A 110,743-nucleotide genomic window follows, 5' to 3' on the forward strand; every position below is an offset into this window, starting at 1 on the left:
TCTTCAAACGACACCCCTTACGTTCATCCGCAGAACGGCCAGGTCTATCGCGAGTTCCTGCTCTCCCAGCGCGACACCTTGGTGGTCGTCTCCGGATACAGCGTCGAGTTGCGCGCCCGGATCATCGATCGCTGGCAGGAACTGGAGGCGAGGGCGGATCAATTCCAGATCCCGGCGACCTACGCCGAGGCTCTCCAAGCTGCTGCTGATCAGGCCAAGGAAAACCAGTCGCTTCGCCTGGTGATTCTCGATCAGGAGCCAAAGGTCGCGGCTATTAAACGACTCGCCTCTGCCGGCGGCGCGATCTGCATCAGTGATGCCGCCAAACAACTGCAGATGCCACCCTCGAAGCTATTCAAGTGGCTTGAGAAGAACCGGTGGATCTTCCATCGCGGCGGCTCCAAGCGTTGGACCGCCTACCAGCCGCGAATCACTTCCGGCTATCTGGTCCACAAGGTCACCGCACTGAAAAGCGACCCTGAGACAGGTGCGGACCGCGCTGCCTTTCAACCCCTCGTAACACCGAAAGGCCTTGCCTACCTGGCCGAAAAGAATATCGGAGCCTCGCTGTGAGTGTTCAAGCTATGTCCTGGGCGCTCTCTCTGCCCATTGAGTCCCTGAAAGACTCGAGCGCGCGGCACGTGCTGCTGTGCCTTGCCAACTATGCCGGCTCGAACGGCGCTGGCGCCTTTCCGTCTGCCTCGACCCTGGCACAAGACACCGGCCTGTCTGAGCGTACCGTGCGCTACAAGCTGGACGATCTGGAGAAGGTCGGCCTAATCCAGAAAGGCAACCAAGCTATCGCCGCCGTGCACATCGATCGTCATGACCGTCGACCAGTCGTTTACGACCTTCAACTATCGCGGGGTGCAAATCCTGCACCCCGTACAAAACGGGGTGCAGATGACGCAACGGGGTGCAACTCACAACAGAACGGGGTGCAGCCTGGAACAGAACGGGGTGCAGAATCTGCACCCAATCCGTCACTGAACCATCAGGTAACCGAAGAGCAGCTGCAGCGCGATTTGGCCGACGAGATCGCGCAGCAAGAGCAGGTCGCCGCCGAATGCCCAGCGGCAAACCAACGCTTCGCCATGTTCGCCACCTGGGTTCCCCCGACCAAAGCTTTGTCCGACCAGATTGCAATCGCAGGGCTACCCGCCGACTGCGTTCCCGACGAAGCCATCCGCAAGTTCAAAGGGTTCCACTGCGCCAAGCCGAACACCCTGGATTCAGCTGCCGGCTGGTGCTACCGCCTAGTGCAGTGGGTTAAGCGTGAGCGCGTTCAGGCCGCTGGGCGCGGGCAAGAACCTGACTTCAACGACACCAGCTGGGGCGATGACCTAGGAGGTCTGTGATGAAATCCGTATCGAGCGTGCTGCAAACCCTGTCCAACGTTCCGAGCGCAGAAGTCGTGCCTCTCAAGGCGGATACGGGGACCGTGCAGGTGATCAACGCATTGTTCCGTGAGTTGATGGCGATCTTTCCAGCCTGGAAGCAGGCCTGGCCCGATCAGGAAGCGATCAACGCGGCGAAGGCAACCTGGACCAAGGCCTTCATGGCTGAAAAGATCACCAAGATCGAGCAGATCCGCTTCGGCATCGAGCAGTGCAGGAAGGCCGGTTCCGACTTCGCGCCGAGCGTTGGGAAGTTCATCGCCCTGTGCCAGCCCACTCCCGAAATGCTCGGCATACCGCCGCTCGATACCGCGTTCCGCGAAGCATGCCGCAATGCCCATCCATCGATGGCCGGCCAAGCCACTTGGTCACACGACGCGGTATGGCACACGGCGAAAGAGTCGGGGTTCGAGAACCTGAACCGTCTCGAAAGCTCATTGGCCAAGAAGTTGTTCGAGCGCAATTACGTGATCACCACGCGCCGCCTGGTTGATGGTCTCCCTCTGCAAAAAATGCCCCTGGCGCTTCCCGCTCGAGCGGAAGGGCGCCGTACCCCTGAAGTCGGAAACAAGGCCTTGGCCGAATTGCGCGCCCGGCGCGCCGGAGCAACCCAATGAGTGCACTCGCAAAACAAGTTTCGGGCGGCCATTACAAGTCGCTCAAGATCCAGCCGATCGAATACATCCATGCAAATGGCATCCCCTTCGCCGAGGGCAGCGTCATCAAGTACGTCACCCGTTGGCGCGAAAAGGGCGGCATCGCCGATCTGGAGAAGGCCAAACACTTCCTTGAGCTGCTGATCGAGCTTGAGCAGAACGCGAGGGATCCGGAATGAAGCTGTTCAAGGCCAAGATCGCCCGTGCCAAACCAGTCGACCGTGAGGGAGCAGAGCAAGCGGCGTTGATGACCGAGTTGCGCATCCGTCTGCCCGAGGTTGCTGACTTGATCTACCACGTTCCGAACGGTGGGCATCGGGTGAAAGCTGTCGCCGCGAAGTTGAAGGCCCAGGGCGTGAAGGCCGGGATTCCCGACTTGGTCCTGCCCATGGCCCGTGGTGGTTTCTTCGGTCTATACATCGAGTTCAAGGCTACGCCGCCGAACGACGCGGCCATCTCTGACAGCCAGCACGAACGGATTCGCAAGCTCAATGCTGAGGGTTATCTCGCCGTGGTGTGCCGTGGGCACTTCGACACGATGGAGCAGATCCGCGCCTACCTGCGGCTCGCTCCGACAGTGGTGGCCGCATGAGCAGCGCCGCCGTGAAGATGTCCGACGCCGAAATCAAACGGCAGGCTTGCGGCAATGTCCGGGATTTGCGCGACGTTGAGAATCGCGGCCTGTACCTGCGTTTCACCAAGGCTCGTGCCCGGGCATCCTGGTACTTGGTGACCAAGGGCGAATGGAACTTGATCGGCAGCTATCCCGACCTCAATACCAAGCAGGTGGTTGCTGCGCTGCCTGCCATCCGCCTACGCCTGGAGGCCGGTACAGGTGCCAATCTGTCGAAGTGGTCCACCGTCGGTGAATTGCTGACCTGGTACGCCGAACGCATGTCCCGCGACCGCAACCTCTCCAGCAAGCGCAAGAAGACCGGTGCCTCTGCCATCAAATGCCACCTAATGCCGCGCCTGGGCGACCTGCCTCTGACCGGCATCGACAAGGCGACACTCGACAGCCAGCTAATGTGGCCGCTTCAGGAAAGCATTTCCATCGACTACGTGCGGTCGGTGTTCCAACTGCTGGCCCTGGCTTTCCGTCAGGCCGCCAAGCTGGGCCTGATCACCTCCAACCCGATGGCGCCGATCAAGTTCAACGACTTCTCCAAGGCCAAGGTCGGGATCAAGCCGTCGCGGTTGCGTGGCGTCCAACTGGAAGGACTGTTGGGGCAGCTGCTCGAGGTCCTGCCCGGCGCGCCGCTGGATGCCATGTTGGCGCTGATGATGTTGTGCCACGGCACCCGGATCGGCGAAACCCGCATGGCGCGCTGGTCGCACATTAGCCTGGCCGAGCGTGAGTGGTTCATCCCTGCCGAGAACACCAAGACCGGTGTCGAGCATCACCTACCCCTGACCGAGCAGGTGTGCACGCTGCTGGTCCAGTACCGGGAAGGTCAATACGCCCAAGGTTATGACGGTCAGTTCCTGTTTCCTGCGCGCAATGGCAAGGCGCTGGGTGAGGCTCAAGGCTGCGCCGTGTTCCGGCGGCTGGGGCAGGGCGAGTGGACCAGCCACGACCTGCGCAAAGTCGCTCGCACCGGCTGGGCAGACCTCGGTGTCGATCACCTGATCGGTGAGCTGCTGATCAACCACGCCATGGGCCATAACGTGAAGGTGTACATCCAGTCCGACGTCATGGCCCGCAAGCGTGATGCTCTGGAGCAGTGGCACGCGCATCTAGATCAGAAAGGCTTTGCAGCGATTCACGGATTGACCGGCTTTAGATTTGAAGATTCCGGTAATCCGCTGCAAGCCGCAGAACAGAAGGCTTGCGAGCCTATTCAAGAATCAACCATAGGCGAGGTTTAAAAATGGATAAAAGGACTCACGGACCCGCCCTGGTGCGCAGTTTGATACCGCTCACCGAGTGCCCGTCTTGTGCCGGGAAAGGGATCATCAAAGGGGTGTTTCACGAACTCGACTGCATCGGTTGTCACTCTTCGGGTTTCGTTCATGCCCAGACCCTGGAGCCACTGTTGATCGAAGATCTGGTGCTCCAGTTGGGGCGGATGGTTCGCCGGGAACGCAGTCAGTTGATCGGCAAGAATCGAACACGCTGCATCGTTGATGACTACCAGCAGAGCAATAGCCGCGGCGCCGGCCGCTCGACTTACAAGGGGGATTGAGACATGGGCATTTATAAAGATGTGATGAGCACGCTGGTCCGTGTACTGGCCGCCGACAATATCGACAACAGCACCAAACAGTCGTGGCAGAAGTTGATCGATGCCGATCTGCGTTCAGGTGGTACCGGCAGCTCGCTATCGGTGCGTGACAAATTCGATTACGACTGCTGCCTCTACGCGCTTCTGCACCGTCAGCTTGATCCAGCTCAGTGGGATGTGCTGGTCGCGAAGTACTCGACGCACAAGGCCAACAAGGTCGCCGCCATCGGCCGCCTGGTTGCCCGTATGACTTCCCCAGCGCCGCAACTGTTCATCTATAAGGCGCTCACTGCTTGGGCGATTCCGAAGCTGAAGGGCGTCCAGACCGGTAAGCGTTCCACCGACATGATCGTACTGCCCTCCGAGTTCTACGACATGAATACCTGGGATCCGGAAGGCAAGCCTGAGTCGACGCGACGCCGATGGAAGACAGGTATCGCGAAGCGTCTTGAGTCACTGGAAGAGGCTGCGGTGATCCACGCGACTGAGATATTTGACCGGGAAGAAATCTTCATTGACGCCGCTTGACGCAGTGGCGGAATGATCATAAATTAGCCCCATCATGTCGATCTTGCGCGTTATGAGAGACGACACAATAAAGCCCAGCCGACCGCTGGGCTTTTTCTTGTGACACGAAGTAACTCAATTCTGTAAGGCAGCTATGAACCTTTGGTACTTTTTTGGTGGATTTTTACTCCTCATTTTCGTGGCAAATCCTTTGCTGAGTGCTTGTGAGGCGTTACCCCAAAAAGCTCAGAATGCAATTGCTTTAGTCATATTCACGCCGGTTCTTGCCCTGATGGTCTGGGCCGTTTGGTTCATGTTTACTGGACAGGTTGATCCTTCGTTTAATAACGACTACATCAAGCGCTAGCTCGAAGAGCGCCGACGCTTAACTTGGTGCTTCTTACATACTGATCAATTCAAAAGCCTCGCCATCGTGCGGGGCTTTTTCGTTTTCGGCTCCACCACACCCATCGCTCCGAGCTGGGAGTGCTGTTGGTGCCGATCCTAATGCACTTCCCGAAAGGGAGGAATCGAGATGCCGAACATGCCTGAGAAGGATCCCGGACTGTGGGCCGCTGTGCTTGCCTGGCTGGTTTTGCATCAGCCACAACTTTTCGCCGCCGGATTGTCCGTCGGCATCGCGGTGTTGCGAGTGATGTATGGCGGTGGCACACGTCGTCAGATGTATCTGGAGGGAGCGTTGTGCGGGTTAGTCACGCTGTCACTGGTGCCCCTACTTGAGTGGATGGGGCTGCCGCAGAGCATGGCCACGTTCGCAGGCGGTGCTGTTGGCTTCCTCGGTGTGGAGAAAGTTCGCGGCTATTACGATCGTGCGGCGGCTCGCAAGGTAGAGGGCTGATGGCGTGCGGTGGATGCGCCGCTCGGCGCGACTGGATCAAGAAGTGGAGCAAGGTGGCGTATGAGCGATCCATTGATCTCATTGCTGGAAAGACTGGTAGTCGCCCAAGAGAACACAGCTCGGTCGATGGACCAGATAGCCGGCAGGTTGGACCTACTGATCCAAGCGATGGCCGCTGATGAGCCGGAGGATCCGGATGCGCCGCCTCTGACATACATGGATGGCACGCCATGCCGCTGAGACCACAGAAACCATGCAATGCCCAGGGCTGCAACGTGCTGACCCGCAACCCTCGCTATTGCGAAGCGCACGCGCACCTGCTCAAGAGTCATGTGCGAGAGAAGCCTCGCGAGACGAGCGCTGCCCGTGGCTATGGATACAAATGGCAGCAGGCCCGTGCTGGATGGCTGGCCAAGCATCCGCTTTGCCGACACTGCGAAGCACGTGGCCTGGTGGTTGTGGCCACCGATGTTGACCACATCGAGCCGCATCGTGGTGACATGAGCCTGTTCTGGGATCGGACCAATTGGCAGTCCCTGTGCCACCCCTGTCATTCGGTCAAGACCGCGGCCGAGGACGGCGGATTCGGCAATGCCGGACGGCCGAAAGCAGAAAAACCGTGAAAAAACAGAGAAATCGGGCCAAATGAGAGCGATTAGCGATCAAGGGGAGGGGGCGGGTCGAAAGTCTGGGCCTTTTCGCTTCTAGACCGCGCCCTCAATCGTTTTTTCACACCCGCGAAATTAAAAATTCAGGAGTTGCGCGATGGGAGGCACCGCCACGGTCGCGGGCCGTGGTCGCAAACCCAAGCCGACGGCCAAGAAACAGCTCGCCGGCAACCCAGGTAAGCGAGCGCTGAATACTGCTGAACCTGAGTTCTCCAAGATCACCGACGTTGACCCGCCGGAGTGGTTGAGCGAGCGGGCTGCCATGATGTGGAAAATGATTCTTCCCGAGTTGCTGCGCGAGAACGTCGTGGCCCTCACGGACCTGCACAACGTCGAGGCCTTCTGCACCGCCTATGACAACTGGCGGATGGCTCAAGAGTCGATAAGAGACAACGGCATTGTTGTGGCCGGCGCGACCGGTGGGCCGGTGAAGAACCCCGCGCTCACCGCGGCCAACGAAACGATGCGCCAGATGGTGACCTTCGGCTCGCTGCTGGGCCTGGACCCGTCGAGTCGAACTCGGCTGATAGGCGGAAACAAGGAGAAGGCCACCAACGAATTTGCCCAACTACTGAGCTCATAAATGACCAAAGCCCTGCACCCCAACGTCGACAAGGCGATGGCGTGGGGCCGGTCTTTGCTCCGTGGAAAGGTCCCGGCCTGTCGATACATTCACCAGGCGGTGCAGCGTCACTTCGATGACTTAGCCGCCAGCCGCAAGCGCGGCTACCGCTTCAAATTTGATCCGGCAAAAGCCGAGAAGAAACTGAAGCTCATCCAGCTGCTGCCGCACACCAAGGGTGAGTGGGCATTCAAACGACAGCTGATCAGCCTGGAGCCGTGGCAGTTGTTCGGCCTGGCCGTCACCTTCGGCTGGGTCAAGAAGAAGGGCGGTCACCGCCGATTCCGCGAAAGTTACTGGGAGGTGCCGCGCAAGAACGGCAAGTCCGTGGTGGCCGGCGGCGTTGGCATCAGCATGTTCGTAGCCGACGGTGAGTTCGGCGCCGAGGTCTACTCTGGCGCGACCACGGAGAAGCAGGCGTGGGAGGTATTCCGGCCGGCCAAGTTGATGGTTAGCAAGTCGCCAATGCTGGTGCAGGCTGCGGGCATCGAGGTGAATGCCTCGAACATGAACATCCCGTCCGACTTCAGTCGCTTCGAGCCGCTGATTGGCAACCCGGGCGACGGCGCTTCACCTAGCTGCGCGATCGTCGACGAATATCACGAGCACCCGACATCAGCCCAGTACGACACCATGCTCACCGGCATGGGCGCCCGGCGGCAGCCGCTGATGTTCATCATCACCACCGCCGGCGCCGATATCGAGGGGCCGTGCTACGACAAGCGTCGGCAAGTTATCGAGATGCTCGAAGGCACTGTGCCAGACGACGAGCTGTTCGGTTGGATCTGGACCCTCGATGAGGGTGACGATTGGACCGACCCGAAGATGCTGGCCAAGGCCAATCCGAACCACGGCGTGTCGGTGTTTCAGGAGTATCTGGAAAGCCAGCAAGCCCGGGCGATCCGCTCCGCGCGGTTCACCAACACGTTTAAGACCAAGCACCTGAACCTCTGGGTCAGCGCAAAAGCCGGCTTCTTCAACATGGAAGACTGGAAGTCCTGCGAAGACACCACGCTGACGCTCGAGCAGTTCGAGGGCCAGGAATGGAATGCCGGTTTCGACCTGGCGCGAAAGCTGGATATGAACTCACGGGCGCGCCTGTTCTGGCGCGTTATTGACGGCAAAACGCATTACTACAGTGTGGCACCGAAGTTCTGGGTGCCGTACGACACCGTCTACAACAGCGACAATAAGCGCATGTCGGAGCGATTCCAGGCATGGATCAACTCCGGGCATCTTGAGGTTACCGACGGCGCTGAGATCGACTACCGCGAGATCCTCGAGGACACGAAAGAAGCCAATCATCATGCACCGCTGCGGGAGTCTCCGATTGACCCCCATGGTGCGACGGGCCTGAGTCACGACCTCGACGACGAGGGTTTCAATCCAATCACCATCACGCAGAACTACACCAACATGTCGGACCCCATGAAGGAATTGGAGGCGGCCATCACCGCGGGCCGGTTTCATCATGACGGTAACCCGATCATGACCTGGTGTATCGGTAACGTGATTGGCAAACATCTGCCGGGTAACGATGACGTTGTCCGCCCGATCAAGCAGGGCGACGACAACAAGATAGATGGCGCGGTGGCGCTGATCATGACGATAGGCCGGATACTCGCGAATGCGGATGTCCAGGGCTCTGTCGACGACTTCCTCTCCAGACCGATGAGCATGTAATGGCAGACACCGACTACAGCATTGACCTGCGCACCCGCAGCCCATTCTGGGCGCGCATGGCGAGCTTTTTCGTCGGCGGCCGGCTCGTCACACCGGAGAAGGGGTCGCAGACCGGGCCTGTGTCGGCATCCGGCGTGGTGGGTGACTCAGTCGTCAATGACGAGCGCTCGTTGCAGATATCCACGGTTTTCGCCTGCGTACGCTTGATCTCGAGTGTTACGGCCTGCATGCCCTTGGACGTATTTGAGACCAAGGGGGATGACCGCAAGAAGGTTGGCTTGGACAATCCGTTAGCGCGCCTTCTGCGATATAGCCCCAACCAATTCATGACGGCGTTCGACTTCCGCGTTTCGATGACCATGCAGCTTTGCTACTACGGAAACGCTTACGCCTTGATCGAGCGCAACAGCGTCGGCGACGTGGTCAGCCTTGTTCCCCTTATGTCGGTCAACATGGATGTCCGGCTTGAGGGGAAGCGAGTTGTCTACCGGTACCGTCGGGACAATGCATACGCCGACTTCAAGCAGAGTGAAATCTTCCACCTCAAGGGGTTCGGTTTCAACGGGCTCGTAGGGTTATCGCCGATCGCCTTCGCTGCGAAGACGGCAGGCGTCGCTGTGGCGATGGAGGATCAGCAGCGCGACTTCTATGCCAATGGCGCGAAGTCCCCGCAGTTGTTGATGACCGGTGAAGGGAAAGTGCTCAACAAGGACCAGCGGGCACAGGTTGAAGAGAATTTCAAAGAGATCTCTGGTGGCCCAGTTAAAAAACGACTTTGGATTCTTGAGGGTGGATTCACCACCCAAGCCATTGGCGTGAGCCCGCAAGATGCCGAAACGATGGCTGCGCGGAAATTTCAAGTCAGCGAGCTTGCGAGGTTCTTTGGTGTGCCGCCGCACTTGGTGGGAGATGTTGAGAAATCCACCAGTTGGGGTTCCGGTATTGAGCAGCAAAACCTTGGATTTCTTCAGTACAGCCTGGATGCGTATCTCGAGATTTGGGAAGGCTGCATCCTGCGCTGGCTGGTCAAACCTGCCGATCTGGGCCGTATCCACGCCGAGCATAATCGCGACGGGCTCTTGAGCGGGGATTCTACGGCGCGAGCAAATTACATGAAAACCCTGGTCGATACTGGCCTGCTCACAATCAATGAAGGGCGCCGCGTGAACAACAGGCCACCGGTTGATGGTGGCGATGTAGCCACTCGGCAATCACAGAACGTTCCGCTCACACATCTCGGCCAAACGAACCCCGCTCCCAGCGGGGTTTAGTTTTTCTGGAGCTACCCAATGTCCAATATTCAAAAGACCTTGGCCTTTGACCAGGTCGAGATCAAGTTCGATTCGTCTGGAAAAACGGGGACGTTCGAGGGCTACGCGAGCGTCTTCGGCGTGGTCGACAGTGATGGCGACATCATCATGCCTGGCGCATTCAAAAAAGCGCTCTCCAGCCAGAGCCGTCAGGTTGGAATGTTTTTCAACCATCGCACCTGGGAGTTGCCGGTAGGTAAGTGGCTGTCGCTCGAAGAGGACAGCAAAGGTTTGCTCACACGCGGTGAGTTGACCCCAGGGCTATCGGTGTCCACCGATCTGCGGGCCGCGATGGAGCACAAGACAGTTGAAGGCATGTCCGTCGGATTCACCGTCCTTAAAGACGACTTTGACCTGATCGGCACCGGCCGAGCGTTCAAAAATGTGCAGGCCCTTCGTGAGATCAGCATCTGCACCTTCCCTGCCAACGAGCAGGCGACCGTCGAGTCCATGAAGAGCCTGGAGTCGATCACCACCATTCGTGACGTAGAACACTGGCTGAGGGATTCGGCTGGCCTTTCAAAGTCGCAAGCCCTGGGCTTCATCGCCAGGATCAAGTCCGCAGTTCGGAGCGATTCCGAAGGTGGCGAAATCACCGCGATTCTCAATCGCCTCAAAACCTTTCCAACTGTAGGAAACTGAACCATGTCTGAATTGGCCCAGATCCAAAAGGCAATCGAAGACGCGCAAACGAACATGACCCAACTGTTCGATGCGCAGAAAAAAGAAATCACCGAGACCGGTGCTATCAGCAAAAAGCTGCAAACCGATCTCCAGACCGTTCAGGAAGAGCTGAAGACTGCTGGTACTCGCCTGTTTGACCTTGAGTCGAAACTGGCTGGGGGCGGTCTGGATAATCCACAAGCCAAGAAATCGTTCGCCGAACGCGCCGCCGAAGATCTGAAGAAGAACTGGAACGGCTCCACTTCCGGCAAGGTCGACGTCAAGAGCTTCAGCAAGGCGCTGGGTTCTGGCGGTGCCTCGGCAGGCGCGCTGGTTCAACCACAGCAGAACCCGGGCATTCTGATGCCAGGCCTGCGCCGTCTGACCATCCGCGACTTGCTTGCCCAGGGTCGTACCTCTTCGAACGCCATCGAGTACGTGCGCGAGAACGTGTTCACTAACAGTGCAGCACCGGTCGCAGAGGGCGCACTCAAGCCCGAGTCGCAACTGACCTTCACCAAGGAAACTGCGAACGTCAAAACCATTGCCCATTGGATTCAGGCATCGCGCCAGATCATGGACGATGCGCCGATGCTCGAGTCCTACGTGAACGGGCGTTTGCTGTTTGGCCTGGATCTGGTTGAAGAAGGCCAACTGCTCAACGGTGACGGCACCGGTGACAACCTGATCGGCTTGAACAAGGTGGCAACTGCTTACGACACTGCTCTCAACGCAACCGGTGACACTCGCGCCGATCAGATCGCGCACGCCATCTTCCAGACCAGCGAATCCGAGTTCGAGGCCTCCGGCTTGATCCTCAATCCGCGCGACTGGCATGCCATTGCGCTACTGAAAGATGCCGAAGGTCGTTACATCTTCGGTGGCCCAGCGGCTTTCGCTGCCAAGGTGATGTGGGGCCTGCCAGTGGTTGCGACCAAGGCACAAGCCCAGGGCACCTTCACCGTTGGTGGTTTCGACCTGGCCTCGCAGATCTGGGATCGGATGGATGCGACGATCGAGATCAGCAACCAGGATCGCGACAACTTCGTGAAGAACATGCTGACCATCCTCTGCGAGGAGCGTCTTGCGATCACGCATTACCGTCCGACCGCCATCATCAAAGGCGCGTTCACCGTACCAACCCCATAACCACAGGGCCGGGGCAGGAAACTGCCCCGGATGCTTGCCATGATTAAAATTCGCGCGTTGCGGCAGTTCTCGCACTACCACGCAGGCAGCTTCGATCAATTCGAGATCCGTGAGGTCAAGGAAGAATATGCCGAGGCGTTGATCGGTATGGAGTTGGCAGAAGAGGTTGAAGCCGATCCAATCCTTGAGCCAGAGCCAGAGCCAGAGCCAGAGCCAGAGCCAGAGCCAGAGCCAGAGCCAGAGCCAGAGCAAAGCCCAAAGAAAGGCGCTAAAAAATGACCGTGGCCATTGCTGATCTGCTCCCCACCGAGCTGATTCGCAAGCACCTGCGTCTGGACTATGAAGACGAAGACGACCTCATAGTCCTGTATGGCGAATCGGCGCTCGCTTGGGCGCTTTGGTTTTGTGACAACCCGAAACTCATTGAGGTCGAGGATTTTCCGGCGAGCTTTAAAGCCGCGCTGCTGCTGTTGATTGGACACTCGTACGCGAACAGGGAAGCGGTCGTGGTTGGCACTATTACTGCGGAGGTGCCGATGGCCGTTGAATCTTTGCTGTGGTCCTCCCGCAATTGGTCGGGGCCGCCTGACCCAGTGGTGACGCCGTGAGAGCCGGACTTTTACGCCATCGGATCACGATCCAGGAGCCCGGTCTGATTCAAGACCCAGACACGGGCGAGATGATTCCGGGCTGGGTCACCGTCTGGGAAAAGGTGGCTGCCTCGGTCGAGCCGTTGAGCGCTCGCGATCTGATCGCGGCGCAGGCGGTCCAGTCTGAGGCATCGGGCCGGGTGGTAATCCGGTACCGCGCCGGCGTGCTGCCTACGATGCGCATACTGCACCGCGGAGACGTTTACGAAATCCAAGGGCAGCCATTACCTGATCCTGTGTCGGGCCTGGAGTACCTCACGATTCTGGTGGCGAAGGGGGTGAATGATGGCTGAAAGCATTGAGTTCAGCCTGATAGGCATCGATTCGCTCCTCGGGAAACTGGAGTCCATCAACTATGACGTCAAGCGCAAGGGCGGCAGGTCGGCTCTTCGCCGCGCTGCTCAATTGGTCGCCGAGAAGGCCAGAGAAGGCGCGGTGCGCCTGGATGACAAGGAGACCGGTCGATCCATCGCGCAGAACATTGCAGTGCGCTGGAACGGTCGGCGCTTCAAGGCTACGGGCGACTTGGCATTTCGTGTCGGCGTCATGCATGGGGCGGTGCTGAAGGAAGGCGGCAACAAGTCCGAGAACTCACCAACGCCTCACTGGCGGCTTTTGGAGTTCGGGACGGAAAAGATGCGTGCCCAACCATTCATGCGCAACGCCCTTGCGGACAACATCAGCGCGGCCACCAACGAGTTCTTGAGTCAGTATGAAAAAGCCATTGACCGAGCGATTCGCCGTGCGCAGAAAGCGCGAGGTTCGACTTGATGAAGCCTGCACCAATTTTCTCCGTCTGCGCTGCCGATCCAGGTGTCACTGCTGTCTTGGGGGCGGTGCCAACCAGGCTCTATCCATTCGGCGAAGCGCCGGAGGGAGTCGCGAAGCCCTATGCGGTCTGGCAGCTACTCACGGGGGCGCCAGAAAACTACCTGTCCGGTAGGCCTGACATCGATGGCTACACCCTTCAGGTCGATGTGTATGCCGCTTCCGCAGGCGATGCAAGGGCCGTGACGCAGGCGATCAGTCACGCTATTGAATTGAAAGCGAATGTCACCCGCTGGGGCGGGGAGACGAAAGACAATGCAACAAAGTTGTGCCGGTCGAGCTTCGACATCGACTGGCTTGTACCCAGATAGCAGAACCCCAACCTCTGCCCGCCATGTGCGGGTTTTTTTATGCCCGACACTTGGAGAACGCCATGTCGATTCTGTCCCAAGGGACCCAGGTCTACGCCCTGGTGCCTACCGCAGGTAACCCGTCGGTCTTCGAAGTGATGGAGATCGAGTGCGCAACTGCATTCAGCCCTGGCGGTAACCCAGCCGATCAAATCGAGACCACCTGCCTCAGCGAGTCGGTGCGCAGCTACATGCGCGGACTACGCACTCCTGGTCAAGCGACCCTGAGTCTGAACGCGGACCCGCGCAACACTTCGCACGTGCGTCTTCATCAGCTCTCGGAGGATGATTCAATCGAAAGCATTCGCTGGGTAGTCGGCTGGTCTGACGGCAAAGGCATAGCTCCCACGGTGGGCACCAGTGGAGCGCTGGCTGCCATCAGCCTTGGCGCAGCCGGCTCTGGCTACACTACTGCACCAACCGTAGCTATCACTGGCGGTGGTGGCACTGGCGCGACGGCTACCGCGGTCGTCTCTGGCGGCGAAGTGACAGGGTTCAACATTACCAACGCAGGCTCTGGTTATACCTCGGCTCCAACCATTGCGATGACCGGCGGTGGTGGTACTGGAGCATCTGCCACTGCCGTGCTCGGTGAGGGTGATGACTTCGTGCTGCCGCCTACCCGTACCTGGTTCCTCTTCGATGGATATGTCTCGGACTTTCCGTTCGATTTCGCTGCCAACGCGGTCGTGACAACCGCGGCCACCATCCAGCGCTCGGGCGGCTCCGCCTGGATTCGCAAAACCGCATAAGGGTAGGTCATGAAACTCAGCATCCAAAATCTCAAGGAGGTGGGTGCCTTCACCGGCGCCCCGGTCGAGAAGACCATTACCTGGAAGCAGGGCGAACAGGAGTTTACAGCGACCATCTATGTCCGGTTGCTCGGGTACCAGTCGGCTGTCAGCGACCTCATTGCTGTTGCGGGTAAGCATGACGGTGTTGCCGGCCGTATCGCCTCCTGCATATGCGATGAGGCTGGTCAGCCGATCTTCAAGATTGGCGACATCACCGGCGAGGCTGATCCAGAGCGCGGCGCGCTCGATGGAAATCTGACCGTTGCACTGCTCTCCGCGATCGGTGAGGTCAACAATCCGGGAAAGACCCAGAGCTCACCGAATTTGAGGAAGTCGAGCACGAGCTCGCAATCACCCTCGGATGCACCATCGCCGAAGCCAGAGAGCGAGTGAGTCTGCCCGAGTTCAGGCGGTGGGTGGCATATCGAAACAAGCGCGGTTCCCTCAACTTCGGTATGCGCATCGAACGAGGTTTCGCTCTGTTGGCGACGCTGTACGCCAACAGGAATTCGGACAAGGTCAAGTACAAGATATTCGACTTCATGCCGCATGAGTCGGAGCCCGAACTGACCTTGGAAGAAGCGATCGCCAGCTGGGGCTGATTCCTCTCAACAATATGAACAAGCTGGGGTAGCAATGGCTTCAACTCTCGGAACGCTCACGCTCGACCTTATCGCAAGGATTGGCGGTTTCACTGGTCCTATGGACAAGGCTGAGGCATCCGCGCGCAAGTCGGGAAAGGCGATCGCAGAGTCTGCTGATGTTGCGGCCCTGGCTTGGGAGGCTCTTGGCGAAGTAGTTGCTGGCGCGATTGCAGGCCTTTCTGTTGGCGCGATCTTCACGGCCTTCATTGCGGAAACGCAAGCGGCGGAAAAGGAGCAGGCGCAGTTGGCGGCCGTGCTTCGGTCGACAGGGGAAGCGGCGGGGTTCAACCGCAACCAGTTGAACGACATGGCTGACGCCATGGAAAAAGCTACCACCTTTTCAGGCGGCGATATAAACCAGGCCCAGACTGCGCTGCTGGCCTTCACTGGAGTCGTCGGCAACCAATTTACCCGAGCCCTGCAGGCTGCTGCCGACATGGCCGCGCGCACAGGTATGACCGTGCAGCAGGCCGCAGAAACGATTGGCCGTGCGTTGGACGTGCCTTCTCAGGGGCTCACATCCCTAAGTAAACAAGGTTTCCGCTTTACCGAGGAACAGAAGAAGCTCGCAGAATCGTTCGAGTCTACAGGTGATGTTGCGAGCGCCCAGGGCATCATTCTTAAATCGCTTGAGGAGTCGTATGGTGGCGCCGCCGCCGCAGCCCGTGACACCTTCGGCGGTGCTATTGATGGTCTGCGGAACACAGTTTCTGGGTTGCTGACGGGGGAAGGTAGCCTTGATACCGCCAGGAGCGCGATCGAGGCGCTTAACGATGTCCTTTCTGCTCCTGAGGCCAAGACGGCCATCAACCTAACTGCCCAGGCTGCATCAGCCCTGGCTGTGATTCTGGCAACTCGGCTTGCTGCGAGCGTGATTGGCACTTCGCTGGCGTTTGCTGCTGGTCAGGTTGAGGCTGTCCGATACCAGCTCGCCCTTGCTCGAATGGCAGGTGTTGCACCCGGAGCTGCGGCTGGCATCGTCAGTGTTGGCGTTGCCGCGCGCGGCGCGTCTGCTGCCATGGCACTACTGGGCGGCCCGACGGGCGTGGTACTTCTGGCAGCTAGCGCGCTGGCCTACTTCACCCTGAGCGGAGACGACGCCGATGAGACTGCATCGACCCTGACGAACAAGGTCGACTTGCTCAATCAATCGTTCGATGGTTTCACCAAGAACCAGGCGGCTGCCGCGCTACAGGAGATCAACAAGGACCTGCTTGATGCGCAGCTGAGCGCTATAGATGCAGAAAGCGCGGTCAGACAGTACCAGCGCCTTCTACGCGAACATCCGTCCGATGCTCGACAACAGGAGTGGAATGAGTCCCTGATCGCTGCTCAGGGCGAGCTCGACACTGCACGGCAGAAGGTTGAGGCCTTCGGTGAGCAGATCAATGTTCTCAACGGGATACTGGCTGCCTCTTCGGTCGTCGAGCAGTCCAAGGCATACCGCGACCTGGCCAAATCCCTGGACGAGCAAATTTTGCTTTCTGGGAAAAAGACGAACGCCGACAAGTTGTCAGCTCGTATTGGTGCTGGTCTGATCACTGGCTTAAAGGAGGGGGAGGCCGATCTACTCATCGCGAAGGCCAAGACTCTAGATACCAGCGAGGCGGCGGCGGACGCCGACAAAAAGCGGGGGGAGGAAGCGAAGCGTGCGGCCACTGCGGCAGCCAATGCCGAATCGGCTACGCAAAAGCGCGGCGCGGATGCGATCACCGATTACCAGCGGCAGATCGCGCTCATAAATACCACCGCTGACGCCCGGCAGAAAGCCACCGAAGTCGCCAAGCTTCAGTTCGAGATTGAGTCAGGAAAACTGGTGGGCATCAATGCTCAGCAGCAAGAGCGCCTCAAGGGTTTGGCCGAAGAGCTGGATCGCCTGCAGAAGTTAAAGCAGGCCAACGAAGATACGGCCAAGGCACGAGCTTTCGGATCGACACTGGATGAGAGCAATCAGACGGCCCGAATGGGCTTCGAGATTGAGCTCGCTGGGTCAGGAAGCGGTGACAAGCTAAAAGAGCGCCTGAAGGCTGACTTGGCAATCCAGCAGGACTTCAACAAGCAGTTGGCTGATCTGCAAAAGCAGTTCAACGGGGGGGACATCAGCGAAGAGCTGTACAGCCAGGAAACTGAACTGCTGCGCGAGGCTCTTGCCGAGCGAATGATGCTCCAACAGGACTACTACAACCAGCAAGATGCGGCCCAGAACAATTGGCTTGATGGCGTGAGCTCGGCTTGGGAGAACTACCGAGACACCGCTGTTGATTATCAGCAACAGGCGGCTGACTTCACAACCAGCACGCTCGACACGCTCACCAGTTCTGTCGGCGATGGTATTGCTTCAATGGTTCTCGAGTCTGAAAGCCTCGGCGATGCCTTCGTCAACGTGGCGTCAACCATGGCGAAGAGCATCATTAACGCGCTTGCACAAATGGCGGCTCAATGGCTGGTGTATCAAGCGGTGCAACTCGTCGCTGGCAAAGCAACTCAAGCCAGCGCCGCGACCACGTTGATTGCAAACGCCCAGGCCACCTCGTTCCAAGCTCAGCTCGCAGCCTTTGCGAGTACAGCGGCGATCCCAATTGTTGGCCCAATTCTCGCTCCTGCTGCTGCGGCTACGGCTGCCGGCATCACCGCACCAATGGTTGCAGGAGTCGCTGCTTCTGCCCTCGCGGGTATGGCGCACGACGGCATCGATTCGGTGCCGGAAACGGGTACGTGGCTCCTCCAAAAAGGGGAGCGGGTCACCACCGCTGACACCAGCGCCAAGCTTGACCGGACGCTTGACCTGGTTAGCAAGGGAAGCAGCAATCGCTCTTCAGTCGTCAACTTGATCGAGGACGCCAGTCGCGCGGGCCAGGTCAACCGTCGTCAGCTCTCCGAGCAGGACGTCATCGACATCTACGTCGCGAATATTCGCGGGGAGGGTGATATCCATGAAGTCAACCAGGCGAAGTACGGGTTGAAGTCTCAAGGCGCGTGAGTGCGCGACACATTGAAATCTGGAGTGGCAGATGAGCAACCCAATAAATGTCTGCTACGCCTCTGGCGGGCCGTTACCGATCAACACCATCGAGGCTACCTGTTCTATCTGGTCGACCCCGATCCTGTTCTGCGACGGCTACGAGGATCGCGTCTGCGGTACCGAGGATTCGCGGGTGCTCGTCTTTAAAGCCCTGGCCCTGGAGCAGGCGCTGCCCAATCAGGATAACAGCGCCTTCCAGAACATCATTCTCGCCCTGGACAACACCAGCGGAGAGGTGCAACTGAAGGTCGAGCAGGCCAAGGCCGCGAACGCTCGCATCACTCTGATCTCTCGGCGCTACCTGGAGGGGGATTTTAGCTATCCAGCGGAGCGCTACCGAATGTCCCTGCTGAGTCGTCAGTACGAGGGCGTCACCGCCACGCTGACGTGCGGCCTGTTCGACCTGCTTGGCACGGCCTTTCCGCGCGACAAGCTGAACCCGAATGTCGCACCAGGACTGCTCTACGTATGAGCCAGCTCAGTAAATACCTGTCAGCACCCTACAGAGATGGTGCGCGCGGCCCGCTGGCCTTCGACTGTTACGGCCTGGTCATTGCCGTGCGACATGAAGTGTTCGGCCTACCGCTGCTGCCTTCGCTGGGTGGCGTCGGCCGGGCCAGGTTGCGTGCGAACACCGTCGCTTATCACGACCTCAAGACCGGCATGAATGAGTGCGCGCCAGAGCCTGGAGCCATTGCCGCCGCCTTCAAGGGCGACTATCTGGAGCATGTCGGTGTAATCGTCCATCTGGATGGACAGCTAAAGGTTCTCGACACCAACCCAGGCGGCCCCCGCATTCGCCCTGTGCGCGACTTCGAGTCGTGCTATCAACGAGTGGTTTACTACCGATGATCGAATTCTTCCCCAACAAGCTGTTCGACACCGCGCCGCTGGCCACCTTCACTACCCGCGAGCGGATGACGATCGAGGCGTGGGTCAAGCAGCAGACGGAATTCTATCAGCGCGCCCCGGTGCAGCCGATCAGCGTGGCCGTAAATGACGAGTTGATCTGTCCGACGCTATGGCACAAGGTCAAATTCAAGCCATCTGACCGCGTGCAGATCTGGCGCGAGCCGAAGGGCACCGACCCCTTTACCATCACCGCGTTGCTATTCAAGGGCGTGAAGGCCATAGGCAAATTGCTTATGCCAAAAATGCCAGGCATGCCATCCACTGGCGCAACCGCCCAGGGCGACCCAATCGACGAGGCCAGCGCAAAGGGCAACAAGGTCAAGGCGGGTGACCCCGTGCGCAATCTGGCCGGACGGCAGAAGCTCTATCCGTCTTACTTGGCTGAGCCACGCACCTGGTTTGCCGGGCCTCGCGAGCAATGGACCGAGATGCTGGTTTATGTGTCCGCCGGAAGCGTTCAGGCTAACCTGAGCGACATCAAGATTGGCGAGACGCCGATCATCTCGCTGGGTTCTGAAGCCATCTGCAACGTTTATCCGCCCGGATCGAGTGTTGCCGGCAACAGCGCCTCGATGCTCTGGTACAACGTCAAGGAAGTCGGGGCCAGTTCCAGCGGCTCGGCAGGCCTTGAAATGACCGTGTCCGCCGCCCTGACGCAGACAGCGACCGCCTCGGCTTACCAGTTCAACGGCACAAGCATATCTATCCCGTCCGGCGCCGGTGCATTCCCAGCAGACTGGGAAAGCGGACTTATCATTCGTGTTCTGACGCCCTACGAATACACCGTCGTCGATGGCGGGGCAGGGCGCGATATTGTGCGCGGGCCGCTGGCCATTCTGAATCCGTTCCCAGGCATGCTGATCGAGGTCCAGGGCGCCAACGCCGGGTATTACGTCGTCAACACGTACACCCCGTATGCGCCGGCGGTGCCGCCAACCTCCGGAACGCCGTCGACCGTGCTGGGCTCCAGTGTCCCGGCACGCTACGACTACAACGTCACGCCGCTGACCTTCACCGTGTCGCTCGGCTCGACGCCTTACTCGGTCGCGCTGAACACTGCCACAACCAACCTCGCCGGCCTGGTCTCGGCGATCAATACCGCTAAAGGCAGCGCTCCGTTCATTGCCAGTGCCTCGTCGGGCAAGGTTCTGCTCACGCAGACCGGAGCGAACAACGGGTTGGCGCTGGTTTCGTCCGGAGGATCTGCCGTGCTCGGCTCCAGTCCAGTCAATACGACCGGTACTGCGGCGTCGTCCGGCACGCCTGAGCAGCCGGCTGAAATGACCCTGGACTACACCGGCGGCCAGCCGGTGGTCGGCCTGGCGCTGGGTTCCGGCTTGGCCACCATCGGGCCGATTGGTCTGCGCTACCGGATCACCGCCTTCAGCTCGTCGCTGATGACTGTCGAGCGTCTGACTTCGGCCGGCGCTGCCGATACCGGGTGGCCCGGTTTTGCGCTGATGGAGACCGTCAATGGTCTGATCACCCTCGATTCTTCGAACCTGGAGGGTGGCTATCGCGGTCCATTCGGCTGCGCGCCCAAAGGCGAGCTCGTCACCGAGTTGGAATGGACGGTATTTCACCCGAACGGTCTATGCGGCATCGGGAGGGAAGGGCAGATTTACCCGGTGCGCTCGTTCCATGCGTTCGAATATCGGGACATGGATGCGGCCGGGGACTGGACTGTGATCAACATTGAGCACTTAGGCGGAACCCGAGACGCTCAGGGATTCACCTATCGCGCGACCTTGCCTTATCCGATGCGGCCAGAGGCGCGAATCAAGAAGCGATTCGTGAGCCAGCCGGGCCGTATTGATGCCGAAAAGCAGGACGACATCAGCTGGTACAACCTGCGCAGCCTGCGCCAGACTCGCCCGGTCACTTACCCGGGCATGACGGTGATGGCGCTGCAAATCCGTGGCGGCGATCGCCTTTCTGCCCAGTCTGAAAGCCAAGTCAACCTGATCGCCACCCGAGTTTTGCCGGTGTACACCGGTGGCGCTTGGACCGCTCCGCAGCCAACCCGCGGAATCGTGCCCTGGTGCCTGAACGTGCTGAAGTCGCTCGGCTACACCGACGCCGATATCGACCTGCCAGAGTGGGATCGCCTGCACTCGGTGTTCGAGGCTGCCGGTCAGTATTACGACGAGGTGATCGACGACACCAGCACGGCAAAAGACCGGATCAACGATGCATTGGCATGCGGCTATGCCGAGCTGACCATCAAGAACGGCTTGGTCAGCCTGGTTCGTGATGAGCCGCGCGCGGCGTTTGATATCACCTACGGGCCGAAGACGCAGACATATTCGCCGCAGAACATGACCAAGCCCCTCAAGATCGAAGGCTCGATGCCGTCGGTCAACGATTTCGATGGGGTGGACGTTGAGTATTACTCGAATCTGACGTGGGCATGGGAAACCGTGCCGTGCCGTTGGCCGGGCGATGCCGGGCTGAAGGTGGAAAAGATCAAGTTGCCGGGCGTCGGCGATCGCGATCGCGCCTACCGGATCGGCATGCGCCGTCGCGGTCACCAGTTGTTCCGCCAGGACACCTACGCATGGGAAACGGAACTCGCGGGCATGAACTCGGGTTACCTGAGCTTCTGCGCGGTGGCCAGCGACACCCCGGGCCTGTGTCAAAGCGCACAACTGCGCAGCGCCACGGCATTCGGCGGCGGGTTCTTGATCGAGTCGACAGAGCCAATCGACTGGTCGGCGCCAGAGCCCTACCGAGTCGGTATCAGTCGCCCCGATGGAACGCTTTCAGGTCCGTTTCCGGTCACCGCGATCGACGAATACCACCTGCAGATTGCCGATCTGGATTTCGAGCCAGACACCAGCATGACTTTGGAACTTCCGCAGTTGCTTGTCGGCCCAGCTAGCAAGTGGGCATATCCGGTCTTAGTAAACAGCTCACTTCCATCCAACGGCAACGTGGCGTTGAAGGGCATGCCTTACGACGCCCGCGTTTACACCTACGACAGCGCCATTGCGCCCGCATAAGGACCGGCCATGATTGAATACCCAGAGGGATTACCGGCGCCTCTTCGAGAGGGCTACGACTTCATGCCGGTGAGTCCCATAGCACGTACGCAACTGACAACCGGTCGGGCAATACAGCGTCGCAGATTCTCATCAGTTCCAACTGTGGCTTCGGTTTCCTGGATGTTTACAGATGCGCAGGCACAGCTTTTCGAAGGCTGGTTCGAGCATGTTCTGCTCTCTGGAAGCCTGTGGTTTCAGTGCCAGCTAAAAACGCCAATCGGCTTTGACGATTACCAGGCTCGCTTCACCGACATTTACAACGGGCCAACGCTTGTGGGTGTGAGCCTTTGGAGATTCACAGCCAACCTCGAATTGCTCAAACGGCCAGTTGTGGATGCTGCATGGGTACTGTTCGCGCCTGAGTACATCCTGCAATCAAACATCTTTGACGTCGCGATGAATAAGGAATGGCCGGAGGCATGAGCCTAACTCAACACAAAATCAAATTGCCTATCTGGCCAAGCATGCCTGGAGCTACAGCATGACAATTTTCGCCACATTCAACCCGATCGGCAGCACCCACCCGAAAGATCTTATTGATAACGCCCAAAATCTCGATTACCTAATTCTCGGCCCTGCGCCGGCGTATCCAGATCGGAGAAGCGTCAGCCGCCTATCCTGGGCTGGCATTGAGGCCGCGTTTGCTACGGCACAATCCCAGCGGGCTGCTGATTTCACCGCTGCCCAAAGTCAACGCGCCAATGATTTTACTGCTGCCCAAAGTCAGCGTGCCAATGACTTCACTGTCGCGCAGAATCAGCGGACCAGTGACTTTAATGCCGCACAGGCCCAGCGCGCTGCAGACTACGCAGCATCTGAGCAAAGTCGCGGATATGAAAACCCTGTTCCATACGCCGCGGGCATTGTACTGACCCGGGTTACGCAGCTGATCCAGTACAATTCGGAGCTGTACAAGGCGAAAGCCGGCACCCTGCCGTGGACCACGACCGGGATCTGGGCGACCGACTCGGTCAAATTGGTTTCCATCGGTGATGCGGCTCTTCGCCAGCAGCTTGCCATGACTGGCGGGGCGAGCCTGGTCAACTATTCCGAGCGCACGGTAAAAGACAAGCTTGATGAGCACCGCAGCCTATACGACTTCGTTGCAGCAAACGCTGGAAACGTTACGGTAGCCGTCACCGCAGCCGAGGCGTCCTCATCCGAATACATCGACCTGGCCGGCGGAACGTTTCAGGTGGCTTTACAAGGCGCCACGCTCACCAAAAAGTATTACGGCGGCACGCTGCTGGTGCTCAACCCTGCCGGTAATTACGGAAAGCTGAAGAACCAGGCGCCAGTAACCGATGTGCAGGTCGCTCACCCGCGGACAAAGTGTCCGGTCGTGGACTGGTCCGGCCTCAGCGCACTTTGGCTCGGTACGTCCATTCCTCACCAAGGGGTAGGGGTCGATGGATACCCTGAGCTTTTTGGTAAGACAATGGGGGTCGGCGTCACCAACATGGCGTGGTCAGGATCGCACGCCGGCTACGACGTTGGCGGTGACGCATTTGCCATCAGTACCATCGCCGCGCTGAGCATGACCGAGGACGACCGCCTCGCAGGCCTTGCAGCTTATGGCCCGAGCAGTGCCTACAGCGACACTTTTGACCTCATCACCAAGCCATCGCAGATGACTGCTGATTATCGAATCAGGCAGGCCTTCGGCAATACCCAACTCGGGTACGGCGTTGTGATTCTGGACCATGCGCACAACGACATGAATCGCGCGCTTGGCACGAAAACGCCTGAAACCCAAACGGTAACCGGCGTGACTGTCGGCGCCACAACCTCGATCACCCTGTCTGCAGTCGGTACGATTGCGGTGGGCGACGCGGTGACTTTGCGCGTCACGGGAATCCCAAAGTTGGACTATCTTTCCGGCCGCGTGCAGACGAAGAGCGGAAACACGATCACTCTGAGTTACAACAGCACAGGACACACTGGCACCTTCGCTTCCGGCACCGTGACTAAGCTGGACCGATCCACCATCATGGGGGCGTGGAGCTTCCTTGTGTCGTACATCCGGCACTCTTCGTTCATCGCCCAGGGGGTGTATCCGGTCATTATTACGGCGGGCGCCCCTAGCGAGTTCACGAACAACGAGCCGACGCCATCCATCTATTCGGTAGCAGAGAAAGTCCGTGAGTTCGCGGATACGCTGAGCCTCGGCTTCTTCGACATTGCGTATTTCATGGATGTGAAGAAAGGCGATCAGCTCCGGTATTTCCCTGATGGTGTGCACGCGACGACAACCGCCACTCGCCAGGTACTAACGAACTTTTGGGTCCAGTGGGCATCGGGCGGGGCTGCTCGCGTTATCAACCGTGATGCAGTGATTCAGCGCGCAGGTACAGCAGCGTTTCTCAAGAATCACGAACTGATCTACGACGAATACACGGATGGATTCAGCACCCCGTCGCTCGTCGAGGGCAAATCATCCCTTCTGCACTCTGACGACTTCTCGTCTGGAAGCCTGGCTGCATATACGACTGTCGGTGCGGTGTCTATCGTTGACGCGCCATGGGGGGCGGGTAAGTCGATGCGAGCGGTTCCGCCGCCGGGAACCGGGGTGTTCAACTACATCCAGAAGGCTCTTGCATTTAACTCTGCCATTGATGCGTCATTTGATTTCTATATGACGAATCTCGCCGGCGCAACCTCTGGCCTGATTAGTTTGTTTGACTTGGCGAACGGGGCGGGCCTGAGATACCTGCGAATTTCTTTGGTTGTCACTGCTTCAGGTGCGTTCCTGCGGGTTTCATATTTCAAGAACCCATCAGCCGACGTTGTAACCATGGAGACAAACACCAAGGTGACGATGGGGGTGAAGCATACAATCCGGGTCAAGGTCAGAAAGTCGGTAACCGGCTTGCCAAGCGGGATTCTGTTGTACCTAGATGGCGTATTAATTACGCAGCGAATTACCGTAGACAACTTCGGCCAGACCAACCCAGCTGTGTTCATCCTCGGGGCGGTCGATAACACGACAGGGGTTACTCAAAACCTGTACTACGGGCCAATCTCATTCAGCACAGCGGCGATCTTGGATACCACCGTCAGGGCGTCTGGAAGTTTCACCACCAACGACGGGAAAACTGTCACGGTGGCCAACGGAATTATCACCTCAATCGTTTAATTGACACGAAAGGCCCGCGATCGTGCGGGCTTTCTTTCGTCGGGAGAAAACATGCCAATCACATCACAGCAACTCTTGCAGATCCTCCCAATGGCCGGTAAAAACGCCGGCGTTTTCGCGTCAGCCCTTGGCTTGGCCATGGATCAGTTCAAGATCAATACACGGCTGCGGATGGCTGCCTTCATTGCGCAAGTTGGGCATGAGTCTGGCCAGTTCAACTACGTGCGCGAACTGGGCGGCGACCAGTACCTGAGCAGGTACGACACCGGCCAGCTAGCTGCTCGCCTTGGCAATACGCCCGAGGCCGACGGTGACGGGCAGAAGTGCCGCGGGCGAGGCCTGATCCAAATCACCGGTCACGACAACTATCAGGCATGTAGTAAAGCCCTGTTCGGCGACGACCGACTGTTGCGCTCGCCTGGGTTGCTCGAGGATGCCGAATGGGCATGCAAGTCGGCAGCTTGGTTCTGGCATTCGCGCAACCTGAACGCCCTGGACGCTCGTGAATTCAATCAAATCACGCGACGAATCAATGGCGGTTTGAATGGCTTGGCCGAGCGTCTGGCCTTCTATAAGTCGGCGCTTAGGGTGCTGGTCTGATCGTAGATATATAATGGAAGGGGATTAGTCGGCCAGTACATCCAAGATGGGGAGCCCGAAGGCTCCATTTTCAGGAGTGAAGCTTACAGCGAGCCGTTTAGGTATCCACCTAAGAGAATTACGGCGACGACTCCGAAGACAGCGGCCAGAAGCCACAAGCTGTCCTTTATCGAAAGCGGTTCCGGAGGATCGTTGAACATTGGATCGGGATAAAACGATTCGTCTTTTTTGTCTTCCATATAATGTTCCTAACTAGCGTGGTGATCGCTTTAATTTTCCCGGGCGTCTCAATGGAGGTCCGGAATTTTGTTCGCAAGTTTTGCACTGTCACGTAACGAAGAATCGTATTTTTTAAGCGAAAATGCATGCAGTTTTTTTGCAAATACTGACCCTGCTTTTATGCTGTTGCGCTCTATCAGGACCCAAGAAGCGTAACCCAATATACAGCACAGCGTAATTGCGAAAATCTGGTTGAATACAATCCCTTGCTCAGGAAAATACTTCACTAACAACTGTTGAATAGGGAATCCCCAAAGGTATATTCCGTAAGAAATATCTGCTTTAGTTTTAAGTTTTATTATAGTGGTAAGGCTTGAAAGGTAGAGTATTGTAATGAATACGCCTGAGTACAAGACATATTGGGCTGCCGGGGATTTGCTCAAAAAGTAAAATAGAATCCAAAGGCCTGAAACACCGTAGATATTGATGTGTATATGGTCTTTGAATAAGGCGAGCATTGATCCAGCTGCGAAGCACGGAGCTAGCATGATGGCTAGCTTGGTCGTCGGCAAAAAACTGAGTTGATATTGTTCAGGCAAGAATGGGTTGACTGCAATAGTCAGGAATATTGAGAAGGCCACCCACTTATACCTCGAGCCTCCAATCATGAAGAGGGCGAGCAGAACGGCGTAGGCTGCTACTTCATAGGATATCGTCCAAAGAGAGCCATTAACTGCTGCTTTGAAGTGGTTTGTTTCAAATACGCCTGGAAGTGGGAACGTGGCGGTAAGTAGTATGTTTTTTGTTACATAGCTATACGTGCCTGACTCTCGAAAGTATTGATCGACTGGCAGAGTGCTGATAATTGGTCCTAATATTATCGCAGATACTACGGTCGTAAATATAAGTGCAGGCCATATTCGAAAGGACCTAGCAACAATAAAATCTATTGGGGATCGCTTTGTAATCAAACTGTTTGTGACAACTAATCCGCTGAGAAAGAAGAATATGTTGACCGCCAGTGAGCCTGAGTAGTCGTAGCCTAAAAGGCTGGCAATAAAATCTTTCTCACCACCGTGCGGAACTAGAGCGTAGGCGTGTCCGTAAATAACCATACATGCTGCAACTACACGAAAAATATCAAGATTATTATTTTCCCTGCTCAATAATGTAGCGAGCTTCATCCTGCATCGTCCTAAAATCAATGTTGCTGATAGAAAATTTGCGAAATTGCCGTACATCCCATGCCCGTCATCGAGCGGGCTTTTTTTCGTCTGGAGAAATTATGCCTGTAACCGAAAAAGATCGCGACGTTCTTGCCAGGACTATATGGGGCGAAGCTCGTGGCGAAGAGATCCTTGGCCAGATCGCTGTAGGCTGGACCATCCGTAACCGCGTGTTCGACGGCAACTCTAAGTCATGGTGGGGGGAGGGCTACGCCGGCGTGTGCCAGGCCAAGTACCAGTTCAGTTGCTGGAACAGAAACGACCCGAATTACCCATACCTAAGCGGCGTGAAACAGATCCCGTTCCGTGAGTTGGCGCAGGCGCGGATCGCGGCTGACCAGGTGATTGATGGGAAGTCGCCGGATCTCACCGGTGGGGCCACTCACTACTACGCAGCCAGCATGAAGACGCCCCCGGCCTGGGCCGCGAAGGCGAAGCAGACTCTGAAACTGGGTGGGCACATCTTCTTCCGGGACGTGCCATGACCCCCGTGGCGTGGAAGGTGGTCGCCGCGCTGGCGCTGATTCTGCTCGGCGTCGCCAGTGCCTGGCAGGCTCAGGGCTGGCGCTACGGCGCGCAGCTCGCCGAACAGTCGCGGTTGCACACTGACACCCTCAATCAGCTGGCCATGGTCGGCACCGCTGCGCAGAGGGCCGAGCAGGACAAGCGCCTGCTGCTCGAGCAGCGCCTTGCGGCCAGCGACCAATCCCACCACGAGACTTTGACCAATGTTCAAAAAGACCAGGCGCGCCTGCGTGATCGCCTTGCCACTGCTGATCTGCGGCTGTCAGTCCTCCTTGCCGAGGGGGCAGCCGGTGGCTGTTCAATGCCTGCCACCGCCGGCGCCGGCGGCGTGGTTCATGGCGCCATACGAGCCGAACTTGACCCAGCGCATGCTCAACGAATTGTCGCCATCACCGATGAAGGCGACCGGGGATTGATCGCGTTGGCTGCGTGCCAAGCCTACGTGTCGGAATTGACTCGCCGGCCTTGAAAAGAGGACGCGTGCGGATTCTCACCTTTGAGAGTTCGGATTTGGGTGCTCAGTTCGCTGATGTGCCTGTCTTTGGCCATCAGCTCACAGTTGCTCTTGATTTCGATATCACTGGCACGTCGGTTCGCACCAGTTGCCTCTGCCGTAGCGGCTGCGAGCTGGGCCCGGAGCGAGTCACGCTCCTTGGCAGCTTCGGCGTGCATTTCGACCAGGGTGAAGATTTTCCCTCGCGCCTCGCGCAGTTGTAGGTTCAGCTCTTCGAATTCGTTTTCGTACATCCGCAGCTGGTGCCGGCAGGTTTCGAGCGGGGTAGGGCTGCCGAGCCAGTCATCGGTGTCTTCGATTTCAAGCGAGTCCATGGGAGGGCCTTCTAAGTACTGTTTTTTTATACAGTAATCGAGACGCGTGCTTTTCGCGAGGGTGATGCGACGAGACGGTGGGTTTATGGATGGTATACGTCGGTAGGACACCGGGGGAGGATGGGCGCATCTCGTACCAGTTTCTGTACCAATTGATGTTCCCTTGAGGGCTTGTAAGGGGTCTCAACGAGCGCTGAAACCCCCTATTTAGCGCCTTTTGAATACGCCAGCTAATCCGCACACATAGAATTATGGCTAATTACGTCACGGTTCTTGCCAGCCCTCGACAGTGCCACTCTTGCTATCAAATTGCACGTACCCTTCGCCCGAATCTCCGTACTCCCAACTGGTGAAGGCGACATTCGATCTGACCTTTGTCGGGCTGCCAAGTAACCTTTCTACGTCTGCCTCCGATAGCCCCTTTTGAATCCTTCGCCAGTTCTCTTTGCCTGGTGGAATGGAGGGAGCAGCATTTCTCTGCCGCAGTTGATCCTCAAGTGTGGCTACGCGACGCTCCAGGGTGCGAACGGTTTCCTCAAGCTTATCCACTCGAGATTCGGCGGTCGACTGCGCAACGACCTGTCCGCAGGACGCGACGAGAAAGAAGGAAAGTACGAAAAGATGACGATGTGTAATCACTTGGTTCTCCCCTTGTATGGCTGTCCAATTGTAGTCAATCGGGCGTCATCATTACCGCAAGCGTCATTTTGATGAATTCCTCGTTGCGGTCGATTGCGACCAGGGCGCCACGAACGTTCTCGGCGATTTCGGTACCGCCGTGTTTCTCGACCCATTCTGTCAATTCCATGATCGCGGCCTCGAGTGCGAGTTGGTTTTCGTTGATCTTGAACAGCAGGGAAGGGAGCAGGTCGGAATGTGGCATCGCGGATCCTCGGTAATGAGGTCAGCGTAGCATTCCTTTGGATGGGTGGTTTCGTTCGGCAGGATGCCAGAGAAGGGGAACTACTGTAGGAATATACAACGCTAAGTTATTGATTCTTATAGGGCGATATGCTGGTTTTACGTGCGCTAAAAAACACCAGTTTTATCTTATAGATCAACCGGTTATGATAGCCTCACGGTCACCTTGACATGGTGGGGGTCGTTGGTTCGAGTCCAATCGCGCCTACCAAACAAAATCCGCTCTGCTGGGCGGTCTGGAAGGGCCCACCGAAAGGTGGGCCCTTTTTTGTTGTCTGGCGTTTGGTGCTCGTACAGAAGCCCCATGCGCAGTGTAGTCAACGCAGGAAATGCAAATGAGCGATGAGATCGATATTCCCGAGCATGAGCATGACCACCTGCTCGATCTTGAATTCCACGATATGGAGTCATTCGTCGAAGCGGATGCTCAGGGGATTCTTGATGAAGAAGACGAAGTAGATGATGACGTCGATTATCTCGATCAGTTCGATCAAGAGGATTGAGGCGCCAATATCAAAGGCTTGAGGAGGCGTGCGTTACCCGGAGTACCGGTCCATTGATCAATGGATGTCGGGTTGCGCTTCCGAATGAAAACCAATTCGATTTGAAATTGAACTGTCAGCGCCCAATTGCATCCAACCAGAACATGTCCATGTGTTTCGCTGATTTTTGAGCGGGAGTGCGTTGAATGGGGAGGCGAGCGATGATCAAGTTCTTTGCGGCGTATCTGACCGTTTGCCTTCTGCTTCAGTGGACGGTGGTGGAGGCGTCCTCGTGGATTGCATCCCATGTGCTTCTCAGGTGGATCCTCTAGCCAGGCCCTGAAGTTTGAATGCCGCCGTCACATCGCCATTCGAGCGTAGAATGAAAGGCGCTATCTAATTCAGAGGAGTCGATCATGATCTCCGACCCAGCGAACAAGCCATCGTCCGGCAGTCAAACCGTTTGGGATCAGTACTTTTGCGCCGCGCTGATTGCCGAAAGCAATCTGACCGCACCCGTCGTCGGTGGTGCTACCCATGAAGACAGGCAGAATCTGTTGATCGAGAGGGCCAGGACCCTCGCCGACAAAATGATGGAAAACAGAAAGTGAACAGAGCCCAGCCATTGCGCTGGGCTCTGTGCATCTGGCTCTGTTGATCCCTGTCTCAGGCAATCAGCTCGACCTTGCCGGTTGCCAGGCGATAAACCCCTCCCACTATTTTCAACTTGCCACTGCCGAGCGCGTCGGTCAGCAGTGGGGTGGCTTGCTTGAGGCGTTCGACCGAGTTTTTTACATTCTGCGCGGTGGCGTTCGCCACCAAGTCCCCTGGCTGTTTAATCACTTGCTCGATTGACGACTTGAGAGCATCCGTCAGTTTCGGGATTTGCCCGGGGAAGACCGTATGATCCTTGACGGCTTTGATACCGGCCTCGATGGCGCCACAGCTCTCATGCCCCAGGACCAGAATCAGCGGTGCGCCGAGCACCGCGACCCCATATTCGAGGCTCGCCAGGCCTTCGTCCGTGACGAAGTTGCCGGCGACGCGGACGGCGAAGAGGTCGCCCCGTGCGGTGTCGAACGCATACTCAGGGGCGATGCGTGAATCAGAGCAGCTCAGGACCGCCACGAACGGGTTTTGACCGGAGACCAGGGCCTCACGTTCGTCCTTGAAGTCGTGGGTTTCCGAGTTGCCGCTGACATAGCGTTCATTGCCTGCCATCAGTCTTTTCAGTGCCTCGTCGGGGCTGATGACGTTTTTCGGCTTAGGGGGCGTCGAGGTTTTTTCGGCTGCCTGAAGGATTTGATCGGGCAGTGTGCCGGCGAGTAAAAGCGCACCGGCTCCTAATCCGGCAAGACGAAGAAAACGACGACGCTCATTGTTGTTTGAAGCAGAGTTTGAATCACATGATTTACACATGATTTTATTCACTCGGTTCAATTCGGTGGGAAGGACTGCGATTGGGGGTCGTGCATTTGCAAGAACATGTTGCACTGGCGTAGTGGAGTCTAGTTGGTCCCTTAAATGTCATGTCTTATCCGACCTGTGGAATAGGCCGTCTGAGTCGAATCCACGCAGTTGCTGATCATGGGCGAATGCAATACAGCGATTGATGAGCTACTACTGACAGGCTTGATCAATTTGGCTCTTACAGGAGTTTCCCGATGCTGGCTCACTGGCTACTTGCGGCGCTTCACCTATTGGCGTTCGGCCTGGGATTCTGGGCGGTGCTCACGCGTGGTACGAGTTTTCGGCGTTTGGCAAAAGGCGTGGGGGAGGCTCGCAGCGTGTTGATCGCGGATAACCTCTGGGGAATTTCCGCGCTCATTCTGCTGGTGACCGGAGGCATGCGTGCTTTCGGCGGGTACGAAAAGGGCGCAGAGTATTACCTGCATCAGCCGTTGTTCCACCTCAAGATGACGCTTTTCGTCCTGATTTTTCTGCTTGAAGTGGCGCCGATGCTGACGTTGATCAAATGGCGGGTGGCGCTGGCCCGCGGTGCGGACATCAACACCGGTCGCGCTACGCTGTTTGCGCGGATCAGCCATCTTGAAGGGGGGCTGATGTTGCTGATGGTTGTCGCGGCCAGTGGCATGGCGCGCGGCATTACGTTTGGCTAGCCGTTGCGATCAGGCGCCTGTGTTTGCGGTGGAGGGATGAAGCAGGAAAGGGGGCGTTGGCACTTGAATCTTTAGCCAGCCGTCGGTGCAGGGCTACCGGGCTGGCTACTGACTGCATCAGGGCTCAAGGAGTCGGCGGTTTCGCCGGAGCGGTCAGGCCAGCCTGAATGCGCTGATAGATCTCTTCGCGATGCACCGCAACGTCCTTCGGAGCGTTGATGCCAATCCTGACTTGCTGACCGCTTACGCCGAGGATGGTGATCGTAATGTCATCACCAATATTTATGCTTTCACCGACTTTGCGGGTGAGTATCAGCATGGTCTTCTCCTTAATTGCTTCGTGGGGCACCTGATTCGGACAGTGCAGAAGTCGGTGGTATGTATAGATTAGTGCGAAGTCTCACGGTTTGGGTGCCTCTTTCTGACGCGCAGATACAGCATTAATTCCCAAGGCGTAACTATACAGAGGCCGCATCCATGATTCTCGTTGTTTTGTGGCCATTTTGCGGCACTCGGGAAGTATTCATGAGTGTTAAAATCCGCTCTTTAAGCCTTCTGGGGGAAACGCTGTGCGCAAATGGGTCTTGGTAATGGCGGTACTGGCGCTGGCGGGATGTGGTGACGACAAACGTGCCGAGGCACCCAAGCCTGCACCGGCCACGCAGGTCGGACCTGCGCAGTCCTCTGGACCGCAATGGGATCTGGAAGTGCGTGGAGAAACGCCGCAGGCCGTCAGCGATCTCAGTGGCTGGTTGATCGAGCACCAGTTCATGTCCAATGTCATCAGGGAGGCCAATGGCAACACCCGAATTCTGATGGGCCCCTACGCTTCGAAAGCTGAAGCGGATGCCAAGAAGGACGAGGTGAACGCAGCGCTGGTCCGGGCGAAGAAGCAGAACATTGAGGTGCTGGTTCTCGAGCGTCCTGCGGGCCAGTAAGGCATTGATTGCAACGCACAGGCAATTGGAGCGAAAAGGCCTCGGAGATCAATCCGAGGCCTTTTGTTTTGCGGCGACGATCAGCCGCAGGCTTTCATATCGATGGGGCCGACAAACTCATTGCCGCGTCCCATAACGCACGCCACGCTCTGGTTGCGTTGGCGCTCCCAGGCCTGAACCGGGTAGGTCTTGTCCCAGGCTTCATACAGTTGTCGATCCTGTTTCGACAGACGCAAACCGTACTGTTTACTCATGTAGAAATAGGTTCTGGCGATCATGCCGCGAACGGACGGGCGCGGCATGACCTTCTTCGCCTTGAAGTCGATTTGCGTCAGGCATGAGCCATATTGACCCGATTGCTCCGGCAGCCAGCCGAAGCTGAAGTTGCTGCGATCGCCATTGACCTCGCCGATGCTCGGCACCAGGTTGTGCAGGTCGGCCTCAGCCTTCTGATAGACCGAATCGTAGCGTGTGCAGTTCTTGCGCCCGCCTTCCTGCCAGCACTGGCGTTGATGGCCGATCTGCCACGCCGGGACAATGTGTTCCCACTCGATGCGCGCCGCGCGCTTGGCATTCTTGCGCGGTACATAACCGCAGGCCGCGAGGTTCACTTTGTTGCCCGTGTATTTGCAGCCGCAATAAAACTCGGTGGATTGAGGCGCATACAGTTTCCAGGCGACTTTCTTGGCTTCGGTGAACGTGCGTGGCGCGTCGGCATGGGCGCCCATGGCGAACAACAGAAGCAGAAAACTTAAACAACGGACACTCATTAACTCAATCTTCCTTCGGCACTACCCAGAAAACCTGCACGCCGCCATCGTCGCGGTAGGCGAGGGTGACATTGTCGTTTTCATCGATTTCTTCGAGCAACCGCTCCCATTCATCCACCGGCTCGTCCGGCAGGCGGAATATCAGCGCGGCCTTGGCTTTTTGAGCGGTGGGGGAGTTGATGATTTTCTGAACGCGCAGGCCCATGCGGACGTAGGCATCGGCTGAAGCGGAAATGGAGTCCATCGAATTATCCTTATTAAGCTGTACGTGCATACAGTATTTAACTGTCAGCAATTTCGCAACTGCTTAAAAATCAAGAAAATCCTCTGACAGCGACTTTTCCCGTTTGATGCAGGGCAAGGCGTTTTTGGCGGAAGGGCGCCACTCGCTAAAACGAGCGAGTGGCGAAAGGGATGCCCGAACGCAATCGTTCGGGCGAGGATGAATCAGTATTCCCAGAACATCCGCTGCAGTTCTTTGCTGTCGTTGGTCTTGGTCAGGGCGACCATGGCCAGGATGCGGGCTTTTTGTGGGTTCAGGTCATGCGCCACGACCCAGTCGTATTTGTCGTCCGGTTGTTCGGCGTTACGCAATACGAAACCGCCTGCGTTGACGTGGGAGGAGCGGATGATTTGCACGCCGTCCTTGCGCAGGGCCTGCAAGCTCGGCACCACGCGCGAAGAGACCGAGCCATTGCCGGTGCCTGCGTGGATGATGGCTTTGGCGCCTGACTGAGCCAGTGCCTTGTAAGCGGTGTCGCTGACGTTGCCGTAGGAGTAGGCAATTTCCACATCCGGCAGGCTCTTGATGGTCTTGATGTCGAACTCCGAGTCCATGGTGTGACGCTTGGCTGGCAAGCGGAACCAGTAGGATTTGCCTTCAACCACCATTCCCAGCGGACCCCAGGCACTTTTGAAGGCCTCGGTCTTGATGTTGACCATCTTGCTGACATCGCGACCCGACTGGATTTCATCGTTCATGGTCACCAGCACGCCTTTGCCGCGTGCCTCCTTGCTGCTGGCCACGGCGACGGCGTTGTACAGGTTGAGCATGCCGTCAGCCGACATGGCCGTGCCCGGGCGCATGGAGCCCACAACGATGATCGGCTTGTCGGTTTTTTCCACCAGGTTCAGGAAGTAGGCGGTTTCTTCCAGGGTGTCGGTGCCGTGGGTAATCACGATGCCATCGACGTCATCGCTGTCGGCCAGTTCCGCGACGCGGCGGCCCAGTTGCAGCAGGTTTTCATTGGTGATGCTTTCGGAGGCGATCTGCATCACCTGTTCGCCGCGAACATTGGCCAGTTGGCCGAGTTCCGGGACGCCAGCAATCAACTTCTCGACTCCGACTTTTGCCGCTTGATAGGTCGCGCTGTTGGCGGTACTTGCACCCGCACCGGCAATGGTGCCGCCGGTGGCCAGGATGACGACGTTCGCCAGTTTCTGTTGGGTTTCCACTTCTTTTGCCTGAGAGGCAGTCGGCAGGAGTAGCAGGAGGGCCAAGGCGCCCGGAAGAATGGTCTTGAAAGCAGATGTCATTATTTTTCTCTCTAGGGGTGACGGTGCGTGTGCAGGTTCATCTAGATGCGCCCAAGCGAATCTGAACGATTGGGGCACTGGTGACGAGCAGGATCTGTACCAGTCACGTTTTACGTGGAGAAAAACGTTTAATTTGTTGATTTGTTTAGCTATTTAAGCGATCAGCAAGCACACCGTCTTGAAGCGGGCGTCCGGGTTTCCGACCGTTTGGCGCCTGACCGTTCGGCACACCGAAAAGGTTCGCTTGAAACAAATCGTTCCGGTGGATTGAAGGCTGAAACTAAAGAAAGCTGCGTACCGGCCGATTTGTTCTCTGAGGAATGTTTTTTTCAGGGAGTTCTTATGTCGTTGACTGTCGGTTTTCCAAGCGCATCTGTCATCAATATCGGCGGTAAACCCCCGGCGACTGCCGAGACGTTGAATGAAGCAGCGGCTGACACAGCAGGGCAGCGGTTGGGCCTTGAAGACGGGGAGAAGAAGGCGGTCAGCCTTGGTGACGTCCGAGATTCCGAAGTTGAAAGCGGAGGCAATCAAAGTGTTGCCGTAAAGGAGTTGCTCAAGCGCCTGCAGGAACTGCAGCAGCAACTGCGCGAACAGCAACAGCAACTGGCGGCCACGCAAGCGGCCGAGTTCCCGACCCCGGAAGCCAAGGCTGCAGCGGTCATGGCGATCCAGAGTCAGATTGCCGATACCGCGGCGGCGATGATGCAAGTCACTGCGGCGCTGGCCAAAGAGATGACCAAAGCCGCCAGCACGGGCAGCGTGATCAGCACGACTGCGTGAAAAAACAGACGGTGTCTCTTATGGAGCAACACTGCGAAAGGTACTTTCCGGTCGTTGACAAATTTTGACAAGATTCGCATAGTTCGGTCTACGCAAACGTTTGCGAGATGTTTCCGGTAGATAAAACCTGCCGGTGTACGCCTACGCAACTAACGTCAGCGCAAGCGTTGCTCACAATAATCATAAGACCGGAGTGAACCCATGAAGCTGCCATTCGCTGGACGTCTTCTCGCTGTCGCTATGCTGGCCGGCACATTTGCCGCGCTGCCTGTCTCGTCCGCTTTCGCCCAATCTCCAGAGAAACCCAAAGTGGCGCTGGTCATGAAATCCCTGGCCAACGAGTTCTTCCTGACCATGGAAGATGGTGCCAAGGCTTATCAGAAAGACCACTCCGGCGAATTCGAGCTGATTTCCAACGGCATCAAGGACGAAACGGACACCGCCAACCAGATCCGTATCGTCGAGCAAATGATCGTTTCCAAGGTCGATGCCCTGGTCATCGCGCCCGCTGATTCCAAGGCCATGGTGCCGGTGATCAAGAAAGCCGTGGATGCTGGCATCACCGTGATCAATATCGACAACCAGCTCGATCCGGTCGTGCTCAAAAGCAAAAACATCAGCGTTCCGTTCGTAGGCCCGGACAACCGCAAAGGGGCGCGGCTGGTGGGCGATTACCTGGCCAAGCAGCTCAAGGCCGGTGACGAAGTGGGCATCATCGAAGGCGTGTCCACCACCACCAACGCCCAGGCGCGTACAGCAGGCTTCAAGGATGCGATGGAAGTCGCGCAGATCAAGGTGGTGTCTGTGCAGTCCGGCGACTGGGAAATAAACAAGGGCAATCAGGTGGCGTCCGCCATGCTCAGCGAATATCCGCAGATCAAGGCTCTGCTGGCGGGTAACGACAGCATGGCGGTGGGTGTGGTGTCCGCGGTGCGCGCCGCTGGCAAGGCGGGCAAGGTGCAAGTGGTCGGTTACGACAACATCAACGCCATCAAGCCTATGCTCAAGGACGGTCGTGTGCTGGCCACCGCCGACCAGTTCGCTGCCAAACAAGCGGTATTCGGCATCGAGACAGCGCTGAAAATCATCAAGGGCGAAAAAGTCGACAGCGCCAACGGCGTGATCGAAACGCCGGTAGAGCTGGTTACCCAGTAATCTGGCGCCCAACGGCGCTCGCCCGTCCGGGCGAGCGCATGGAGATTTTTTATGTCCGTTCGCGCATCGAACGCTGTCCTCTCGGTCAGCGGTATCGGCAAGACCTACGCCCAACCGGTCCTGACCGGCATCGACCTGACGCTCATGCGCGGTGAAGTGCTGGCGCTGACCGGTGAGAACGGCGCCGGCAAAAGCACGCTGTCGAAGATCATCGGCGGGCTGGTCACGCCAACCACCGGCCAGATGCAGTTTCAGGGGCAGGATTATCGCCCTGGCAGCCGTACCCAGGCTGAAGATCTGGGCATCCGCATGGTCATGCAGGAACTCAATCTGTTGCCGACCCTGTCGGTGGCGGAAAACCTGTTTCTCGACAACTTGCCCAGCACAGGTGGCTGGATCAGTCGCAAGCAATTGCGCAAGGCGGCAATCGAAGCCATGACTCAGGTCGGGCTCGATGCCATCGACCCGGACACCCTGGTCGGCGATCTCGGCATCGGGCATCAGCAAATGGTCGAGATCGCTCGCAACCTGATCGGCGATTGCCACGTGCTGATCCTCGATGAACCGACCGCGATGCTCACCGCCCGGGAAGTCGAGATGCTGTTCGAGCAGATCACTCGCCTGCAAGCCCGTGGTGTGTCGATCATCTATATCTCCCATCGCCTCGAAGAACTGGCCCGGGTCGCCCAGCGCATTGCGGTACTGCGCGACGGCCATCTGGTGTGCGTCGAGCCGATGGCCAATTACAACAGCGAACAACTGGTCACCTTGATGGTGGGTCGCGAGCTTGGCGAGCACATCGACATGGGGCCGCGTGATATCGGCGCTCCGGCATTGACGGTCAAGGGCCTGACCCGCGCCGACAAGGTGCGTGACGTATCCTTTGAAGTGCGCGCCGGCGAGATTTTCGGCATTTCCGGCCTTATCGGGGCAGGGCGCACCGAGCTGCTGCGCCTGATCTTCGGTGCCGATATTGCTGATAGCGGCACGGTGGCGCTGGGTTCGCCGGCGCAGGTCGTCAGCATTCGCTCCCCGGTGGATGCGGTTGCCCATGGCATTGCCTTGATTACCGAAGACCGCAAGGGCGAAGGCTTGCTGTTGACGCAATCGATCGGCGCCAACATCGCGTTGGGCAATATGCCCGGCATTTCCAGCGGCGGGTTCGTCAACCAGGCGGATGAAGCGTCCCTGGCGCAGCGCCAGATCGATGCCATGCGCATCCGCAGCTCAGGTCCGGCGCAGTTGGTCAGCGAACTGTCCGGTGGTAATCAGCAGAAAGTGGTGATCGGTCGCTGGCTGGAGCGCGATTGTTCGGTGCTGCTGTTCGACGAACCGACCCGAGGTATCGATGTCGGGGCCAAATTCGACATTTACGCGCTGCTTGGCGAATTGACCCGCCAAGGCAAAGCGCTGGTGGTGGTGTCCAGCGACCTGCGCGAACTAATGCTGATCTGCGACCGCATCGGCGTGTTGTCGGCCGGGCGACTGATCGACACCTTCGAGCGCGACAGCTGGACCCAGGATGATTTGCTTGCCGCCGCATTTGCCGGCTACCAAAAACGTGATGCGCTGCTCAACGACGCAGCGCCTGGAAATCTTTCATGAAAACCGCATCTATAGCCGGCAAACGCAGCGGCAACTTTTATGGCCTCGGTACTTATCTGGGGCTGGCCGGTGCCTTGCTGGCGATGGTCGTGCTGTTCTCGATCCTGAGCAGTCACTTCCTGTCGTATGACACCTTCAGCACCCTGGCCAACCAGATCCCGGACCTGATGGTCCTGGCGGTGGGCATGACGTTCGTGTTGATCATCGGTGGTATCGACCTCTCCGTGGGTTCGGTGCTGGCGCTCGCTGCGTCGACGGTCAGCGTGGCGATTCTCGGCTGGGGCTGGAGTGTTTTGCCAGCGGCATTGCTCGGCATGGCAGCGGCTGCGCTGGCCGGTACCATCACCGGTTCGATCACCGTGGCGTGGCGCATACCCTCGTTCATCGTGTCCCTGGGTGTGCTGGAAATGGCCCGTGGCGTGGCGTATCAGATGACCGGTTCGCGTACCGCCTACATTGGCGATGCCTTCGCCTGGCTGTCCAACCCGATCGCCTTCGGCATCTCGCCATCGTTCATCATCGCCTTGCTGATCATTTTCATTGCCCAGGCCGTCTTGACCCGCACCGTGTTCGGTCGCTATCTGATCGGCATCGGCACCAATGAAGAAGCGGTGCGCCTGGCGGGTATCAATCCCAAGCCTTACAAGATCCTGGTGTTCAGCCTCATGGGCTTGCTGGCAGGGATCGCGGCGCTGTTCCAGATTTCGCGCCTGGAAGCGGCGGATCCGAATGCCGGTTCCGGCCTTGAACTGCAAGTGATCGCTGCGGTGGTGATCGGTGGCACCAGCCTCATGGGTGGACGCGGTTCGGTGATCAGCACCTTCTTCGGTGTGTTGATCATTTCCGTGCTGGCAGCGGGCCTGGCGCAGATCGGTGCCACCGAGCCAACCAAACGCATTATTACCGGCGCCGTGATTGTGGTCGCGGTGGTGCTCGATACATACCGCAGTCAACGCGCAAGCCGGCGGACCTGAATCATGGCAACGATCAAAGATGTAGCAGCCCTGGCGGGAATTTCCTACACCACGGTTTCCCATGTGGTGAACAAGACCCGGCCGGTCAGTGAAGAAGTGCGGATCAAGGTCGAGGCCGCCATCAAGACCCTCGACTACGTACCCAGTGCCGTAGCCCGCTCGCTCAAGGCCAAAACCACGGCGACCATCGGCTTGCTGGTGCCCAACAGCCTCAACCCGTACTTTGCCGAACTGGCCCGAGGTATCGAGGATTACTGCGAGCGCAATGGCTATTGCGTGATCCTCTGCAATTCCGACGACAACCCGGACAAGCAGCGCAGCTATTTGCGCGTGCTGCTGGAAAAGCGCATCGATGGGCTGATCGTTGCCTCGGCGGGCGGCGATAGCGGGTTGGCGCAGGGGCTGGCGGGTGTGCGGACGCCGATGGTGATCGTCGATCGCGGGTTGGACGGTGTCGATGCCGATCTGGTGCGGATCGATCACGAATACGGCGCCTATCTGGCGACCCGGCATCTGCTGGAGTTGGGCCATCGGGAGATCGCCACCATCAGCGGGCCGGCTACCACCAGTGTGGCGCAAATGCGTCTGGCCGGTTTTTGCCGGGCCATGAAAGACGCAGGGCTCGAAGTGCCTGCCGGGCGCATGCTGGAAAGCGACTTCACCAGCACCGGCGGTTACAGCGCAGCGGCGACATTGCTGGAGAACAACCCGCCCACTGCCATCTTCGCCGCCAACGACATGATCGGCATCGGCGTGCTGCGCGCCGCCGCCGAGCGCAACATTCGTGTGCCGACTGAGCTGTCGGTGATCGGCTTCGACGATATCCAGATGAGTCGCTATGTCTATCCGGCGTTGACCACCGTGGGGCAGTCGATCCTGCAGCTGGGCGAAATGGCCGCCGGTGTGTTGCTGCGCCGGATTGCCAAGCCGGACCTGAGCATCGAGCAGCGAATCGTGACCCCCAGCATCGTTGTACGTGAATCGACCGCGCCGCTGGCGGGTGTCTTCGATCAATACCGCTAAAACCGAACAATTGAGTAGTGATGAATGCCAGCAAAAGTAGTGGTGATAGGCAGTCTGAATATGGACCTGGTGACCCGGGCGCCGCGGCTGCCTCGGGGCGGTGAAACGCTGATCGGCCAATCGTTCGCCACGGTTTCCGGGGGCAAGGGCGCGAATCAGGCCGTGGCCGCCGCGCGACTGGGTGCACAGGTGTCGATGGTCGGTTGCGTGGGCAGCGATGCTTATGGCACGCAGCTTCGCGCGGCCCTGGTGGCCGAGCAGATCGATTGTCAGGCGGTCAGTACAGTGGAGGGTTCCTCGGGTGTGGCGCTGATTGTGGTCGACGACAACAGTCAGAACGCGATCGTGATTGTTGCCGGCGCCAACGGTGAGCTGACGCCGGCCCTGATTGGCTGCTTCGATTCAGTACTGCAGGCTGCCGATGTGATCATTTGCCAGCTGGAAGTTCCGGATGCCACGGTGGGCCATGCGCTCAAGCGCGGTCGGGAGCTGGGCAAGACGGTGATGCTCAATCCGGCACCGGCCAGTGGTGCTCTGCCGGCGCACTGGTACGCCAATATCGATTACCTGATTCCCAACGAGAGCGAAGCGTCGGCACTGAGCGGATTGCCGGTGGATTCTCGGGAAACGGCTGAAACCGCCGCGACACGCCTGATCGAGCTGGGCGCTGGCAAGGTGATCATTACCCTGGGGGCCCAAGGTGCGGTGTTGGCCGATGGTAGGGGTTTCGAGCATTTTCCTGCGCCGATCGTGAAAGCGGTCGACACCACGGCGGCCGGCGATACCTTCGTCGGTGGTTTTGCCGCCGCGCTGGCCAGCGGCAAAAGCGAAGCCGAGGCGATTCGTTTCGGGCAGGTTGCCGCGGCTATGTCGGTGACCCGTGCCGGCGCGCAACCCTCGATTCCAACCTTGTCTGAAGTGCAGGCTTTCAAAAACCCATGAAAAAGACTCCATTACTCAACATTGCACTGTCGCGGCTGATCGCCTCCCTGGGGCATGGCGACCAAGTGGTGATCGGCGATGCCGGACTGCCGGTGCCGCCCGGCGTCGAGCTGATTGATCTTGCCCTGACGCATGGCGTGCCGGATTTCATCAGTACCCTGAAGGTTGTGCTTAGCGAAATGCAGGTGGAAAGCCATGTCCTGGCCGAAGAAATCCTGCAGAAAAAGCCGACGGCCCTGGCGGCTCTGGATGAACTGAATGACGAAGGTGCGCTGGGTCAGCGCGAGTTGCTCAGTCATGAGCAATTCAAGGTGCTCAGCCGGCAGGCGAGGGCGATTGTGCGGACCGGCGAATGCCAGTCGTATTGCAATATCGTACTGGTCGCCGGGGTGACCTTCTGATGGGTTGTTGATTTCTACCTGCGCATCGAGTGGGCCAGGTACCTCGAGCCTGCAAAGTGCATCACTTGCTCTGGAGCCTGCTTTGTCCCTGATGACTGGCGCCCACGCGGCGCAAAAAATCGATTTGATCATCGACACCGATCCTGGTGTCGATGATGTGGTTGCCCTGCTGTTTGCGCTGGCATCACCGCAGGAGTTGAGCGTCCGGGCATTGACCACCGTTGCGGGCAATGTGCGCCTGGACAAGACATCGCGTAACGCACGGCTGGCCCGCGAGTGGGCGGGGCGCGAGGATGTGCCGGTTTACGCCGGGGCAGAGAAGCCGATGGTGCGTGATCCGATCTATGCCGAACACATCCATGGCATGGAAGGTTTGTCGGGTGTTCCGATCTATGAGCCAAAGAAAGGCCTGGCAGACGGCAGCGCCATCGATTACCTGATTGATACCCTGATGGCGGCCAGGCCTCACAGCATCACCATTGCCATGCTTGGGCCGCAGACCAACCTGGCCCTGGCGCTGATCCGGGAGCCGGGCATCGTTCAGGGCATCAAGGAAGTGGTGGTCATGGGTGGGGCTCACCTCAATGGCGGCAATATCACGCCAATGGCGGAGTTTAACCTGTTCGCCGATCCGCAAGCCGCCGAGGCAGTGCTCAAGAGTGGTGTGAAACTGACCTACCTGTCGCTGGATGTAACTCACAGGATTCTGACCAGTGACGCCCGCTTGAGAAGGATCGCCGGGCTGAACAACAACGCCAGCAGGCTGGTGGTCGATATTCTCAATGACTGTATCAAGGCCGATATGGAGCATCACGGCATTGCGGGTGGTCCGGTTCATGATGCGACGGTGATTGCTTACTTGCTCAAGCCGCAGCTGTTCAGCGGGCGTAAGGTAAGCGTCGTGGTTGATTGCAGCGAAGGTCCGGCGTTTGGTCAGACCATTGTCGACGAGGGTGATGGTCTCAAGGCGCCGGGAAATGCCTTCTGGGTCGAAAGCGGAGATGCCGAGGGTTTCTTTGACTTGCTGACGGAGCGCCTGGCGCGTCTGCAGTAGCCTTCGTGCTTGCGGGTTTTACGCTTGCTCCGAATGCCTGGCGCTGTGGTTCGTCGGGTATTTCTCGAAGATCTGCCTGATAAATGATTGAGCGGCCTCGGTGCCCAATTCCTTGACCAACAGGTCGAGCGCGATGATCACGAGTTCTTCTGGGCTGCCGGGGCTGTAGGAACTGTGCCCCTCTGGCCACTTGGCTTTGATGTCGGCGTCGATGGTTACGGTGCTCATGATGTTGCTCGTGCAGTCGGGGAGGTCATGGCGAGGAGTTAACCATGTTGTCGTGGTTTTGGCACTGCGACTTAGGCATGAACGAGAGGCTGTGCGACACTTGGCCTTTGAGGACTTTTCAAGGACTGCACTGTGCAGATCGATTTGAACACCCCTGATGGCTTGACGCTTGAGGCTGTGCGCCAGCTGCTGGCGTCCGCCAGTGATGATGTGCATACCCAATTGCGTGTGACCAAGGGCGGCATTGCCTATATTTCATCGGGAATCGTCGGCGGTACCGATATCGACGGTTTGCTGTTTCGCTTGGAGACTTGGGCCAAGGGCTCGGGTTATGTCGGCCGGGTCGCTGCCAGTGACGAAGTCTGGGTGATGCAGATCTTCAACGCGCTGAAGCAAAACTGGCCGAAACCGGCCTTCGACTATATCGATGTCTATTGAGCGCTGTTCATATTCAGTCACGATTGAGCTGTTAAGGGCAGGGCGATGCTCAGGCAAAATCTCCGGCTGTTTGTAACGAAAAAACAGGTTGCCTGTTCTCGTTGTGAAACCAAACGCCGCCGTGGCGGTCGCAAGATCTCAGCTTAACTCTAGGAAAAAGGAGGCGTCATGCCTTGGAAGCTCGCGTCATTGGGTACTTTGTTCGCCGTCGTCATGCTGTCAGGTTGCAGCACTGGCACAACCGAGCCGGCAGCAGACCCTGTAACGACGACTGACACGGGTCATAGCCGTTGTGAGGCCAACGCAGCCGAATTCGCCATCGGCAAACAGGCCTCACCCGAGTTGCTGGAACAGGCGCGTAAGCGTGCCGGTGCGCAGAACGCGCGGTTCCTGCAGCCTAACGACATGGTGACGCTGGAATACCGCTCCGACCGTCTGAACCTCAATACCGATGCCAATCGGGTTGTCATCCGCGTCAACTGCGGCTGATCGCTTAGCCCTTTTCATCACCCACAAAAAACCCCGTCACATGGACGGGGTTTTTTTAGTGCGCCTGGAAATTACTCTGGGCGAACTTGAGCAGCTTGCATACCCTTTTGGCCTTTCTCAGCCACGAAGGAAACGGTTTGGCCTTCTTTCAGGCTTTTGAAACCGTCGCTTTCGATAGCTTTGAAGTGTACGAACAGGTCGTCACCGCCACCTTGAGGAGTGATGAAGCCGAAGCCTTTTTCATCGTTGAACCATTTAACGGTGCCGGTTTGGCGATTAGACATGGTGTATCTCCAAGAAACATATATTTTCAGTAGTGCTGTGCTGCTCAGGCCAACTGGGCACACCGGGGTATCATAGTCGAAATGTTCGCTTTGGGAGCCCCCCGCAGGTGCTGTTTGCCCTACAGTCGCACATTCTTTGTTGCCCGATATCGCTGAAAGCCCCGTTTTAAAAGGCTTTCAGCCAAACGTAAAGACGATAAAAAAAGCTGCAAAGCCTGCATAAATCGCGGGAAAAAGGACTTTTCAGTGGCAATTCACAGCCCGAAATTGCTTTTTTGGTGGCTTGGCAGGCTTATTTTTTCGTCGGGCTGGCCTTGCACTTGGAAATTTGGGTCAGGGCCTGTTGTTGCAGTTCCGGACTGGCTTTGTTGTCCATCAGGGATTTGAGGTCGCTGGCCGGGTAAGATTTCAGTGCATCGGCGCCACAGGCGCAGTGGGCTTTGGCTGCGGCCTCACCGATACTTTGCGCGGCGGCGGGGACGCATTGCGCCATGTACTTTTCGCGCTCACCCTTTGGCCAGTCGGCGTGGGCGGCCAGCGGTAGCGACAGAACGATAGGTGCGACTACAGCGAATAAACGATTCAGACGCATGCCGGGATGCTCCTTGTGGGTCAATGTATTGTTATCTGAGGGGTAAAGCGGCGATCAAGTTCATCACTCTGGCATAAAAACGCCGGATTTTCCCCGTCGCAAACCTTCACTCCGCCACGACCGCTCATCTGTGCTAGCATGCTGCGCTCGGGCGCTGGCAGGCACCGGTCGACTTTCAGTCCCGGCCGCGTCAATGCCCGAATAATCCTGATTTGAATCCCAGTCACTCTGGTTCGGTTTTCCGGTTGGCCGCAAGGCTCCTGCCGCTGTAAGGCAGGCGTTCGTCATTGAATGGCCTGGATCGGATCTTGTACTGGCTCATCCCAACCCACGTGACCTTTGGTAGGGGTCACCACTAGGAGAGGAGGCGCCATGCCAACTATTACTCTTCCCGACGGCAGTCAACGTTCATTCGATCACCCGGTCTCCATCGCCGAGGTCGCCGCATCCATCGGTGCCGGCCTGGCCAAGGCCACTGTTGCCGGCAAGGTGAATGGCAAGCTGGCCGATGCCAGCGACATCATCGACAGCGACGCTACGCTGCAAATCATCACGCCAAAGGATGAAGAGGGGCTGGAGATCATTCGCCACTCCTGCGCCCACCTGGTTGGCCACGCGGTCAAGCAGTTGTATCCGACCGCCAAAATGGTGATCGGTCCGGTCATCGACGAAGGCTTCTATTACGACATCGCCTACGAGCGTCCTTTTACTCCGGACGACATGGCTGCCATCGAACAGCGCATGCAGCAGCTGATCGAAAAAGATTACGACGTGATCAAGAAAGTCACTCCGCGCGCCGAAGTGATTGAGGTGTTCAAGGCTCGCGGCGAGGACTACAAGTTGCGCCTGGTCGAGGACATGCCGAATGAGCAGGCCATGGGTCTGTACTATCACGAAGAATACGTCGACATGTGCCGCGGTCCGCACGTGCCGAACACTCGCTTCCTGAAATCCTTCAAGCTGACCAAGCTGTCCGGAGCCTACTGGCGCGGCGATGCCAAGAACGAGCAACTACAGCGCGTTTACGGCACCGCATGGGCCGACAAGAAGCAACTGGCGGCCTACATCCAGCGTATCGAAGAAGCCGAAAAGCGCGATCACCGCAAGATCGGCAAGCGCCTGGGCCTGTTCCACACCCAGGAAGAAGCGCCGGGCATGGTGTTCTGGCACCCGAACGGCTGGACCCTGTACCAGGTACTCGAGCAGTACATGCGCAAGGTACAGCGCGATAACGGCTACCTAGAGATCAAGACGCCTCAGGTTGTTGATCGCAGCCTGTGGGAAAAGTCCGGCCACTGGGCCAACTACGCCGACAACATGTTCACCACCGAGTCGGAAAGTCGCGACTACGCCATCAAGCCAATGAACTGCCCTTGCCACGTGCAAGTGTTCAATCAGGGTTTGAAGAGTTACCGCGAGCTGCCGATGCGCCTGGCTGAATTCGGTGCGTGCCACCGTAACGAGCCATCGGGTGCGTTGCACGGCATCATGCGTGTGCGTGCGTTTACTCAGGACGATGCCCATATCTTCTGCACTGAAGAGCAGATGCAGGCCGAGTCCGCTGCATTCATCAAGCTGACCATGGATGTCTACGCCGACTTCGGCTTCAAGGACATCGAAATGAAGCTGTCCACTCGTCCGGAAAAGCGGGTCGGTTCCGATGAGTTGTGGGATCGCGCAGAAGCTGCATTGGCCGCAGCCCTTGATAGCGCGGGCCTGCCGTACGATTTGCAGCCGGGAGAGGGTGCGTTCTACGGTCCGAAGATCGAGTTCTCGCTGAAAGATTGCCTCGGCCGCGTGTGGCAATGTGGTACCTTGCAGCTCGATTTCAACCTGCCTGTCCGTCTGGGCGCGGAATTCGTCTCCGAAGACAACAGCCGCAAGCATCCGGTGATGTTGCACCGGGCGATTCTGGGTTCGTTCGAGCGTTTCGTCGGAATTCTGATCGAGCACTACGAGGGTGCATTCCCTGCGTGGCTGGCGCCGACTCAGGCTGTGGTGATGAATATCACTGATAAACAGGCAGATTTTGTCGCTCAGGTCGAAAAAACTCTCAACGAAAGCGGGTTTCGTGCCAAGTCTGACTTGAGAAATGAAAAGATCGGCTTTAAAATCCGCGAGCATACTTTGCTCAAGGTTCCATATCTCTTGGTTATTGGAGATAAGGAAGTCGAGACTCAGACTGTCGCTGTGCGGACTCGTGAAGGTGCTGACTTGGGCTCGATGCCCGTCGCCCAGTTCTCCGAGTTTCTCGCGCAAGCGGTTTCCCGGCGTGGTCGCCAAGATTCGGAGTAATTATTATTAAGCGTGATATGAGACAAGATAAACGAACTGCACCGAAAGCCCCGATCAACGAGAATATCTCGGCACGCGAGGTTCGGTTAATTGGAGCTGACGGCGAGCAGATTGGCATCGTCTCGATTGATGAAGCGCTCCGTATCGCTGAAGAAGCCAAGCTTGATCTGGTAGAAATCTCCGCTGACGCAGTCCCGCCTGTTTGCCGGGTGATGGACTACGGCAAATCGATCTTCGAAAAGAAGAAGCAGATTGCAGCGGCGAAGAAGAACCAGAAGCAGATTCAGGTAAAAGAAATCAAGTTTCGTCCAGGGACGGAGGAAGGGGATTACCAGGTAAAACTACGCAACCTGGTACGTTTCCTGAGTGACGGGGACAGGGCCAAGGTATCCTTGCGATTCCGCGGCCGTGAGATGGCCCACCAGGAGCTGGGTATGGAACTGCTCAAGCGAGTCGAGGTTGACCTGCAAGAGTACGGTTCGGTCGAACAGCATCCTAAGATGGAAGGACGCCAGCTGATCATGGTCATCGCCCCGAAAAAGAAGAAGTAATCAACAGGGCACGGCAGGCCTTCTGATTATGTTTATCAACTGAATGCGGAGTATCCGAACATGCCAAAAATGAAAACCAAAAGTGGTGCTGCCAAGCGGTTTCTGAAAACTGCTAACGGCATCAAGCACAAACACGCTTTCAAGAGCCACATCCTGACCAAAATGTCGACCAAGCGTAAGCGTCAACTGCGTGGTAGCAGCCTGCTGCACCCGTCTGACGTGGCAAAAGTCGAGCGCATGCTGCGCCTTCGTTAATTTTAGTCAAGAATAGAGGAAGTAACTCATGGCTCGTGTAAAGCGTGGCGTCATTGCCCGTAAGCGTCACAAAAAAATTCTGAAACTTGCTAAAGGCTACTACGGCGCACGCTCCCGCGTATTCCGTGTTGCCAAGCAAGCGGTAATCAAGGCAGGCCAATACGCCTACCGTGACCGTCGTCAGAAAAAACGTCAGTTCCGCGCTCTGTGGATCGCTCGTATCAACGCTGGTGCTCGTATCAACGGTCTGTCCTACAGCCGTTTCATCGCCGGCCTGAAAAAAGCGTCCATCGAGATCGACCGTAAGGTTCTGGCTGATCTGGCAGTGAACGAAAAAGCGGCGTTTGCTGCGATTGTCGAGAAAGCTAAAGCCACCTTGGCTTAAGTACCCCCGACAGTCACCCGGCCTCACCTCTGTGGGGTCAGGTGTTAAACGTCATAAATAGGGGAAGAGCCTTCAAGCTCTTCCCCTATTTCGTATCTGGAGTCTGTACATGGAAAACCTGGACGCGCTCGTCTCTCAAGCACTAGAGGCTGTGCAAAGCGCTGAAGATATCAATGCCCTGGAGCAAATCCGGGTTCACTACCTTGGCAAAAAGGGTGAATTGACTCAGGTGATGAAGACCCTGGGGAATTTGCCGGCAGAAGAGCGCCCGCAGGTCGGCGCGCTGATCAACGTTGCCAAGGAGCGTGTCACAGAGGTTCTCAATGCGCGCAAGGCGTTGTTTGAGGAGGCCGATCTTGCGGCCAAGCTCGCCGCCGAATCCATTGACGTGACCCTGCCTGGCCGCGGCCAGACCTCTGGCGGTCTGCATCCGGTTACCCGGACTCTGGAACGTATCGAGCAGTTCTTCACCCGCATCGGCTACGGCATCGCCGAAGGCCCCGAGGTCGAAGACGATTACCACAACTTCGAGGCGCTCAACATCCCAGGCCATCACCCGGCCCGGTCGATGCACGACACTTTCTATTTCAACGCCAACATGTTGCTGCGCACCCATACCTCGCCGGTACAGGTCCGCACCATGGAATCGAAACAGCCGCCGATCCGCATTGTCTGCCCTGGCCGTGTGTACCGAAGCGACTCCGATATCACCCATTCCCCGATGTTCCACCAGGTCGAAGGCCTGCTGGTTGATCGCGATATCAACTTCGCCGACCTCAAAGGCACGATCGAAGAGTTCCTGCGGGTGTTCTTCGAAAAAGAACTGGCCGTGCGTTTCCGCCCTTCGTACTTCCCTTTCACCGAGCCATCCGCTGAAGTCGACATGGAATGCGTGATGTGCAGCGGTAAAGGCTGCCGCGTCTGCAAGCAGACCGGCTGGCTGGAAGTCATGGGCTGCGGCATGGTTCACCCGAACGTGCTGCGCATGTCCGGGATCGATCCGGAAGAGTTTTCGGGCTTTGCCTTCGGCATGGGCGTCGAGCGTCTGGCCATGCTGCGTTACGGCGTGAACGACTTGCGTCTGTTCTTCGACAACGACTTGCGGTTCCTCGCGCAATTTCGCTAGTCGTAACGAATTCTTAGGAGAGCAGGATGAAATTCAGTGAACAATGGCTGCGTGGCTGGGTAAGCCCGCAGGTAAGCCGCGACGAGCTGGTTGCTCGTCTGTCGATGGCCGGTCTTGAGGTCGATAGCGTAACGCCGGCCGCCGGTCTATTCAGTGGCGTGATCGTGGGCGAGGTGCTGAGCACCGAACAGCACCCGGACGCCGACAAGCTGCGCGTTTGCCAGGTCAGTAATGGCTCAGAGACTTTCCAGGTCGTGTGCGGTGCGCCAAACGTGCGCCCGGGCCTGAAGATCCCGTTCGCCACCCTCGGCGCCGAATTGCCGGGCGACTTCAAGATCAAGAAAGCCAAGCTGCGTGGCGTTGAGTCCAACGGCATGCTGTGCTCGCAGGCCGAACTGCAAGTGGGTGAGGGCAACGATGGCCTGATGGAGCTGCCGGCCGATGCGCCAGTAGGTCAGGACATTCGTGAATATCTGCAGCTGGATGACGCCATCATCGAGGTCGACCTGACTCCGAACCGCGGCGACTGCCTGTCCCTGGCGGGTCTGGCTCGTGAAGTCGGCGCGCTGTATGCCGCACCAGTCACTCGTCCAGTGGTTGTCCCTGTTCCAGCCGTGCATGATGAAGTGCGCCCGGTCGAGGTGCTGGCGTCAGCTGCCTGCCCACGCTACCTGGGGCGAGTGATCCGTAACGTCGACTTGTCCAAGCCTACGCCGCTGTGGATGGTCGAACGCCTGCGCCGTGCTGATGTACGCAGCATTGACGCTGCTGTCGATATCACCAACTACGTGATGCTTGAACTGGGCCAGCCGCTGCACGCTTTCGATCTTGCCGAAATCAACGGTGGCATCCGTGTGCGCATGGCCGAAGAGGGCGAGAAGCTGGTGTTGCTCGACGGTCAGGAAGTCAGCCTGCGCAGCGATACGTTGGTGATTGCCGACCACACCCGCGCCCTGGCGATTGCCGGCGTAATGGGTGGCGAGCACAGCGGGGTCAACACCGCGACCACTCGCGACATCTTCCTGGAAAGCGCGTTTTTCGACCAGATTGCCGTCGCTGGCAAGGCCCGATCCTATGGCCTGCACACTGATGCTTCGCACCGTTACGAGCGCGGTGTGGATTGGCAACTGGCCCGCGAAGCCATGGAGCGTGCCACTGGCCTGCTGCTGGAAATCACCGGTGGCGAAGCTGGCCCGATCATTGAAACTGTCAGCGAACAGCATTTGCCGTCGATTGCACCCGTGACGCTCCGTGCCCAGCGCATTACCCAGATGTTGGGGATGGAAATGGGCTCGACCGAAGTCGAGAGCCTGCTGGGCGGCCTGGGTCTGGTCGTTACGACTGAAGGGGCAGAGCAGTGGCGCGTCGAAGTGCCAAGCCATCGTTTCGATATCAGCCTGGAAGTCGACCTGATCGAAGAACTGGCCCGTTTGTACGGTTATAACCGTCTGCCGGTCCGTTATCCGCAAGCGCGCCTGGCTCCGCAAGCCAAGGCCGAAGCACGTAGTGATCTGCCAGAGCTTCGCCGCCTGCTGGTTGCTCGTGGTTATCAGGAAGCGATCACCTACAGCTTCATCGATCCGAAACAGTTCGAGCTGTTTAATCCGGGTGTCGAACCGTTGCTGCTGGCTAACCCGATTTCCAACGACATGGCCGCCATGCGTTCGTCGTTGTGGCCAGGTCTGGTCAAGGCCCTTCAGCACAACCTGAACCGTCAGCAGGATCGCGTTCGTCTGTTCGAAAGCGGCCTGCGCTTCGTCGGTCAGCTCGAAGGCTTGAAGCAGGAGCCGATGTTGGCGGGTGTGGTTTGCGGTAGCCGCTTGCCTGAGGGCTGGGCGCAAGGTCGCGATGTCGTTGACTTCTTTGACGTCAAGGCAGATGTAGAAGCGGTGCTGGGCTTTGCCGGTGCACTGGATGCGTTCACGTTCGTTCCAGGAAAACACCCGGCGCTGCACCCGGGGCAAACCGCGCGCATCGAACGAGAAGGGCGTCTGGTAGGTTTCATCGGTGCTATTCACCCTGAGCTCTCGAAAACCCTGGGCCTGGATCGTCCGGTATTCGTTTTCGAGCTGGTTCTGGCGGAAGTCGCATCCGGTAAAATGCCGAAATTCCACGAGTTGTCGCGCTTTCCTGAAGTGCGTCGTGACCTGGCGCTGATTGCGCACCAGGACGTCGCAGCCTCGGCTGTATTGGACGTAATCCGTGAAAATGCAGGCGAATGGCTGACAGACCTCAGGCTATTTGACGTGTATCAGGGTAAAGGTATTGATCCTGATAGAAAAAGCCTCGCCGTCGGCTTGACCTGGCAGCATCCATCGCGCACTCTTAATGACGATGAGGTGAATTCCACGACTCAAAATATCCTCACCTCGCTCGAACAAAGGTTGAACGCCACGTTAAGGAAGTGACGTATGGGGGCTTTGACGAAAGCTGAGATGGCGGAACGTCTGTATGAAGAGCTGGGCCTGAACAAGCGGGAAGCCAAGGAATTGGTCGAACTGTTTTTCGAGGAAATCAGGCACGCTCTTGAAGACAACGAGCAGGTCAAATTGTCCGGTTTCGGCAATTTCGACCTGCGGGACAAACGCCAGCGGCCTGGCCGCAATCCGAAAACCGGGGAAGAAATTCCAATCACGGCTCGCCGTGTGGTCACCTTTCGTCCAGGGCAGAAGTTGAAGGCCCGAGTTGAGGCTTATGCTGGAACCAAGTCATAACGACGAGCTTCCCGTCATCCCAGGCAAACGCTACTTCACCATTGGTGAAGTCAGCGAGCTGTGTGCGGTAAAACCACACGTGCTGCGCTATTGGGAGCAGGAGTTTCCTCAACTCAACCCCGTCAAACGCCGCGGAAACCGCCGGTATTATCAGCGCCAGGACGTGCTGATGATCCGGCAGATTCGCGCACTTCTATACGATCAAGGATTCACCATCGGCGGCGCGCGTCTGCGTTTGTCCGGTGATGAAGCCAAAGATGACACCACGCAATACAAGCAAATGATTCGTCAGATGATCGCTGAGCTCGAAGATGTTCTGGTGGTTCTCAAGAAATAAAATAACTGCTTTTAAATACTTCCAGTTTTCAAAAGCTTGCGATATATTCTTGAGCGTTCTTCGAGATAAAGAACAGATTACACGCCTAGTCGGGGCGTAGCGCAGTCCGGTAGCGCACTAGCATGGGGTGCTAGGGGTCGAGTGTTCGAATCACTCCGTCCCGACCATATTTTTCAATGACTTAGGCCAATGTTCACAGCATTGGCCTTTTTCATGTGCGTGACTTTTGCGTGACTCCTCGATTTTTCACGCCTGTTTCCTCTTCAAGATTGTCAGGACCGGTCCACGCGAATCGGTTGCTGATACCATGTTCGCAGTTTCAATCAGATGCCCGAGCTCAGCGCCCGAGTAGTGGCTGGTGATGCTGCCGTTCTTGTGGCCCAGAAGTGCCTTGCGGTCTTCCTCGGTGACGCCTGCTGCGCGTAGCCGACGGCCAAATGTGTGTTTGAGGTCATGGATCCTTATGGATGCATAACCTGGGTGAGCGGGGCGAAGGTTTTCCTCCTGCCAGCGTTTCGCCGCTCTCACCCGCGCTTTCTTCCAGGCCGAGTCGTTCATTCGATGCATCGCGTTGCCGTTGAAAGGGAAAACCCAGCCCTTGCTCAGGCCTCGCTGTTTGTCGATGATCGATTTCGCCACGCTATTGAGTACGACCAGTCGCTCATCGCCGTTTTTCACACCTGACCGTTCGTTACGGCCTCCAAGGTCGGACGGGATCAGGAACACACTGGTGCCGAGTTCCGGCACCGAAATCTCCCAGTCCCACCTCAACTTGCAGACCTCTCGCTCGCGGCAACCCGTGTTCACCTTGAACAGGGCCATCGTTTGCAGATGCGCCGGCAACTCCCCGAAAAGGATCGATTGCTCTTCCCATGTCATGGGGTAGGGCTCACGTACCTTTTTCTTCAGGTCCAGCTTCGCCAGCATTGGCACCGAATCAAGCCAAGGCCTTCGCTCCTCATCCCGCCACTTCTTTGCACAAAGCGACAGAACCCGTATCACTCGCTCAATCGAGATGTTGATCGTGCGTGGCGCTACCGGCTTCAGTTGTTTTCCTTCTGGAGTCAGCATTCCCTTTAAACGATCCCGTACGAACGGTTCAAGCGCCTGGTCATCGATATGCGTCAATGGCAGGTCCTTGAGGTAAGGGTGAAGCTGCTTCAGGTGGTGCGCCGTCAAGTTGATCGAGGGCTGATCCTTGCTCTCGAGCAGAAACCTTGTCGCCGCTTCCTCCCAAGTTCGGGTCCGGCGTACGCCGTAAACCTTCTGCTGTCGAAGTTGCTCTAACCAGTGAATCAGGTACTGCTCGGCTTCTTGCCGGTCACCAGTTCCAGTGCTTTCTCGAAGGCGCTTGCCTCGGAAAACTTTGTCGATTTGCCAGACTCCGCCCTTTTGGTAGAGACCGGTGATCGCTTTTCTCGCCATGGTTTGCCTCCTTTGGCATCACCCTGGCGCTCGCTGCGAGGGTGATTGTTGTCCTGATTGGCTGTCTTTTCAATCGACTTGCTCTCGATGTAGGCATCAGCCCACTCGTCTAGCTCGATACGATCAAACGCCACGTCCTGCTTTCCGATGGGGAGTTCGCGCACGTTCGGCCTGACCGTTTTGTTGAATTCGTCGCGGCAAATGCCGAAATAGCCGGGCGCATCCATGAATCGGATGAAGTGGGGAGGGATGCAGCTGGCTTTGGCTGCTGTAGCGTTTGCCATGGGTATGCTCCGTGCCGCCCGTGGCGGCAGAGTGTTCAGTGAATGGTCACGCTGTCCTGCCCTGGGGCGATCGCGCGAGCCTGTTGTTCTGTACGTCGGCAGATGTGTTGGATCTTTCCGCCGCAGTCGGCGATGACCCACCAGAAGCCGCCGAAGCGGTGCGGGCCCTTGATGATCTTCGTGATGGTCATGGCGCACTTCCTTGCCCTGGTGGCAGAAGGTGGTTATTGGGCGGGCCAACCAAGCGGAAGTCCGTTCTCACGAAGCAGGTGTGACGGTGGGTCTTCCTGCATGCACATCGGGGCGCAGGTCTGGGTGCCACACGCGTGACAGCTAGTTGGCCCACCCCAGAACGTCGGATGGATACGCGGGAAGCCGCTACTGCATTGGTTACGGCGCTCGTCGTATTGCGAGCAGGGAGTTCTTTCGGGCATAGGGATTCCTCGCCCGCCGTACACCGGCAGGCTTCTGCTTTAATGGAGTAGATATTTCGTGGGAGGGGCGGTGATGCATAACGCTTTTCGAAACAAGCTATTCATCACCGGGGTTCCGATGGTGATTGTTGGACTCGGCGTTTGTCTGAACCAACTATTTTGGGGTCGAAGTGTCGGTTACTTGGCTTTTGCCGTTTTAGTCTCAGGGTGCACTTTGTTGCTGATTGGATGGGTGCAGAGGAACAAGTGAAATTCTCGGCTTTACCGCGGCCCCTTGTAGCAGTAAACATAGGCGAACCAGGCGAGGGCGATCATGGGGTCACCTTGATGTCTACACGTCATGAATCCACTCGATGTTGAGCAGGTCATCGTCATCGATCTGCGACTCACGTAAATCGTTGCTGGTCACCCACTCCGCAACCTCGTCGTCATCCATGCCCTCAATCACCTTTCGAAAATTTACGACCGACTTTCCGGTGAGTACGACTGTTCTTTTCATTGGGCAATACCTGTTCTTTGCCGCTATAGCGGCTGACTTTGAAGGGGGAGGGTGGTGTTTTTTTTCAGAGCGCTGCGAAGCTGCTGGGCAGCTATAGTTTGTCGGATCTGCTATTGCCGATCGGTCAACTAAAAGGGGGTTGTCGTGATCCGTGCTTTCCTTAAGGTCTCGATTTTCAGTGCAGCGTGCCTAGGCATTTCTGCTTGTTCTACTGTTGAGGGGCTTCAGCCCTCTGATAGTAGTGTGATTGTCGAAGTACGAAATACATCTTACAACGAGGTGTGGAAGTCCTCGGTAAATGCTATGAGTTCAGGCTTGGCGATCGTTGAAATAAACAAGAGCGCAGGAGTTATTAAATCCGAAGCGCCTGCAGGAATGGCCACTTGGGGGGAGGTCATCGGTTTGTTTGTGACTCCTGTCTCGCCATCCGCAGAAAGTTACTCAATTCGAATCGTCAGCAAGAAACGTGCGACGTATCAAATTACTGGTCAGGATTGGGCGCCGTCTATCGCAGCTCGCATCCGGGCGGATTTAGACGCGGAATAATCGATCACCGTGCAATCTCTATCGATCAGAGATCATGGGACTCATGCCGCTGCTCGGCCAGGCGTGATTGCTCGAGGGTGTTCAACTGCTCGTCGCGCTCGTTTAGCAACTGTTGCAAGGCGTCACGCTCGGCGACAACCCGGTCGAAGGTTTCGCCCAACACGTACTGCACTGGCCGGTGGCCGCATGAGCAGTCTGGCCACGGGTTGTCTTCTGCCCAGGTCCTGCCGTCACCGGTGCCAGCCTCGCAGGCCGGGCCGAGATAAATGATTTTTGGCTCGCTCACTTTGAACCCCTTCAATTGTCCGTACCCGTGTAGGTGCGCGAAGGGACCTTGACGCCGTTGAGCGGAAATCCCCAGTCACCGCGCCACTTACTGGTGATGAAGAGGGTGATGACGCCGCCGGGGGATACCTGGTTGATGCGGTGGTATTCGCCGTGCAGAAGCTGTGCGGTGTCGCCCTGGTCGCGTCTGATCCACTCGCAGGCGTCCCGCATGATCCAGTCGACTCATTTGGGACACGGCTTCGAAACCATGCCGTCCATGACTGCCTTTTTCCATTCATCGCCCGCTGGCCGCTGCTCTGTGTACCAGCCGCGCATAATGATCGTCCGAGCGTTCCATGGATGATCATGCAGATCTCGGTCTTCGTCGGGTCGCATGATCTGGTGGATGCGGAACGACCACGGAACCCCCAAAGTGCCGGCTTGTGTGTGGTGCGGGAGTAGGGGTTGAACAGCCACCAGTGGCCCATGTACATCTCGGAGCCGTCGGCGGACATGATGTGCTGGTACGGGGAGAGCTGGGCGCGGGCGATTAGCCATTCGGCGATTGCCGGGCGCGCGAGCAGCTTGGCGACCAGGCGCCAGAAGAAATCGAGCGTGAGTTCGTCGTATTCCGGGTCATGCCCGGGCGGTGGAAATGGCGGAATGAGGAAGCGGGCCATGTACGGTCCGCTGGAGAGGGTTACATGGAATGGAAATACTGGATCAGCGGGTGCAACCAACTGCTCACCACGTTGTAGATACCAATCGCAGTAAAAACGACTACGGTGAGGATGACGAAAAACGTTCTTGGCATTACGGGCGTTCCTATTAGGTTAGATTTTGAGAAGACTCTCTCCCCTAATAGTGGGTAGGCAGTGACCCAAATTCGTCCGGTCACCAGCAATTTTCAGAAAAAAACTAGATCAGGCTGCAACAGCTTCCTGCATTGCTGCGCGCCACGGATCGTTGGCCCTCGCCAGTGCTGCCATCGGTGGTGGGCTCACGCTGTTGCCACACATGTGGACCTGTTGGGTCTTGTTGAACGGCTTGCCGTCCGCCCCATGGCTGATGATGTAATCGTCGGGAAAGCCCTGGGCTTTGTTCAGTTCGGACGGCTGCAACATCCGCAGGCAGATATCGACGATCACGTAAGGCGTGCCCTTGATCGTGACGGTGACCAGGCCCAGGCGATCTTTGGTGGTGATGGTCGGTGCCGGCTCATCGGCGCCACTCACGTTCTCCGTGCCGTAGTAGCTGATAAAGAAGGCCGCGACACGCAGGGCACCTTCTTCATGCTCGGGAGAAAGCGTGTACTGGACCAATGCGTGATGTTCGGCTCCAGCGGTCATCGTCGGTACCGGCTCATCTATGTCCCGTCCAACGCAGTTTTTCCGAAGCGTGGCGAGACTCGCTGTCACCAGCTGCTGCTGGCTGCTGGCTGCCGGTGTTGGTCACGGTGGTCATTGGGTCCTCAACGCTCTTGGCTGCCGTGGTGTTGAAGCCGCCATTCATCTGAGCCATGAACACAGTAGATATACCCATCGCGTGGGCGGCGCCGGCCGGACGTTGGTAGTTGCCTCCACTGGTGATGGTCGGCAGCAGTTCGTCGAGCGCCTTTCCCTCATCGGAAAACCGGAACTTCACCAAGTGCGCGGCAGCTACGCCGTACTTCCCGCCCGAAGCCGTTATGGTGCCGAGTGGTTCGTGTTGGTCGGCGGTGCGTGGGGCAGATCCCGGTTTGTCACCGTTGCCTAACTGCACCAGCGTGGTCGCAGAGAGTGTCAGTTCTCCGCGATTAGCGCAGGGTATTGTCGGCATTGGCTCGCGTGGGTCGTTGATCCGGTCGCTACCCTAGTGGGTGGCCGGTGCAATGATTGGGCTGGTCATGGCGAACGATCCGCCGCGCGGCTAAGACGTCACAGTGCGCAGCGGCTCGTTGGCCGATTGCACGCTTTCCCCTGACCAGTTGGCGATCGGTACAATGAATGGATCAGCCGCATCAATGACGAACTTCTTCATGCCTTTGGCGATCCGGCTCAGGGTGGCCTTCGCGAGTGGCTTGGCACGCCCGAAAATGCTTTTGGTGGGAACGGTCCAGTCAATGCACTCGGCGGCGGTGCGCCACTTTTTCTGGCCTTTCTTGGGTTCTTCGCATGGGTTGGCCTTGGCCACACGATCGACTGGCCGTCACAGCGAGCAATCATGAACAGGCGTTCACGGCTGGTCGGCGCGGCAAAGTCACAGGCTTTGATCACCTGCCATTCGACGTCGTAGCCCAGCCCCTTCAGCAGTTGAACGAACCGGCGCCAGGTCGTGCCGCGACGCTTCGGATCGGGAACCAGGAACTGATTCGAGACTGGTACTTGCTCGCCGGGTTCTGCCACCCGGTTGATCTTGCTCTTCGGCTTGGTTGGGTGCGGCACCAGGTCCAGGGTCACGACCCTGCTGGTAGCCTTGTCGCGCTTGGCGATCAGCGGCCCCCACTGAAGGATCTGTTTCACGTTTTCCAGGCTAATTACGCGGGGTTTCTTCTTACCTGCCCACTTCAGGCCGATCCACGACAGGTTACGAATCTCGCGCTTGCGCGGCTGCCCGCCGACGGCCTGGCTGTGGTGCGTGCAGTCTGGCGACATGTGAAACTAGCCCACGGCGCTGCCGCCGCACTCGGTGTCCGGATCACCGTCGAACACGTCGGTGGTGTAGTGCACGGCGCCCGGGTGATTCTCAGTGTGCATGCTGATCGCCTGAGGGCTATGGTTCTTCGCGACATTCACCGCGCGACCCAAGCCCCGGTACCGGCGCCGCCACCACCATAGAAGAAGTCGACAACGATCTCATCGTCCTGAGTGCTGAGGCCGAGTCCGTATTGAGTTTTGAAATCGAAGGGGTGTTTCTTCTGTTGTGCGGACATAGGGGATCCTCGCCGGCTGGCGTGTAAAAAGTAGTTGGTGGAAATAAGGGCTAGTCTTAGTTACTGGGTATCGATGAGGCAGGCGAAATGGACACCTATATCGTTTCGACCGCTCGGAAGGATCACGACGGAAAATATGTTGAGTTCGAATGGGCAAAGCTGGATGGCCACATGCATGCCATTGGCCATAGGCAGGTGGTCAGCTTTGATCAGGTCTGCGAGGCCCTGGCTAAAGGTGATGAGGTTTTTGCTGACGACCATCTCAGTGAAAATCGGTCAAGGTTTTTTCTCGGGGCCAATGCCTCTGGAGGACGAGTAATTGAACTGGAAGCTTGCGTGTCCGAACTCGAGCAAATTGGTGATCTACCAAGGTTCTAACTTCTAGTCTCCTATCGCCGGCTGGCGTGATTCCTTGGAATGGGGTAATTGTGTCGGCCCGGCGTGGTGCCAGATGGAGAAAGGGTTATGTCAGTGAAATTGGTTGATCATTCGTGGACAAAAATCATCGAGCGTGATGCCTTCGCAAAAATTGTCCTGCGCGACAAAATTGAAAAGGTTCAGCAACTGGAAGAGGCTATTCGCTCTAACGATGGCGCTGATGCCGCGGGCAATGTGCTCAATCATGGCTTGATCGTTCACGCGCTCAAGCGGTGTCTGGAGAATCTCGATGGATCAACTACGCTCACCGAGCAGGACTTCTGGGTCTGCTACGAATTCGCGACAGCTGCTGCGCGAAAGGCTGAGAAGATCCTTGCAGAAGATGACGACAGCGAAGAGTGATCTTGGGCTGTTGCATAGCTTATGAAGATCAGGCTGGTTTCGCGGCCTGAAGTTTTTTACTTCGGATCAAGCGCGCCAAGGGATCTCTTGTAAATCAGCAGATAGGATCTGCACAAATTGCGGCGGGCAGTACCGATGCAAGGAATTTTTCGGGACTGAGTATTACAACTGCGCAGCAATTTATCGCTACTACGAATAGCACAGGTGGATCCCCTTCATTTACTGTTTATTTCTCTGGGTATTGGATATGAGCGTTTATGCACAATTAAGAGATGGGGAAATAATTTCTCTGTTCTCATCTCCCCAGCTTGAAGAGAACTGCCCGGGAATCCAAGAGTTGGATGATGATAACTCATTGGTCTTGGCGTTCATTGAAAATAATAAGGTAAGGGGATTAGATTAAAGATAGCCGGGCGCCAAGGTAGGTAGTTTTAGGTGATTATATACAATATTCTGTGTGTTATTATTCCGGGGTCGGTGATTAAAATAAATTAACTGTTACCCGTATCCCTCAATTGGTTAACATTGGCATAAATAACATTTCATCTCCCGGGCAAAGAATGACAGGGGACGGTGTCTCAGGTTTCGGAGCGTATGCCAATAAAAACGCTGTAGGATCGATTGTTGGGTATTCAGGTATTGATGGAATATTGATTACGGTTGGCGCCAACGATTGGGCAAATCCCAGGACGAGCATTGATGACTACATCGATAAATATAAGGCAGGGTATACAGTACTGTCGCGGGCTTTCTATGTAGCTGCTCGTAGTAGCGCTTAGTCCTATATGGAGAGCTGATCATGCGATTGCCATTCCGCACAGCGATGGCTGGCAGTGGACTCTTGAGCACTGGAGGTATGTCACAGAGTCACTGGTATACGAGGAAGCGGTGAAGCCAGGAACTTTCGTGACGGTGATATCGGGCGCAGAAGCGCTACTTCTCCCCGAGCACTTCGTGACCAGATTCATTTGAATGCATCTGGTCACGAAGTGCTGACGACCTGGCTTGTTAAACGAATGCAGGCTCACGGGTACTGGATTTAGACGTCATATATTTTTTCGATTTTTCGATGCCTCGTTTTCTGAGGGGTGTCTCTACAAATCGGTAGTTTAACTCGGCGAATACAGCGATCAAGACAATAGCGGTTAATACAAACCGAATGTTGTAGTGAGCGTCGAACTGAAACCCTACGCCCTCGATCCGCGACCATATCTCTCTGGTCAGCCAGAACGACGGGTTGTGAACCAGATAAATGGCAAAAGACCGGGCGCCAATATAGGCTAGGACGTTCCTGATTTTTCCTTCAGAGAACAGATAGCCGCCCTGGTACGACCCGAGCCATACCGTCACGGTGCAAAGCAGCGTCACCATTGTGAAAACAAACGGTATTACGCCGCCATTTGATGGCGTTATCAGAATTGCCGCTATCAAGGCGAAGGCGGTGAAATACTTGATTGCGCTGTCTGCCAAAAATTTTGGCTCTATCAGTGCGTAGGCTTTGGTGTTTTTAAAAATTGCCAAGCATACACCAAGTAGAATTCCATCCATTCTGGTGTAAAGAACGTGCAAAAAGCTCGACGAATTGAAATACATAAAGCCCGTGCCAAGCAATACGGCGGCGCCGAGCCAAATGATCCAGCGCAGTTTTAGAAAGAACAGAAATGGAAATAGGAAATAGAACTGCTCTTCAAGTGAGATGCTCCAGTAAATACCGTTGCTTCCGCAGAGTTTATTTCCGAGAGTGCTGGCATAGCAGCTCGCAAAGTGAATGTTTGATACGAACATGGCTACCGACAGTCCGTCGAAAATGTTCGATTTAAGGCTTCCGAATATACCTGTTTGATTGAATGTTACAGATAGTACGCTGACTATGAATAGCCACAACATTGCAGAAGGGAAAATTCGGTAAGCTCTTCGGATGTAAAAAGAAACCATCTCTTTTACGAAAGTGCTTTTGTCTTCAAGTCGTGCGGCCGAATGAAAGGTTTTGTAAAACGCATTGGCAATTACGAAGCCTGATATACAGAAAAATATATCGACGCCAGCCCACAGCCCGTAGGACCAGTTACCTATCTGTGGGTACCAAAATAGCAAGTTCCCCAGATGCCCCATAACTGGGAGGAAGACGGCGATAGCCCGCAGCGCCTCAATTTCATAATTTTTTTGGTGTTTTATGACAGACATCTGAGAGTCCCTTCATTTTTTCGCGCGAGTTTACACGAATGAAAGCTGCTTTCTGAACAAATCACAGCAGAGTTTCTCGCTACAGGAGCGATGGACCTAATTCGCCATTTGAGTTGGCACTTTTTACCCGGAGAAAAGCATGCCCATCACCGCGCAGCAACTGCTGCAGATCCTCCCGAACGCCGGCGCCAAAGCCGGCGTTTTTGTTCCTGTCCTCAACACGGCGATGCAGCGGTACCAGATCATTGGCGCCAAGCGGGTCGCCGCGTTCCTCGCCCAGATCGGGGCATGAGTCCGGCCAATTGATCTATGTCCGGGAAATTTGGGGCCCGACTCCGGCCCAGGTCAGATACGAGGGGCGGGTAGACCTCGGCAACACAGTGAAGGGAGACGGTTTCAAGTACCACGGGCGTGGTCTGATCCAGATCACCGGCCGGTCGAATTACGCCGCGTGCGGTGAAGCCCTAGGCATTGATCTGGTCAATCAGCCAGAGCTGCTGGAGCAACCGCAGTACGCCTGCCTGTCGGCCGCATGGTTCTGGGCGACCAAAGGGTTGAACAGCTTGGCCGATGCCGGTGACTTCGAGCGGATTACCCGCCGCATCAATGGCGGGATGATTGGCCAGGCTGACCGGCTGAAGATCTGGGACTACGGCGGTGCTGGCATGAACCTGTTTCTGCGAATCTTTCCTTACATAGCAGCGGTCGCTCTGGTGGCCGGCGCTCTGTTCGTAGCCTACCACCACGGGCTGTCAGTGAAAGACGCTGAATGGCAGTCGGCCTGGAGCGATCGAGATACCCGTGACGCCCGGGCCAAGGCCGAAAACGAAGCCGCCGCCCGGGTACGGGAGCAGGCCTACCAACAATCAATCAACAAGGCGGTTCAGGATGGCCAACGCATCATCGAGCAAGCAACTGCTGATGCTGCCACTGCTCGCGCTTCTGCTGACGGCCTGCGCGGAGCAGCCGACGACCTTGCCGCTCGACTCGCAGCCAGTGAAGCCAGCGGCCATTCCTGCACTGCCGCCGCAAGCAAGGCAGCTGCCCGCGCCGCCGCTGTGCTTGCCGACGTGCTCAAGCGCGCTGACCAGCGAGCGGGCGAACTGGCTGAAGTTGCTGACCAAGCCAGAGCCAGGGGAATGACCTGCGAGCAGGCGTATGACGCTCTGGGTAAATAGGGGATGTGTTCGGTCGACAGAACGCCGGAGAGTTGAAAAAAAGGGGTTCAACGCCCTAAGCGTTTCATTAGGCACGCCTTTGGGGTTTGGCCATAGGCAGCACATTCATCTCGTATCTCCGCAAGCCCTTGAGCCAGGCTACCCACCAAGATGCCGGCCAAGGCTGCGACGATAATGAATACGACCACTCGATCGCTCGGCGGGGGCTTTCGCTCCATGCGAAGTTCGACACACCTTACGCCGTAGAGCGCAAAATACAGCGCAATCATGGCGCCGGCGCCGACGAACGAGTAAAGGCCAAAGGAAAAAACGCTCAAAGCTTTGAGTATGCTCACCGCGCAACTCCGTTCAATGAAATGCGTGGTGATTGAACCATCAGGACAAAAGCTTGTCACTGCGTGTCACGCACAAAATTAACGCCGGAAAGAAGCCAAAAAGGCGTGGGGACTTTTTCAGGGATTCGCTATTTCCTGCGTGGTTTTGTAAGGCACCGTTTGCAGCGAGCACCAGAGGAGGAGCCAGTAAATACAGGGCCTTACGCCATTTTTCATGCATGGGGTGCTAGGGGTCGAGTGTTCGAATCACTCCGTACCGACCATTATTCCTGAGTAAAATCAGACACTTAAGTTGGTCAGCTAGATCGTTTTTTTTTGTGCCTGCGCAAAACCCGCGCAAAATTACCCGGTGATTTTTCAATGACTCAGGCCAATACCCAAAGCCTCGGCCTTTTTCATGGGTGTGATATTTGCCCCACCTGATGCTCCCCCCCAAACTGCCTGACAAACCAATCCGAAAGCATCGCCTTCTCGGAGTACAAGCGGTCACTTCTATTGGCTCTTCCCGGACGTTGCAGGTAAAGCTGATCAACAACCCTGGCATCGGCCTGGCTCACGATCTCCCCATCTTGTTTGAGCACGTAATGCAGGTCGATGCTTGGCCAGGTGATGTCGCGCATGAAGCGAACGTCGTAGGCGTTTGGTCGCCAGGGTTCGAAACGACCGGCCAGGTCGATGTTGCGTATTTCAATTTGCAGCTGCTGGCCGGGTGGCAGGTAGCGCTCGCCCAGTTTCTGGAAGTAGCTGCGTAGTTCTTTCATGACATAAGAATCCGCACCCCGTTCATAACCCGGGCTGTCCAGGCTGGCGTCGGTGTATTTTTCGGGATTCTTGAAGTCGACTTCGACCGAAGACGCGGCGTTGGCAATCGGCACCATGATCAGTGGCAAAAGAGCGACCAGGGTGCGAGCGATGGTGGGGCGCATGACATCACCTCCAGGTGCAGCATTTCATCTGTGCTGCACCTGTTCATTTTACGCTCAAGGTGTTTGTCAGGGTGTTGAAGTGATGTATTGCCTAACCCGCTAAAAATCGTCCTCCCGAGGTCAGATCAAAAAACCGACTACCTGCGCATTCAATCCTTCCTGCGCCCCGGCAATCAAGTGCAACGGCACCGTCTGCTGATTCTCCAGCGACGGCATTTCAATGCTGCCCACAATCTGCAGCTGTCGCTCACTCAACCGGATCGCCTCCTCTTCCTTTTCCCTGGCCATTCTCGCGTGGTTCGCTGCGATTTCATTGAGAGTTGACACGATACATCTCCGGTGACTGACCAAGCGTACTGCTGGTGCCCTTAAGCATTAGTGTGAAGTGCTGCCGTGTCAGAAATATGTCGTTCTGCGGCCGCTGTGCCCGCCTGTGCAAGCCGCAAGCCAGAGCTGGCGGCGGATTACGCCCCGCGTTTCATTTGCGACGAAAGGTTATGCGACAAGTCGGGGCCCGACTGTCAGCGACTACAACCGGTATTTGATGACGATTCCCTTGAGCTTGCGACCTTCCACCGCTCTCACGTCGCGCGCCCACAGTGGCCCGCTGGCATAGGCGCCGACCGTGCCGATGTGGTCGTAGACCACCACCACGGCGTCACCCCCCAACTTGGCGGCTTCCTCGCGCAGCTTTTGTTCGACTTCGGTAATCGGCGGGGCAGGGTCGACGCTGGCATCAATCAGCACTTCACCCAGGCGAATGTGCGGGCGAAGGGGTTCGGAGCGCAGCACCGTGACTTCACTGGGCAATGTCGGTGCCGGGTGTTCGACGCCGACGTAGGCGGTGGTCTGGGCATCGACGCTGGCGCAGCCGTTGAGCGTCAGCAGCATGGCGATGAGCCCCCCAGCCAGGAGTGACAGCTTGACGCGGGCAGACCAGGACGCGGCAGGGGCGAGGACGGGCATGGCGGATCTCCTCCGGGCTATCGGCTGCAGTGCAAGAGGCGCACGTTTGACGTTAGCAGACGAGCAGGGAGTTGCCAGAAAGCCCAACCATCGAGGTTGGGCTGTATCAAGGGTGAAACATCGTCGAACAGGCGGGTTCTGCTACTGATCTTTCTCGCAATTGACCATCCACGACACGCCGAAGCGGTCGACCAGCATGCCAAAGCGCGCCGCCCAGAAGGTGGCCTCCAACGGCATTTGCACACTGCCTCCCTCCGCCAGCGCGGAAAACACACGTTCCGCCTCGACGATGCTGTCGACATTCAGCGATATGGAGCAGCCACTCATGTCATCGGTCGGCCGGTCCGGTGTGGTGTCCGAGCCCATGATCGCCTGGTCGCCCACGGACAGACGCGTGTGGATGATCAGGTTGTGCAGGTCCTTGGGCAGATGCTCGGCGGCAGGGGATTCGCCAAAGGTCATCATCATTTCGAGCTGGCCTTTGAGGCATTGGGCATAGAAGGTGAACGCGGCTTTGCAGTCGCCGTTGAAGATGAGGTAGGGATTGATTTTCATGACTGGGCTCCTGATCGTTGAAGGGCTAAATCGATCCGTAGGAGCGAGCCTGCTCGCGATGGTCGTCAACGATCACGCGGAAAATCAGATGCCCTGCGGTGCCTGCGGATTTTTCGCGAGCATGCTCGCTCCTACAGGATAGGGCATGGTTTTGCCAGTTTGAGTGCTTCAGGTGCACGGCGTGGTCCGAGCACCCGCTCAATCGCACCGCTCAACATGTTTTCCAGCAGCTCATCCTGCGCCTGTTCATCCAGCACATGGGCCGACATCCAGCTCGGTGCATTGTTGAGCAAGGCGGCAATCGCATGCCCGGCCGCCAGCAACCCCGGCTCTTCGAGACGCGATCGCGCGACCAGCATCTTCAGCAACCGCCGTTCGTACTGCTCGCGCAACTGCCGAACCCGGGCCTGCTGCTCATCATTCAGACAGCCGGCATCACGTTCCGCCAGGCGGAAGTGCCACGGCATGTCGCGGTGCAGATTCAGGTGCGCACGGATCAGGTTGCCGAGCCGGTCGCGCTTGGCCGGTGCCTTCTGTTCGATACGCCCGAGGGTGGCCAACAGCTCTTCATAGAACTCTTCGATCAGGTCCAGCAGCAGGTGCTGTTTACTCGGGTAATGGTGATACAACGAGCCCGGGGACAGCCCCAGGCACGTGGCGAGCTCACGCATGCCGACCTGGCCGAAACCCTTGCTGGCAAACAACTCCAGCACCTTGTCCCGGTACTCGGCGAAACGCGAGCAGCGCTCAGGCATAGGCATGGAAGCCGCGCCCCGTTTTGCGTCCCAGATAACCGGCGGCGACCATTTCTTTAAGCAGCGGCGCCGGGCGGTATTTGCTGTCGTTGAAGCCGTCGTAGAAGGCTTCCATGATCGCCAGCAAGGTATCCAGGCCGATCAGATCCGCCAGGGCCAGCGGGCCGATAGGCTGGTTGCAGCCCAGGCGCATGCCGGCGTCGATGTCTTCGGCACTGGCCAGACCTTCCTGAAACACCAGGATCGCTTCGTTGATCATCGGTACCAGGATCCGGTTGACCACGAATCCCGGACGGTTGCCGGCAGTGATGGCGGTCTTGCCCAGTGCCGTCGCCATGTCCAGTGCCATGGCGTGGGTGGCGTCGCTGGTTTGCAGGCCGCGGATCACTTCGATCAGGCCCATCACCGGCACCGGGTTGAAGAAGTGCAGGCCGATGAAGCGTTCAGGCTGGCTGACGCTGGCGGCCAACTGGGTGATGGACAGCGACGACGTATTGGAGGCGATCACGCAGTCGGCGCTGACCTGCGCGGCGATCTGCTGCAGCACCCGCAGTTTCAGTTCGAGGTTTTCGGTGGCGGCCTCGATCACCATCTGCGCCCCCACCAGGTTGCTGTAGTCGGTGCTGGTGCGGATCCTGCCCAGGGCAGCGGTTTTCTGCTCCAGCGTCAGCGTTTCCTTGGCCACCTGGCGATCGAGGTTTTTGCCCACGGTCGCGATGGCTTTTTGCAGGGCGCTCTCGGAGATGTCGAGCAGGGTCACATTGAAACCGGCCAGGGCGCAGACTTGCGCAATACCGTTGCCCATGGTGCCGGCGCCGATCACGCCGATGTTTTGCAGATTCATGTTGCCGTCCTTCGTCCAAACCTCTGCGATACCTTCGCCGTGGTGGCGGGCGAAAGCGTACTATTGCCGCGAGTCTAGAGCTGGCAGGTCGGTTGTCCTATGCCGAAACTGTTCAACGGCGCTGGCGTTTTTTGCCATTTCCAAAGTTGGGGAGAGTTGCGTTCACATGCGGGAAAAGGACTCGGTGGCCGCCTATTTCGTGCAGGCAATGATTCAGGGGCTGGGGGATCAGCCGCAGCGGGTGCGGGCCGTGCTCGAAGAGGCCGGCGTGGATCCGGCGCTGATGCAGCAGCCCACGGCGCGGGTGCCGGCCAATGCTTTTGCGGCGTTGTGGCTGATACAGATCCGTGAGCTCAATGATGAGTTCTTCAGACTCGACTCCCACGGCATGCCGCCGGGGGCATTTGCCCTGATTTGCCGGGCGTTGATCCAGGAGCCCGATCTGCACAAAGCCATGCGCCAGTGCCTGGCCAATTTCGCCCTGTTCCTGCGCGACTATCGTGGCACCCTCACCGTGCGCGGCAAGCGGGCGGTGATCAGCCTGGACAGCCACGCGGCAAACGAGGATGTCGGCCGTTTCGGCGAAGAAACCTTCCTGGTGCTGATGATCAGCCTGCTGTGCTGGCTGGGCGGGCGGCGCATTCCCATTGATCGAGCGGATTTCCGTCACCAGCGCCTGCCGCTGAGCGACGACCCTTTGCTCTGGGGGCCGAACCTGACCTTTGGCGCCGAACGCACCGAAATCGAATTCGCCAGTCATTACCTGCGACTGCCGGTGGTTCAGGACCTGGCGTCGCTGAAAGTGTTCCTGCGCACGGCCCCGCAATGGCTGGTGATCCGCTTCCGTAACCAGCACGGCCTGGCGTCACAGGTGCATCAGCGTTTGCGTAAAAGCCATTACAGCGACTGGCCGACCCTGCAAGCTTTCGCCCTCGAACAGCACCTGAGCCCCAGCACCTTCCGCCGCAAGCTGGAGCGCGAAGGCTGCTCCTATCAGGAGATCAAGGACGAAGTGCGCCGCGCGGTGGCGTTCGAACAATTGCGCCAGAGCCGCGCGAGCATCAGCGACATCGCCGAACACCTGGGCTTCCAGGAGCCCAGTGCCTTTCATCGGGCGTTCAAGAAGTGGACGGGGGAAAGTCCGGGACGCTATCGGGCGCGGTTTCAGGACGAGTGATAAACCTCAGGAGTCTTGTGCGGGCCGTGCAATGTTCGGCCCGGCGATCTGTGGCGACCGGTTTTTCAGCAAACCCTCCAGCGCCTGGCGATACTCGCTACCGCCCAGGCTCATGCTGTTGTTATGCGTCCCGCCGGGGATCAGCAGCAGGCGCTTGGGTTCGTGGGCGGCATTGAACAACTGCTGGCTGAAGCGCGATGGCATAAACGGATCGGCCAGGCCGTGGACCACCAGCAGCGGCATGTCGATGTCGACGATTTTGTCGATGGAATCGAATTTCTGCGAGAGCAGCCAACGCACCGGCAACCAGTTGACGGGCAGGTTGTTGCCGGCCACTTCGGCGACGGCATCGCCCAGCGAAGTGAAGGACGATTCGATCACCAGGCCGCGCACCGGCACCGCAGTCTTTTGCTTTTTCGCTTGTGCGGCCAGGTCCGCCGCGAGATTGATGGCCACCGCGCCACCCAGGGAATGACCGTAGATCAGGCGTTTGCCGGCGTCCGGTTGCATCACTGTGAAGCGCTCCCAGGCCGCCCGGGCGTCTTCGTAAACACTGGCTTCCGACGGCAAGTCACCTTGGCTCTGTCCAAATCCGCGGTAGTCGATCGCCAGCACCGAATAACCCATGGCGCGCAACTGCTCGATGCGGAACGCCTGGCCGGTGAGGTTCCAGCGCACACCGTGCAGGTAGAGGATCGAAGGCGCGTCGCGACGGGCGGCCGGCCACCACCAGGCATGCAGGTTTTGTCCGGCCTTGAAGCTGGCAGGCTTGATGTCGAACTCCTGAACATCCTGTGGCAAGCCGCGATACCAGCTCGCCGTGCCCGGCTCGATGCGAAACAGCAGTTCGCGCTCCTTGTACTTGAGCGCACCGCAACTCACCGGCAGGCCGACCACCAGAGCCGCCATGCACAGCAGCGGCAGCCAGCGTCGGCGCAGACGAGTGAAAAGGGCAGTGGGCATGGACAGGGCACCGGCACACGGAGGAAGCCCGCGTTTTAACAGATGTATGCCGGGGACGGGGAAAATTTAGACAATCCGCACGGCGGATCGACACCGCCCCCTGTAGGAGCGAACCTGCTCGCGATGGCGGCCGCCCAGTCAATATCAATGGTGACTGAAAGTCCGCAATCGCGAGCAGGGTCGCTCCTACAGTTGATGGTGGTTGGCAGTAGGATCAATCCACACTCAACACAATCTTGCCCACATGCTCCCCAGCCTCCATCCGCGCATGGGCCAGCGCTGCATCGGCCAACGGATAAACCTTATCGATCATCGGCAAACACCGACCCGCCGCCAGCACTGGCCAAACGTGTTCGCGCAACTGCCGTGCAATTTCGGCTTTCTCTTCCTTCGTCCGTGAACGCAGCAGCGATCCTGTGACCGAGGCACGCTTGGCCATGATCGCCAGCAGATCGATCTCCTTGGCCACCGCACCACCGAGGAACCCCAGCATCACCAGCCGACCTTCCATGGCCAGGGCCACGACGTTGTTGTTCAGGTACGAGCCACCCATGATGTCGAGCACCACATCCACACCCTGTCCCGAGGTCTTTTCAGCGATGACCCGGGCAAAATCCTGTTCGCGATAGTTGATCGCTTCGGCGCCCAGTTCGCGCACCACCACGCATTTCTCTTCACTGCCCGCCGTGGCGAAGGCCTCGATGCCGAACTCGCGGCAGAGCATCAGCGCGGTAGTACCAATCCCGCTGGTCCCGCCATGAATCAAGGCGCGCTTGCCCTTGCGTGCGCCGCCCATCTCGAACAGGTTGGCCCAGACGGTGAAGTAGGTTTCCGGAATCGCCGCGGCGTGCAGCCAGTCCATGCCCTCGGGAATCGGCAAGGCCTGGCTGGCCGGCACCACGCTGTACTGCGCATACCCGCCGCCATTGGTCAGCGCACAGACCCTGTCGCCGATCGCAAAGTCGCTGACACCGGCGCCGACGGCCACCACTTCTCCGGCCACTTCCAGCCCCGGAATCGGATTCATCCCGGGTTTCATCGGGTACTGGCCAGCGCGCTGCAGCACATCGGGACGATTGACCCCGGCAGCGTGCACGCGGATCAGCACCTCACCGGCAGCCGGTGTGGGAACCGGTACCTGGCGCGGTTGCAGCACTTGCGGGCCGCCGGGTTGGGTGATTTCGATGTGGGTCATGGTTTGGGGCAGTGTCATGTTGGATACCTGTAGTGAAAAACTCGATTGAGTGTGGAGGTGATTTGTTCAAGCAATCGTGGGGCGAACACAGGAGTGTTTGTCCGGGTGGCGCAGCAGACGCGCTGCCAACTCCAGAAGCAACGCCACGACAATTAGCCCCGCCGCGATCACGAACATCAACGCATGTTGCCCGCCACTGGCATTGAACAGCGCCGAATAGGCGAACCCCGCGAGCGCCTGAAAGGTGGCGAACGACACCGTGGCGCGGCTCCAGGCGATCTGTTGTTGATGAGGGTCGGGGATCAGTTCGTGAACCCGGGCCAACGCCAGTGGCACGATGCCCGGCGGAAACGAGCCGATGATCACCGCCAACAAAGCCAGTGCTGCGAGGGTGTTGGAAACCGACAGCAGGCCCACGGCCATCGCCTGTACCACCAGCACCATTCGAATACTCAGCCTGCCGCCCAGCCGATCGGCCAGAAAGCCATAGCTCACAGGTCCCGCAATCGCGCCAAGGCCATACATCACCCAGACCATCGCTCCGACCTGCTGCCCGGCACCGAGCCCACGGGCCACGTAATCCACCAGGAATACCATGGCGGGCACCAGTCCGGCCGCCATCAGCGCATATTGGGCAAACAGCAGGTAGATGCCTGGCTTCATCGGCGGCGCGGGGACCGTGGCTGGCGTCGTGGCTGTTGCAGGGTGTGCGGCGGAAGGCCAGCCAAACCAGCTGATCGCCGTCAGGATCAATGCCAGTGCTCCCAGTCCCAGCCAGGTTTGCTGCAAGCCCAGGCTCAGCAGTGGCGGTACGAGGGTCCCTGAGCCGGCGATGCCCAAGCCGATGCCAAGAAAGATCGCGCCACTGGCCAGGCCTCTGCGAGTGGCCGGTACATGGGGCAGCACCGTCGCGGCCACCAGAACCATGATCGCGCCACCGGCAATCCCGGAAAGCAGGCGCCAGCCAAAGAACCAACTGACCGACAGTGGGAAGGCACAGGCAAAAAACGCCAGGGTCACCGCCAGCATCATCAGGCGCAGTGTTGTTTTATTGGAGGTCCGGCGAGCCAGCGGATGGCCGATCAGTGCACCGATGAGGTAGCCCACCAGGTTGGCGGCGCCGAGAGTCACCACGTCGCTGGCGGAAAACCAGTGGGCCTGGATCAGCGAGGGAATGAGCGGCGTGTAGGCAAAGCGCGCCAGGCCGATGCTGACCAGACTGGCGCAGAGGCCGGCGAAAGTCGGCAACCAGATTCTGCTGCGGGGGAGTTCGGGAGGACGTGAGAGGCTGGCCATGGACGTTGTCCTGTCAAGTTTCAATGGCGCTCAGCATATCCGCGTTCTACGATGCAATAATGCTGCGATTACTCTTGGTAAAGATGCATAAATGCAGCATGGGGAGAAGCCATGAACTGGGATGACGCACGGGTGTTTCTCGCGGTCTGCCGCGAATCGACGTTGCGCGGTGCCGCGCGGGTGCTGGGGGTGGATCAGGCCACAGTGGGGCGGCGGATAACGGCACTGGAAAAATCGCTGAGCGCGACGCTGTTCCTGCGCACTTCCGAAGGCTATGCGCTGACGGCCGTGGGGGAGGCGGCGATGCGTGCCGTGGAGAAAATGGAGCACTCGGCGCTGGAGCTGGAGCGGCGGATCCAGGGCCTGGACGATCGACTGACGGGCACCGTGCGCGTCACCACCACCGACTCCCTGGCCATCGATTTCCTGATTCCGGCCATTGCCCGCCTGCACCAGAAACATCCCGATGTGCGAGTGCAACTGGACGCCTCGACACAGTTCCTCAGCCTGGCCAAGCGCGAGGCCGACATCGCCGTGCGCAACACAAGGCCGGACAATCCGGACCTGATCGCCCGGCGCATCGCCCGCTGGCCGACCGGGCTGTTCGCTTCGCAGAGTTATTTGGACATCCATGGCATCCCCGAGCCGGGAACGGCGTTCGAAGGGCATGATCTGGTGGTGTACCAGCCGTATTTGCAGAGTGGCAAGGACATGAACCTGGTCGGTGAACCCCTGGGTCGTGGACGCATTGTCTCGAGCCTGAGTTCCAGCCTGCTGGTGCGCCGCGCCATTGCGGCCGGGATCGGGATTGGCGAAATCCCGGTGCATTTGGGGCAGAGGGACGGCTTGATCAGACTGTGGCCGGAACGTACCCGACCGTCGCCCTATGACGTATGGCTGGTAACCCACGGCGACCTGCGGCACACCGCGAAGGTGAGGGCGGTGATCGAGGAAATTGTCGAAGGTTTTTCCGGTACCGGCGAATAACCTGTAGGAGCGAGCCTGCTCGCGATGGCGGTGTACCAGTCACCAACAATGTTGAAGGTGATACCGCCATCGCGAGCAGGCTCGCTCCTACAGAGGTTTATGGCATCTCAGGCAATTCCTGCGGCCGCAGGTCAAACACCAGCACCTCGGCATCCACACCATTGCTCAAGGTCAGCACCTGCTCTTCACGAACCCGCACGCCATCACCTTCCTGCAACTGCATGCCGTTAAGTTCAACGCTGCCCCGCGCCACATGCACATAGGCGTAACGATTGGCCGCCAGTTCCAGGGTGGCGCTTTCCTGGCCATCGATCAGACCGGCATACACCCGCGCATCCTGGCGTACCTTGAGCGAACCCTTGGCGCCATCGGGGGAGATGATCAATTGCAGGCGGCCGCGTTTCTTCTGCGGGCTGAAGTGCTCCTGCTGGTAGCGCGGTTTGGCGCCGCTGACCTCAGGCACGATCCAGATTTGCAGGAAGTGCACCGGGCGTTTGTCCGAGTGATTGAACTCACTGTGAGCCACGCCGCTGCCGGCACTCATCAACTGCACATCGCCGGGGCGAATCACCGAACCTGTGCCCAGGGTGTCCTTGTGCTCCAGCGCACCGTCGAGCACGTAGGAAAAAATCTCCATGTCGCGGTGCGGGTGCTGGCCAAAGCCTTTACCGGCCGCCACGCGGTCATCGTTGATCACCAGCAGGTCGGAAAAACCCTGTTCTTTCGGGTTGCGGTAATTGGCGAAGGAGAAGGTGTGGAACGACTTCAACCAGCCATGATTGGCCATGCCGCGATCAGAAGCCTTGCGAAGCGTCAGCATGATGAAATCTCCTGTTTTTTGGGACGGGCGACGTGAATTCGTCCGAGTGAGGAGAAGGTTAATGGTTACTGGTGGGTGCAATAAGTAGATGAAAATTGAAATACTGTCTTGTTCAGGTTGACAGTTGTGTGAAATGAATCACCGACGCTCGAGTCATACTTGGTCATAATGCGCAGCGATGTCGATTCCGCACCCTGAATACCGAATGCATAACCTGTAGGAGCAAAGCTTGCTCGCGATAGCGGTTAGACATTCACAGGTGGTGGTGAAAGCAAGTCCGCTATCGCGAGCAAGCTTTGCTCCTACAGGGATCGGTGTTTTTTCTCATTAGCTCAGTGATTTTGAACCCATGAAAACCGTGGCAATGGTGCTGTTCCCCGACTTTCTCCTGCTCGACATGGCCGGGCCCATGGAGGTGTTTTCCATTGCCAACCGGTACCTCAAGCCCCAAGACCACTATGTACTGACGACCCTCGGCACCGAGCCCGGTGCGTTGCGCGCCTCCAATGGCGTCAGCGTGCAGGCCGATCTGCACATCGATCAGGCCTGTGACGGTTTCGACCTGCTGCTGGTGCCCGGCGGGCCCGGTGCCTACAACGAAAAACATCCACCGTTGCTGGACTGGCTCAAGCACAACGTCCATCGCTCCAAAAGCTACGGTTCGATCTGCACCGGCGCCTTTGTCCTGGGCCATGCCGGGTTGATCGACGGCTACCGCGTGACCACTCACTGGCACTACACCGAACGCCTGATCAAGGCGTTCCCGAATACCACCGTCGAGACCGACCTGATCTACGTGCAGGATCGCAACCTGATCACCTCCGGCGGGGTGACGGCCGGTATCGACCTGGCACTCTCGGTGGTCGCCGAAGACCACGGGAAGAAGATCGCCCAGGACGTGGCCAAGGTGTTGCTGGTGGTGATGAAACGCCAGGGCGGCCAGGCGCAGTTCAGTCCGTTGATGGCGACGGTGGCGCCCCAGGAAACGGCCATCACCCGCGTGCAGAACCACGTACTGGAACACCTCGACGAAAGCTTCAGTATCGAACGCATGGCGGCACTGGCGACCATGAGCGCGCGGCATTTCGCCAGGGTGTTCGCCCGTGAAGTGGGCATGACCCCCATGGAGTTTTTGCAGAGTGCCCGCATCGATTGCGCGCGCACGCTGCTGGAAACCAGCGATTTGCCGCTCAAGACCGTGGCCTTCAAAAGCGGCTTTGGCAGTGTGCGCCACATGCGTTTTCTGTTCGGCGAAAAACTCGGCCTGACCCCGACCCAGTACCGCGAACAATTCAGCTAGGCTTGTGGCCGTGCCGGGCACCGTAATGGCCGTGACGCTCCCCCTCAAGTGGTTGTACGGTCATCAGAGCCTGCCAAGATAACCTTCAGCTCATGGCAAGGAAGGTACGGAGCCTGTATGGACGCTCGTGCCAGGCAGGTTCCTGGCGGGTGACGTTAGATGAACAGCCTCGGATATACACACAGCGACACGGTGCTGGGGTTCGGCCCCTACGCGTTCCACCTGCAACAGCGGCTGGTCCTGGACGGCGACCGGCCGATGCGGCTGGGCGGGCGGGCGCTGGATATCCTGCAGGTGCTGGTCGAACACGCGGGCTCGGTGATCAGCAAAGAACAAATCATCGCCCGGGTGTGGCCACGCTCGGTGGTCGAGGAAATCAACCTGCGGGTGCACATCGCCGCGCTACGCAGGGCCTTTCGCGACGGGCAGGATGGCCACAGCTACATCATCAACATTCCCCAGCGCGGCTACAGTTTTGTCGCACCGGTGCGACAGGCATCGCAAATCACCCCGATTCCCGCCGAACAGCCTCACAAACCCCAACACAACCTGCCGGCGCGGCTGACGCCGATCATCGGGCGCGATGCGGTGGTGGGCAGTCTGATGCGGTTGTTGCCGACCCGGCGTCTGATGACGCTGGTGGGCCCCTGCGGGATCGGCAAGAGCACGGTCGCGCTGCGTGCCGGCGAGCTGCTGTTGCAGCATTTTCGCGACGGCGTGTGGTGGGTGGATCTGGCATTGATCGATGATCCGCAACAGTTGGCCGATCACCTGAACCACACGCTGGATCCCACCTGGGAGGCGCTCGAACAGCGGCATGCGCTGCTGATTCTCGACAATTGCGAACACCTTCTGGAGGGCTGCCGGTCGTTGGTCGAAACGCTGCTGGCAGCCAATCCGCGTCTGTCGATTCTGGTGACCAGCCGTGAGCCGCTGCTGGCCACCGGCGAAACCCTGTTGCCCTTGCCGCCGCTGGTGGTGCCGCCGGCGTTGGCGTTGCGCAGTGTCGATGAAGTGATGGGATATTCGGCGGTGCAATTGTTCGTCAACCGTGCCCGTACCCGTCAGCAGGGGTTTGCCCTGCGTGAGCAGGACCTGCGGGTGGTGCGTGATATCTGTCGACGGCTGGATGGTTTGCCCCTGGCGATCGAGCTGGCGGCGGCGCAGATCGATGCGTTGGCGCTGGTGGGGGTGCAGGCGCAACTGGATAACTGTTTTCAGTTGCTGACCCAGGGCCGGCGCACGGCCGTCCCCAGGCACCAGACCCTCAGGGCCGCCCTGGACTGGAGCTATGAACGCTTGAGCCCGGTAGAGCAGACCGTGTTGCAGCGCCTTGCCGTGTTCAAATCGGCGTTCACCCTGGACGCCGCACTGGCTGTGGTCAGTTGCGACACCCTGTTAGCCGACAGCCTGAGCAAGGTGCTGGACAGCCTTGCACTCAAATCGCTGTTGTCGCTGGAGCAGAATCAGGGTGTGAGCCGTTACCGCTTCCTCAACACCACCCGGCGCTATGCCCTGGAAAAATTCCAAGGTGGGAGCGAGCCTGCTCGCGATGATCGTTAACGAAAACACGCGTTTCCTGGCTGAACGCGGTGCGCTTGAGTCCATCGCGAGCAAGTTCGCTCCTACAGGGCGGTGTCCTGCAACTCATCGAGCAACCGGCGCACGGCGATCAGGTCGGGCGTTGCATGTCCTTCGGTAAAGCGCTGGTAGATCGGTTCCAGCAGTTGCCGGGCTTGCTGCAAGTGACCCTGGCGCTGCCAAAGCCGCGCCAGCGAGGTGGCGCTGCGCAGTTCCCAGGCCAGCGCGCCCTGGGCCCTGGCCACCTCGAGTGCCTTGAGCAGTACGGTTTCGGCGGTGCCATCCTTGACCGGGCAATCTTCGGCCAGCAGCGCGTCGGCCCTGGCCCGCAGTATCTCCGCCGTGCTCCAGCCCGCTGCACCGCTGTCGGCGCGTTCGAGCAAGTGATCATCGACGAAGGCGCCGTCGAGGGTAACCATGATGTCCTTGATCAACCCCATCCCCCCACGCCGCGCAATCTGCCCACGGTCAGCGTCGATGACCTGCGCGTAGTGCTGCGCCCAGGTGTAGAACAGCAACACCGAATGCTTTTGCGCCTGCTCCAGCAACATGCCCAACAGATCGCGGGCGGTGTGGCTGTCGCCGTTGTAGTGGGCGATCAAACAACCGGAAAGAGCCAGGGTGTAGCAGATTGATGTGCCATGGTTGATCTGCAGGGCAATGTCCAGGGCCTGTCGCGCCGTGCGCCAGGCTTGCTCCGGTTGGCCTTGCAGCCAGAGGATGCGCGCGAGGATGGTCAGGGAGGCCACGCTCTGGTCGTATTGCACGCCAAATCCATGGGTAAAGCGGTTGAGATGACCGCTGTGGGCCATGCGCTGGATCACCTCTTCAGCGTCGAGCCGCGCCCGGGACTGGTCGCCGGCAAAATGCAGGGCCAATACCCGCAATCGATGGGTGCTCAGCGAGAGCGCCGGTTCGCCATGCAAGCCCAGTCGGTCGAACTGCCGGGTCTGCTCCAGGGCCATCTGATACTCGCCACAGCTCAAGTTGACCGCCATGTGCCCGGAAACGGCGCGCAACTCCCCGACAACATCATTGCATTGTCTGGCCAGAGCTCTGGCGGTGACGAACGCGCCAATCGTTTGCGCGGTGCCGCCCTGGACGTGGTAGCAGGCACTACCGAGGGCCAGCTTCAGATTCATTTGCAGTTGAGGGCAGGGCCGGGGTGCGATCTCGAGCAAGGCCAGGGCCTTGCGCACATAGCCGCCGTGCTCCTTGAGCAGCGACAGCTCCTGCCAGAGTGGCGTGGACACCGCTGTCAGGCGGATCGCCAGTGCCTGCGGCCCTTGTGCGTTCAGTCCCCAGTCGAGGGCCACACGCAAGTCTTCCAGGCCACGGGCATAGCGCTCGATCCAGAGCCTGGTTGGCGTCTGCTCCCATTCCTTTTGCGCTTGCTGCATCAATGCCAGACAGCGTTCGGCGTGGCGCTCCCGGGTGGCGGCCAGTTCGCCGGCCTGTTCGAGCTTTTCCACGGCGTAGCGGCGGGTGGTGTCGAGCAGACGGTAGAACACATCCTCGTCACCCACATCCACGCTCAGCAAGGACTTGGCCACCAGTTGCGTGATCGAGCCGAACACCTCGCGCGGCTCGATGTGTTCGCCGACGATCACCGCCGCGGCCGATGCCAGGGTGAAGCCGCCACGGAAGATGCTCAGTCGACGCAGACAAGTCTGTTCGCAGGCGCTGAGCAGTTCGAAGCTCCAGTCCAGTGTGGCGCGCAGGGTCTGGTGCCGGCCCGGGGACGTCTGGCTGCTGTGGGGGAGCAGGCGAAAACTGTCTTGCAGTTGCCCGAGCAAACCGTCGAGGCCAAGGCTGGTGACTTGCGCCGCCGCCAGCTCCAGGGCCAGTGGAATGCCATCCAGGCGTCGGCAGATATCGATCACCAGTGGTAGCTGGTCATCACTGAACTCAAAGCTTTCATGGCTGGCCATGGCCCGCTCGATGAACAGTTGCAGCGCGGAAAAGCCCAGCGCCTGGGTGCGGTCCAATACGGCGATGGGCGGTGGGCAGTCGAGGGATTCCAGGCGCTGGACGAATTCCCCATCGGCACGCAGGCTCTCGCGGCTGGTGGCCAGGATATGCACCTGCGGCGCGCCACGCAGCAGGCTCTCGCACAGCAGGGCCACCTCGTCGAGCAGGTGCTCGCAGTTATCGATGACCAACAACATCTGTCGCTCGTGCAGGAACAGGGTAAGGCTGTTCAGCGGTTCGGCATCGTGCACGGACAGTTCCAGCAGCGCGGCCAGATGGCCGGTGATCATCAGCGGGTCGGTGATCGGCGCCAGATCCAGCAGGCGGATGCCGTCACGGTAACGACCGATCAACTGCTCGGCGGCACTCAGGGCCACGGTGGTCTTGCCGATGCCGCCGGGGCCGACCAGGGTGATGAAGCGCTGGCGCGGCAGTTGCGCCACCAGATTGTCGACCAGCGCCTTGCGCCCGATCAGGCGGGTGCTGCGCAGGGGCAGGTTGTGTTCGCGCGGCTTGACGGGGTCGCTGGGCGGGCGCGGCTGGGCCTGCTCGAGAAAGAACGGCGCGACGAAGCTGTAGCCGCGCTGGGCCACGGTGACGATATAGCGCTGGCCGGCCTGACCGTCGCCCAGGGCCTTGCGCAGGGCGGCCATGTGCACTCGCAGGTTGATCTCTTCGACCACCGTGTCCGGCCAGACCTCGGCCATCAGTTGTTGCTTGCTGACTACGTTCCCGGCGTGCGCGAGCAGCACCAGCAGGATGTCCATGGCTCGCCGTCCCAAACGCAGGGGCTGGTCGGCCTCCATCACCAGGCGTTGTTCGGGGTAGATCCTGTAGGGGCCGAAATGCACCGCCTGATCGAGGGAAAGGGTCAACGGGTCACTCCTGTTGCAGCCGTCTGTTTCGCGGGTTTCGGGCATATTCCTCAGGTTTTTGCGTCAGCGCAATGCACTGTTTCGATGACTCCCGGGTGCAGGGATTGACTGTAGCGTATCGCTGGATGGCGTCGGTCCCATGAACATTAGGCGCCGCCTTGTTCGAAGTGACATTGAGGCGATGAGCGGTGCTGGAAAATTAACAACGTTTAACTCGTCGTACTTTCGTTCTGGTTCAACACTCCATCCCGGTTGGATCTCATTCATCGGAAGGACGCCGTAATGATCAACGTGGTGGTGGTCTATCACAGCGGCTACGGGCATACCCGGGTCCTCGCCGAGGCGGTGGCCCGGGGCGTGGAACGCTATCCGGGCAGCAGCTGCCGGCTCCTGGCCGTCGAAGACGTCGACGACCACTGGGACCTGCTGCACCACGCCGACGCGATCATCTTCGGCGCGCCGACCTACATGGGCAGCGCGTCGGCGGCCTTCAAGGGCTTCATGGAAGCTACTGCCGCCTTTTATCTGGCGCAACCCTGGCGCGACAAGCTGGCCGCCGGCTTCACCAACTCCGGCTGCCTGTGCGGCGACAAACTCAATACCCTGCTGCAGATGGCGGTGTTCGCCGCCCAGCATTCGATGATCTGGGTCGGCCTCGACCTGTTGCCTGCCCGTTCGGGGTCAGGGGTGTTTGACGGGCAGCTCAATCGCCTGGGCAGTTCGCTGGGCGCCATGGCCCAGTCGAATGTCGAGCAGTCTCCTGAACAGGCGCCACCCGCCGAGGATCGCTGCACCGCCGCCGCTCTGGGGGAGCGGGTGGCGCGACTGGCGGCGCGGATGTCGATTGATCCGGACAAGGGCGAGGTTCTGTAGGCGTTGCAAAACCTGTGGGAGCGAGCTTGCTCGCGAATGCGTAGTGTCAGTTTCCATAGATCTTGGCTGACACGGCCCTTTCGCGAGCAAGCTCGCTCCCACAGGTTTTGCGAACGACTACAAAATTGCGCTGGCGCAAGCTTTGCTTTTTGGGCCCTGCATCACCCGGCAGCGCCAGGCAAACGGGTTAATGCCTTCACTGCGGGTAAACATGTGACAGAAATGCGCCTGATCGCAAAAGCCGCACTCCAGGCTGATTTGCGTGAGGCTCAGGTCCGTGTGCCGGATCAACAGCTTGGCCCGGGCAATGCGTTGCTGGCGGATCCAGTCCTGGGGCGAAAGGCCGGTGCTGCATTTGAAGGCGCGGGAAAAATGACTGCGCGACAGCGAACAGGCCAGGGCCAGTTCGGTCACTTCCAGGGGCTCGCCAAGGTGTTCGAGGATCAGTTGTTTCACCAATCGCTCACGCTGCGGGCTCAGGCCCCCGGCGTTTTTCAAAGGCGTTTGTGCGACTGTCGCGCGGACGGCGTTTTGCTGTGATTGAGCCATGACGAAGGTCCGTGTCGGTAGGACCCATTCTTGAAGCCCGGCGCTCTGGCTTGCGAGTTAAACGTTGTTAATTCCTCCTCCGCTGCGGGGAAGTCTGGCGTAAAGTCAGCCACAATCGCCCTCCGTACCTGGCCCGTCACACAAGGAACCCGTGCCTGTGAATCGAAATGATCTGCGTCGCGTCGACATGAACCTGCTGGTGATTTTCGAAGCGCTGATGTTCGAAAAAAACCTCACCCGCGTGGCGGAAAAACTGTTCATGGGCCAGCCGGCGGTGAGCGCCGCCCTTGGCCGGTTGCGCGATCTGTTCGACGACCCGCTGCTGTTGCGCAATGGCCGCGGCATGGAGCCGACGGGGCGGGCGCTGGCGATTCTCAAGGAATTGCAGCCGGCCATGGACGTGATTTCCGGAGCGGTCAGCCGGGCCAAGGAGTTCGATCCGACGACCAGCAATGATGTGTTTCGCATCGGGCTGTCGGACGATGCCGAGTTCGGGCTGTTTCCGCCGCTGTTGCGTCAGTTGCAGGAAGAGGCACCGGGGATCGTGGTCGTGGTGCGCCGTGCCAACTACCTGTTGATGCCGACCTTGCTGGCGTCCGGTGAAATCTCCGTGGGCGTGAGCTACACCACGGAATTGCCGGCCAATGCCAAGCGCAAGAAGCTGCGGGACATTGCCTGCAAGGTGCTGCGCGGCGACACCCGGCCGGGCCCGCTGACCCTCGACGAATACTGCGCCAGGCCCCATGCGATGGTGTCGTTTTCCGGCGACTTGAGCGGCAACATCGACCTGGACCTGGCCAAGGTCGGACGCTGCCGCAAGGTGGTGCTGGGCGTACCGCAATTCAGTGGCCTGCGCGCGCTGCTGGCGGGCACCGAGATGATCGCCACCGTGCCTGACTACGCGGCCTGCGCACTGGTCGAGGGCTGTGGCCTGCGCGCCGAAGACCCACCCTTCGAAATCGAAGCCGCGCAGCTGTCCATGGCCTGGAGCGGCGTCCATGACAACGACCCTGCGGAACGCTGGCTGCGCTCGCGCATCAGCCAGTTCATGTCCGCGCCGCTCGACACCTCCGCGTCCGCCTGACACACCGCCCCTGTAGGAGCGAGCCTGCTCGCGATGACGTCGGAACATCCAACATCGATGGCGCCTGACACACCGTCATCGCGAGCAGGCTCGCTCCCACAGTGATCTATGGTGTTGCCGGATTTTGAGTCCATCACAAAACCCTGTGGGAGCGGGCTTGCCCGCGATGAGGCCGGCACATCCAGCATCCCTGGAGCCTGACACACCGTCATCGCGAGCAGGCTCGCTCCTACAGGGAGCCGGTAGCCAGGTACTCACGCAAAAAGAGCACGTACATCCAATTTTTTCTTCCCCCGTCCCGGCAATCTCACTACTCGATTTGCCGGAGCCTTGCGTATGTCTGAACTCAATCGACTTGAACCGACCAGCCCCGGGGCGGGTGAGGTCGTCACTCTGATCGTCAAGCACCGGATCAAGGCCGGGTTTGAAGAGCCCTACGAAGCCTGGCTGCGCAACATCGTCAAGGTGGCGGGGCAGAGCGAAGGGCACCTGGGGGTGGACGTGGTCCGTGGCAAGCAGTCGAGCCTGCACCTGTTCACCTGTGTACTACGCTTTTGCTCCACCGACGCCATGCAGCGCTGGCTCGATTCGCCGCAACGTCAGGCGCTGATCGAGGAAGCGGCACCGATGTTGGCCGACGGCGACCAGACCGAAGTCAATCCGGTCAAAGAATTCTGGTTCTCGCCGCTGGCCGATGCGGCCTCGCCACCGCCGCGCTGGAAACAGGCCGTGGTGACGCTGCTGGTGATCCTGCCGCACACCTTGCTGGTGCCACTGCTCTGGGGGCCACTGTTGAAGCTCAATGCATTCCTTTCCAGCTACGTGGTCGCCACCTTCCTGATCACGCTGACCATCGTGCTTTCGGTGGTGTACGTCTTTATGCCGCTGGCCACGCGCCTGTTCGCGCCGTGGCTGGAAGCCGGCCAGTCCCATACAACTCAGCCTTAAGGAAACCCGATGAACGCCGATCTGATTTTGTTCAATGGCCAGTTCCATACCGTTGACCGGGAAAACCCGCTCGCCAGCGCCGTGGCCATTCGCGAAGGCCGCTTCGTGGCCGTTGGCAGCGATGCCGAAGCCATGGCGCTGCGTGGTTCGGGCACCCAGGTGATCGACCTCAAGGGCCGCTGCGTGATTCCCGGCCTCAACGACTCGCACCTGCACCTGATCCGTGGCGGCCTGAACTACAACCTGGAGCTGCGTTGGGAAGGTGTGCCGTCGCTGGCCGATGCGCTGCGCATGCTCAAGGAGCAGGCGGACCGTACGCCGACCCCGCAGTGGGTGAGGGTGGTCGGTGGCTGGAACGAATTCCAGTTTGCCGAAAAACGCATGCCGACCCTTGAAGAACTCAACCAGGCCGCGCCGGACACGCCGGTGTTCGTCCTGCACCTGTACGACCGGGCCTTGCTCAACCGTGCCGCGCTGCGCGTCGCCGGCTACACCCGCGACACGCCGAACCCGCCGGGCGGCGAGATCGTTCGCGATGCCAACGGCAACCCCACCGGCATGCTGGTGGCGCGTCCCAACGCGATGATCCTCTACGCGACCCTGGCCAAGGGGCCGAAGCTGCCGCTGGAATATCAGGTCAACTCGACCCGTCAGTTCATGCGCGAACTCAATCGCCTGGGCCTGACCAGCGCCATCGATGCCGGCGGTGGATTCCAGAATTACCCGGACGATTACCAGGTGATCGAGCAACTGGCCAAGGACCAACAGTTAACGGTACGCATTGCCTACAACCTGTTCACCCAGAAGCCCAAGGAAGAACTTACCGACTTCAAGAACTGGACCGGCAGCGTCAAGTTGCATCAGGGCGACGACTACCTGCGGCACAACGGCGCCGGCGAGATGCTGGTGTTCTCGGCGGCGGACTTCGAAGACTTCCTCGAACCGCGCCCGGACCTGCCGCAAAGCATGGAAGACGAACTGGAGCCGGTGGTGCGTCATCTGGTCGAGCAGCGTTGGCCGTTCCGCCTGCACGCGACCTACAACGAATCCATCAGCCGCATGCTCGACGTGTTCGAGAAGGTCAACCGCGACATCCCGTTCAATGGCCTGCCGTGGTTCTTCGACCACGCTGAAACCATCACCCCGCAGAACATCGAGCGGGTAAGGGCGCTGGGCGGCGGCATTGCGATCCAGGATCGCATGGCGTTCCAGGGCGAGTACTTCGTCGACCGCTATGGCAAACAAGCTGCCGAAGCCACGCCGCCGATCAAGCGCATGCTTGCCGAAGGTGTGCCGGTCGGTGCGGGCACCGACGCCACGCGCGTTTCCAGCTACAACCCGTGGACATCGCTGTACTGGATGGTCAGTGGCCGTACCGTCGGCGGTCTGGCGTTGTACGAGGAAGGTTTGCCTCGCACGACGGCGCTGGAACTGTTTACCCACGGCAGTGCCTGGTTCTCCTCCGAGCAGGGCAAGAAAGGCCAGATCAAGGTCGGGCAACTGGCGGACGTGGCGGCGTTGAGCGCGGACTTTTTCAGTGTCGAGGAAGAAGCCATCAAGTGGATCGAGTCGGTGCTGACCGTGGTCGGCGGCAAGGTCGTGTACGCCGCGGGCGATTTCGAGAAGCTGGGGCCGGCCAGCGTACCGGTGCTGCCGGACTGGTCGCCGGTGGTGAAGGTCCCCGGTCACTGGCGGCCGAACTCACCGCTGCAGGCCCAGGTTCACCAGTGCAGCGGACCCTGCGCGGTGCACTCCCACAGCCATGAGCGGGCGCGCCTGTCGAACGCCCCGGTGAGTGATTTCTCCGGGTTCTGGGGCGCTTTAGGCTGCTCGTGCTTTGCTTTCTAACGCATACCAAAAAGCGCCGACGTGATCCGTCGGCGCCAAAAGCAATAACCATCCACCAAGGAGTTTTTTCATGAGCAACGTTCCTTACAAGCGCCTGAACAAAGACGATGCCGTTGTACTGCTGGTCGATCACCAGACCGGTCTGATCTCGCTGGTGCAGGACTTCTCGCCCAACGAATTCAAGAACAACGTGCTGGCGCTGGGCGACATCGCCAAGTTCTTCAAGCTGCCAACCATCCTCACCACCAGCTTCGACAAAGGTCCGAACGGCCCGATCGTGCCGGAGCTCAAGGCACAGTTCCCGGATGCACCGTTCATTGCCCGTCCAGGCCAGATCAATGCCTGGGACAACGAAGACTTCGTCAAGGCCGTCAAGGCCACCGGCCGCAAGCAACTGATCATCGCCGGTGTGGTGACTGACGTATGCGTGGCGTTCCCGACCCTGTCGGCCATTGCCGAAGGTTTTGAAGTGTTCGTGGTGACCGATGCTTCCGGCACCTTCAACACCACCGTGCAACAAGCAGCCTGGGCGCGCATGTCGGCCGCCGGTGCTCATCTGCTGAACTGGTTCGCCGTGGCCTGCGAGCTGCAAGTCGACTGGCGCAACGACATGGAAGGCCTGGCCAACCTGCTGTCCGAACGCCTGCCTAACTACCGCAACCTGATCAACAGCTACACCACCTTTACCAAGTGATTGTCCGGCTGCCGGCCTCGGTCGGCAGCCTTTAAAAGATCGCTAAACCCTGTAGGAGCAAAGCTTGCTCGCGATGGTCGTCAACGATGACGCGGAGTATCTGAATCACCGCGGCGTTTGAGAGATCATCGCGAGCAAGCTTTGCTCCCACAGAAAAGCCCCTCGCCACACATTGCCGTGTGGCGAGGGGCTTTTTTTTCAGTTCAAGTGAGTCTTGAGCTCCAGCGCCGCCTGGCGCACCGCCGCTTTCACTTCAGGAATCTGGCTCAACGGGTTGAGCAAACCAAAGTCATGAATCATCCCGTTGTAACGCACCGACGTCACCGGCACGCCGGCCGCATCCAGGTGGCGGGCATAACCTTCGCCTTCATCGCGCAACACGTCGAACTCGGCGGTCTGCACCAGCGCCGCCGGCAGGCCCTTGATCTGTTCGGCACTGGCGTTGAGTGGCGAGGCGTGGATCTGTGCGCGTTCGGCCGGGTTGGTGGTGTAGTTGTCCCAGAACCACTGCATCATGCCCTTGGTCAGGAAGTGGCCCTCGGCAAATTGCTGGTACGAGCCGTTATCGAAGCCCGCGTTGGTCACCGGCCACATCAGCAGCTGAAAGCGCAGGGCCGGAGCGTTCTGTTCCTTGGCCATCAACGCCACCACCGCCGCCATGTTGCCGCCGACGCTGTTGCCGGCCACCGCCAGACGCTTGCCATCGACACCGATTTCCCGGCCATGCTCGGCCACCCAACGCGTCGCGGCGTAGGCCTGGTTGATCGCGGTGGGGTACTGCGCTTCCGGCGACGGCGTGTAATCGACGTAGACCGCGACAGCGCCGGAGCCCACCACCAGGTCGCGAATCAGCCGTTGGTGAGTCGGGAAATCCCCCAGCACCCAGCCGCCACCGTGGAAGAACATGAACACCGGCAACTCGCCCTTGACCTTGGCCGGACGGACGATCTTCAGGTTGATTGTTTGTTCACCGACCTTGATCGCGCGGTCACTGACGTCGACGCCGGACAGGTCCACCTTCACCGACGCCTGCGCACCGGTCAGCACCGCACGGGCGTCTTTCGGGCTCAGTTGTTCAAGGGGCTTGCCACCACCGGCGGCGAGGGCTTCGAGGAAGGCCTGGGTGTTGTGCTCGACGCCGGGGCTGCCAGCGGCAAAGGCATTGCCGACAGCGAAGGCGAGCAGGGTGGTGGTCAGGGACTTCTGGACGATGTTCATCGGGTAATTCCTTTTAGTCTGGTGGTTGGCGGCTCGTGTTTCGAGCCGATGTGCGCAGATTAATGAGGTGCCCAAATGAGAAAAAGCCGCTATAAAGCGTTTGACTGTCAACCAAGGTGTGACAATGAACCCGTTCGAAGACATGCGTATCTTTTGCCAGGTCATGGAGTCCGGCAGCTTCACCGCTGCCGCCGATCAATTGGGCCTGTCCAAGCAGTTTGTCAGCCGTCGTCTGATGCAGCTCGAAGAGCGCCTGGGCGTGCGCTTGCTCAACCGCTCCACGCGGCGCCTGGACGTCACGCCGCTGGGCCAGAGTTATTACGAATCGGCCTTGCGCCTGCTGGGTGAGGTCGAACAGGTGGAGCAGGGCATCGCCGGGCAAACCACCGAACCGCGCGGCACCATTCGCGTCAGCGCGCCGCTATCGTTCGCCTTGGCGCATCTGGGCTGCCTGCTGCCGTTGTTCCTGCAGCGCTACCGTGACGTCACCGTGGAAGTGGATTTGAGCGATCGACCGGTGGACTTGCTCGGAGAGGGATACGACCTGGCGCTGCGCATCGGCACGCTGGAAGACTCGACGCTGATCGCCCGACGTATCGCCTCCATCGAGCGGGTGTATTGCGCCAGCCCCGCGTACCTGGCCGAGCGCGGCACACCGCAAAAGCCCGAAGACCTGCACCAGCATGACTGCCTGCCTTACGGCCATGGACGCCAGGTGCAATGGCGCTTCGCGGGCCCGGGCAAGCCACTGGCGGTCAACGTCACCGGACGGATGCGGGTCAACAACGGCGAGTTGCTCAAGGACGCGGCGATGGCCGGGATGGGCATTACCTACCTGCCGACCTTTATCGTCGGTGCGGCATTGAAGGAGGGGAAGTTGGTGCCGGTGCTGGACGAATTCCGACCGGAGCCGCTGACGTTGTCGGCGGTGTATCCGCAGCACCGGCAATCGTCGCGACCGGTGCAGGCGTTGATCGAGTTTTTGCGGGAGCGGCTGGATCGGGCATAAGCGTTCTACAGGCAACCAAATAACTGTAGGAGTGAGCCTGCTCGCGATGGCGGAGTGTCAGACAACATCGATGTTGAAGATCTGCCGTCATCGCGAGCAGGCTCGCTCCTACAGGGTACGGGGTAGATCAGTTCGCGCGCTTGTCGTCCCCCGGTTCGCCACCAACATGAACGCCGCGATCGTCACCGACTTCACCGGCGCGATGCACACCGTTGTCGTCACCGGCGCGATGCACGCCTTTGTCATCACCTGCACGGTGAACCCCGTGATCATCCCCCGGTTCGGAATGGGTGCCGCTGCGGCCGGAGCTTGAGGCGCTGCCGCTGGAATGATCGCTGCCGCTATCACCACTGCTGCCGTGACCGCTGCCGCTTCCACCACTGCCTCCACTGCCACCGCTTCCGCCACCACCATTGCCGCCGCCGTGACCGCCACCGCCACCGCTGCCGCCGCCACCGCCGCCACCGCCGCCGCCACCGCCGCCGCCACCGCCGCCACCACCACCGCCACCGCCTCCACTACCTCCCTCCCTGGCATGGGCAGTCGACATATCTGACAGGCTGTCCGGAATCAAGACGGTAGACGCCGACAAAACTGCGCCAATAGCTACTGCAAGTAAAAGCTTGTTGAAGTGCATGTCGTTCTCCGTTTTCTTCTTCGGGTGCAACGTGAAAGCACTGCAATTGAAGTCACAGTGCAACCCACAGCCCGCCCCAGTTCAGCGGGGTCAGTGAATGCTCGAAGCCAGTTCGAAAATCGGGATGTACATCAGGATGACGATCACCCCGATGAGCAGGCCGATGAAGGTCATCAGCAGGGGTTCGAACAGCCGCACGAACCATTCGATCCAGCGGCTGATTTCTTCGTCGTAGAAGTCGGCGCTGCGCTCCATCATTTGCCCCAGGTTGCCGGACTGTTCACCGGCGCGCAGCAGGCGCAGGGACACCGGGGTCACCAGGTGATTGAGTTCCAGCGCGGCCGACAGCGATTGCCCTTCGCGCACCCGTTCGCAGGCCTGGTCCAGGCGCGCGCGGGAGGCGGGGGTCAGCAGGTTGCGCACCATGCCCATGGCGGTGACCAGGGGAATACCGCCTTGCAGCAGGATCCCCAGGGACCGGTAGAAGCGCGCCAGTTCGTACATGAAGATGCGCTGGTGGATCGCCGGGACTTTTTCGATCAGGCGATCCACTCCTCGGCGAAAGGACGGCTGGCGCTGAAGCAGGGCAATGCTGACGATGAAGGCCGCAAAGGCACCAAAGAACTCGCCCTGGTGAGCATGCAGGAACATGCCGCTGCTCATCAAAATCTGCGACAGCCACGGCAGGTTTTCGCCCAACCCTTCGAACACCAGGCTGAAGCGCGGCACCACATAGCCCATCAAAAACAGCACCACGCCGCCGCCGACGATCAGCAACAGCATGGGGTAGATCGAGGCGCTGACGATCTTCTGGCGAACCTCGTCCATGCGCTGGCGATAGCTGACATAGCGTCCCAGCGCGTCGCCCACGGCGCCGGTCTTTTCGCTGGACTGCACCAGCGCCACATACAGCGGCGGGAATACCGCCGACATCTGTCCCAGGGCCTGGGAAAACGATTTGCCTTCGTACAGCAGGCGCACCAGTTCGCTCAGGGTCTTGCGGGCCTGGGGCGCGCTTTCTTTTTCCGCGAGGCTTTCCAGCGCATCGATCAAAGGCAGACCGGCATTGAGCAGGGTGGTCAGTTCCTGGCTGAACAGCACCAGGTTGAACGTCTCGCGCTGCTTGAGGCCCATGGCCCGCCAATGTCGTTCGGCGCGCAGGCTGACCACCCGCAAGCCCTGGTCTTCGGCAATGCGCCGGGCTTCGCTATGACCGGGCGCTTCGACGGTCATGGAAACCACACCGGCCTTGCCGACTGCTTTGAGGTGAAAGCGCATGGTCGCCATTCTCGTCAATTCCAGTTGGTGACTTCGGCGTTTTCACCTTCGCCGCCGGCCTGTCCGTCCTTGCCCAGGGACAGCAGGTCGTACTCGCTGTGCTCGCCGGGGTAGCGGTAGGTGTAGGCGCGGCCCCATGGGTCCAGCGGCAGTTTTTTCTGCAGGTACGGGCCGGTCCAGTGGGCTTCATCGCTGGGCGCGGTGACCAGCGCCTGCAAGCCCTGTTCGGTCGATGGGTAATGACCGACTTCCAGGCGGTACAGGTCCAGGGCCTTGCCCAGGCCTTCTATTTGCGCCTTGGCCACTTTCACTTCGGAACGGCCCAGTTGCGCGAAGTACTTCGGCGCGACGATGCCGGCCAACAGCCCGAGCACCACCAGCACCACCAACAGTTCGAGCAGGGTGAACCCGCGCTGAGCTCGTGGTGAATGGACTTGTGCTGAACAAGCACGCGGGGCGAAAGACAGTCGCTGTTTCATGATGACCTCACTTAGTCGGCAGGAAGGGTCGCAGCTGATTTTTGTAATAGGGGCTTATGCAATTGCCATGCACAGCACCGACAAAGGCCGCAACGCCTTCCTGAACCCCACGTACTACGGCCCTTTGCGCTTTCGGCACAGTGCTTGCGTATGGCTGACAAACGACCGGTCACTGGGGCATTTGCCCCATTTTTCAGGATCGGGCAGGGGAGGTAGAACAATGAAAATTCTCACCGCGGGATTGCTCGGATTGACCTTGTTGGGCGGCAGCGTGCAGGCCGATGTCTTCATCTCGACAGACGCCAAAGGCAACTTGGTTCTTTCGAACGTTCACCGCCCCGGCCGCCATTACCAGAAGGTCATTCGCGAGCCCGAAGCCGCGGTGGTCAGCCTCGATCAGCAGCCACAGATGATTGCCGCCAGACCCTACGCCGAGCTGGTCTCGAAGGCGGCGGAGGCCAATCACCTGCCCGCGGCGTTGCTGCATGCGGTGATCCAGAACGAGTCCGGCTACAACCCCAGCGCGATGTCGCCCAAGGGTGCCGGTGGCCTGATGCAACTGATGCCCGACACCGCCCGCGAAATGGGCGTGACCAACGTCTACGACCCCAAGGCCAACATCCAGGGCGGCGCGCGCTACCTCAAGCGCCTGATGACGATGTTCGACAACGACATGGCCCTCGCCGTGGCCGCCTACAACGCCGGCCCCCAGGCCGTGCTCAGCCGTGGCGGCGTGATCCCGCCGTTCGCCGAAACCCAGCGTTATGTCCCCAGCGTGTTGAACCAGTACCGGCGCCTGCAAGGGCTGTCGGCGGACGCGCCGTTGTAAGTGAAAAAACGGGGCGGGTTTTCCCCAACATTGGGGCAAGGTAGCCCCGCCAAAAAAGTGGGGAAAAAGTGGGGAATTTCCCCCGATGAATTAAGTGGCAATCCTAACTATCTGAAAATCTTGTGAAATTTTTGTGGCATGCGGATTGCTCAAAAGTATTAGTCGAGAATTATTCCTGTGAGCCCCTACCTCGAGGCCCTTGATCATGATCGGGATACACCACGTTCCTACCATTGTCCCTTGGCTTTTATTGGCCGCCTCGGTGTTCGGCATCGAGTTTGCGGAAGCGGCGGCGCGTTGTGAGCGCAACCTAGTGGCCAACGTCGTGGCGCTGGACCAGCCGCTGATGTTCAACCGCCTGGGGGCACAGAACGTTAACGGCATGATGTACGCCCTGCGCCGGGATGTGGTCGACGATCGCAATGTCTCGCTGGCCCAGGGCGGCGCGGCGGTGCCGGGCAAGGTATCGCTGCGGCCCGACAAGCGCCCGCGTCCGCTGGTGCTGCGGGTCGCTGCCGGCGAATGCCTGACCATCAACCTGCAGAACCTTCTGGCCTATCAGGCCAACCCGGGCTCCCATGAAGGCGGTGAGGAAGAAGAAGGCGAGGAAGAAGGCATCAACGTTGGCAACAACGATCAATTCAAGGTCGACGAGCAAGTCGCCGACCGCCATGTCGGTTTTCAGGTCAACGGCCTGCAGGCCGTCAACAGCATCGATGACATCTCCTCGTTCACCGGGCGCAACGCCAACACCCTGATCCTGCCCGGCGCCACCCGTTCCTATACCTTGTACGCCGAACGCGAAGGCGTGTTCGCCGTCAGCAGCCGTGGCGCAACCTTCGGTGGCGAAGGCGCGGCCGGCAACGTCGCCAACGGCCTGTTCGGTCAAGTGGTGGTGTTGCCCAAGGGCGCTCGCAGTTATCGCAACACCGTGACCGAGGAAGAAATGCGCCTGGCCACCACCGGTCGCACCCCGGCCGGCCAGCCGATCGTCGACTACCAGGCGCGCTACCCGCAGCGCGAGCCGTGGATCCGTGAAGGCAAGGCCGGATCGATGATCATCAACATGGTCGACGGCAACGAAATCATCTCCAGCGAAAGCGATGCGATCGTGATGGGCAGCAATGCCGATGGCAGCTTCCCGGCCGCGACTTATCCGCTGGAAGCCGTGGGCAAACGCAACCCGGCGATCCCCAATCGCCTGGAACCGTTCCGCGATTTCGCCTCGCAATTCCAGGATGAGACCGCCGCGACCCAGGCCTTCCCGGCGTACTGGGCCGACCCGGTGATGGCCCATGTGCTGGAGCCGACCCGCGATTCGTTCATGATCAACTACGGTTCCGGTGGCATGGGCGCCGAGGTGGTCGCCAACCGCCTGGGCGTGGGGCCGATGCACGATTGCCTGTCCTGCGCCTATGAAGAGTTCTTCCTCAGCTCCCACACCGTGGGCGACGTGGCGATGCTGGTGGACGTACCGGCCAACGCCGGCCTCGAAGGCATTACCCCAGGCCAGGTGCCGAGGGCCGATCAGATCGGAGTCAAGGCGACCATGGCGCTGTACCCGTCGGAGCCCTCCAACGTCAACCACAGCTACATCGGTGACTTCGTCAAATTCCGCAACACCCACAACGGCCACGAGCAGCACATCTTCCACCTGCACGGCCATCAGTGGCTGTTCAACCCCAACGACGACAACTCTGACTACGTGGACGCCCAAGGCATTGGCCCGGGCGCCGGCTACACCTATGAAATCGCCAACGGCGGCTCGGGCAACCGCAACCGGGTAGCGGGCGATGCGATCTATCACTGCCACTTCTATCCGCACTTCGCCCAGGGCATGTGGGCCATGTGGCGGGTGCACGACGTGTTCGAAGAAGGCACCAAACTCGAAGTTTCACAGCAGGGCGCCGACGGCTTCCACAGCGAACCTTATGCACTGCGCAGCGGTAAGCCTGCGACCGGCGCGCGGGCCTTGCCCGATGGCGAAATTGTCGCCGGTACACCCATCCCGGCAGTCGTTCCGCTGCCCGGCAAAGCCATGCCGCCGATGCCAGGCAAAGTCGTGGTCATCCCGAAAATCGGCGAAACCCTGGTGGCCGCCAATGACGATGATCACGAGGAAGAAGACGACGATGACGGCGAACACCACGGCAGTGGCTCGCAAGCCATCGGTTCGCTGGCGCTGGTCGATCGCAGCGAAGCCAACCGCAATGCCGACGGCAGCCTGAAAAACCCTGGTTATCCATTCTGGATCGGCGGCATGGAAACCTCCGTCGGCCAGCGCCCACCGACCCCGCCGCTGGACATGCTCGACGCCGCCAAGGCCCAGAGCCTCAAGGCCTCGGGCAAAGCCCTGTGGGCCAACCTCGACCCGAACCAGTCCGGTGGTTGGGACGGCGGATTGGGTCGTCATTCCCTGGACGGTTTCTCCGCCGGGGGCGAAGCCAACACTGTCACCACGTCCCTGGATTTCTCCAAGGAAGTGACCCGCGCCAAGCCGCTGTACCTGCCGGAAGAGGGCACCGAAGTCGAACAGGCGGCCATGGCCTTCCATGCCAAGAAAGACCACCCAAGCTATGCCTTGCTGCCGGGCAACCAGATCGTGGCGCGCAACTTCCGCACCAACGGCGCCTTGCCGGTGGCCGGTGCGCCGTACTACGAACCTTGCATGGATGACCGGCAAAAACGCCTGACCAGCAGTGCCGGCACAGGTGAGTTCAACAGCGGCGAGCGCATCGACGGCCTGTCGTTCACCGGCTCCTCGACCTTCACCGCCGACCGTCCACGGATCTACAAGGCGGCGAACATTCAGTTCGACGCGGTGTACAACAAGGTCGGCTACCACTTCCCGCAAGCACGCATTCTCGCGTTGTGGGAAGACGCCTGGCCGGTGATCACCAAGCAGCGTCCGCCAGAGCCGCTGGTGATGCGCATGAACACCTTCGACTGCGTTCAGTACCAGCAAACCAACCTGGTACCGGCCACCTATGAAATGGACGATTACCAGGTGCGTACGCCGACCGACGTGATCGGCCAGCACATCCACCTGCCGAAATGGGACCTGACCGCGGCCGACGGTTCGGCCAACGGCTGGAACTATGAAGACGGCGTGCTTTCTCCGGGTGCCGTACAAGAGCGCATCCACGCCATCCGCGAATACAACCAGTGCCAGGGCACCGACCCGCGCGACGGCACCCCGGCCTGTCCGAAAGCCAAGAACCATCCGTTCTTCGGCCAGTACGGCCGCGCCGACTGGGTCGGTGCGCGGACCGCCATGCAACGCTGGTTCGTCGACCCCGTGGTCAACAGCAAAGGCGTGGACCGTGGCCTGGGCACCATCTTTACCCACGACCACCTCGGCCCATCGACGCACCAGCAGATCGGCCTCTACGCCACCGTGCTGGCTGAACCTGCAGGTTCCACCTGGTTCCATGCCGAAACCGGCGAGCCGCTGTACAGCGGCGCGCGCCAGGACGGCGGGCCGACCTCATGGCAGGCGGTGATTTCCACCGGTGACCTGGACGGCGACGGCAAGAACGACAGCTTCCGCGAGTTCTTCCTCGAATACAGCGACTTCCAGCACGCCTATGAAGCCGGTGTGTACGTGGGCGCAGGTCCCAACGGCGTGCCTAATCCGCAAGCCTTCCCGGCCACCGCCGACAGCTTCCGCTATGCGATCAACCCGCCGGTGCGCAACAACGCCAGCAGCCTGCTCGACGGCATCCTGGAAGTACAGGGCGGCATGGTGCCCGGTTGCCCGACCCGGCCATGCCCACAGGCAATCTCGGTGGATGACCCGGGCATGTTCGTGGTCAATTACCGCAACGAACCGCTGGCCCTGCGGGTGTACGACCCGAACAAGGTCGGCCCGGACGGTAAGCGCGGCATGCAGGCCGACGGCCTGGGCGGCGACCTGGCCTACGCCATGCAAAGCCGTACCGACCGTGCGATCCCGGCGATGAACCTGGCGCCGAACCTGATCACTGCGGCCACCGGTCCCACCGGCGGCACCACGCTGTTCCCGCCCCACATCAACACCGGCGGCGCGGAAGCGGGCGATCCGTTCACCCCGATGCTGCGCACCTACACCGGTGACAACGTGCGGTTGCGGGTGCATGCCGGCGGCCACGAAGAGGAGCACAACGTCACCCTGCACGGCGTGAAATGGCTGCAAAGCGGTTCCGGTTTCGGCAACAGCTCCAACTCCGGCTGGCGCGCATCGCAGATGATCGGGATCTCCGAGCAGATGGGCTTCATTGCGCCGGTCTCGATGCTGTCCAGTTCGGCGGCGACCACGGGGGACTACCTGTACTCGATGGACGCTTCGATCGAAGGCTACTGGAGCGGGATCTGGGGCGTGATGCGCAACTACACCGCGCAACGCAACGACCTGTTCGCCTTGCCCAACAACGCCCGGCCGACCGGCATGCGCAACACCGTGGCGTTCGATGGCGTGTGCCCACGGATCGGCGCCAACCCTACCGGCATCGGCACCCGGCCAACCCCGCAGCGCAACTATGAAGTGGTGGCGGCGCTGGCCAACGACATCCTGACCAATCCGCTGGGCCTGACCATCGGCGATCCGGCCGGCATCGGCCAGCACGTGGGTGGACCGCTGAACCCGGCGGGCGGCACCCTGGTGCTCAACTCGCGCACGGTGAGCATTCCACAGGTCACCGTGACCGACCCCGAAGACGGTGAAACCATCACCATCGGCGGGCAAAGCGGGCCGCTGCACGACCCGACCGCGATCCTGTATGTGCGCAAGGCCGACCTCGACCCGACCACCGGCAAGCTCAAGCCTGGTGTGCCCGTCGAACCGCTGGTGTTGCGTGCGGCCGCCGGCGATTGCATCAACATCACCCTGGAAAACCGCCTGCCGAGCGTGATGCCGGACCTGACCCAGACTGCGGTGATGCAAGGCATGGTCAAGCGCGACCGCAACAGCGGCACCGGCTCGACCACCTTCAGCAACAACCTGATGCGGCCGTCGAGCCATGTGGGTCTGCATGCGCAATTGCTGGCGTACGACATCACCAAATCCGACGGCACCAACGTCGGTGCCAACCCGATCCAGACCGTGCCACCACGGGTCGGCAACAGCGGCGCTTACCCGACCCGTACCTACCAGTACTACGCCGGGCACCTGGAGCGTGAAGGCAAACCGATCACTCAACTGGGACGCAATGTCGACAACATCAACGCCACGGCGGTGGAGTTCGGCGGCCTGAACATCACCCCGGCGGACGTGATCAAGCAGTCGCAAAAAGGTTTGGCGGGGGCGATGAGCATCGTGCCGGCTGGCGCGACCTGGGTTGAAGATACCCGCAAGGTCAACGCCACTGTCACGGCGCCGGGGCAAACCGCCTACCGCGACTTTGCGATGGTCTGGCAGAAAGCCTTGAACACGCGCTGGGCCAACGGGCGGCCAGTGGAGGGGATTGCCGCGGAAGGTTTCGGCGTGCCGACTGATCCGCAAGACAACTCCAGCATGGCCATCAACTACCGGACCGAACCGCTGTGGTATCGCTTCGGCCTGGCCCCGGACGCGCCGTTCGGTCACGCCGCCGGCTCGGGCTACGGCGACATGACCAACGCGCACATGGCCTACAGCAACGCGCTGGTGGGCGGGGACCCGCAAACGCCAGTGCTGTACGCCAAACCGGGGCAGCCGTTCCGTACCCACATCCTGATGCCCACCGGCGGCAGTCGCGGCACCACCTTCCAGCTGGACGGGCATGTCTGGTCGGCCAACCCGTTCCTGTCGGAGAAGAGCGATACCGGTGGCTACCCGATGAGCAGCCCGGGCGTGGGCTCGGTGAAGTTCGGCTACAACCCGATGTCGATGTACATCGGCGCCCACGAAAGTGTGCTGCCGGCGGCGCACTTCAGCTTCATGTTGCCCAGCGCCGGGGGCGTGAACGCGATACCGGGGGACTACCTGTTCCGCGACTACGGGGCCTACGGAAACATCTCCGGGTTGTGGGGCTTGTTGCGGGTGACCAACGAGCCGGAACCGGCGCCGGTGCCGTAGGTGTAGGAGCAAGGCTTGCCCGCGATGGAGGCACCTCGGTTTTGTGGGGTGGCTGATGACGCTATCGCGAGCAAGCTTTGCTCCCACAGGGCAGAGGGAGGTCGTGCCTTTGTAGGAGCAAGGCTTGCCCGCGATGGGGGCACCTCGGTTTTGTGGGGTGGCTGATGAAGCTATCGCGAGCAAGCATTGCTCCCACAGGGTAGAGGGAGGTCGTGCTTTTGTAGGAGCAAGGCTTGCCCGCGATAGGAGCACCAAGGTTTAGAGGCAGGCACGGATCTTTAATGGAGTGTTTTGCAATGAACAGGACCATCAAATTCGCCAGCTGTGCGCTTGCCCTCGGGATGGCGTTGATCTGGCTGGGGGTATCGCGCACGACGCCGCCGACCCTGCTTGCCGACGTCGCGTTGCCCAACACCTGGACCGGCCAGACCCTTGAACGCGACGGCGTATCGGTGGCCCTCGAAGTGCGTCCGCTGGCCAAAGACGGTGTGCTGCGCGAAGGCGAATTTGCCGATGTGCGTTTCCGTGTCACCGACAAAGCCTCGGGCCAGCCCTTGGCGGGTGTGGCCCCCGGTGCCTGGGTGGATCCGGAAGTGACCGCCGCCGACCAGGCCCAGGGCCGCGACAAGAGCTGCAAGTCGCGGGTCAGCACCTTCCTGCGCTCGAACATCGGCGCACGACCGCTGCTCGACCTCAACAGCTACTTCCTGTTGGTGATGAACCGCGATGCCAGCGTCATGGTGGTCGATCCGTCGGTCTCGGTGGGCGGCATCACCAGCACCATGGCCCGGATCGACATCAAGCAACCGCCGATGGATTGGGTCACCCCAAGGGACAACAAGCGGGTCTTCGTCTCGATGCCGACTGCTGACGAAATTGCAGTGATCGACAGCGAACAATTCAAGGTGGTCGATTCGGTGGCGGCCGGAAGCAACCCGGTGCGCGTGGCCCTGCAACCGGATGAACGCCTGTTGTGGGTCGGCAACAACGCCAAGTCCGCCGAGCAATCCGGGGTCACAGTGATCGACAGCATCAGCCTCAAAACCCTCAAGCACCTGGCCACCGGCGCCGGTCACCACGAAATCGCCTTCAGCAAGGACAGCCGCTTTGCCTTCGTCACCAACCGTGATGACGGCACCCTGAGCATTATCGATATCGCCAGCCTGACTTTGATCAAGCAGCTCAAGACCGGTTCGAATCCGTTGTCGGTGGTCTACTCGCCGCTGTCCGGCGCCGCCTATGTGGCCGACGGCAGGGACGGCACGGTCACCGTGGTCGATGCCGCGAGCCAATCGGTGCGCCGGGTGATCAAGTTGAAACAGGGCCTGGGGCCGATGGGTTTCAGCGCCGACGGTCGCTTCGGCATCGTGCTCAACACCCTGGAGAATCAGGCCTCGGTGATCGACGCGGCCACCGACTCGCTGATCCATGACCTGGACGTCTCCGCCGAACCCTTTCAGGTGGTGTTCACCAAGGCTTACGCCTACGTTCGCGGGCTGGCGTCGTCCAAGGTGACGATGATCAACCTGGCGTCGCTGGGCGAAGGCCGCAAGCCGATTACCCAGGGTTTCGAGGCGGGCACCCAGGCGCCACGCCTGGCCGGCGACTTGCCACTGGCCTCGAGCCTGGCGGTGTCGCGGGATGAAAACTCGGTGTACGTGGTCAACCCGGTGGACAACACCACCTACTTCTACGCCGAAGGCATGAACGCACCGATGTCCGGCTACGCCAATCGCGGGCAAGTGGCGCGGGCGGCGATGGTCATCGACCGCAGCCTGCGCGAAGTCGAGCCAGGGCTGTACAGCGCGCGGATCAAGCTGCCGCCCGCCGGGCGTTTCGACGTGGCGTTCCTGCTCAATCAACCGAGCATCGTCCATTGCTTCAGCACCGTGGTGGAGGCGAGCAATACGCCTGTGAAAACCGCGGGCGTGCCGAAGGTGGAGTTCATGCTCGACAAGTCCACCGCAGCGCTGGGCAGCCCCTACACCGTGCGTTTTCGCATCGTCCAGGGCAAACACAAGGCTGCCCGCAGCGGGGTCAAGGACGTCCAGGTGCGCTACTTCCTGGCGCCCAGTTCACGGCCGCAACTGGTCACCGCGCGAGACGTCGGCGACGGCATCTATGAAGCCCCGGTCACCCTGGACCAGAAAGGCGCCTGGTACGTGCACGTACGTGCGCCGTCCCTGGGCGCGACCTTTGGCGAGCAGACATTTGCCAGCGTTCGGGTACTGCCCGAGCAAGCTCATTGAAGAGGACATCGACATGAACCGATTTGCACATCGTGGACTGCTGACATTCTGCCTGTTGGCCGTTGGTATCGGTCAGGCAATGGCTCACTCGGCGGATGAACACGCCGGCCATGACATGTCGACCAAAGGCGCCACCTCGGAGAGCGCTCAGGTCAAGTTCGCCGACGTGACGCTGGTGGACCAGAACGGCCAGAACGTCAGCCTGGAAAAAGACCTGGTGAGCAACAAGATCGTGGTCATGAGCTTCATCTACACCAGCTGCACCACGGTCTGCCCGGTGGTGTCGTCGATCATGGGCAAGGTCCAGCAGAAGCTGGGGGCACGGGTGGGCAAGGAAGTGCAGTTGGTGTCGATCAGCATCGATCCGCAGCGTGACGACGCCAAGCGCCTGAACGAGTACGCCCGCACCTTCCAGAAGGGGCCGGGCTGGAGCTGGCTCACCGGTACGCCGCAGTCGGTCAACGAAACCCTCAAGGGCCTGGGCAGTTTCAGCGGTGACTTCAAAAACCATCAACCGCTGATCCTGGTGGGCGATGGCAACAGTCGCCACTGGACCCGCTATTACGGCTTCACCGACCCTGCGGTACTCAGCCGCCAGGTCGAGAAACTCAGCGGCGAACGCAACGTCCACGCCAAGCACACAGCCATCGCCATGGAGCAGCAGCCATGAGGGCCCTGAACCGAATCACCCTGAGCCTGTGTCTGTGCCTGTTCGGTACGACGGCCTTCGCCCATGAAGGGCATGAACAGTCGGCGCCAGCGGTGGCTGCCGCGCCTGCGGCACAGCCGGCGGGCGGCACCCGTGATGCCAAAACCTGGTTCACCGACACGCCCCTGCGGGACCAGGACGGCAACACTCTGCGTTTCTACAGCGACGCCCTGCAGAACCGTGTGGTGCTGCTCAATGTGATTTTCACCAGTTGCAACGATGCCTGCCCGTTGATCACCCAGAAGCTCAAGCAAGTGCGTGAAGTGCTGGGCGACAAGGCGGACGACATCACCTTTATCTCCCTTACCAGTGATCCGCTGCGCGATACACCGGCGGTACTCAAGGCTTACACCTTGAAGCAGGGCGTCGATGGGCCCCACTGGCTTTTTCTTACCGGCGACAAGGCGCAAATGGACCTTGTATTGAGCCGCATCGGCCAGATCGTGCCGACTCCGGAGCAGCATTCGACCCAGTTGATCGTTGGCGATGTGGCCAACAAGCGCTGGAGCAAGATCCGTCCCGATGCCCCGGCCGCCGCCATTGCTCAGCGCTTGCAGTTGCTGACAATGCCCGTGGCCGGTCGCTGAGTTCGCGCCATGAAAAACGCCCTCATCCTCGGCCTGATGCTCCTCGCAAACGTTGTCCTGACGGCCCAGGCGCTGACGCTGAGCCCCAGCGAAAGTGCCGGCAAGCGGCTGTACCGCGAGGGTGTGTCGGCCAGCGGTGAGCCGATCATGGCGCGGATCGGGGCGGCGGGCATGTTGTTGCCGGCGACCAGCCTGCCGTGCGCCAACTGCCATGGCATCGATGGGCTCGGGCGACCTGAGGGCGGGGTGCGTCCGCCGGAGTTGAGCTGGTCGCGGCTGACCAGCACCTATGGCCAGCAACAGATCAATGGCCGCACGTACCCGGCCTACACCGAGAGCACGCTGGCCCGGGCGGTGCAGGAGGGGCGCGACCCGGCCAACAATCACCTGGACCCGGCGATGCCGCGCTTCGTGCTGTCGATGAGCGATCAGCGCAATCTCACCGCGTACCTCAAGCGCCTGGCCGATGACCGCGATCCGGGCCTGAGCCCCGAGAGCCTGCACCTGGGCACCTTGTTGCCAAGCACGGGAGAGTTGGGCGAGGAGGGTGCCACGGTGGCGGCGGTGCTGCGCGGCAGTGTGGCGCGCATCAATGAGGCGGGCGGGATTCATGGCCGGCAACTGCGCCTGACCATTCTCGATCCGGGGCCCGACCGGGCCAGCGCCGAGCAGGCACTCAATCAACTGATCGAACAGGAGCAGGTGTTCGCCCTGATTGCACCGCTGGTGCCGGCGCTGGATTCGGAACTGGCCTCGCGTCTGGAGCAGGCGGGCGTGCCACTGATCGGGCCATTGTCTTTGCAGGGTTCGGCCCAGGCCAGCCGGCAGATATTCGAGCCGCTGCCGGGCTTGCGTGAGCAGATGATCGCCCTGGCCAATTACGCCGCCGCCAGCCTGCGGGTGCTGCAGGGGCCGACGCTGATCGCCTACCCGGATGAACCCGGCCAGCGCGAGGCGGCGCAAAAGCTCGCCCAGTACCTGCAAGACCACGCCTGGCAGAAAGTGCACCTGCAAACCTATCAGTCGGCGCAGGACGACCTGCCCCTGGGCTCGCGCTCGGTGTTCTACCTGGGCAGCAGCAGTGGTTTCAGTCGTCTGGCCGAACGGTTGCAGACGGCGGGGCAGGTGCCTTACCTGTTCGCCGCATCTAACCAGGTGGCGGGCGATCTGCTGCAGGTGCCCAGCGGCTTTTCCCGGCGGGTGTTCCTGGCGTATCCGTTCGTGCCCGGCGACTGGACCCAGGCCGGACGCATGGCCCTGGCCCAGTTGCGCGAAAAGCAGCGTCTGGGCGGCGAACACGCGGTGCTGCAGGTGGGCGCGTACAGCTCGATGATGCTGCTCAGCGAAGGCATGAAGCAGGCCGGGCGCGACGCCAGCCGGGAAAAACTGGTGAACGCCCTTGAAAACCTGCACAACTTCGACACCGGCCTGACGCCGCTGATCAGCTTCGGCCCGGGTCGTCGCCTGGGTTTGAGTGGCGCGCACGTGGTCACCGTGGACTTGCCCGACCAGCGTTTCTATCTGGTCGCCCCTTACAAACCCCTTACCGCCATGCCTTGACCGGAGGTCAAACATGAAGCTCAACACTGTGCTGGTCCTGTTGTCGTTGTGGATGTACATGGCTTTCAACAGCAGTGCATTCAGCAGCAATGAGCCGATCGCCGCGCGGGTCAATGGCAAGGAAATCACCCAGATGCGCCTGGAGCGTTATTTCGCCGAGTACCTGGAGGATCAGGGGCGGGCAGTGGCGAGCATCCGCAACCCCTCGGCCTACAAAAAGCTGCGCCAGGCCGCGCTGGACGCCCTGATTGACAAGGAACTGCTGTGGCAGGAAGCGCAAAAGCGCGGGGTGCAGATCAGCGATGCCACCGTGCAAAGCCAAGTCGAGCAAACCCGCCAGGCCATGGGCGGTGCGCAGGTGTTTGCCCGGCGCCTGGAGGACGCCGGCTTCGATGAAGCCACTTATGCCGATTACACCCGCCGTGAACTGGCGGCCCAGCAGGTGTATGCCGAGCTCAATCAGGCCCAGATCCAGAAGACCGGTACGCCTGACGAAAAAGAGGTCCGGGCGTTCTTCGATGAGCACCGCGCCGAGATGAATCAGCCCGAGCAGGTGCAGGTCAGGCATATCCTGATCAAGGTGCCTCAGGGAGCGGAGGCTTCCACTGTGGCCGCGGCAAGACTACGCTTGGAGACAATCCGTAAAAAAATCGGACAGGGTACGGATTTCGCCAGCGTCGCCCGCGAGTCTTCCGAAGACGTATCCGCCAGCCAGGGTGGCGAGTTGGGCTACTTCCCCCGGGGACGCATGATGCCCGAGTTCGAGGCAGCGGCTTTCGCCCTGGCACCGGGGGCGATCAGCGAGCCGGTACGCACGGCGGTCGGCTGGCATTTGATCTACCTGGAGAACCGAATGGAGGCAAGTGATGTCACAGATGAGCAGGGACTTGAAATGGTACGGGCGTACCTTGCCCGACAGAAACAGGTCCAGGCTCGTCTACAGGTTCTGGCGCAGATACGTGCCGGCAACCGGATCGAACGGATTGACGATGAATGAAGGGTTTTCCCCAAAAGTGGGGAATGCCTTCAAAACGCACCCGTTCGGTTTTCCCCGTTTTTGGGGGATGGGGTACGTGGACGAAAAGGCATTGTCAGTAAATTCAAGGACATGAAGACTTAAAATTACCGGCGCTCAGCCTGGCATGAAGTGTGCGTTAGACCTTGTAAGGCGCACTCTCTACCAGGTTCGGTATTCGGACCTGCGGTTTCAAGGAGTCCACCTTGTTAAACAAAGTACTGGTTGTTGAAGACGAACAGCTGCTGGCGGAAAACCTTCAGGGTTACCTGCAGGCGCAAGCGCTGGAAGTCCGGATAGCTCACAACGGTGAGACGGCCATCGGCGAAGCGATGAGCTTTTCACCTGATGTGATGGTGTTCGATTACCGTTTGCCCGATATGGAAGGCTTTCAGGTGCTCGATGCCGTCCGCCAGAACAGGAATTGCCATTTTGTGCTGATCACGGGGCACCCCACCGCAGAGGTTTGCGAAAGGGCCCGCCAACTGGGAGTCAGCCATATCCTGTTCAAACCCTTTCCGTTGGCGGAATTGGCCCGTGCAGTCTGCGATCTTCTGGGGGTAAAGCGCGAACCCAACGCGAACGTGAGCCCATCCGAGGGCTTTGTCGAACGACGCCAGAGCAGGACCGAAAGTTTCCCGCTGCAGTTGTACGACGGTAGTTGGGTGCTCGCGGATCGCCGACGAAATTCGACGACCACCAAGGCACCAGACGACGAACAACTGCTCACCGGGGAGTAATGGCGCGACAAGACGTTCCGGCACCCGCCGCAATGGCTCGCCGCGCCGACAGGGCTCTAAGCCCCGGGCGTTGGAGAGCAAGCCATGGACCGTCTGTCACTTGTCGTCGATGCTGTGCCGCTGGACTGCGTACCGACCCGGTTTACCAGTGAACAATTAGCCCAGGCGCGAATCCTGGCCGCCAGTTCTGGCGAACGAGTCCTCAATGCCCTTGCCGACCTGAGTGAACTGGCGCCCATGCCGTTCATCCAGTGCCTGGGCGCCACCCTGCATTATCCGGTGCTCGACACCGACAGCCTGTTCCAGGCCACTCCTGTGTTCGATCGGGTCACCCTGGCCCAATGCCTCAAGCGCGAATTCATCCTGCTGCGTCATGACGAGGCGGTCATCGGCGTGTTCGCCGACCCCTTCGACACCGCGCGCCTGGCCTGGATCGACGATTGCCTGCACGGCGCGCCGCTGTACCTGGTGCACGCCGACGATCTCAAGGCTTACCTGGCGCGCCACGAAGAGAGCTTCCACGCGGTGGAGTCGCTCAACGCGCAGTCGGACTCCAACATTGAAATCGACAACCTGCAGACCCTGTCGCTGACCAGCATCAGCGAAGACTCGAGCGTGGTGGTCAAGCTGGTCAACTCAACCCTCTACGACGCGCTGAAAATGCACGCCAGCGATATTCACCTGGGCACCACCGGCAACGGCCTGGTGATCAAGTACCGCATCGACGGCGTGCTCAACAACATCAGCAAGATCCAGGGCAGCGAGTTCGCCGAACAGGTGATTTCCCGGGTCAAGGTCATGGCCGAACTGGACATCGGCGAAAAGCGCGTACCTCAGGACGGTCGTTTCAAGATCGGCATCAACGGCCGGCAGATCGACTTCCGGGTGTCGATCATGCCGAGCATTTTCGGCGAGGACGCCGTGCTGCGGGTGCTCGACAAACAGGACTTGGCCGACAAGGTCTGCGGCGTGCAGTTGCAGGCCCTGGGCTTCGAAGAGGAAACCCTGCGCCAGCTGCGCCGCCTGGCCGCCGAACCCTACGGCATGGTGCTGGTGACCGGCCCGACCGGTAGCGGCAAGACCACCACGCTGTACGCGATGATCACCGAGATCAACCACGGCGTGGACAAGATCATCACCATCGAAGACCCGGTGGAATATCAACTGCCGGGCGTGCTGCAAATCCCCGTCAACGAGAAGAAAGGCCTGACCTTCGCCCGTGGCCTGCGCTCGATCCTGCGTCACGACCCGGACAAGATCATGGTCGGTGAGATCCGTGACCCGGACACCGCGCAGATCGCCGTGCAATCGGCACTCACCGGGCACCTGGTGTTCACCACCATCCACGCCAACAACGTGTTCGACGTGATCGGCCGTTTCACCCAGATGGAAATCGATCCCTACAGCCTGGTCTCCGCGCTCAACGCCGTGCTGGCCCAGCGCCTGATCCGCCTGGTCTGCGCCACGTGCAGCGCGCCCTACACCCCGAGCGAGGAAGAGCTGGAAACCTCGGGGCTCGATCCGCAACAGGTCGGCCACTACCACTTCGTGCATGGCAAGGGTTGCGGTCACTGCCGTGGCACCGGTTATCGCGGCCGTAGCGCCATCGCCGAACTGCTGCACCTGGACGACGAGCTGCGGCAGATGATCGTCGAGCGCCAACCGATTTCGAAAATCAAGGCTCATGCCTGCAAACGTGGCTTGCACCTGCTGCGCGAATCCGCGCTGGAGCTGGTGCAACAAGGCCGGACCACTCTCGAGGAGATCAATCGTGTCACTTTTATCTCGTGAGCGTTATGTCGCCGTCATCGGCGCCAGTGGTGTCGGCCTCGGTCAGCGCCAGGGCAGTCAGACCCTGTGGCTGGGCAGCGTCGGCTACATCGACGAAGGCTTCGGCGCCTGGACCGTGGCCCTGGAAACCCTGGACCGCCTGCTGGGTGAACATGCCCGCGCAGGTTCCGAACTGACCGTGGTCATCTCCGGGCACTTCAGCCGCTTCTGCCTGGTGCCCTGGAGCGAGCAGATCAGCAGCCCCGAAGAACTGCGCGGCTTTGCCCAGCTGTGCTTCGAGGACCTTTACGGGGTGGCGAACCAGCCCTGGAGCCTGGTGCTCTCGGCTGAACCGGCCGGCTACGACCGGATCGCCACCGCGCTGCCACAGGACCTGCTGGACCGCCTGCGCAGCCTGGTCAGCGGTCGCGGCCTGCGCCTGCGCTCGGTGCAGCCGTACCTGATGGCGGCCTTCAATCACTTCGACAAGAGCTTCGAGGCCGGGGACTTCCTGTTCGTGGTCGCCGAGCCGGTGCGCAGCGTGTTGCTGGTGGCCCGCGAAGGTCGTTGGACCTCGGTACGCTCGGTGGGCAGCAACGACAGCGACGTCTCACTGAGCGCGCTGATCGGCCGCGAAAGCCAATTGCTGGCCTCCACCAGCGATCGCCCGCTGAACGTTTACCTGCACGCTCCGGCGCGCATCGAATCGCACCCGGAGATTCACGGGGTGCACCTGCGGACCCTCGAAGAGGACCGGACTGCCGTACACGATTGCCTGTACGTCATGTCCCGGGCGGTGGCCTGACATGCGCGCCCTGATGCTCGACTTTCAACCTCGCAGCCGTTCCACGCCACTGGGCTGGAGCCTGCTGGCCGGTGGTGTGGTGCTGACGCTGTCCTGCATGGTGATTGCGCAACACCTGAGCGGTGAGACCGAACAACAGCAAGGCCACCTGCAGACCACCCAGCGTGTGCTCAGTGGCGACACCAGCACCGGCACCAGCAGCAAAGTTGCCCTGACCCCGGCGGAAACCCGCGAACAGGCGCAGAACCTGGCGGAAATGCGCAAGGTCTCGCAACAGCTGCGCCGCCCCTGGGAACGTCTGTTCGCCACGCTCGAAGCCATGCCCCGCGACAACATCGCCTTGCTGTCGCTGACCCCGGATGCCCGCAAGGGCCAGGTGCGCATCACCGCCGAAGCGCGGGACCTGGAAGCCATGCTCGATTTCCACCAGCGTCTGGAAGCCACCGACGAGCTGTCCGATGTGTCGCTGCTGAGCCACGAGATCGTGACCAACGTGCCGGAGCAACCGGTGCGCTTCAATCTGTCGGCTACCTGGGAGATTGGCGATGCAAATCCCTAAATTGATCGTCCGTGAATACCTGCAAAGCCTGGGCGTGCCCGGCCTGGCCGGCATGGCCCTGATGGTGGTGGCGGTGATTTACGCGCTGGCCGGGCTGCTGCCGGACTGGCAGTCGCTGCAAAGCCTCAGCCAGCAGACTCAGGAAGCCCGCGAGTACCTGGCCAAGGTCGAAGACGGCACGGTGGCCGCGCCGGTGGTCCCGCAGCGCCAGCTCGATGACTTCCGCAGCAAGTTGCCGGCGCAGCCTCAGGCGACCGTGGCCATCGACAAGATCTACGCCCTGGCCGCCCAGGAGCGCATCACCCTGTCGCGGGGCGAGTACTCCCTGGGGATCGACCCCAAGACCCACCTGGCCCGTTATCAGATTCTGCTGCCGGTGCGTGGCAGCTACCCGCAACTGCGGCGCTTCATGCACGCCTTGCTCGGACAGCTGCCGGCGGTGGTGGTGGAAGACCTTGAGTTGCAACGCAAGAAAATCGCCGACACCGACCTTAACGGACGGATCCGCATGACCCTTTACCTGTCGAGGTCATGATGAACAACAAACGCGTAGTGGGTTGGGTGGCGTTCCTGGGCGCGGCGGCAGCGCTGACCTGGTTCTCCGATGTCTTCAAGCCGGCCGAGGAGGCCGGTGTCGAAGTGGCCGCCGTGGCCACGCCGGCCAAGGCCACCAGCGACGGCAAGCTGCCGGCCGCCAAGGCAGGCGCGGCACCCGCGCCGATCAAGGACCTGAGCCCGGCAGGCGACTTGTTTGCCGCCAGCAGCTGGAAGCCGGCACCGACCTTGGCTACCGTCACAGAGCAACCTGTCAATGTCGCCCCGGTCGTGCAGGCCCCGACTGCACCGCCGATGCCTTTCCAGTTCATCGGCAGGATAGATGACCGTACCGACCTGCAGGTGTTCCTGCAGAACGGCGAGAAGATTTACGTCGTGCGCAAAGGGGATGTAATCGACGCAACATGGAAGATCGAGCGGATTTCCGACATGGAACTGAGCCTGGTCTATCTGCCTTTGCATTTGTCCCAGACTCTGTCTGTAGGGAGTGCGCAATGAACAAATCCCGTCTGTTGATGAGCATGTGTCTGTGCGCAGGATTGGCTGCTTGCAGCTCGGCACAGGTTGCCAAGGATGAAGGCACGACCCTGATGGAGTCGGGTCAGTACGAGGCCGGCCTGGCCCGCATCGAGCAGGGGATTCGTGAGAACCCGCGCGATACCGAACTGCACCTGGCGCTGACCAGCGGCCGTGCCCGTGCGGTGACGGCGCTGTTGAGCCAGGGTGACATGGCCCGCGCTCAACGGGACTTCGCCACGGCGCGCCTGACCTATGGCCGGGTGCTGAAGATCGAAGCGCACAACCGTCGGGCCCAGGACGCCATCGAGCAACTCGACCACATGCGCAGCCTCGATGAAAAACTCGAACTGGCCCGTGGCGACCTGCGTCGCGGCGACATCTACGGTGCCGACCGCCAGGTCAAACAGATCCTCGAACTGGACCCCAACAACGACGGCGCCCTGGAACTGCAAAGCAACATCCGCCTGGTGCAGAGCCGCAACGTGGTCCAGTACCCACAGCTGCGCACTCGCCTGGACAAGCCGGTCACCCTGGAGTTTCGCGACGCCAACCTGAAAACCATCTTCGAAGTGCTGTCCCAGGTTGCCGGCCTGAACTTCATCTTCGACAAGGACCTGCGTCCGGACATGAAAGCCACCATCTTCGTGCGTGACGTGCGCATCGAAGACGCCGTGGAACTGCTGCTGCAACAGAACCAGCTGCACCAGAAAGTGGTGAACGAAAACACCCTGCTGATCTACCCGGACTCGCCGCAGAAGCTCAAGGATTATCAGGAGCTGGTGATGCGCACCTTCTACCTGACCAGCATCGATGCCAACACCGCGCTGAACATGGTCAAGACCATGCTCAAGACCCGCGACGTGTTCGTCGATGAACGCCTCAACACCCTGACCATGCGCGACACCGCCGACGCCGTGCGCATGGCCGAAAAGCTTCTGCAATCGCAAGACCAGTCCAACCCGGAAGTGGTGCTGGAAGTGGAAGTGATGGAAGTCGCCACCCAGCGCATTCTCGACCTCGGCCTGCAATGGCCGAACACCTTCGGCGTGGTCAACAGTGACGGTTCGGCCGTAACCCTGCTCGACCAGCTCAAAGGCATCGACTCCAGCCGGATCACCATCTCGCCATCGCCACAGGCCAAGATCAACGCCCAGGACAACGACATCAACACCCTGGCCAGCCCGGTGATCCGCGTGAGCAACCGTGAACAGGCGCGTATCCACATCGGTCAGCGCGTGCCGATCATCAGCGCCACCTCGGTGCCGTCGACCCAGGGACCGGTGATCACCGAAAGCGTGACTTACCTGGACGTCGGTCTGAAACTGGAAGTGCAACCCACCGTGCACCTGAACAACGAAGTGGCGATCAAGGTCGCCCTGGAAGTGAGTAACGCCACGCCGCTGGAACCGACCCGTCAGGGCACCATCCCGGTCCAGGTCGATACCCGCAACGCCCAGACCACCCTGCGTCTGCACGATGGCGAAACCCAGATCCTCGCCGGCCTGATGCGTAACGACCATGGCGCCACCGGCAACAAGATCCCGGGTCTTGGCGACATCCCGGGTCTGGGCCGCCTGTTCGGCAGCAACAAAGACACCGTGGGCAAATCGGAACTGGTGCTCTCGATCACTCCACGGGTGGTGCGCAACCTGCCGTACCAGAGCCCATCGGACATGGAGTTCACCACGGGTACCGAGACCAGCATGCACATCGCGGCGCCGGACCGCAGCCTGCAGTCGACCGTACAGACCGAACACCTGGATCGGCCGATTGCCACCAACGCCAGCGTCAACCCCAACACCAACGTCGAAATCAGCGTCGGGAAGCCTTGATCATGAAAGCCTCGCAGAGCGGTTTCACCCTGATCGAAGTCGTGGTGACACTGGCCCTGATCGGCCTGCTGGCCGGCATGGCCGCGCCGCTGACCGAGACCCTGGTGCGCCGGGGCAAGGAACAGGATCTTCGCACCGCCCTGTATCAGATCCGCGATGCCATCGATGCCTACAAACGGGCCTTCGATGCGGGCTATATCGAGAAAACCCTCGACAGCAGCGGTTACCCGCCGAACCTCAAAGTGCTGGTCGAAGGTGTGCGTGATGTGCGCAGCGCCAAAGGGGCGAAGTTCTACTTCCTGCGGCGCATTCCCCATGATCCGCTGGCGACGGCCAAGCGTGACGACGACGGCGGCTGGGGCCTGCGCGCTTATGACAGTTCGGCTGACAACCC

117 protein-coding genes, 1 tRNA gene and 3 pseudogenes (2 of these 121 only partly in view) are annotated in these 110,743 nt (G+C 59.5%); 85 read left to right on the forward strand and 36 right to left on the reverse strand.

The window, feature by feature from the left end:
• The 30 genes from DKY63_RS29565 to DKY63_RS29720 all read left to right on the forward strand — a co-directional run.
• Positions 1-573: the 3' portion of a phage antirepressor KilAC domain-containing protein gene (locus tag DKY63_RS29565; protein ID WP_110967364.1), read on the forward strand. Its footprint begins 171 nt before the window's first position; 573 of the gene's 744 nt are visible here — the last part of the coding sequence; its start codon lies off the left edge, out of view; it ends in the stop codon at positions 571-573.
• 11 nt (positions 574-584) lie between these two features.
• The gene (locus DKY63_RS29570) at positions 585-1,358 is read left to right on the forward strand and encodes a helix-turn-helix domain-containing protein (protein ID WP_110967365.1); all 774 of its coding nucleotides are present in this window, start codon (positions 585-587) and stop codon (positions 1,356-1,358) included.
• Positions 1,358-2,014 (forward strand): replication protein P, encoded by a 657-nt coding sequence (locus tag DKY63_RS29575; protein WP_110967366.1) that lies wholly within the window; start codon positions 1,358-1,360, stop codon positions 2,012-2,014. The genes DKY63_RS29570 and DKY63_RS29575 overlap by 1 nt, the downstream gene beginning before the upstream one ends.
• A complete protein-coding gene (locus DKY63_RS29580) occupies positions 2,011-2,232 on the forward strand; it encodes a DUF3310 domain-containing protein (RefSeq protein ID WP_110967367.1) in 222 nt (73 codons plus the stop codon). The genes DKY63_RS29575 and DKY63_RS29580 overlap by 4 nt, the downstream gene beginning before the upstream one ends.
• A complete protein-coding gene (locus DKY63_RS29585) occupies positions 2,229-2,645 on the forward strand; it encodes a VRR-NUC domain-containing protein (protein WP_110967368.1) in 417 nt (138 codons plus the stop codon). The genes DKY63_RS29580 and DKY63_RS29585 overlap by 4 nt, the downstream gene beginning before the upstream one ends.
• Positions 2,642-3,922: a tyrosine-type recombinase/integrase gene (locus DKY63_RS29590; protein ID WP_110967369.1), complete on the forward strand. Its 1,281-nt coding sequence runs from the start codon at positions 2,642-2,644 to the stop codon at positions 3,920-3,922. Before DKY63_RS29585 ends, DKY63_RS29590 begins: the two co-directional genes overlap by 4 nt.
• A 32-nt stretch (positions 3,923-3,954) precedes the next feature.
• On the forward strand, positions 3,955-4,239 hold the full coding sequence (locus tag DKY63_RS29595) for a hypothetical protein (protein ID WP_162634939.1): 285 nt from the start codon (positions 3,955-3,957) through the stop codon (positions 4,237-4,239).
• A 3-nt stretch (positions 4,240-4,242) separates the two neighbouring features.
• Positions 4,243-4,806: a hypothetical protein gene (locus tag DKY63_RS29600; protein WP_110967371.1), complete on the forward strand. Its 564-nt coding sequence runs from the start codon at positions 4,243-4,245 to the stop codon at positions 4,804-4,806.
• A gap of 514 nt (positions 4,807-5,320) precedes the next feature.
• Positions 5,321-5,644: a phage holin, lambda family gene (locus DKY63_RS29610; RefSeq protein ID WP_110967373.1), complete on the forward strand. Its 324-nt coding sequence runs from the start codon at positions 5,321-5,323 to the stop codon at positions 5,642-5,644.
• Positions 5,645-5,874: 230 nt separating this feature from the next.
• On the forward strand, positions 5,875-6,267 hold the full coding sequence (locus tag DKY63_RS29620; RefSeq protein ID WP_110967375.1) for an HNH endonuclease: 393 nt from the start codon (positions 5,875-5,877) through the stop codon (positions 6,265-6,267).
• Between the two features lie 142 nt (positions 6,268-6,409).
• Positions 6,410-6,895 (forward strand): phage terminase small subunit P27 family, encoded by a 486-nt coding sequence (locus tag DKY63_RS29625; RefSeq protein WP_110967376.1) that lies wholly within the window; start codon positions 6,410-6,412, stop codon positions 6,893-6,895.
• Positions 6,896-8,617, forward strand: a complete 1,722-nt coding sequence (locus DKY63_RS29630; RefSeq protein WP_110967377.1) for a terminase large subunit — start codon at positions 6,896-6,898, stop codon at positions 8,615-8,617.
• Positions 8,617-9,888: a phage portal protein gene (locus DKY63_RS29635; RefSeq protein ID WP_110967378.1), complete on the forward strand. Its 1,272-nt coding sequence runs from the start codon at positions 8,617-8,619 to the stop codon at positions 9,886-9,888. Before DKY63_RS29630 ends, DKY63_RS29635 begins: the two co-directional genes overlap by 1 nt.
• An 18-nt stretch (positions 9,889-9,906) precedes the next feature.
• Positions 9,907-10,569: an HK97 family phage prohead protease gene (locus DKY63_RS29640; protein WP_110967379.1), complete on the forward strand. Its 663-nt coding sequence runs from the start codon at positions 9,907-9,909 to the stop codon at positions 10,567-10,569.
• A 3-nt stretch (positions 10,570-10,572) separates the two neighbouring features.
• Positions 10,573-11,739 carry a phage major capsid protein gene (locus DKY63_RS29645; RefSeq protein ID WP_110967380.1) on the forward strand — a complete coding sequence of 389 codons (1,167 nt, stop codon included), beginning with the start codon at positions 10,573-10,575 and terminating at the stop codon, positions 11,737-11,739.
• 30 nt (positions 11,740-11,769) lie between these two features.
• A complete protein-coding gene (locus DKY63_RS32455) occupies positions 11,770-12,018 on the forward strand; it encodes a hypothetical protein (protein ID WP_204354272.1) in 249 nt (82 codons plus the stop codon).
• Complete coding sequence (locus DKY63_RS29655; protein ID WP_110967381.1) at positions 12,015-12,347, forward strand: head-tail connector protein; 333 nt, start codon at positions 12,015-12,017, stop codon at positions 12,345-12,347. Before DKY63_RS32455 ends, DKY63_RS29655 begins: the two co-directional genes overlap by 4 nt.
• Positions 12,344-12,682, forward strand: a complete 339-nt coding sequence (locus DKY63_RS29660; RefSeq protein ID WP_110967382.1) for a phage head closure protein — start codon at positions 12,344-12,346, stop codon at positions 12,680-12,682. The genes DKY63_RS29655 and DKY63_RS29660 overlap by 4 nt, the downstream gene beginning before the upstream one ends.
• Positions 12,675-13,160, forward strand: coding sequence for an HK97-gp10 family putative phage morphogenesis protein (locus DKY63_RS29665; RefSeq protein ID WP_110968012.1), 486 nt, complete (start codon positions 12,675-12,677; stop codon positions 13,158-13,160). The genes DKY63_RS29660 and DKY63_RS29665 overlap by 8 nt, the downstream gene beginning before the upstream one ends.
• Positions 13,160-13,528, forward strand: coding sequence for a DUF3168 domain-containing protein (locus DKY63_RS29670; protein WP_110967383.1), 369 nt, complete (start codon positions 13,160-13,162; stop codon positions 13,526-13,528). Before DKY63_RS29665 ends, DKY63_RS29670 begins: the two co-directional genes overlap by 1 nt.
• Positions 13,529-13,590: 62 nt before the next feature.
• Positions 13,591-14,319: a phage tail tube protein gene (locus DKY63_RS33200; protein ID WP_110967384.1), complete on the forward strand. Its 729-nt coding sequence runs from the start codon at positions 13,591-13,593 to the stop codon at positions 14,317-14,319.
• 9 nt (positions 14,320-14,328) lie between these two features.
• Positions 14,329-14,754, forward strand: a complete 426-nt coding sequence (locus DKY63_RS29680; RefSeq protein WP_110967385.1) for a phage tail assembly chaperone family protein, TAC — start codon at positions 14,329-14,331, stop codon at positions 14,752-14,754.
• The gene (locus DKY63_RS29685) at positions 14,751-14,963 is read left to right on the forward strand and encodes a phage tail assembly protein T (RefSeq protein ID WP_110967386.1); all 213 of its coding nucleotides are present in this window, start codon (positions 14,751-14,753) and stop codon (positions 14,961-14,963) included. The genes DKY63_RS29680 and DKY63_RS29685 overlap by 4 nt, the downstream gene beginning before the upstream one ends.
• 34 nt (positions 14,964-14,997) lie before the next feature.
• Positions 14,998-17,985 (forward strand): phage tail tape measure protein, encoded by a 2,988-nt coding sequence (locus DKY63_RS29690; RefSeq protein WP_110967387.1) that lies wholly within the window; start codon positions 14,998-15,000, stop codon positions 17,983-17,985.
• Between the two features lie 31 nt (positions 17,986-18,016).
• A complete protein-coding gene (locus tag DKY63_RS29695) occupies positions 18,017-18,499 on the forward strand; it encodes a DUF1833 family protein (RefSeq protein ID WP_110967388.1) in 483 nt (160 codons plus the stop codon).
• Positions 18,496-18,879, forward strand: a complete 384-nt coding sequence (locus DKY63_RS29700) for a hypothetical protein (protein ID WP_110967389.1) — start codon at positions 18,496-18,498, stop codon at positions 18,877-18,879. The genes DKY63_RS29695 and DKY63_RS29700 overlap by 4 nt, the downstream gene beginning before the upstream one ends.
• Positions 18,876-21,941 (forward strand): host specificity factor TipJ family phage tail protein, encoded by a 3,066-nt coding sequence (locus tag DKY63_RS29705; protein ID WP_110967390.1) that lies wholly within the window; start codon positions 18,876-18,878, stop codon positions 21,939-21,941. Before DKY63_RS29700 ends, DKY63_RS29705 begins: the two co-directional genes overlap by 4 nt.
• A gap of 9 nt (positions 21,942-21,950) precedes the next feature.
• Positions 21,951-22,406 (forward strand): hypothetical protein, encoded by a 456-nt coding sequence (locus DKY63_RS29710; RefSeq protein WP_110967391.1) that lies wholly within the window; start codon positions 21,951-21,953, stop codon positions 22,404-22,406.
• Between the two features lie 58 nt (positions 22,407-22,464).
• The gene (locus tag DKY63_RS29715; RefSeq protein ID WP_110967392.1) at positions 22,465-25,119 is read left to right on the forward strand and encodes an SGNH/GDSL hydrolase family protein; all 2,655 of its coding nucleotides are present in this window, start codon (positions 22,465-22,467) and stop codon (positions 25,117-25,119) included.
• Between the two features lie 51 nt (positions 25,120-25,170).
• Positions 25,171-25,719, forward strand: a complete 549-nt coding sequence (locus DKY63_RS29720; RefSeq protein WP_110967393.1) for a glycoside hydrolase family 19 protein — start codon at positions 25,171-25,173, stop codon at positions 25,717-25,719.
• 83 nt (positions 25,720-25,802) lie between these two features.
• Here the strand turns inward: DKY63_RS29720 and DKY63_RS32260 are convergent, their stop codons facing one another.
• Positions 25,803-25,958 carry a hypothetical protein gene (locus tag DKY63_RS32260; RefSeq protein ID WP_162634940.1) on the reverse strand — a complete coding sequence of 52 codons (156 nt, stop codon included), beginning with the start codon at positions 25,956-25,958 and terminating at the stop codon, positions 25,803-25,805.
• A gap of 48 nt (positions 25,959-26,006) precedes the next feature.
• Positions 26,007-27,122, reverse strand: a complete 1,116-nt coding sequence (locus DKY63_RS29725) for an acyltransferase family protein (RefSeq protein WP_110967394.1) — start codon at positions 27,120-27,122, stop codon at positions 26,007-26,009.
• Positions 27,123-27,223: 101 nt separating this feature from the next.
• Here DKY63_RS29725 and DKY63_RS29730 point away from each other — a divergent pair, with 101 nt between their 5' ends.
• Entirely contained in the window at positions 27,224-27,649 is a 426-nt protein-coding gene (locus tag DKY63_RS29730; RefSeq protein ID WP_110967395.1) for a cell wall hydrolase, read from the forward strand.
• A complete protein-coding gene (locus tag DKY63_RS29735) occupies positions 27,646-28,158 on the forward strand; it encodes a lysis system i-spanin subunit Rz (RefSeq protein ID WP_110967396.1) in 513 nt (170 codons plus the stop codon). Before DKY63_RS29730 ends, DKY63_RS29735 begins: the two co-directional genes overlap by 4 nt.
• Here DKY63_RS29735 and DKY63_RS29740 read toward each other — a convergent pair.
• Both DKY63_RS29740 and DKY63_RS29745 read right to left on the reverse strand, forming a co-directional pair.
• Positions 28,128-28,517 carry a hypothetical protein gene (locus DKY63_RS29740; RefSeq protein WP_110967397.1) on the reverse strand — a complete coding sequence of 130 codons (390 nt, stop codon included), beginning with the start codon at positions 28,515-28,517 and terminating at the stop codon, positions 28,128-28,130. The two genes, DKY63_RS29735 and DKY63_RS29740, sit on opposite strands and share 31 nt — an antisense overlap.
• 673 nt (positions 28,518-29,190) lie before the next feature.
• Positions 29,191-29,400 carry a hypothetical protein gene (locus DKY63_RS29745; protein WP_110967398.1) on the reverse strand — a complete coding sequence of 70 codons (210 nt, stop codon included), beginning with the start codon at positions 29,398-29,400 and terminating at the stop codon, positions 29,191-29,193.
• Between the two features lie 373 nt (positions 29,401-29,773).
• Here DKY63_RS29745 and DKY63_RS32460 point away from each other — a divergent pair, with 373 nt between their 5' ends.
• Together DKY63_RS32460 and DKY63_RS29750 are read left to right on the forward strand one after the other, a co-directional pair.
• A complete protein-coding gene (locus DKY63_RS32460) occupies positions 29,774-29,941 on the forward strand; it encodes a hypothetical protein (protein ID WP_204354273.1) in 168 nt (55 codons plus the stop codon).
• A 395-nt stretch (positions 29,942-30,336) separates the two neighbouring features.
• On the forward strand, positions 30,337-30,531 hold the full coding sequence (locus tag DKY63_RS29750; RefSeq protein WP_110967399.1) for a hypothetical protein: 195 nt from the start codon (positions 30,337-30,339) through the stop codon (positions 30,529-30,531).
• A 55-nt stretch (positions 30,532-30,586) separates the two neighbouring features.
• On the opposite strand, the gene DKY63_RS29755 is transcribed toward DKY63_RS29750, so the two are convergent.
• Entirely contained in the window at positions 30,587-31,339 is a 753-nt protein-coding gene (locus DKY63_RS29755) for a carbonic anhydrase (protein ID WP_110967400.1), read from the reverse strand.
• Positions 31,340-31,584: 245 nt separating this feature from the next.
• Between DKY63_RS29755 and DKY63_RS29760 the strand changes: the two genes are divergently transcribed.
• The gene (locus DKY63_RS29760) at positions 31,585-32,040 is read left to right on the forward strand and encodes a DUF2214 family protein (RefSeq protein WP_110967401.1); all 456 of its coding nucleotides are present in this window, start codon (positions 31,585-31,587) and stop codon (positions 32,038-32,040) included.
• 124 nt (positions 32,041-32,164) lie between these two features.
• Here the strand turns inward: DKY63_RS29760 and csrA are convergent, their stop codons facing one another.
• Complete coding sequence (csrA, locus tag DKY63_RS29765) at positions 32,165-32,359, reverse strand: carbon storage regulator CsrA (RefSeq protein WP_077044507.1); 195 nt, start codon at positions 32,357-32,359, stop codon at positions 32,165-32,167.
• Positions 32,360-32,609: 250 nt separating this feature from the next.
• Between csrA and DKY63_RS29770 the strand changes: the two genes are divergently transcribed.
• The gene (locus DKY63_RS29770; RefSeq protein ID WP_110967402.1) at positions 32,610-32,978 is read left to right on the forward strand and encodes an SPOR domain-containing protein; all 369 of its coding nucleotides are present in this window, start codon (positions 32,610-32,612) and stop codon (positions 32,976-32,978) included.
• A gap of 80 nt (positions 32,979-33,058) precedes the next feature.
• Here DKY63_RS29770 and DKY63_RS29775 read toward each other — a convergent pair whose 3' ends face one another.
• From DKY63_RS29775 to DKY63_RS29785, 3 genes are all read right to left on the reverse strand, one after another.
• The gene (locus DKY63_RS29775; protein WP_110967403.1) at positions 33,059-33,748 is read right to left on the reverse strand and encodes an endonuclease; all 690 of its coding nucleotides are present in this window, start codon (positions 33,746-33,748) and stop codon (positions 33,059-33,061) included.
• A 4-nt stretch (positions 33,749-33,752) separates the two neighbouring features.
• On the reverse strand, positions 33,753-33,992 hold the full coding sequence (locus DKY63_RS29780; protein ID WP_110967404.1) for a DUF1654 domain-containing protein: 240 nt from the start codon (positions 33,990-33,992) through the stop codon (positions 33,753-33,755).
• Positions 33,993-34,195: 203 nt separating this feature from the next.
• Positions 34,196-35,284 (reverse strand): asparaginase, encoded by a 1,089-nt coding sequence (locus tag DKY63_RS29785; protein ID WP_110967405.1) that lies wholly within the window; start codon positions 35,282-35,284, stop codon positions 34,196-34,198.
• A gap of 342 nt (positions 35,285-35,626) precedes the next feature.
• Between DKY63_RS29785 and DKY63_RS29790 the strand changes: the two genes are divergently transcribed.
• The 8 genes from DKY63_RS29790 (at position 35,627) to DKY63_RS29825 (ending at position 43,221) form a co-directional block, all read left to right on the forward strand.
• Positions 35,627-36,067, forward strand: coding sequence for a hypothetical protein (locus tag DKY63_RS29790; protein WP_110967406.1), 441 nt, complete (start codon positions 35,627-35,629; stop codon positions 36,065-36,067).
• Between the two features lie 201 nt (positions 36,068-36,268).
• Positions 36,269-37,222, forward strand: coding sequence for a sugar ABC transporter substrate-binding protein (locus DKY63_RS29795; protein WP_110967407.1), 954 nt, complete (start codon positions 36,269-36,271; stop codon positions 37,220-37,222).
• A 51-nt stretch (positions 37,223-37,273) separates the two neighbouring features.
• Entirely contained in the window at positions 37,274-38,827 is a 1,554-nt protein-coding gene (locus DKY63_RS29800; protein ID WP_110967408.1) for a sugar ABC transporter ATP-binding protein, read from the forward strand.
• Positions 38,824-39,801 carry an ABC transporter permease gene (locus DKY63_RS29805; RefSeq protein ID WP_110967409.1) on the forward strand — a complete coding sequence of 326 codons (978 nt, stop codon included), beginning with the start codon at positions 38,824-38,826 and terminating at the stop codon, positions 39,799-39,801. The genes DKY63_RS29800 and DKY63_RS29805 overlap by 4 nt, the downstream gene beginning before the upstream one ends.
• Before the next feature lie 3 nt (positions 39,802-39,804).
• A complete protein-coding gene (locus tag DKY63_RS29810; protein ID WP_110967410.1) occupies positions 39,805-40,824 on the forward strand; it encodes a LacI family DNA-binding transcriptional regulator in 1,020 nt (339 codons plus the stop codon).
• Positions 40,825-40,848: 24 nt separating this feature from the next.
• Entirely contained in the window at positions 40,849-41,766 is a 918-nt protein-coding gene (gene rbsK, locus DKY63_RS29815; RefSeq protein WP_110967411.1) for a ribokinase, read from the forward strand.
• Positions 41,763-42,167: a D-ribose pyranase gene (rbsD, locus tag DKY63_RS29820; RefSeq protein WP_110967412.1), complete on the forward strand. Its 405-nt coding sequence runs from the start codon at positions 41,763-41,765 to the stop codon at positions 42,165-42,167. Before rbsK ends, rbsD begins: the two co-directional genes overlap by 4 nt.
• A 91-nt stretch (positions 42,168-42,258) precedes the next feature.
• Positions 42,259-43,221 carry a nucleoside hydrolase gene (locus DKY63_RS29825; protein WP_110968013.1) on the forward strand — a complete coding sequence of 321 codons (963 nt, stop codon included), beginning with the start codon at positions 42,259-42,261 and terminating at the stop codon, positions 43,219-43,221.
• An 18-nt stretch (positions 43,222-43,239) separates the two neighbouring features.
• On the opposite strand, the gene DKY63_RS29830 is transcribed toward DKY63_RS29825, so the two are convergent.
• Positions 43,240-43,449: a hypothetical protein gene (locus DKY63_RS29830; protein WP_110967413.1), complete on the reverse strand. Its 210-nt coding sequence runs from the start codon at positions 43,447-43,449 to the stop codon at positions 43,240-43,242.
• A gap of 132 nt (positions 43,450-43,581) precedes the next feature.
• On the opposite strand from DKY63_RS29830, the gene DKY63_RS29835 reads away from it, so the two are divergent.
• A complete protein-coding gene (locus DKY63_RS29835) occupies positions 43,582-43,887 on the forward strand; it encodes a hypothetical protein (RefSeq protein ID WP_110967414.1) in 306 nt (101 codons plus the stop codon).
• 168 nt (positions 43,888-44,055) lie between these two features.
• Entirely contained in the window at positions 44,056-44,376 is a 321-nt protein-coding gene (locus tag DKY63_RS29840) for an I78 family peptidase inhibitor (RefSeq protein ID WP_110967415.1), read from the forward strand.
• 71 nt (positions 44,377-44,447) lie between these two features.
• Here the strand turns inward: DKY63_RS29840 and DKY63_RS29845 are convergent, their stop codons facing one another.
• Positions 44,448-44,660, reverse strand: a complete 213-nt coding sequence (locus tag DKY63_RS29845) for a cold-shock protein (protein WP_003179963.1) — start codon at positions 44,658-44,660, stop codon at positions 44,448-44,450.
• Between the two features lie 292 nt (positions 44,661-44,952).
• Positions 44,953-45,252, reverse strand: coding sequence for a hypothetical protein (locus DKY63_RS29850; protein ID WP_110967416.1), 300 nt, complete (start codon positions 45,250-45,252; stop codon positions 44,953-44,955).
• Positions 45,253-45,624: 372 nt separating this feature from the next.
• Here DKY63_RS29850 and thrS point away from each other — a divergent pair, with 372 nt between their 5' ends.
• From thrS to DKY63_RS29895, 9 genes are all read left to right on the forward strand, one after another.
• Complete coding sequence (gene thrS / locus DKY63_RS29855) at positions 45,625-47,547, forward strand: threonine--tRNA ligase (protein WP_110967417.1); 1,923 nt, start codon at positions 45,625-45,627, stop codon at positions 47,545-47,547.
• Positions 47,547-48,098 (forward strand): translation initiation factor IF-3, encoded by a 552-nt coding sequence (gene infC / locus DKY63_RS29860; RefSeq protein ID WP_175377598.1) that lies wholly within the window; start codon positions 47,547-47,549, stop codon positions 48,096-48,098. The genes thrS and infC overlap by 1 nt, the downstream gene beginning before the upstream one ends.
• 60 nt (positions 48,099-48,158) lie before the next feature.
• Entirely contained in the window at positions 48,159-48,353 is a 195-nt protein-coding gene (gene rpmI, locus DKY63_RS29865) for a 50S ribosomal protein L35 (protein WP_002553160.1), read from the forward strand.
• A 28-nt stretch (positions 48,354-48,381) separates the two neighbouring features.
• Positions 48,382-48,738, forward strand: coding sequence for a 50S ribosomal protein L20 (gene rplT, locus DKY63_RS29870; RefSeq protein ID WP_007905879.1), 357 nt, complete (start codon positions 48,382-48,384; stop codon positions 48,736-48,738).
• 109 nt (positions 48,739-48,847) lie between these two features.
• Complete coding sequence (gene pheS, locus DKY63_RS29875; RefSeq protein ID WP_110967418.1) at positions 48,848-49,864, forward strand: phenylalanine--tRNA ligase subunit alpha; 1,017 nt, start codon at positions 48,848-48,850, stop codon at positions 49,862-49,864.
• A gap of 26 nt (positions 49,865-49,890) precedes the next feature.
• Positions 49,891-52,272 (forward strand): phenylalanine--tRNA ligase subunit beta, encoded by a 2,382-nt coding sequence (gene pheT, locus DKY63_RS29880; RefSeq protein WP_110967419.1) that lies wholly within the window; start codon positions 49,891-49,893, stop codon positions 52,270-52,272.
• A 3-nt stretch (positions 52,273-52,275) separates the two neighbouring features.
• On the forward strand, positions 52,276-52,578 hold the full coding sequence (gene ihfA / locus DKY63_RS29885) for an integration host factor subunit alpha (RefSeq protein WP_002553164.1): 303 nt from the start codon (positions 52,276-52,278) through the stop codon (positions 52,576-52,578).
• The gene (locus tag DKY63_RS29890; protein ID WP_003179985.1) at positions 52,559-52,915 is read left to right on the forward strand and encodes a MerR family transcriptional regulator; all 357 of its coding nucleotides are present in this window, start codon (positions 52,559-52,561) and stop codon (positions 52,913-52,915) included. Before ihfA ends, DKY63_RS29890 begins: the two co-directional genes overlap by 20 nt.
• A gap of 90 nt (positions 52,916-53,005) precedes the next feature.
• A tRNA-Pro gene (locus DKY63_RS29895) sits at positions 53,006-53,082 on the forward strand.
• Positions 53,083-53,161: 79 nt separating this feature from the next.
• Here the strand turns inward: DKY63_RS29895 and DKY63_RS29900 are convergent.
• From DKY63_RS29900 to DKY63_RS32265, 3 genes are read right to left on the reverse strand one after another with little or no spacing between them, the layout of a single operon-like run.
• Positions 53,162-54,325, reverse strand: coding sequence for a tyrosine-type recombinase/integrase (locus tag DKY63_RS29900; protein ID WP_239499427.1), 1,164 nt, complete (start codon positions 54,323-54,325; stop codon positions 53,162-53,164).
• Positions 54,211-54,624 carry a hypothetical protein gene (locus DKY63_RS32795; protein WP_239499344.1) on the reverse strand — a complete coding sequence of 138 codons (414 nt, stop codon included), beginning with the start codon at positions 54,622-54,624 and terminating at the stop codon, positions 54,211-54,213. The genes DKY63_RS29900 and DKY63_RS32795 overlap by 115 nt, the downstream gene beginning before the upstream one ends.
• Positions 54,625-54,659: 35 nt before the next feature.
• Positions 54,660-54,815: a hypothetical protein gene (locus DKY63_RS32265; RefSeq protein WP_162634935.1), complete on the reverse strand. Its 156-nt coding sequence runs from the start codon at positions 54,813-54,815 to the stop codon at positions 54,660-54,662.
• An 886-nt stretch (positions 54,816-55,701) separates the two neighbouring features.
• Here DKY63_RS32265 and DKY63_RS32270 point away from each other — a divergent pair.
• Positions 55,702-56,103 carry a hypothetical protein gene (locus tag DKY63_RS32270; RefSeq protein WP_162634941.1) on the forward strand — a complete coding sequence of 134 codons (402 nt, stop codon included), beginning with the start codon at positions 55,702-55,704 and terminating at the stop codon, positions 56,101-56,103.
• 25 nt (positions 56,104-56,128) lie between these two features.
• On the opposite strand, the gene DKY63_RS29905 is transcribed toward DKY63_RS32270, so the two are convergent.
• The 3 genes and pseudogenes from DKY63_RS29905 to DKY63_RS29915 form a co-directional block, all read right to left on the reverse strand.
• The gene (locus DKY63_RS29905; RefSeq protein ID WP_239499345.1) at positions 56,129-56,389 is read right to left on the reverse strand and encodes a hypothetical protein; all 261 of its coding nucleotides are present in this window, start codon (positions 56,387-56,389) and stop codon (positions 56,129-56,131) included.
• Positions 56,390-56,400: 11 nt separating this feature from the next.
• Positions 56,401-57,035 (reverse strand): annotated as a pseudogene (locus DKY63_RS29910) (hypothetical protein).
• A 258-nt stretch (positions 57,036-57,293) separates the two neighbouring features.
• Positions 57,294-59,281: pseudogene (locus DKY63_RS29915) on the reverse strand (DNA cytosine methyltransferase).
• A gap of 87 nt (positions 59,282-59,368) precedes the next feature.
• Between DKY63_RS29915 and DKY63_RS29920 the strand changes: the two are divergent.
• Positions 59,369-59,659 (forward strand): hypothetical protein, encoded by a 291-nt coding sequence (locus DKY63_RS29920; RefSeq protein ID WP_110967421.1) that lies wholly within the window; start codon positions 59,369-59,371, stop codon positions 59,657-59,659.
• Positions 59,660-59,746: 87 nt separating this feature from the next.
• Positions 59,747-60,061 carry a hypothetical protein gene (locus DKY63_RS29925; RefSeq protein ID WP_110967422.1) on the forward strand — a complete coding sequence of 105 codons (315 nt, stop codon included), beginning with the start codon at positions 59,747-59,749 and terminating at the stop codon, positions 60,059-60,061.
• Between the two features lie 1,008 nt (positions 60,062-61,069).
• Here DKY63_RS29925 and DKY63_RS29930 read toward each other — a convergent pair.
• Entirely contained in the window at positions 61,070-62,245 is a 1,176-nt protein-coding gene (locus DKY63_RS29930) for an acyltransferase family protein (protein WP_110967423.1), read from the reverse strand.
• 139 nt (positions 62,246-62,384) lie between these two features.
• Here DKY63_RS29930 and DKY63_RS29935 point away from each other — a divergent pair.
• Positions 62,385-62,892, forward strand: a pseudogene (locus DKY63_RS29935) (glycoside hydrolase family 19 protein); the annotation flags it as partial.
• A gap of 18 nt (positions 62,893-62,910) precedes the next feature.
• On the forward strand, positions 62,911-63,423 hold the full coding sequence (locus tag DKY63_RS29940; RefSeq protein ID WP_110968014.1) for a DUF2514 family protein: 513 nt from the start codon (positions 62,911-62,913) through the stop codon (positions 63,421-63,423).
• Between the two features lie 47 nt (positions 63,424-63,470).
• Here the strand turns inward: DKY63_RS29940 and DKY63_RS29945 are convergent, their stop codons facing one another.
• The 7 genes from DKY63_RS29945 to DKY63_RS29975 form a co-directional block, all read right to left on the reverse strand.
• On the reverse strand, positions 63,471-63,758 hold the full coding sequence (locus tag DKY63_RS29945; protein ID WP_110967424.1) for a hypothetical protein: 288 nt from the start codon (positions 63,756-63,758) through the stop codon (positions 63,471-63,473).
• 395 nt (positions 63,759-64,153) lie between these two features.
• A complete protein-coding gene (locus DKY63_RS29950) occupies positions 64,154-64,684 on the reverse strand; it encodes a DUF3016 domain-containing protein (RefSeq protein ID WP_110967425.1) in 531 nt (176 codons plus the stop codon).
• 120 nt (positions 64,685-64,804) lie between these two features.
• The gene (locus DKY63_RS29955; protein WP_110967426.1) at positions 64,805-65,011 is read right to left on the reverse strand and encodes a hypothetical protein; all 207 of its coding nucleotides are present in this window, start codon (positions 65,009-65,011) and stop codon (positions 64,805-64,807) included.
• A 201-nt stretch (positions 65,012-65,212) separates the two neighbouring features.
• A complete protein-coding gene (locus DKY63_RS29960) occupies positions 65,213-65,650 on the reverse strand; it encodes a hypothetical protein (RefSeq protein ID WP_110967427.1) in 438 nt (145 codons plus the stop codon).
• 141 nt (positions 65,651-65,791) lie between these two features.
• The gene (locus tag DKY63_RS29965) at positions 65,792-66,205 is read right to left on the reverse strand and encodes a VOC family protein (RefSeq protein WP_110967428.1); all 414 of its coding nucleotides are present in this window, start codon (positions 66,203-66,205) and stop codon (positions 65,792-65,794) included.
• A gap of 131 nt (positions 66,206-66,336) precedes the next feature.
• The gene (locus DKY63_RS29970) at positions 66,337-66,966 is read right to left on the reverse strand and encodes a TetR/AcrR family transcriptional regulator (RefSeq protein WP_110967429.1); all 630 of its coding nucleotides are present in this window, start codon (positions 66,964-66,966) and stop codon (positions 66,337-66,339) included.
• A complete protein-coding gene (locus DKY63_RS29975; RefSeq protein WP_110967430.1) occupies positions 66,953-67,804 on the reverse strand; it encodes a 3-hydroxybutyryl-CoA dehydrogenase in 852 nt (283 codons plus the stop codon). Before DKY63_RS29975 ends, DKY63_RS29970 begins: the two co-directional genes overlap by 14 nt.
• A 166-nt stretch (positions 67,805-67,970) precedes the next feature.
• On the opposite strand from DKY63_RS29975, the gene DKY63_RS29980 reads away from it, so the two are divergent.
• Positions 67,971-68,981, forward strand: coding sequence for an AraC family transcriptional regulator (locus DKY63_RS29980; protein ID WP_110967431.1), 1,011 nt, complete (start codon positions 67,971-67,973; stop codon positions 68,979-68,981).
• Positions 68,982-68,987: 6 nt separating this feature from the next.
• On the opposite strand, the gene DKY63_RS29985 is transcribed toward DKY63_RS29980, so the two are convergent.
• The 3 genes from DKY63_RS29985 to DKY63_RS29995 form a co-directional block, all read right to left on the reverse strand.
• Positions 68,988-69,944, reverse strand: coding sequence for an alpha/beta hydrolase (locus DKY63_RS29985; RefSeq protein WP_110967432.1), 957 nt, complete (start codon positions 69,942-69,944; stop codon positions 68,988-68,990).
• Between the two features lie 214 nt (positions 69,945-70,158).
• On the reverse strand, positions 70,159-71,157 hold the full coding sequence (locus tag DKY63_RS29990; protein WP_110967433.1) for an NAD(P)H-quinone oxidoreductase: 999 nt from the start codon (positions 71,155-71,157) through the stop codon (positions 70,159-70,161).
• Positions 71,158-71,205: 48 nt separating this feature from the next.
• Complete coding sequence (locus tag DKY63_RS29995) at positions 71,206-72,435, reverse strand: YbfB/YjiJ family MFS transporter (RefSeq protein WP_110967434.1); 1,230 nt, start codon at positions 72,433-72,435, stop codon at positions 71,206-71,208.
• A 111-nt stretch (positions 72,436-72,546) separates the two neighbouring features.
• Between DKY63_RS29995 and DKY63_RS30000 the strand changes: the two genes are divergently transcribed.
• Positions 72,547-73,422: a LysR family transcriptional regulator gene (locus DKY63_RS30000; RefSeq protein WP_110967435.1), complete on the forward strand. Its 876-nt coding sequence runs from the start codon at positions 72,547-72,549 to the stop codon at positions 73,420-73,422.
• 97 nt (positions 73,423-73,519) lie between these two features.
• Here the strand turns inward: DKY63_RS30000 and DKY63_RS30005 are convergent, their stop codons facing one another.
• Positions 73,520-74,242, reverse strand: a complete 723-nt coding sequence (locus DKY63_RS30005; RefSeq protein ID WP_110967436.1) for a pirin family protein — start codon at positions 74,240-74,242, stop codon at positions 73,520-73,522.
• Positions 74,243-74,591: 349 nt separating this feature from the next.
• On the opposite strand from DKY63_RS30005, the gene DKY63_RS30010 reads away from it, so the two are divergent.
• Both DKY63_RS30010 and DKY63_RS30015 read left to right on the forward strand, forming a co-directional pair.
• Positions 74,592-75,542, forward strand: coding sequence for a GlxA family transcriptional regulator (locus tag DKY63_RS30010; protein ID WP_110967437.1), 951 nt, complete (start codon positions 74,592-74,594; stop codon positions 75,540-75,542).
• 159 nt (positions 75,543-75,701) lie between these two features.
• The gene (locus DKY63_RS30015; RefSeq protein ID WP_110967438.1) at positions 75,702-77,105 is read left to right on the forward strand and encodes an ATP-binding protein; all 1,404 of its coding nucleotides are present in this window, start codon (positions 75,702-75,704) and stop codon (positions 77,103-77,105) included.
• Between the two features lie 62 nt (positions 77,106-77,167).
• Here the strand turns inward: DKY63_RS30015 and DKY63_RS30020 are convergent, their stop codons facing one another.
• A complete protein-coding gene (locus tag DKY63_RS30020; protein ID WP_110967439.1) occupies positions 77,168-79,969 on the reverse strand; it encodes an ATP-binding protein in 2,802 nt (933 codons plus the stop codon).
• A gap of 282 nt (positions 79,970-80,251) precedes the next feature.
• Between DKY63_RS30020 and DKY63_RS30025 the strand changes: the two genes are divergently transcribed.
• Positions 80,252-80,842, forward strand: a complete 591-nt coding sequence (locus tag DKY63_RS30025) for a flavodoxin family protein (RefSeq protein WP_110967440.1) — start codon at positions 80,252-80,254, stop codon at positions 80,840-80,842.
• 117 nt (positions 80,843-80,959) lie between these two features.
• Here the strand turns inward: DKY63_RS30025 and DKY63_RS30035 are convergent, their stop codons facing one another.
• The gene (locus DKY63_RS30035) at positions 80,960-81,391 is read right to left on the reverse strand and encodes a helix-turn-helix domain-containing protein (RefSeq protein ID WP_110967441.1); all 432 of its coding nucleotides are present in this window, start codon (positions 81,389-81,391) and stop codon (positions 80,960-80,962) included.
• Between the two features lie 157 nt (positions 81,392-81,548).
• On the opposite strand from DKY63_RS30035, the gene DKY63_RS30040 reads away from it, so the two are divergent.
• The 4 genes from DKY63_RS30040 (at position 81,549) to ycaC (ending at position 85,965) form a co-directional block, all read left to right on the forward strand.
• The gene (locus DKY63_RS30040) at positions 81,549-82,475 is read left to right on the forward strand and encodes a LysR family transcriptional regulator (protein WP_110967442.1); all 927 of its coding nucleotides are present in this window, start codon (positions 81,549-81,551) and stop codon (positions 82,473-82,475) included.
• Positions 82,476-82,811: 336 nt separating this feature from the next.
• Complete coding sequence (locus DKY63_RS30045; protein WP_110967443.1) at positions 82,812-83,423, forward strand: antibiotic biosynthesis monooxygenase; 612 nt, start codon at positions 82,812-82,814, stop codon at positions 83,421-83,423.
• 9 nt (positions 83,424-83,432) lie between these two features.
• Complete coding sequence (locus DKY63_RS30050; RefSeq protein ID WP_110967444.1) at positions 83,433-85,271, forward strand: amidohydrolase; 1,839 nt, start codon at positions 83,433-83,435, stop codon at positions 85,269-85,271.
• A 70-nt stretch (positions 85,272-85,341) separates the two neighbouring features.
• Positions 85,342-85,965 (forward strand): isochorismate family cysteine hydrolase YcaC, encoded by a 624-nt coding sequence (gene ycaC / locus DKY63_RS30055; RefSeq protein ID WP_110967445.1) that lies wholly within the window; start codon positions 85,342-85,344, stop codon positions 85,963-85,965.
• A gap of 198 nt (positions 85,966-86,163) precedes the next feature.
• Here the strand turns inward: ycaC and DKY63_RS30060 are convergent, their stop codons facing one another.
• Positions 86,164-87,183, reverse strand: a complete 1,020-nt coding sequence (locus DKY63_RS30060) for an alpha/beta hydrolase (RefSeq protein WP_110967446.1) — start codon at positions 87,181-87,183, stop codon at positions 86,164-86,166.
• Positions 87,184-87,307: 124 nt separating this feature from the next.
• On the opposite strand from DKY63_RS30060, the gene DKY63_RS30065 reads away from it, so the two are divergent.
• Positions 87,308-88,192: a LysR family transcriptional regulator gene (locus DKY63_RS30065; protein WP_110967447.1), complete on the forward strand. Its 885-nt coding sequence runs from the start codon at positions 87,308-87,310 to the stop codon at positions 88,190-88,192.
• Positions 88,193-88,319: 127 nt separating this feature from the next.
• Here the strand turns inward: DKY63_RS30065 and DKY63_RS32800 are convergent, their stop codons facing one another.
• The 3 genes from DKY63_RS32800 to gspG form a co-directional block, all read right to left on the reverse strand.
• Complete coding sequence (locus DKY63_RS32800; protein WP_239499346.1) at positions 88,320-88,829, reverse strand: hypothetical protein; 510 nt, start codon at positions 88,827-88,829, stop codon at positions 88,320-88,322.
• Positions 88,830-88,919: 90 nt separating this feature from the next.
• Positions 88,920-90,107, reverse strand: a complete 1,188-nt coding sequence (locus tag DKY63_RS30080) for a type II secretion system F family protein (RefSeq protein WP_110968015.1) — start codon at positions 90,105-90,107, stop codon at positions 88,920-88,922.
• A gap of 14 nt (positions 90,108-90,121) precedes the next feature.
• The gene (gene gspG / locus DKY63_RS30085; RefSeq protein ID WP_110967449.1) at positions 90,122-90,586 is read right to left on the reverse strand and encodes a type II secretion system major pseudopilin GspG; all 465 of its coding nucleotides are present in this window, start codon (positions 90,584-90,586) and stop codon (positions 90,122-90,124) included.
• Positions 90,587-90,806: 220 nt separating this feature from the next.
• Here gspG and DKY63_RS30090 point away from each other — a divergent pair, with 220 nt between their 5' ends.
• The 15 genes from DKY63_RS30090 to DKY63_RS30165 all read left to right on the forward strand — a co-directional run.
• On the forward strand, positions 90,807-91,415 hold the full coding sequence (locus DKY63_RS30090) for a lytic transglycosylase domain-containing protein (protein ID WP_110967450.1): 609 nt from the start codon (positions 90,807-90,809) through the stop codon (positions 91,413-91,415).
• A 205-nt stretch (positions 91,416-91,620) separates the two neighbouring features.
• Positions 91,621-97,449 (forward strand): manganese-oxidizing multicopper oxidase MnxG, encoded by a 5,829-nt coding sequence (gene mnxG, locus DKY63_RS30095; RefSeq protein WP_110967451.1) that lies wholly within the window; start codon positions 91,621-91,623, stop codon positions 97,447-97,449.
• A 296-nt stretch (positions 97,450-97,745) separates the two neighbouring features.
• Positions 97,746-99,698 (forward strand): YncE family protein, encoded by a 1,953-nt coding sequence (locus DKY63_RS30105; RefSeq protein ID WP_110967453.1) that lies wholly within the window; start codon positions 97,746-97,748, stop codon positions 99,696-99,698.
• 13 nt (positions 99,699-99,711) lie between these two features.
• Entirely contained in the window at positions 99,712-100,368 is a 657-nt protein-coding gene (locus tag DKY63_RS30110; RefSeq protein ID WP_110967454.1) for an SCO family protein, read from the forward strand.
• Positions 100,365-100,994 (forward strand): SCO family protein, encoded by a 630-nt coding sequence (locus DKY63_RS30115; RefSeq protein ID WP_110967455.1) that lies wholly within the window; start codon positions 100,365-100,367, stop codon positions 100,992-100,994. Before DKY63_RS30110 ends, DKY63_RS30115 begins: the two co-directional genes overlap by 4 nt.
• A gap of 9 nt (positions 100,995-101,003) precedes the next feature.
• Positions 101,004-102,554 (forward strand): cytochrome c/ABC transporter substrate-binding protein, encoded by a 1,551-nt coding sequence (locus tag DKY63_RS30120; RefSeq protein ID WP_110967456.1) that lies wholly within the window; start codon positions 101,004-101,006, stop codon positions 102,552-102,554.
• A gap of 13 nt (positions 102,555-102,567) precedes the next feature.
• Positions 102,568-103,551, forward strand: coding sequence for a peptidylprolyl isomerase (locus DKY63_RS30125; protein ID WP_110967457.1), 984 nt, complete (start codon positions 102,568-102,570; stop codon positions 103,549-103,551).
• 224 nt (positions 103,552-103,775) lie between these two features.
• Entirely contained in the window at positions 103,776-104,309 is a 534-nt protein-coding gene (locus tag DKY63_RS30130) for a response regulator (RefSeq protein WP_110967458.1), read from the forward strand.
• An 84-nt stretch (positions 104,310-104,393) separates the two neighbouring features.
• The gene (locus DKY63_RS30135; RefSeq protein WP_110967459.1) at positions 104,394-106,100 is read left to right on the forward strand and encodes a GspE/PulE family protein; all 1,707 of its coding nucleotides are present in this window, start codon (positions 104,394-104,396) and stop codon (positions 106,098-106,100) included.
• A complete protein-coding gene (locus DKY63_RS30140) occupies positions 106,081-106,884 on the forward strand; it encodes a hypothetical protein (RefSeq protein ID WP_110967460.1) in 804 nt (267 codons plus the stop codon). The genes DKY63_RS30135 and DKY63_RS30140 overlap by 20 nt, the downstream gene beginning before the upstream one ends.
• A gap of 1 nt (position 106,885) precedes the next feature.
• Positions 106,886-107,443, forward strand: a complete 558-nt coding sequence (locus tag DKY63_RS30145) for a PilN domain-containing protein (RefSeq protein WP_110967461.1) — start codon at positions 106,886-106,888, stop codon at positions 107,441-107,443.
• Positions 107,430-107,978, forward strand: coding sequence for a GspMb/PilO family protein (locus DKY63_RS30150; RefSeq protein ID WP_110967462.1), 549 nt, complete (start codon positions 107,430-107,432; stop codon positions 107,976-107,978). The genes DKY63_RS30145 and DKY63_RS30150 overlap by 14 nt, the downstream gene beginning before the upstream one ends.
• Positions 107,978-108,496: a hypothetical protein gene (locus DKY63_RS30155; RefSeq protein ID WP_110967463.1), complete on the forward strand. Its 519-nt coding sequence runs from the start codon at positions 107,978-107,980 to the stop codon at positions 108,494-108,496. The genes DKY63_RS30150 and DKY63_RS30155 overlap by 1 nt, the downstream gene beginning before the upstream one ends.
• Entirely contained in the window at positions 108,493-110,349 is a 1,857-nt protein-coding gene (locus tag DKY63_RS30160; RefSeq protein WP_110967464.1) for a secretin N-terminal domain-containing protein, read from the forward strand. Before DKY63_RS30155 ends, DKY63_RS30160 begins: the two co-directional genes overlap by 4 nt.
• Before the next feature lie 2 nt (positions 110,350-110,351).
• Positions 110,352-110,743: the 5' portion of a type II secretion system protein gene (locus tag DKY63_RS30165; RefSeq protein WP_110967465.1), read on the forward strand. 82 nt of this gene lie beyond the right edge of the window; the window shows 392 of its 474 coding nt (coding positions 1-392); it begins with the start codon at positions 110,352-110,354; its stop codon lies beyond the right edge, outside the window.

It is taken from the genome of Pseudomonas putida (assembly GCF_003228315.1).
Lineage (GTDB): Bacteria > Pseudomonadota > Gammaproteobacteria > Pseudomonadales > Pseudomonadaceae > Aquipseudomonas > Aquipseudomonas putida_S.

Excerpts from the sequence above, each read along its gene's own strand:
- DKY63_RS30025 (WP_110967440.1), top strand. The coding sequence starts at position 80,252 with ATGATCAACGTGGTGGTGGTCTATCACAGCGGCTACGGGCATACCCGG.
- DKY63_RS29695 (WP_110967388.1), top strand. The coding sequence starts at position 18,017 with ATGAGCAACCCAATAAATGTCTGCTACGCCTCTGGCGGGCCGTTACCG.
- DKY63_RS29780 (WP_110967404.1), bottom strand. The coding sequence starts at position 33,992 with ATGGACTCCATTTCCGCTTCAGCCGATGCCTACGTCCGCATGGGCCTG.
- DKY63_RS29775 (WP_110967403.1), bottom strand. The coding sequence starts at position 33,748 with ATGAGTGTCCGTTGTTTAAGTTTTCTGCTTCTGTTGTTCGCCATGGGC.
- DKY63_RS29640 (WP_110967379.1), top strand. The coding sequence starts at position 9,907 with ATGTCCAATATTCAAAAGACCTTGGCCTTTGACCAGGTCGAGATCAAG.
- DKY63_RS32260 (WP_162634940.1), bottom strand. The coding sequence starts at position 25,958 with ATGGAAGACAAAAAAGACGAATCGTTTTATCCCGATCCAATGTTCAAC.
- csrA (WP_077044507.1), bottom strand. The coding sequence starts at position 32,359 with ATGCTGATACTCACCCGCAAAGTCGGTGAAAGCATAAATATTGGTGAT.
- DKY63_RS29920 (WP_110967421.1), top strand. The coding sequence starts at position 59,369 with ATGGACACCTATATCGTTTCGACCGCTCGGAAGGATCACGACGGAAAA.
- DKY63_RS30015 (WP_110967438.1), top strand. The coding sequence starts at position 75,702 with ATGAACAGCCTCGGATATACACACAGCGACACGGTGCTGGGGTTCGGC.
- ihfA (WP_002553164.1), top strand. The coding sequence starts at position 52,276 with ATGGGGGCTTTGACGAAAGCTGAGATGGCGGAACGTCTGTATGAAGAG.
- pheT (WP_110967419.1), top strand. The coding sequence starts at position 49,891 with ATGAAATTCAGTGAACAATGGCTGCGTGGCTGGGTAAGCCCGCAGGTA.
- DKY63_RS29570 (WP_110967365.1), top strand. The coding sequence starts at position 585 with ATGTCCTGGGCGCTCTCTCTGCCCATTGAGTCCCTGAAAGACTCGAGC.
- rpmI (WP_002553160.1), top strand. The coding sequence starts at position 48,159 with ATGCCAAAAATGAAAACCAAAAGTGGTGCTGCCAAGCGGTTTCTGAAA.
- DKY63_RS29750 (WP_110967399.1), top strand. The coding sequence starts at position 30,337 with ATGATCTCCGACCCAGCGAACAAGCCATCGTCCGGCAGTCAAACCGTT.
- rbsK (WP_110967411.1), top strand. The coding sequence starts at position 40,849 with ATGCCAGCAAAAGTAGTGGTGATAGGCAGTCTGAATATGGACCTGGTG.
- gspG (WP_110967449.1), bottom strand. The coding sequence starts at position 90,586 with ATGAAACAGCGACTGTCTTTCGCCCCGCGTGCTTGTTCAGCACAAGTC.
- rplT (WP_007905879.1), top strand. The coding sequence starts at position 48,382 with ATGGCTCGTGTAAAGCGTGGCGTCATTGCCCGTAAGCGTCACAAAAAA.
- DKY63_RS29580 (WP_110967367.1), top strand. The coding sequence starts at position 2,011 with ATGAGTGCACTCGCAAAACAAGTTTCGGGCGGCCATTACAAGTCGCTC.
- DKY63_RS30050 (WP_110967444.1), top strand. The coding sequence starts at position 83,433 with ATGAACGCCGATCTGATTTTGTTCAATGGCCAGTTCCATACCGTTGAC.
- DKY63_RS29725 (WP_110967394.1), bottom strand. The coding sequence starts at position 27,122 with ATGAAGCTCGCTACATTATTGAGCAGGGAAAATAATAATCTTGATATT.
- DKY63_RS29760 (WP_110967401.1), top strand. The coding sequence starts at position 31,585 with ATGCTGGCTCACTGGCTACTTGCGGCGCTTCACCTATTGGCGTTCGGC.
- DKY63_RS29690 (WP_110967387.1), top strand. The coding sequence starts at position 14,998 with ATGGCTTCAACTCTCGGAACGCTCACGCTCGACCTTATCGCAAGGATT.
- DKY63_RS29705 (WP_110967390.1), top strand. The coding sequence starts at position 18,876 with ATGATCGAATTCTTCCCCAACAAGCTGTTCGACACCGCGCCGCTGGCC.
- DKY63_RS30110 (WP_110967454.1), top strand. The coding sequence starts at position 99,712 with ATGAACCGATTTGCACATCGTGGACTGCTGACATTCTGCCTGTTGGCC.
- rbsD (WP_110967412.1), top strand. The coding sequence starts at position 41,763 with ATGAAAAAGACTCCATTACTCAACATTGCACTGTCGCGGCTGATCGCC.
- DKY63_RS29610 (WP_110967373.1), top strand. The coding sequence starts at position 5,321 with ATGCCGAACATGCCTGAGAAGGATCCCGGACTGTGGGCCGCTGTGCTT.
- DKY63_RS29800 (WP_110967408.1), top strand. The coding sequence starts at position 37,274 with ATGTCCGTTCGCGCATCGAACGCTGTCCTCTCGGTCAGCGGTATCGGC.
- DKY63_RS29585 (WP_110967368.1), top strand. The coding sequence starts at position 2,229 with ATGAAGCTGTTCAAGGCCAAGATCGCCCGTGCCAAACCAGTCGACCGT.
- DKY63_RS30120 (WP_110967456.1), top strand. The coding sequence starts at position 101,004 with ATGAAAAACGCCCTCATCCTCGGCCTGATGCTCCTCGCAAACGTTGTC.
- pheS (WP_110967418.1), top strand. The coding sequence starts at position 48,848 with ATGGAAAACCTGGACGCGCTCGTCTCTCAAGCACTAGAGGCTGTGCAA.
- DKY63_RS29825 (WP_110968013.1), top strand. The coding sequence starts at position 42,259 with ATGACTGGCGCCCACGCGGCGCAAAAAATCGATTTGATCATCGACACC.
- DKY63_RS30135 (WP_110967459.1), top strand. The coding sequence starts at position 104,394 with ATGGACCGTCTGTCACTTGTCGTCGATGCTGTGCCGCTGGACTGCGTA.
- DKY63_RS30005 (WP_110967436.1), bottom strand. The coding sequence starts at position 74,242 with ATGCTGACGCTTCGCAAGGCTTCTGATCGCGGCATGGCCAATCATGGC.
- DKY63_RS30080 (WP_110968015.1), bottom strand. The coding sequence starts at position 90,107 with ATGCGCTTTCACCTCAAAGCAGTCGGCAAGGCCGGTGTGGTTTCCATG.
- DKY63_RS32795 (WP_239499344.1), bottom strand. The coding sequence starts at position 54,624 with ATGGCAAACGCTACAGCAGCCAAAGCCAGCTGCATCCCTCCCCACTTC.
- DKY63_RS29930 (WP_110967423.1), bottom strand. The coding sequence starts at position 62,245 with ATGTCTGTCATAAAACACCAAAAAAATTATGAAATTGAGGCGCTGCGG.
- DKY63_RS29625 (WP_110967376.1), top strand. The coding sequence starts at position 6,410 with ATGGGAGGCACCGCCACGGTCGCGGGCCGTGGTCGCAAACCCAAGCCG.
- DKY63_RS29700 (WP_110967389.1), top strand. The coding sequence starts at position 18,496 with ATGAGCCAGCTCAGTAAATACCTGTCAGCACCCTACAGAGATGGTGCG.
- DKY63_RS29805 (WP_110967409.1), top strand. The coding sequence starts at position 38,824 with ATGAAAACCGCATCTATAGCCGGCAAACGCAGCGGCAACTTTTATGGC.
- DKY63_RS29975 (WP_110967430.1), bottom strand. The coding sequence starts at position 67,804 with ATGAATCTGCAAAACATCGGCGTGATCGGCGCCGGCACCATGGGCAAC.
- DKY63_RS32460 (WP_204354273.1), top strand. The coding sequence starts at position 29,774 with ATGAGCGATGAGATCGATATTCCCGAGCATGAGCATGACCACCTGCTC.
- DKY63_RS29600 (WP_110967371.1), top strand. The coding sequence starts at position 4,243 with ATGGGCATTTATAAAGATGTGATGAGCACGCTGGTCCGTGTACTGGCC.
- DKY63_RS29960 (WP_110967427.1), bottom strand. The coding sequence starts at position 65,650 with ATGCCCGTCCTCGCCCCTGCCGCGTCCTGGTCTGCCCGCGTCAAGCTG.
- DKY63_RS29735 (WP_110967396.1), top strand. The coding sequence starts at position 27,646 with ATGACCCCCGTGGCGTGGAAGGTGGTCGCCGCGCTGGCGCTGATTCTG.
- DKY63_RS30065 (WP_110967447.1), top strand. The coding sequence starts at position 87,308 with ATGAACCCGTTCGAAGACATGCGTATCTTTTGCCAGGTCATGGAGTCC.
- DKY63_RS30060 (WP_110967446.1), bottom strand. The coding sequence starts at position 87,183 with ATGAACATCGTCCAGAAGTCCCTGACCACCACCCTGCTCGCCTTCGCT.
- DKY63_RS30125 (WP_110967457.1), top strand. The coding sequence starts at position 102,568 with ATGAAGCTCAACACTGTGCTGGTCCTGTTGTCGTTGTGGATGTACATG.
- DKY63_RS29995 (WP_110967434.1), bottom strand. The coding sequence starts at position 72,435 with ATGGCCAGCCTCTCACGTCCTCCCGAACTCCCCCGCAGCAGAATCTGG.
- DKY63_RS29790 (WP_110967406.1), top strand. The coding sequence starts at position 35,627 with ATGTCGTTGACTGTCGGTTTTCCAAGCGCATCTGTCATCAATATCGGC.
- DKY63_RS29620 (WP_110967375.1), top strand. The coding sequence starts at position 5,875 with ATGCCGCTGAGACCACAGAAACCATGCAATGCCCAGGGCTGCAACGTG.
- DKY63_RS29890 (WP_003179985.1), top strand. The coding sequence starts at position 52,559 with ATGCTGGAACCAAGTCATAACGACGAGCTTCCCGTCATCCCAGGCAAA.
- DKY63_RS30115 (WP_110967455.1), top strand. The coding sequence starts at position 100,365 with ATGAGGGCCCTGAACCGAATCACCCTGAGCCTGTGTCTGTGCCTGTTC.
- DKY63_RS29745 (WP_110967398.1), bottom strand. The coding sequence starts at position 29,400 with ATGCCACATTCCGACCTGCTCCCTTCCCTGCTGTTCAAGATCAACGAA.
- DKY63_RS29575 (WP_110967366.1), top strand. The coding sequence starts at position 1,358 with ATGAAATCCGTATCGAGCGTGCTGCAAACCCTGTCCAACGTTCCGAGC.
- DKY63_RS29845 (WP_003179963.1), bottom strand. The coding sequence starts at position 44,660 with ATGTCTAATCGCCAAACCGGCACCGTTAAATGGTTCAACGATGAAAAA.
- DKY63_RS32800 (WP_239499346.1), bottom strand. The coding sequence starts at position 88,829 with ATGCACTTCAACAAGCTTTTACTTGCAGTAGCTATTGGCGCAGTTTTG.
- DKY63_RS29990 (WP_110967433.1), bottom strand. The coding sequence starts at position 71,157 with ATGACACTGCCCCAAACCATGACCCACATCGAAATCACCCAACCCGGC.
- DKY63_RS30010 (WP_110967437.1), top strand. The coding sequence starts at position 74,592 with ATGAAAACCGTGGCAATGGTGCTGTTCCCCGACTTTCTCCTGCTCGAC.
- DKY63_RS29840 (WP_110967415.1), top strand. The coding sequence starts at position 44,056 with ATGCCTTGGAAGCTCGCGTCATTGGGTACTTTGTTCGCCGTCGTCATG.
- DKY63_RS29740 (WP_110967397.1), bottom strand. The coding sequence starts at position 28,517 with ATGGACTCGCTTGAAATCGAAGACACCGATGACTGGCTCGGCAGCCCT.
- DKY63_RS29645 (WP_110967380.1), top strand. The coding sequence starts at position 10,573 with ATGTCTGAATTGGCCCAGATCCAAAAGGCAATCGAAGACGCGCAAACG.
- DKY63_RS29795 (WP_110967407.1), top strand. The coding sequence starts at position 36,269 with ATGAAGCTGCCATTCGCTGGACGTCTTCTCGCTGTCGCTATGCTGGCC.
- DKY63_RS29655 (WP_110967381.1), top strand. The coding sequence starts at position 12,015 with ATGACCGTGGCCATTGCTGATCTGCTCCCCACCGAGCTGATTCGCAAG.
- DKY63_RS30000 (WP_110967435.1), top strand. The coding sequence starts at position 72,547 with ATGAACTGGGATGACGCACGGGTGTTTCTCGCGGTCTGCCGCGAATCG.
- DKY63_RS29755 (WP_110967400.1), bottom strand. The coding sequence starts at position 31,339 with ATGTGTAAATCATGTGATTCAAACTCTGCTTCAAACAACAATGAGCGT.
- DKY63_RS29970 (WP_110967429.1), bottom strand. The coding sequence starts at position 66,966 with ATGCCTATGCCTGAGCGCTGCTCGCGTTTCGCCGAGTACCGGGACAAG.
- DKY63_RS29635 (WP_110967378.1), top strand. The coding sequence starts at position 8,617 with ATGGCAGACACCGACTACAGCATTGACCTGCGCACCCGCAGCCCATTC.
- DKY63_RS29590 (WP_110967369.1), top strand. The coding sequence starts at position 2,642 with ATGAGCAGCGCCGCCGTGAAGATGTCCGACGCCGAAATCAAACGGCAG.
- DKY63_RS32265 (WP_162634935.1), bottom strand. The coding sequence starts at position 54,815 with ATGACCATCACGAAGATCATCAAGGGCCCGCACCGCTTCGGCGGCTTC.
- DKY63_RS29980 (WP_110967431.1), top strand. The coding sequence starts at position 67,971 with ATGCGGGAAAAGGACTCGGTGGCCGCCTATTTCGTGCAGGCAATGATT.
- DKY63_RS29710 (WP_110967391.1), top strand. The coding sequence starts at position 21,951 with ATGATTGAATACCCAGAGGGATTACCGGCGCCTCTTCGAGAGGGCTAC.
- DKY63_RS29670 (WP_110967383.1), top strand. The coding sequence starts at position 13,160 with ATGAAGCCTGCACCAATTTTCTCCGTCTGCGCTGCCGATCCAGGTGTC.
- thrS (WP_110967417.1), top strand. The coding sequence starts at position 45,625 with ATGCCAACTATTACTCTTCCCGACGGCAGTCAACGTTCATTCGATCAC.
- DKY63_RS30090 (WP_110967450.1), top strand. The coding sequence starts at position 90,807 with ATGAAAATTCTCACCGCGGGATTGCTCGGATTGACCTTGTTGGGCGGC.
- DKY63_RS29830 (WP_110967413.1), bottom strand. The coding sequence starts at position 43,449 with ATGAGCACCGTAACCATCGACGCCGACATCAAAGCCAAGTGGCCAGAG.
- DKY63_RS30045 (WP_110967443.1), top strand. The coding sequence starts at position 82,812 with ATGTCTGAACTCAATCGACTTGAACCGACCAGCCCCGGGGCGGGTGAG.
- DKY63_RS29985 (WP_110967432.1), bottom strand. The coding sequence starts at position 69,944 with ATGCCCACTGCCCTTTTCACTCGTCTGCGCCGACGCTGGCTGCCGCTG.
- DKY63_RS29680 (WP_110967385.1), top strand. The coding sequence starts at position 14,329 with ATGAAACTCAGCATCCAAAATCTCAAGGAGGTGGGTGCCTTCACCGGC.
- DKY63_RS29925 (WP_110967422.1), top strand. The coding sequence starts at position 59,747 with ATGTCAGTGAAATTGGTTGATCATTCGTGGACAAAAATCATCGAGCGT.
- DKY63_RS33200 (WP_110967384.1), top strand. The coding sequence starts at position 13,591 with ATGTCGATTCTGTCCCAAGGGACCCAGGTCTACGCCCTGGTGCCTACC.
- DKY63_RS30155 (WP_110967463.1), top strand. The coding sequence starts at position 107,978 with ATGAACAACAAACGCGTAGTGGGTTGGGTGGCGTTCCTGGGCGCGGCG.
- ycaC (WP_110967445.1), top strand. The coding sequence starts at position 85,342 with ATGAGCAACGTTCCTTACAAGCGCCTGAACAAAGACGATGCCGTTGTA.
- DKY63_RS30105 (WP_110967453.1), top strand. The coding sequence starts at position 97,746 with ATGAACAGGACCATCAAATTCGCCAGCTGTGCGCTTGCCCTCGGGATG.
- DKY63_RS29715 (WP_110967392.1), top strand. The coding sequence starts at position 22,465 with ATGACAATTTTCGCCACATTCAACCCGATCGGCAGCACCCACCCGAAA.
- DKY63_RS32455 (WP_204354272.1), top strand. The coding sequence starts at position 11,770 with ATGCTTGCCATGATTAAAATTCGCGCGTTGCGGCAGTTCTCGCACTAC.
- DKY63_RS29720 (WP_110967393.1), top strand. The coding sequence starts at position 25,171 with ATGCCAATCACATCACAGCAACTCTTGCAGATCCTCCCAATGGCCGGT.
- DKY63_RS30160 (WP_110967464.1), top strand. The coding sequence starts at position 108,493 with ATGAACAAATCCCGTCTGTTGATGAGCATGTGTCTGTGCGCAGGATTG.
- mnxG (WP_110967451.1), top strand. The coding sequence starts at position 91,621 with ATGATCGGGATACACCACGTTCCTACCATTGTCCCTTGGCTTTTATTG.
- DKY63_RS29630 (WP_110967377.1), top strand. The coding sequence starts at position 6,896 with ATGACCAAAGCCCTGCACCCCAACGTCGACAAGGCGATGGCGTGGGGC.
- DKY63_RS29730 (WP_110967395.1), top strand. The coding sequence starts at position 27,224 with ATGCCTGTAACCGAAAAAGATCGCGACGTTCTTGCCAGGACTATATGG.
- DKY63_RS29810 (WP_110967410.1), top strand. The coding sequence starts at position 39,805 with ATGGCAACGATCAAAGATGTAGCAGCCCTGGCGGGAATTTCCTACACC.
- DKY63_RS29940 (WP_110968014.1), top strand. The coding sequence starts at position 62,911 with ATGAACCTGTTTCTGCGAATCTTTCCTTACATAGCAGCGGTCGCTCTG.
- DKY63_RS29785 (WP_110967405.1), bottom strand. The coding sequence starts at position 35,284 with ATGACATCTGCTTTCAAGACCATTCTTCCGGGCGCCTTGGCCCTCCTG.
- DKY63_RS30150 (WP_110967462.1), top strand. The coding sequence starts at position 107,430 with ATGCAAATCCCTAAATTGATCGTCCGTGAATACCTGCAAAGCCTGGGC.
- DKY63_RS29950 (WP_110967425.1), bottom strand. The coding sequence starts at position 64,684 with ATGCGCCCCACCATCGCTCGCACCCTGGTCGCTCTTTTGCCACTGATC.
- DKY63_RS30035 (WP_110967441.1), bottom strand. The coding sequence starts at position 81,391 with ATGGCTCAATCACAGCAAAACGCCGTCCGCGCGACAGTCGCACAAACG.
- DKY63_RS29665 (WP_110968012.1), top strand. The coding sequence starts at position 12,675 with ATGGCTGAAAGCATTGAGTTCAGCCTGATAGGCATCGATTCGCTCCTC.
- DKY63_RS30145 (WP_110967461.1), top strand. The coding sequence starts at position 106,886 with ATGCGCGCCCTGATGCTCGACTTTCAACCTCGCAGCCGTTCCACGCCA.
- DKY63_RS29850 (WP_110967416.1), bottom strand. The coding sequence starts at position 45,252 with ATGCGTCTGAATCGTTTATTCGCTGTAGTCGCACCTATCGTTCTGTCG.
- DKY63_RS29965 (WP_110967428.1), bottom strand. The coding sequence starts at position 66,205 with ATGAAAATCAATCCCTACCTCATCTTCAACGGCGACTGCAAAGCCGCG.